Genomic DNA, 115343 nt, shown 5'->3' on the forward strand with positions numbered 1-115343 from the left:
TCGCACACCAGGTGATCGCACACCAGGTGATCGTGGTGACCCACCTCCCTCAGGTCGCGGCGTTCGCCGACAACCACCTGGTCATCGGCAAGAGCAAGAAGGGGGCGCTCGTCACCAGCAGTGTGCGCACGCTCGATCGGAGCGAGCGAGTGGCGGAGTTGGCCCGCATGCTCGCGGGCCTGGGGGAGTCCGACACCGGGCGCGCCCACGCCGAGGAATTGCTGGCCACCGCGGAGGCGGAGCGCGCCGCCGACTGAGCACCGCGGACGGTGAAACACATGGTACGTGTGTGACAAAAGTTGCTGTTGTTACGGCGCGCCTCCCCGGCTGAGGCGTGCCTTCGGCCGATCATGGCCGTCATGAAGATGCCTGCACTGCTCGCGCGTAACACCGAAGAACTGCCTGGCGTGACCGGTATCGCCAGAATCGACAAGAACACGAAACGGCTGCTCAACCGCGTCGGGCCGGGCGACATCGCCATCCTCGACGAGGTCGACCTCGACCGGGTGACCGCCGACGCGCTCGTCGAGGCCAACGTCGTGGCCGTGGTCAACGCCTCGCGGTCGATCACCGGCCGCTACCCCAACCTCGGACCCGAGGTCCTGGTGGCCTCCGGCATCGTGCTGCTCGACGATGTGGGTCCGGAGATCTTCAAGCGGGTCAAGGACGGTGCCAAGGTGCGGGTCCACAACGACCGGCTCTTCGTCGGCGAACGGCGACTCGCCCTCGGTACCGAGCTCGAGGAGCGCGACATCGCCGACATCATGATCGGTGCCAAGGCGGGCCTCGTCGACCATCTCGAGGCGTTCTCGGGCAACACGATCGAGTTCATCCGCAGCGAGTCGCCGCTGCTGATCGACGGGGTCGGTGTGCCGGAGATCGACGTCGACGTCGCAGGCCGTCACGTCGTCATCGTCGGCGAAGGTGCCGACCGTGCCGCCGACCTCCGCTCGCTGAAACCGTTCATCAAGGAGTACCAGCCCGTCATGGTGGGCGTCGGAGCCGGTGCGGACACGCTGATGAAGGCCGGGTACAAGCCGTCGATCATCGTCGGCGATCCCGAGACCATGAAGACTCCGACGCTGAAATCCGGTGCACAGCTGGTGCTTCCGGCCGACACCGACGGACACGCGACCGGGCTCGAACGCATTCAGGACCTCGGCATCGGGGCCACCACGTTCCCGGCCGCCGGGTCGGCCGGCGACCTCGCGTTGCTGCTCACCGACTACCACGGCGCCGACCTGATCGTCACCGTCGGCTACCCGGGATCGCTCGACGACTTCTTCGACCGGTCGCGCCGGGAGAGCAATCCGTCGATGTTCCTGACCCGACTGAAGGTGGGCCAGAAGCTCGTCGACGCGAAGGCGGTCGCCACGCTCTACCGCAGTCGGGTGTCCGGTGCCGCGATCGCGTGTGTCGTGCTCGCGGCACTCGTCGCCGTCATCGCCGCCGTGCTGCTGTCGAACGCGGGCACCGACATCACCGACTGGATCGTCGTGCAGTGGAATGCGCTGCTCGACTGGGCTCGAGAGGTCTGGAACCGGTAGCCGATGATCTCGCTACGACAGCATGCGATCTCGCTGGTCGCGGTCTTCCTCGCGCTCGCCCTGGGACTGTTCCTGGGTTCGGGATTCGTCGGGGACCGCGTCAACTCGATGACCGGCACGAGTCGTGACCGCATCGGCGACCTGGAGAGCGAGCGCGACGATCTCAACGCAAAGCTCAACGCCTCCAACAGCTTCGACCTCGCCATCACACCCCGGCTGATCGCGAACAAGCTCAAGGGGCAGTCCGTGCTGGTGGTCACCGCACCGAACGCGGCGGATGCCGATGTCGATGCGGTCAAAGAATCGATCTCGGGTGCCGGTGCCCGATTCGGCGGACAGATCGGTTTGACCGACGCACTGCTCACCGACGGCAAGTCCGAGGAACTGCGGACGATCGTCGACCAGACCATTCCGCCGGGCACGATGCTGCGCGCGGAACTGACCGATTCCGGGGGCCGGGTCGGGGACCTGCTCGGGGCCCTCGTGCTGTCGAACGAGACAGCGCGACCGGCGTCGTCCGGGGACCGTCGGACCGGGCTGGCGACACTGCGCGACGGTGGGTTCATCGACTACGCCGACAACGCGATCACCCCGACCGATCTGGTGGTGGTGGTGACCGGTGACGAGTTCGGTCCGGACTCCGGTGCGCAGGGCACGCTGGTCGGCCGCCTGGCCGCCACGCTGTCGGCACGCGGGGTCGGCGGGGTACTGGTCGGACGCACCGGCTCCGCGGCGGGCGGGTCGCCGATCGCCATCGTCCGCTCGGATCCGTCGCTGGCCAACGCGGTCTCGACCGTCGACAACATCGACCAGCCGACGGGTCTCATCACGACGATCCTCGCCCTGGCCGCCGAGGCCGACGGGACGACCGGCTCCTACGGCACCGGACCGGGCGCGACCGCGATCACCGTCGGTGCCGACGGACGACCGGCTGCCTGAGATCGAGTCCGCCACCGCACGCGAGTACCGCCACACCCGTCGACGGTGTGGCGGTGCGGCGTCGGGCGTCGGTGGTGTTACCCTGGAGTCCCGTAGGTARTCAGGGCATCGGCCCCGATTCGGCCGACGGGAGACACTTCTTTTGCGACCACTTCGCCATGTACACGACACCAAGCACATCTTTGTGACCGGTGGCGTCGCCTCTTCGCTGGGCAAGGGCCTGACGGCCTCCAGCCTGGGTCAGCTTCTCACCTCGCGGGGCCTCCGGGTCACCATGCAGAAGCTCGATCCGTATCTGAACGTCGATCCGGGCACCATGAATCCGTTCCAGCACGGTGAGGTGTTCGTGACCGAGGACGGCGCCGAGACCGATCTCGACGTCGGACATTACGAGCGTTTCCTCGACCGCAATCTCTCGCAGTCGGCGAATGTGACCACCGGACAGGTGTATTCGTCGGTCATCGCCAAGGAGCGCCGCGGCGAGTACCTCGGTGAAACCGTTCAGGTCATCCCGCACATCACCGACGAGCTCAAGTCGCGCGTGCTGGCCATGGCCGAACCCGACGCCGACGGTGAGGTGCCCGATGTGGTCATCACCGAGATCGGTGGCACGGTCGGCGACATCGAGTCGCTGCCGTTCATCGAGGCCGCGCGACAGGTGCGCCACGACGTCGGCCGCGACAATGTCTTCTTCCTGCACGTCTCGCTCGTGCCCTACCTCGCGCCGTCGGGGGAACTCAAGACCAAGCCGACCCAGCACTCGGTCGCCGCGCTGCGCAACGTCGGCATCCAGCCCGACGCGCTGATCCTGCGCTGCGACCGCGATGTGCCCGAAGGGCTCAAGAAGAAGATCGCGCTCATGTGCGACGTCGAACTCGACGGCGTGATCTCCACCCCCGACGCCCCGTCGATCTACGACATCCCGAAGGTGCTCCACAGCGAGCACCTCGACGCCTACGTGGTCCGCAAGCTCGGTCTGCCGTTCCGCGACGTCGACTGGACGGTGTGGGGCGAGCTCCTCCGCCGTGTGCACGAGCCGCGCGAGACAGTGCGTGTCGCGCTGGTCGGCAAGTACGTCGATCTCCCCGACGCCTACCTGTCGGTGACCGAGGCCATCCGCGCCGGTGGCTTCGCCTGGAAGGCGCGCACCGAGATCAAGTGGGTGCCGTCGGATGAGTGCGCCACCCAAGCCGGCGCGCAGGCCGCCCTCGGCGACGTCGACGCGATCCTGATCCCCGGCGGTTTCGGCATCCGCGGCATCGAGGGCAAGGTCGGTGCCATCTCGTACGCACGGCGGCGCGGGATCCCGCTGTTGGGCTTGTGCCTCGGGCTGCAATGTGTGGTCATCGAGGCGGCCCGTTCGGTCGGCCTCGACGAGGCCAGCTCGACCGAGTTCGACCCGGAGACCCCGCACCCGGTGATCTCGACGATGGCCGATCAGGCCGACGCGGTGGCCGGCGACGCCGACCTGGGCGGCACCATGCGACTCGGTGCCTACGACGCCGTGCTGAAGGCCGGGTCCGTCGTCGCCGAGGCCTACGGGACGCGGGAGGTGTCCGAGCGTCACCGTCATCGCTTCGAGGTCAACAACGCCTACCGCGACAAGATCGCCGACTCCGGGCTCGTGTTCTCGGGTACCTCGCCCGATGGGCACCTCGTCGAATTCGTCGAGTACCCCAAGTCGGTGCACCCGTATCTGGTTGCCACGCAAGCACACCCGGAGCTCAAGAGCCGGCCGACCCGCCCGCATCCGCTGTTCCGGTCGTTCATCGAGGCGGCCCTGAAGTACAAGGCGGCCGAACGTCTTCCGGTCGACCTCGGTGACGACTACGAGTCGAACGACGCTCCCGCGGACGCGGTGGCCGCCGTCAACGCGGTCACGGTGGAACCGGTGGCCGGGCTGGGCGAGGCAGTCCTCGACGACCCTGCCGGCAGGGACTGACCGCGTTGGGCCACGACTTCGAGGTCAAGGAGAGCCGCACCGTCTACGACGGCGCGATCATCACCCTCCGGGTCGACGACGTCGAGATGCCGGGCGGGCGCGTCGCCGAGCGGGAGGTCGTCGAACATTTCGGCGCCGTCGCGATCCTGGCGCGCGACGACGCCGGCCGGGTGGCGATGGTGCGGCAGTACCGTCACCCGATCGGCCGACGTCTGCTCGAGTTGCCCGCCGGGTTGCTCGATCAGGCCGACGAAGAACCCCTGGCCGCCGCCCAGCGCGAGCTGGCCGAGGAGGCCGACCTCGCCGCCGACTCGTGGCACGTCCTGGTCGACCTCGCGTTGTCACCCGGCTTCACCGACGAGGCGCTGCGGTTGTATCTCGCCGAGGGGCTGCACCATCTCGACGCGGCCGAACGCGTCGACGAGGAAGCCGACATGTCGATCGAGTGGGTGCCGCTCGACGACGCCGTCGCGAAGGTGTTGTCGGGGGAGATCGTCAACGCGACGAGCGTGGCCGGCATCCTGGCCGCGGCCGCAGCCGGCGGGTCGACGGCCGGCCTCCGCGGCGTCGACGCCCCGTGGCCGGACGAGCCGACCGCGTTACGGAACCGACGTGCCGACGATGGGGGCCGCCGGTCGTGACCCTGGCCGCCGACATCGCGCGCTACCTCGATCACCTGACGGTGGAGCGGGGTGCGGCGGCCAACACAGTGTCGTCCTACCGGCGCGATCTCGAGAGGTATCGCGGGTATCTCGACCGGCGGGGGATCCCGTCACTCGACGCCGTGACCGAAGAGGACATCCGCGAGTTCCTCGTCGAACTCCGTCGCGGTGACGCCGAGGCGGGGTTCGCCCCGCTGGCGGACAGTTCGATCGCGCGAACCCTGGTCGCCACCAGGCGTTTTCACAAGTTCGCGGTGGACGAGGGGATCGTGCCGACCGACGTCGCGCACGATGTCCGGCCGCCGCGCGCGGCGCGGCGCCTGCCGAAATCCCTGCCGGTCGACGAGGTGCTCGCCATTCTCGATTCGGCCGGCGTCGAGGACCATCCGCGCGGGTTGCGGGACCGCGCGCTGCTGGAATTCCTCTACAGCTGCGGGGCGCGGATCTCCGAGGCCACCTCCCTCGATCTCGACGATCTCGATCTCGACGACATGCGCGCGGTTCGCCTCCGGGGCAAGGGCGGGAAAGAGCGTCTCGTGCCGCTCGGCGGGCCCGCCGTCCAGGCACTCGAGGCGTACCTCGTCCGCGGGCGACCCGCGCTGGTGTCACGGGCGACGCCCGCGGTGTTCCTGAACGCGCGCGGTGGGCGGCTCTCGCGGCAGAGCGCCTGGCAGGTGCTCGTCACCGCGGCCGAACGAGCCGGCCTCGACAAGGCGGTCTCGCCGCACACCCTCCGGCACAGCTTCGCGACCCATCTGCTCGACGGCGGCGCCGACGTCCGCGTCGTGCAGGAACTCCTGGGCCATGCCTCGGTCACCACCACGCAGGTGTACACGCTCGTGACGGTCAACACGATGCGGGAGGTCTATGCCGTCGCCCATCCGAGGGCGCGTTGACCCCGCGGATCCCCCGGGCGCGCCGACGCCGGGATGACCGGGGAGATGTCCTAGGCTGATACGAGGCTCGGCCGTGAACGGACAACTGAACTACCGAGAAGCGGCATCGAACAGCGAAGGGAGCGGCGGACACGTGACCACTCCGAGCGCACCCCTGTCTGGCGCCCGTCCGGGAGGGTCTGGCGCCCGTCCGGGAGATCAGTACAGCATCCAGGTGTCGCCCGGAAACGACACCGACGAGGCCGAGCACGATGCCGACGAGATCGGCCCCACCGGGCGGCCGTATCGCGACGTACCCGAGCCCGCTCCGCTGGACCGTCACGGACCCGCCACGGTGATCGCGGTCTGCAATCAGAAGGGCGGCGTCGGCAAAACGACGTCGACCATCAATCTCGGTGCTGCGCTTGCCGAATACGGTCGTCGGGTCCTGCTCGTCGACCTCGACCCGCAGGGTGCGCTGTCCGCGGGACTCGGTGTGCCGCATCACGAGCTGGAACAGACCGTCTACAACCTCCTCGTACCGCCGCAGGTGGCCACCGACGAGGTCCTGATGCGGACCCGCGTCGACGGTCTCGACCTGCTGCCCAGCAACATCGACCTGTCGGCCGCGGAGATCCAGCTGGTGACCGAGGTGGGTCGCGAGCAGTCGCTCGGCCGGGCACTGCATCCCGTGCTCGACCGCTACGACGTCGTCCTCATCGACTGCCAGCCGTCGCTGGGTCTGCTCACTGTCAACGCGCTGGCCTGCGCCGACACCGTGCTCATCCCGATGGAGTGCGAGTACTTCAGCCTGCGCGGGCTGGCTCTGCTCACCGACACGATCAACAAGGTGCGCGACCGGCTCAACCCGCGCCTGGACCTCGGCGGCATCCTGGTCACCATGTTCGACGCCCGCACACTGCACTCCCGTGAGGTGATGGCCCGCGTCGTCGAGGTGTTCGGCGACGCGGTCTACGACACCGTCATCGCCCGCACCGTCCGGTTCCCGGAGACCAGCGTCGCCGGGGAACCGATCACTTCGTGGGCGCCGCGGTCGGCCGGCGCGAAGGCGTACCGGGCGCTCGCACGCGAGGTGATCGCCCGCAACGTCACGCCCGCATGACGACCGGCACCGACCAGGCAGTCCCCGAACCCGCCGTGTCCGAAACCGCCGTATCCGAACCCGGCGCGTCCGATTCGGTTGTGCCCGAAGATGCTTCGAGCGCGGCGGAAGCGTCGTCCGAGGTCGGTGCCGAGGAGTCCGGTTTCCGGGTCAAGCTGCGCAACTTCGAGGGTCCGTTCGACCTGCTGCTGAACCTGATCTCGCAGCACCGCCTCGATGTGACCGAGGTGGCGCTGCACGAGGTGACCGACGACTTCATCGCCTACACCCGCGCACTCGGCCCGGAGATGGGGCTCGACCAGACGACCGAATTCCTCGTCGTCGCGGCGACGCTGCTGGATCTCAAGGCGGCTCGCCTGCTGCCCTCCGGCGAGGTCGATGATCCGGAGGACCTCGCACTCCTCGAAGCCCGGGACCTGTTGTTCGCGCGGTTGCTGCAGTACCGCGCCTACAAGCAGGTCGCCGCCCTGTTCGGCGAACTCGAGGCCGCCGCCCTGCAGCGCTACCCACGCGCGGTGTCGCTCGAGAAGCGCTTCGAGGATCTGCTGCCGGAGGTCACCCTCGGTGTCGACGCCAACGGCTTCGCGCAGGTCGCCGCGGCGGGGCTGACGCCGCGTCCGGTGCCCACCGTCGGCCTCGACCATCTGCATGACGTCCAGAAGGTGTCGGTTCCGGGCCAGGCACGTCGGATGGCATCTCTCCTCAGTGCGGTACCGGGCACATGGCTGACCTTCGGCGAGCTGACCGCGGACTGCGAGAACGTGCTGGAGATCGTCGGTAGCTTCCTCGGCCTGCTCGAGTTGTTCCGGGAGCAGGCCATCACCTTCGAACAACCCGAGGCACTCGGCGATCTCGCGGTGATGTGGACGGGGGAGCGCGGTGCCGACGACCTGCGCATCGACAAGGCAGAGGACTACGGATGACTGATCACGCTCCTGAGGTCGACCACCACGACCCGACCGGCGTAGCCGAGGGAGAGGACCCGGGACCGGCCGAACCCGAGCAGACCACTCTGCAGGGCGAAGGGGAGTACCTCGACGACGCGCGACTCCGTTCCGCCCTGGAGGCGGTGCTGCTCGTCGTGGACACCCCGGTCACCACCGAAGAACTCGCGAACGCCGTCGACCAGGACCGCACGCGGGTCCGGGAGACACTCAACGCCATGTCGTCGGAGCTCACGGCGTCGGGCAGCGGCATCGATCTGCGCTTCGCCGGCGACGGCTGGCGTTACTACACCCGGGCGGAGTACGCCCCCTACGTGGAGCGGCTGCTGCTCGACGGCGCGCGGTCGAAGCTCACGCGGGCGGCGCTCGAGACGCTGGCGGTCATCGCCTACCGGCAACCGGTCACCCGGGCACGGGTGAGCGCCATCCGCGGCGTCAACGTCGACGGCGTGATCCGCACCCTCGTCGCTCGCGGACTGATCAACGAGGTCGGCAGCGAACCGACCACGAACGCGACGACCTATGCCACCACCGAACTCTTCCTGGAACGGCTCGGGCTGGCGTCACTGTCGGAACTGCCCGATCTGGCGCCCCTGCTGCCGGACGTCGACCTGATCGACGACCTCGACGAGGAGCTGCTCTCGGATCCCCGATTCGCCAAACTGTCCACCCAACCGTCAGACTCGAATGAACTGATCATCGACGGTGGCACCACCACCGACTCACAGGACTGAGAGAACATGGCATCCGCTGGCCGAGATGGCTCACCGGGAAAACGCCGCAAGGGCGCGCCCGCACAACAGCCGCGAACCAAGAAGCCCCACCGCAAGGGGTCGTCGAAGCCGAACGCCGAAGTGGGCCGGATCCGGCTGAACAACGCCCGACCGGCGCGGCACCAGACACCTGAGCACGGCGAGGGTGCCGGCGCCAACTACGTCGAAGACGGCGTCCGCCTGCAGAAGGTGCTCGCCCAGGCGGGGGTGGCCTCGCGCCGCGGCGCCGAGGAACTGATCGCGGCGGGTCGTGTCGAGGTCGACGGGGAGATCGTCACCGAGCAGGGGCTGCGCATCGACCCGGACACCGCGATCATCCGCGTCGACGGTGCCCGCGTGATCATGGACGAGACCCGGCAGTACCTCGCCTTCAACAAACCCAAGGGCTGGCAGTCGACGATGTCCGACGACCAGGGCCGTCCCTGCGTCGGTGATGTGGTCGCCGAGCGGGTCATGGCCGGTCAGCGTCTGTTCCACGTCGGCCGCCTCGACGCCGACACCGAGGGTCTGCTGCTGCTGACCAACGACGGTGAACTCGCGCACCGGTTGATGCACCCGTCCTTCGAGGTGCCCAAGACCTACCTCGCCACGCTCAAGGGCGAGGTGCCCCGCGGGATCGGACGTCGCATGCGCGAGGGCGTCGAACTCGACGACGGCCCGGTGACGGTCGACAAGTTCACCGTGATCGAGGTCCACGAGGGCCAGTCGCTGGTGCGGATCACCCTCCACRAGGGTCGCAACCGCGTGGTGCGGCGCATGATGGACGAGGTCGGCTTCCCGGTCGTCAAACTGGTTCGCACCCATGTCGGTTCGGTCGCGTTGGGTGAGCAGCGCCCGGGCAGCCTGCGCGTCCTCGGCAACGACGAGGTCGGTGGACTGTACAAGGCGGTCGGCCTGTGAGCGACGGAGCTTCGGAGTCCGCCGGCGGGACGACGCATGTCGTGGCCATCGACGGTCCGGCCGGCACGGGCAAGTCCTCGGTGTCCAAACTCCTGGCCGCCGAGGTCGGCGCCAGCTATCTCGACACCGGCGCGATGTATCGCGCGGTGACCCTCGCCGTTCTCGATGCCGGTGTCGCGCTGGATGATCCGGCCGGAATCGCCCGCGTGGTCGCCGACGTCGCCATCGAGTTGGTCCCCGATGGGGACGGCGCCAAGGTCTTCCTCGACGGGCGCGACGTCTCCGGGCCGATCCGCACCGACCACGTCACCAGCGCCGTCTCCGCGGTGTCGGCGGTGCCCGAGGTGCGCACCAAACTGGTTGCGCTGCAACAGCAGAACGCGCAGGGTCGGTTCGTGGTCGTGGAGGGGCGCGACATCGGTACCGTGGTGTTCCCCGACGCCGACGTCAAGATCTTCCTCACCGCGACACCCGAGGCGCGGGCCGAGCGCCGGCACAAGCAGAATCTCGCCGGCGGTCGCGACAGCGATTACGACGCGGTGCTGGCGAGCGTGAACCGCCGCGACCATCTCGACTCGACACGCAAGGTCTCGCCGTTGCGCGCGGCCGACGACGCGACCGTCGTCGACACCAGCGACAAGACCCTCGACGAGGTGCTCGCGGAATTGAGCGACCTCGTCGCGACCCGGATCGGAGCAGTGGAACGGTGAGTGACGACTACTCGAACGACCTCGCGGCGCTACCCGGCGACGGCACCTGGTCGGACGAATCCGACTGGCAACTGACCGATGTCGGGGGAGCCGACGACGCGTCCGGTGTCGAACACATGCCGGTGGTCGCGATCGTCGGGCGGCCGAACGTCGGCAAGTCGACTCTCGTCAACCGCATCCTGGGGCGTCGTGAAGCCGTGGTCGAGGACATCCCCGGCGTCACCCGGGACCGGGTGTCGTACGCGGCGTCGTGGTCGGGCCGGCGGTTCACCGTCGTCGACACCGGTGGCTGGGAACCCGACGCGAAGGGCCTGCAGCAGGCCGTCGCCGCGCAGGCCGAGCTGGCGATGCGCACCGCCGACGCGATCGTCGTCGTGGTCGACGCCACGGTCGGCGCGACCGCGACCGACGAGGCCGTCGCACGGGTCCTGCGACGCTCGAAGACCCCGGTCATCCTGTGTGCCAACAAGGTCGACAGCGAGCGACTCGAGTCCGACACCGCGTCGCTGTGGTCGCTGGGACTCGGTGAGCCGTACCCGGTGTCGGCCGCACACGGCCGCGGCGCCGGTGATCTGCTCGACATCATCCTGGGCAAGCTGCCCGAGACCCCGCGGGAGGCGCCGACTCTCGGTGGCCCGCGTCGCGTCGCCCTGGTGGGCAAGCCGAACGTCGGCAAGAGTTCGCTGCTGAACAAGCTCACCGGCACCGAGCGGTCGGTGGTCGACAATGTCGCCGGGACAACCGTGGATCCGGTCGACGAACTCGTCGAACTGGGCGGCAAGACCTGGAATTTCGTCGACACCGCCGGTCTGCGCCGCAAGGTGCGGACCGCGAGCGGCCACGAGTACTATGCGTCGTTGCGGACGCGGTCGGCGCTCGACGCGGCCGAGGTGGCCATCCTGCTGATCGACGCATCGGAACCGATCACCGAACAGGATCTGCGGGTGCTGTCGCTCATCATCGAGAGCGGCCGCGCCCTCGTGATCGCGTTCAACAAATGGGATCTCGTCGACGAGGACCGCCGGTACCAGCTGGACAAGGAGATCGACCGCGAACTGGCCCGCGTGCCATGGGCGCGTCGGGTGAACATCTCGGCGTCGACCGGCCGGGCCGTCCAGAAGCTGGTGCCCGCACTGGAATCCGCGCTCGACTCGTGGGACAAGCGCATCTCGACCGGCCCGCTGAACAACTGGCTCAAGGACGTCATCGCCGCCAACCCGCCGCCGCTGCGCGGGGGCCGGCAGCCGCGCGTGATGTTCGCGACCCAGGCCTCGGTCCGGCCGCCGACCTTCGTGCTGTTCACCACCGGCTTCCTCGAGGCGGGCTACCGCCGGTTCCTCGAGCGGCGCCTGCGCGAGGAGTTCAACTTCGACGGTTCGCCCGTCCGGATCAACGTCCGAGTCCGAGACAAGCGGGAGCAGCGCCGCAAACGCTGATCTCCGTCCGGCGACTCCACCACCGTTGGGCAGGTCCGCCACCGCGCAGGTGGCGGACCTGCCCATCTCCGGTGGACGTGTCGCGTGCCGGTGGCGCACGACACCTGCTGTGAGATACTGCGTCTCGTGCTCATCCTGGCAATCATCGTTTTCGGCATGGTCATCGGCGCCCTGGCGCAGATCCTCCTCGGCGGCAAGAACCTGCGCACCGTCGACTGGGGTCTCGCCCTGGTGGCCGGCATCGTCGGCTCCTTCGTCGGCGGACTGCTCATCAGCCTGCTCTCGGGCGACGGCCTCGAGCTCCGCCCGAGTGGCATCATCGGTTCCCTCGTGGGTGCCGTTCTGGTGACCGCCGGGTGGATCTTCTTCAAGAAGCGTTCGACGGTCTAGCAGCCGGTGTCAGATGTAGCGCTTCGTGGCGGCAGAAGCAACGACACACTACATCTGGCCACCGGCCTGAAATGAGGCCTGACCAGGCGATTGGTTCGGGACCGTGCTCGTCGGCTAGGCTTTACATCGCTCCGCTTCTCCAGGGAGCAACGGGCTGTGGCGCAGTTTGGTAGCGCACTTGACTGGGGGTCAAGTGGTCGCAGGTTCAAATCCTGTCAGCCCGACAGAAAACACAGCAGTTCAGAGGCGGTTTCGGAGAAATCCGGAGCCGCCTTTCTGCTACCCGCAGGGGGTATGTACAGCAACCGGTACAGCAACGCATCACAAACCCAGCGCCTCGGACAACCCCGCGACCGCCGAGCGTGCAGTGTCATCACTGGTGTGGCCGTACACATCACCAGTGATCGCAATCGAAGAATGACCGAGCAGGTCCGCTACCGCCTTGATGTGCACACCCGACTCAAGCCACGCCACCGCCGCTGAGTGCCGCAGCGTGTGCACCCCGACCTTGTCGACACCCGCCGCAGCCGCGGCCGCCTCGAGAACACGCAGCAAGTTTCGAGGGTCAACAGGTCCACCGAACTCGGTGGTGAACACCAGCCCCGAGTCCTGCCACTGGTTCCCGGCCCGCAACCTCTCTTCGGCCTGTGCGGCCTTGTGTCGTCGCAGCATCGCGACGACGGCGGGGGATAGCGGCACCGTCCGCCTCGATCGCGCTGTCTTCGGCTCCGAGATCACCAGTCGGTTGCCGATGCGCCCGAGAGTCGCCAGAACCGTCAGCGTCCCGGCCTCGAGATCGACCCGTTGCCAGGACAGCCCGAGCGCTTCACCTTTCCGTAGCCCAGTGGCCGCGATGAGGACCAGCGCCGGGTGATAGCGGGACGACGCCGCGGTGGTCAGCACTTGCTGCACAGCGTCAGCCGGTAAGTGCTTAGCCTCTTGGCGCGCAATACCTGGACGCTTCACCTTCACCGCCGGGTTCACCGCGACCAGGCCGTCCCGCACCGCCCCGTCCAGGCCGGCGCGAAGCACCGTGTACACCTGCCGGATCGTCGAGTCCGACAACGCCCGGACAGTCTCCCCGCCTCGCACCTTCGTCTGGGCACGCATCGACAGAATCAGGGCCTCGATGTCGGACGGCTTCAACCGGTCGAGCCTCGTAGTGCCGAACGGTTCGACTTCGAGGTGACGCCGCGACAGATTGCTGTACAGATCTTGTGTCGACTCCTTGCGATCTGACGCCGCCAACGTCGTGGACCGCCACTGCCTCATCCAGTCACCAACCGTCCTGCTCGCGTCGCGGACCGGAGCTCCGGCGTCGAGACGGTCACGCGCCGCCTTCAACTTCTCGCGGACCTCTGCCCGAGTCCGGCCGTACACCGTGTGACGCTTGGACGTCCCGGACTCGTCGAGGTAGGTCAGCGCACCCGCGTAGCCGATCGCCTTCCCGTTGCGGGTGCGCTTGTAGATCGAACCCTCACCGTTCGCGTTCTTACTCACCGAAACCAGCCTCGAAGGCCGCGGCAGCCTGCCGAATTATCGACTCGTGAAGGTTCGACAGAGCCTCCCTGAGAACGGTGTCGTCGACCTTCACGATGGTCCCGTCGTCCAGTTCGACACCAATCATTGGGGATTCGTCTGGGCCACTGGGCGGTCCGGGCCGGTAGTGATGGTTGACGACGTAGTCCCACAGATCGGGGGAGTCGTGGCGCAACTCGAATAGCTGCACGTGAGCCTCGATAGAGTCCTGGACGCCCTTAATCATGTGATCGTCAGCTTCATCGAGCGCTTGAAGTAGCTCTTGGGCCCGGGCCTGGTCGAGCGCTTCAACGGGGGTGAGCAATTCCTCCGTGGTTGTCTCGAAAACCCTTGCCAGGCCGATGAACTCATCGACCGAGATGCTCCTCGGCTTGTCGATGTCGAGGATTTTGTATACGGATGAGACGCCAATCCGGCAACCTGCCACCTCAAGTCGCCTCGACAACTCGGCCGGACTCCATCCTCTGCTGTTCAATTCGCGTCGGATTCGTTCGGCAAGATTGGATTCCCCGCCTATGGCTCTGGCGGGTTTAGGTCTGGGCATCGCGAACCTCTCTGAGCTGTGAGTTTCCTACTGTGGAATGAAGATACTTGCTTTGGGATTTCAGTGCAAGCAGTCTGTGGTCACCGGGGTACGTGCTGAAACACCAGGACGATCACGGGCAGGGCGCGGAAGCGTCACCCCGAGACCACCCGGCAACACGGTTCCTTGACAAGTCCACAGCGTGAAAACGATTGAGCAACAGGGGAAATGCAAGACAACCCGCTCACCCGAAAGGGGGTGACATGAAGCTCGTTCCCATCGTCGAGGCGCAGACAGCCCTCGGCGGGATCTCACGGACGACCATCTATCGGCTGGTCTCCGAAGACAAACTCACCCGCGTCAACATCGGCCGCCGCTCGTTCATAACCGGCGACTCGATCGACAACTACATCCACGCTCTGATGGAGGTCAGATGACCCTTCACGACGAAGGCGGCCCCGCCACTAACGGGACCGCCTCCAGAAGTCACAACCACTCCTACTACGACGATAGCGCAGCCCGCCGACGCAGACGAGACGCCGCGCTCCGACTACCACCGATCCGCTGCTCGGCCTGCGCCGCATGGATTCGAGACCCACTCGAGCATCGGTGCCAACAGACCCGGTGGTGGCAACCTGCACCCGAACCACCCTGCGGCTGCTACCGGCCTGATCGACACGGACACCGCAACGACACCTGCAACCAACTCGGTGAACTAGCACCGCCGCGCATCGGGCCAGGGAGTCGCCGGTGAGCCTGCCATACGGGCAGGAGTACGACGAGGACGGATTCCCAATCGACCCGGGGTGCACCCCACCTATAGGTACGGGTGCACCCCACCGTCCTGACCTGCACGTTCATCGAGACTCACCCGGAGTGCACCCCGACCCGAATCAGTGCGGGTACATCGACGTCGCCACCCTGCTCGACGCCGGAATCCCCGAACCGCCCGCGCCTGACATCTGCCTACGCAAAGACGGTGTCGGCTTGTTCTACAGCGGCCAGTACAACGTCGTGTTTGGCGACCCGGAGTCGGGAAAAACCCTTCTCTGCGACTACGCGACGGTCCAAGTTCTCGCAGCAGGTGGCAGAGTCCTACGGCTCGACCTTGACCACAACGGGCCTCAGTCCACCATCAGCCGCCTCATCGACTTCGGAGCCGATGAGGACACCCTGCGAGATCCTGACCGGTTCCTGTACGTCGAGCCAGGGGACCGCGTCCAGATGGCCGCGATCGTCGAGCATCAGGAGGTTTGGAAACCCGCCCTCGCAGTCGTCGACAGCATCGGTGAACTCATGCCGCTGTACGGCGCTGGCAGCAACTCGGCCGACGAGTTCACGGACGTGCACTCGAGGGTCATCAAACCCCTCACCCGAACCGGCGCTTGCGTCATCGCCATCGACCACCTCAGCAAAGGCGCAGACTCCCGCAAGTTCGGAGCCACCGGCACCGCCGCGAAGAAGAGGGCCATCGGCGGCACCAGCATCCGGGTCAGCGTCGACAGCGCCTTCACCCCGGACAAAGGCGGATCGGCATACCTCGCGATCCACAAAGACCGGCACGGGGGCCTCCGGCGACGTTCACCCGGCGGCGATAAGGAACCACTCGCTGGGAAGTTCACCATCCTCGGCAACGAACAGTTCGTCTCAGAACCGAAGCTCGACGAGCACAACCCCAGCGAACGGGCCGACCCCGAAGACGTCGCCGCGGTCGCTGCCCTCGACCCACCACCGAAGTCGGCCCGAGACACCAAATCTCGACTCAACTGGCGAGACGAACGTGCACGCCTCGCCTTCAAAACATGGAAGGAGACCACCACCCAATGACAAGCGACGATGACCTTCGCGCTGCCTGCGAGTTCTGGGCCAACCAGCCCCAAGACCGCCGCGACCTGCTCAACCGGTCAGCCCAGAACAGCATCCTCCAACTACCGCGCTACCCGTACTGGTCACAGGACCAGTGCGCCGAACTCGTGCACTGGTCACGACTCGAGGGCGAAGTCCTCGCCGCCTACACCAACTGGCTCGAAAGACTCGAGGCCCGAGCACTGCGTCACGGCCGACAGTGGGACCGCACGGAATTCCTACGCCAGTGCCGACTGGCCGAGGCCGGCGACTAATGCCCCGACCACCCCTCGTGACCCTCGCAGTCACGCCACCCCGCGACCACCGCACCGCGGTCACAGTCGCAGGCATCGGACTCACCGAGACCGAAGCCATACAGCTGATCAACACCATCACCGACACCCTCGAAGGGCACCACCATGACCACACCTAGCGAGATGCCAGCCCGCACTCGACCACTCGGCCGCACCGAGGAACGACGCCTCCGCGCCCGCGCCAAGACCAGGCTCTACAAACTCGTCAACCAGCTCCCGGACCGCGACGCCGACCAGCTCCTCGCACTCCACGAGCGCATCGACCAGTTCTACGCAGAACTCAACCACCTGCACGCCGAGCAGGAGGACGACGACTAATGCCCAAGCCGTGCCTCATCTGCGGCGAACCCAGCCCCGAATCCCGCTGCCCCGACCACCAACCCGATGATCATCAGCGCACCCGATACGAGCGCGGCTACGACAACAAGTGGGATCGACTGTCTCGCAAGGCTCGCAAACTCCAGCCATTCTGTTCGGACTGTGGCGCAACCGACGACCTGCAGGCCGACCACTCGCCCGAAGCATGGCGACGCAAGGCCGCAGGTAAGACGATCCGGCTGCGGGATATTGACGTCGTATGCGGCCGCTGCAACCGATCGCGAGGCGCAGCACGATGACCCAGTATCCAAAGACGACCTGCCGGGCCGAAGACTGCACAACTCGTGCGCGTCACAGCTCACACGGTCTGTGTACCTATCACTGGCGCATCACGATCAGTGGGTACAAGAGTCCGATCAATTACAACGGTGCCCACCGGCGGGTGTATCGAGCCAAGGGCACCGCGAGCGGCCATGCCTGCATCTGTTGCGGTCAGCAGGCTCAAAGCTGGGCATACGACCACCTCGACGCCGACGAGCTGACCGGAGAAGACGGCCCCTACAGCACGAACCCTGACCACTATCACCCGCTGTGCTGGCCCTGCCACAACCGGATGGACAAGTCTCTGACCAGGGGGGATGCACCTTCGGATGCACCGCCAAGCCCCGAAGGCAAGGCGCAGAGACCGTTACACACCCCTGGGGGGTATCGGTGAAGGCCGGTCCGAAGGCGAAGGTGGACGATACTCCGCTGCCGTTCCGTCCCAGGTCAACGGGGTCGAAGCGGTTCGCGTCGTTCGCTGAGAAGTTCATCAAGGTACCGAAGGGAACCAACGCGAAGAAGGCGCTCCGGTTGCGGGATTGGCAGCTCGACCTGATCGGTTCGGTGGAGGACGCCGAGGTGATGCCGCGCACGGCGGGGTGGATGCTACCGAGAGGGCAGGGAAAGAGCACCCTGGTCGCCGCGTATGGCCTGTATCGGTTCTTCACCGATGGTGAGGGGTCGGTGGTGGCGGTGGTCGCGGTCGATGAGCGCCAGGCCGGCATCGTGTTCAACATCGCCCGTCGCATGGTCGAGTTGGACGACGAGTTGTCGGCGCGGGTTCAGGTGTTCAAGGATCGGCTCTACTGGCCGACGACCGACTCGTATTTCCATTGCCTGCCGGCGTCTCCGGCGTCGTTGGAGGGTTTGGACTACACGCTGGCGATCCTCGACGAGGCTGGTGTGGCGAACCGGGACGCCTACGAGGTGCTGACGCTGGCGCAGGGAAAGCGTGAGCGCTCGACGCTGGTCTGTATCGGCACGCCCGGCCCGAAGGTCAACGATCAGGTGCTCGCGGATCTGCGCAACCATGCTGCCGAGCATCCCGAGGACAAGAGCCTGGTGTGGCGCGAGTACTCGGCCGCCGGGTTTGAGGATCACCCGGTCGATTGCACCCACTGCTGGGAGTTGGCGAACCCGGCGCTTGATGACTTTCTCCACCGGGATGCTCTGGTGGCCCTGTTGCCACCGAAGACGCGCGAGGCGACGTTCCGGCGCGCCCGGTTGTGTCAGTTCGCTACTGACACCGATGGCGCGTTTCTGCCTGCAGGTGTGTGGGAGTCACTGAGCACAGGCGACCTGGTTCCCGATGGCGCGGATGTGGTGATCGCCCTAGACGGTTCGTTCTCCGATGACACGACGGCACTCTTGGTGGCTACGGTGTCGGCTGAGCCGCATGTCGACAAGCTCAAGGTGTGGCAACGGCCGGCCAACGACGAGAACTACCGCGTCCCGGTCGCCGAGGTCGAGCAGACCATCCGTGATGCCTGCCGACGTTGGCGGGTTGTCGAGATCATCGCCGATCCGTTTCGCTGGACCCGCACCCTGCAGATCCTCGAATCAGAGAACCTGCCGGTCGTCGAGTTCCCGCATAGCCCAGCCCGGTTGACCGCGGCGACAACAGATCTGTTCTCAGCGGCCACCAACGCCCGCCTGACGCACTCCGGCGACCAGACCCTAGCTGAACACGTTGCGGCTGCGGTGATCGTCGAGGACGCCCGCGGTATCCGCCTATCCAAGGCAAGCCGCTCGAAGTCGGCCCGAAAGATCGACCTCGCCGCCTGCCTGGTCATGGCCCACTCTCGCGCCACCTGGCGTGCAACCCACAAAAAACGTTCCAAGACAAGGAGCTTCAAATGAACACTGACCTACTCACCACCCTCTTGCAGAAGATCGACGAACCGGCCGCCCGCTACGCCGAGCTGGACCGCTATTACGCCGGTCTCCAGCCGCTGGCGTTCCTCTCGCCCGAGTCGCGGAAAGCGTTGGGCGACAGGTTCGGTCGTCTCGCCACCAACGTGCCGCGCCTAGCGGTCACCTCCCTGGCCGAAAGGTTGCGGGTTACCGGGTTCACCGGAGCGGACGTGTGGACCGACTGGCTGCGGAACGACCTCGATCAGGAATCCGGGATTGCCCACCGGGAGGCACTGCTGCTAGGTGCCTCGTACGTCATCGTGTGGGCCGACCAGTTCGGCCGGCCGAAGGTCACCATCGAGTCCGCGAAACAGGTTGCGGTCCTCACCGATCCCGGTTCCCGCCGTATCACTGCCGCGGTGAAGCGGTGGGAGACCGCCACGACGACCGAGGCGACAGTGTTTCTGCCGGACCTGATTCTGCGGTTGCGGGCCGAGCAAACCGGCGCGGTCACCGCCGGGTTCCACACGATTGAGGAAATCCCGAATCCGCTTGGTGTCGTCCCGGTCGTGCGCCTGCGCAACGGGGACCGGCTCCTGGACAACGGCGTCTCGGAGATCGAAGACCTCAAGCCGCTAGTGGACGCGCTGAACAAAATCATCGTGGACATGATGACCACCTCGGAATACGTGGGCCGGCCGCGACGCTGGGCCACCGGCATCGAACTCGAAGAGAACCAGGAGGGAGAAGCGGTCAACCCGATCCCCGAGGGCAACCGGGCGATGATCTCGGAGAACGACACCGCGAAGTTCGGCCAGCTCGAGGCCGCACGACTGGACGGCTACCAGTCTGCTGTTGATGTGCTGCTCGGTCAGATCATGGCGGTCAGCGCGCTACCGGCCCACTACATCGGCCAACTGTCGGATACCCCGGCATCGGCGGATGCCCTCAGGGCAGCTGAGGCCAGTCTCACGGCACGCGCCGAAGCACGCCAGGCCGCGTTCGGCCGAGCCTGGGAGGACGTGGCCCGCCTCATCGTTGGGGTCCGTGACGGTGCCGACCCTCAGTTGGTCGATGTCCGGGTGACATGGGCTGACGCCGCTACCCGCTCCATCGCTCAGGAGGCTGATGCGGTGGTCAAGCTGTACCAGGCTGGTCTGCTCCCGGCGTCGTACGCCTTGAAGCGTCTCGGGTACTCCGACTCCGAGGTCGCCGAGATCGGTGCTGCCCGCCGCGGCGACGTGTTGAACACGATGGCCGTCGACCTCGGCAAGTTGGTGTCCTGATGTATCGGGACACCCTTATCGCTCTGTCGGAGAGATCGGAGCGTCAGGTGTTGGCCGCGTACAACGCATTTCTGACGGGCAGCCTGTCGCGGGACGAGTGCATCCAGTGGATTGCCTCAGCGATCACCGTCTCCAACGGTCAGGCGCACGCTCTGGCGAACCTCGCCTACGCCGCCGAGGTCATGGCGCAGTTGGGGACACCGGCAGCGGTCGTGACCACCACTCCGCCTGACGATCTCGACCGGCTGACGAAAGCGGCGTCGACCGTCCTCGAGGTGGCGGCCGGGACAGCGGCATCGGAGGCGGTGGTGGGCCGTCTCGGTCGGGCCGAACCGTTGGAGACCGCCGCCAGGAGCTACAGCGACGCGATGGTCCGCTCAGGTCGCACTCGAGGGTGGGTTCGGCAGAGGTCGGCCGGGTGCTGCCAACTGTGTACGTGGTGGTGGCGCGAAGGCCGTGTCTGGCCCGCCGAGCACCGCTTCCAAACCCACAAGGGATGCACCTGCACCCCGAAACCCGTTATCGCAGAAGGGATCAAAGAGACATGGAAGACAGCACGAGCCAAGGGGATCAGGTGACCGACGACCTTATCGAGGACGTCACGGAGACAGAGGTTCAGCCCGAACCTGACTCCGAGGCGGACCTTTCCGGCGACGGCACCGAAATCGAGGACCCGGACACGTTCCCGCGGTCCTATGTTGAGCAGCTTCGGCAGGAGAATGGGAAGTACAGGCAGCGTGCCCAGCGGGCCGACGAACTCGCCAACCGGCTGCACCGTGCTCTCGTCGAGCAGACCGGCCGGCTCCAGGACCCCAGTGACCTACCTTTCGACGAAACCCACCTCGAAGGCGACAACCTCACCGCCGCGATTGATGAGCTGCTGGCGAAGAAGCCCCACCTCGCGGCACGTCGGGTCGCTGGGGACGTCGGCCAGGGCGCGTCGGTGGGCAAGGGCGATGTGAGCCTGCTCGGTCTGCTCGGTGGCCGATGAGCTAGTCCCGTCCCACATGCTGGGATACGATGGAGGGGCCGCACCTGGTGTGCGGCCCCTTGATTCGTCCTGGTGGCGAAGTTGACCATTCCCTTCAACTCCCCAGGAGACCACCGTGACTGAAACCACCGCCACCAACCCCGAACTGCTCGCCGAGCAGGTGTCCTCGCTGCTGGTGCAGCCCCTCGAAGCCGCCAGCGTCGTCCTGTCCTCGGGTCCGCAGATCTTCGACACCTCCGGCGTCCTCCGCATCCCGCGGCTGGTGTCCGGGTCCACACCGACCTTTGTCGGCGAAGGTGGGCTCATCCCCGACACCGCCGAGGTCGACTTCGACGAGATCCGCCTCATGCCCACCGCCCGCAAGTCCATCAAATTAATTCTGAAGTACACGAATGAGTTGGTGCGGCAGTCGGTTATCGGTATCGACAGCGTGCTCAAGACCCGGCTGACTACCGACGTGTCCAACGCCCTCGACGACGCACTCCTGGCCGGTACCGGCGCATCCGATTCCATTACCGGAATCATCAACCAGACCGGCGTGCAGACCGGCGAACTCGACGTCACCGACCCCGACAGCCTGCTCGACGCCATCGCGCTGTGCCACGCCGAAGAGGTCACCCCCAACCGCTGGTTCCTGTCCTCGGCCGACTTCATCGCGCTCCGCAAGATCAAGGACACCACCGGCAAATACGTTCTCGAAGCCGACCTCACCGCCGACACCACCTACCGGCTGTTCGGCATCCCGGTCACCGTCACCAACAAGCTCCCCGCCGGCAAGGCCATCCTCGTCGACATGAACCAGGTGGCCGTGGCCCGCGACGTCGCCCCATCAATCACCGTCCTCACCGAGCGGTACGCAGAGTTCGATATGGTCGGTCTTCGGATCGTCACCCGCTACGATCTCGGCCTGCTGCACCCCGAGGGTGTGGTTGTCCTGTCGGCGGCATCGGGTAGCTGATGCCTGCCGTGACCGGAGAGACGGTCGCCGCGTTCCTCGGCCAGGGCACCGACACCGCGTTGGTTGCCCTCGCCGAGCAACACGCCGCCATCGTCACCGCAATGGCCCGCTCCTACACCCGCGGTGAAGGTTTCGCCGGCGGCATCCCCACCGACGACATCGCCGCGGTCATCACCACCGCAACCGCACGCCTGGTCGCCAACCCCGAACAGATCAACACCACCACCGGATCGGTGTCTGTACTCGGCGGCTTCACCGGCTGGACCCTCGCAGAGCTGTTCGTCCTCAACCGCTACCGGAAGAGGGCACTGTGATCTTCCACGACAAGGTGACCCTGTCCACGTCGGTGAAGGTCGGGGAGGATGCCCACGGCAACGACGAGTACGAGTGGATCGACCAGACCGTCCCCGCTGATGTGTGGCCCTTGAACACCGACCAGAAGATCGGCGAAGGCAGCCTGACCGTCGTGCAGCGGTACCAGGTCGCCATGTCCAGGCTGGCCGATTTCAACCCCGACGACCCTCAGCTCCGCATCACCTGGCAGGGCCGGCAGTTCGATGTGGAGGGCAGCATCGAGGCGCACATGGTGCGCGGCCGGCTGCACCACTACGAGGCCATCGGGAAGCTGACGGGATAGGCGCGTCCGTCCGCATTCCTCGGCGTGGTTCGGACGCCGCACAAGCTCCAGGCGCAGCCGTGGGCCTGCACTAGCGTTACGCCAGTAGTTGCCGGAGACGGCAAAGTGCGCAACATGTTGCGTGTGTCCGAGCACACGATCGGGGCCAAGATAGCGAGTCTGCTAGTTCGCGTAGTAACTCTGCCCTAGTCATCTGGGTCCCTGACTTCCTCGCTGTACAGCAACCGGTACAGCAACGCGCTCGAATTTCAGTATGTACGTGACTGTCCACCGATGTACCGCCGACGCCTCGACCTGCGGCAAAAGGACATCGGGAAACGTTGACGGACAGTAAAATTGAGCCTGGGGGTCAAGTGGTCGCAGGTTCAAATCCTGTCAGCCCGACAGAAAACCCCGGTGAGCGTCGCTCACCGGGGTTTTGTTCTCGGAACCATCGACCCCTCACACGACCAGCGGCACCGCGACGTCGGCGCCGCCCTCCTCGGTGATCCGGGCACCCATCTGCGTGTACGTGGGCGCGGTGATGAACCCACCGGCGAGGAGTGCCTCACCCTGGCGGAATCCGGGCGACTCCGCCAGGAGGTGTTCGGGTACGAAGCCGAAGGTGTCGGCCAGCTCGGCGAGATCGCGTGGGGCGTTCATCCGCATCAGGCACAGGTTGTCGCACTGGGACAGGACATTGGGGTGGATCTTGGTCGGCCGCTGGGTCGACAACAGCAGCCAGAGACCGAATTTGCGGCCCTCGGCCGCGATCTGCACGACCCGATCGATCAGCGCCTGCTCCACCGCGCTGGTGGCCAGCGGTGGGCAGATGTTGTGGGCCTCGTCGATCACGATGAGTATCGGGCGCCGCTCGTCGCGGTGGGCCCAGAGATGTTCGAGCACACTGAGAGCGGCGACCTTCGGTTCCGCTGGGTGGGCGAACCCACCCAGGTCGAGCACGGTGGCCTGGGGTCGCTCGTCGATGACGTCGGTCGCCGCGAGGTCACCCCGCGCCCAGAGTGCCCAGTCGAGTACCTGCAGATTCTCGATCCGCTTGGCCAACCGCTGATGTCCGGGGTCGGCGGAACTGCGGAGCGCGTCGAGGTAGGTGGTCTGGTCCGATGTCTCGGTGAGTGTGGCGTCGGCGTGCAGCAGGACGTTGTACTCGTCGGCGTCGGCGATCGGATCCAACTGCAGGACCGCGGCCTTCGCGGCCAGGGGCAGGGTCAGGAATCGCGTCCGCAATTGCGGTCCGTCACGTCGCGTCGAATGCAGGACCCGGATGTCGGATGCCGCGATCGCATCCGCGGCGGCGGGGTCCGCGGTACCCCGTGTCTCGGGCAACCGGGTGAAATCCGCGTTCGGATCGAGGATCAGCAACGGGAGTCGGGTTCGGAGCAGCAGCTGTTCGATAACCACTCCGAGCGCGTAGGTCTTCCCGGAGCCGCTCTGGCCGCACCAGAAGGTGTGCCGATTGAACTTCTCCGCGGTGAGGAGGACGTCGGTCGTCGCGTTGTCGCGATGGCTTCCCACTGTCAGCTGAACCACGCCCGTACCTTACTGGCACGGGCGGGATTCCATCGGACTTACGGAGCGGTCAGCTCCTTGCGGAGAACGAACGCCCGGTCGCCGGTCTCGGGGTCGCGCAGCGGGAACCCGTGCCGGGCATAGAAGCGGTGCGCGTCGACGTCGGGTTCGTCGACCTCGATCTCGAATTCCCCGGCGCCCCGTCGCGCCGCCTCGGCAACCGCGGCGGTGAGGACGGCACCACCGAGTCCGCGGCTGCGTTGGGCGGGCGTGGTGTACATCTCGTCGAGCAGGGCGATGCCGCCGTCGACCCAGACGTTGGTCCGGATGGTCACCAGACCCAGCGAGGTGATCGGGTTGCCGGCCACGATCGCGAACGTTGAACTGCGCGTGAGCAACTCGGCTAGCCGACCAGCCAGGACGGCCGGTCCGGGAGACGGTTCGCCGTACTCGCGGTTGAAGGCGTCGAGCAGTTCGGCCATGGTCGCCGCGTCGGCCGGTGTCGCCACTCGCGGGCTGTCGGGCTCGTTCACGGTCACCACCGTAGCCGCCCACCCGACGATCACCGGCGCAGGTCAACCCAGGGCGCCGAACCGGGCGAGTAGCCGGTCGACCGCACTGCAGTCCTGTAGGACTCGACGTCGATCAGGATCCTCGGCGGACTCGCGCAGCATCGTGGCGCCGTCCGGGATCTGTTCGGTGGCGAGGATGGCCGACCACGCGGCGGTGTCGGTCGCCGTGAACGCGTCGACGCCATCGCGCAGCGCATGCGCAAGGATGAGCCGGTCGTCCGGGCCGAGCCGGTCGTGGACCATCGCGATCATCTCGCCGGCGACCGAGCCGTGCGCGCGCTCGTCGCGGCGGTGCAGGGCGACGGTCGCTTGGTGAACCGGTTGGATCGTCCGATCCTCGGCGATCAGCGTGAGGTAGTCCCCGATGGAGGTCTCGGCGACCGTCGCGTATGCCAGGGTCGTGAGCGCCGCCGCTCGTGCCGACTCAGCTTGTGCGAGCGCCGCCCGGTGGCGGCGCACCATCAACGACTCGGGCAATGTGGCGTCCGGAAGCGTCCAGGCACGCCGACGGCGGGTCAGCGCGGATGCGTTCAGATGCATCAGCGTGTGGTACTCCTCGTCGACCATCGACTGGACGACCGCCGCCCTCCCGGCGTCGGAGAACCCGGTGCCGAAGGCGTCCCGGAACAGCAAGCCGAAACCGGGTGTGACCACGTCTTGTTCGATGTCGACGACGTTCTTGTTGTAGGCGATCCACCCCCACGCCCGGACCCGAGACCGGCGGTCCTCGTCGAGCCCGTTCCATCCCGGATGTCCGGCGAACGGGAGCAGCGTATCGGGATAGTCGACGCAATCGTCGTCGTAGAGATCGTCCATGGTCGGCCCGTCGAGTTCGGGCTCGGTGCGGCGCACCGTGGCCCGCCGCGGCCAGCTGCGCACCAGCCCACGGATCACCGCCGTCTCCACCGGGTCGGCGGCGTCGTGGTCGGGCAGCGTGCCGGTCACGACGCGAACCCGGCGAACAGTTGCGCGCACAGCCCGGCATACTCGCTGCCGCGATCGCCCAGCGGCGCTCCGGCCCGGGCGAGCAGCGCTGTGAACTCGTCGGTGTCGCTGTCGCCGTCGCAGGTGGCGGAGACCCGGGACACCGCACGCGCCAACGCATCCCGGGCTGTCGACGCGCACGGGTTCGACGACTGCACGTCGCGGTACACCTCCGGTGTCCCACCGGCGACGCGCGCCAGCATCGCCGACATCGTCATGAACGGTGGGGTGGCCAGGGTCGCCGCCTCGTCGGCCTCGACGCCGAGATCGGCGAGCGCGACCCCGAACGACAGGATGGTCGCATGGGTGAGGGCCTGCACCGCGGCGCACAGGCGGTCGTGCCGATCGGCGGTGGTGACCTGCACGCGGGCGCCCCACCTCGCCAGGTCGTCGATCAGGCGGTTCACGCCGGGTCCGTCGCGATGGACGACCACCGCAATCGCCCGGCCGGGCAGACCGAGGGACGGGGCGAACATCGGGTTCACGCCGACGACCGGACCCGTTGTGGCGCAACGGCTCTCGTCCGGTCCGCCGACGGCCGCCGCGAACCGGGTCTTCACCGACAGCGTCTCCACCAGCATCGCGGTCGGGCGCATCAGTGATCGCACCGTCCCCAGCGAGGCGACGGCGACATTCTCCGGTACCGCGAGGACCACGATGTCCGCCGCGCGCACCCGCGCGGTCGCCTCTGGGCCGGGGGCACGGATGTCGTCGCCGGAGGTGGCGTCCAGGATGTGTACGAGGTCGCCGCCACTGCGCCACCGGTCGGCGAACATGGATCCCACCGCCCCTGCTCCGCCGGCCACGACCACCGACCGCGCACCGGGGGCGGCCGATCCGGTCACGGGCCGCTCTCCTCGGCGACGGACAGGCAGCGTCGCATGGTCAGGGCCTTGACCATCGTCTCCTCGAACTCCTCGTCCGGATCCGACAGCGCGACGATCGCACCGCCGACCCCGAAGGTCACCTCGGACCCGGTCGCCACCATCGTGCGGATCACGATCGACAGGTCAGCGGTTCCGGTGAGCGAGAAGAAGCCGATCGCCCCCGAGTACACGCCCCGCGGACCCGCCTCGAGTTTGTCGATGATCTCCATCGTGCGGATCTTCGGTGCGCCGGTCATCGAACCGCCGGGAAAGGCCGCCCGCACACAGTCGACCGCCGACACCCCGTTCCGCAGCGTCCCCCGCACGGTCGACACCATTTGATGCACGGGCGCGTAGGTCTCGATGTCGAACAGTGACGGCACATGCACCGACCCCGGGACGCAGACACGCGACAGGTCGTTCCGGACGAGGTCCACGATCATCAGGTTCTCCGACCGGTCCTTCTCGCTCGCCCATAACGCGCATCGCAAGTGGTGGTCCTCGGTGGGATCGGCCGACCGCGGACGTGTCCCCTTGATCGGCTTCGACTCGACCGTCCCGTCCGCACCGATCTTCAAGAACCGCTCCGGCGACGCGCTGAGCACCGACATCCCGGCGAACTGCAGCAGGGCGTTGTAGGGCATCGGGCTGATCTCCCGCAGACACGAATACCCGGACACGGGGTCGAGGCTGCGGTGCACGGTCGCCGAGTTCGTCAGACACACCTCGTACGACTCCCCGGACCGGATCTCCGCCAGACAGTCCTCGATGAGCCTCAGGTACGTCTGGCGGTTGTGGCGGAACACGATCGGCACCTCGTGGGGCGCCGGGACCAGCGGGGGAGTCGTCGCCGGAGCGGGTGTGGCGGTTCGCATCTCCCGAATGGTCGACGCCGTCTCGTCCAACCACGTCGCGACATCGGGATCCGGGCTCTCGACTGCTTCCAGTGCGAGCACATACGCACACCCGTGTCCGTGGTCGATCACCACCGCCCGGTCGGCGAACACAAGCGCCGCGTCGGCCTGCTCGGAGGCATGCGCCAGCTGGCCGCCGGTGTCCGCTTTGAGCTCGTAGCCGAGATAGCCGACGTACCCCAGACAGAACGCGAACGGCAGCTCAGGCTGCGCAGCCACCGCACGCGCCCGCAGCTGGGCGTCGAGGTAGTCGAAGAAGGTGCTGCGGACCTCCTCCGCTGTACCGTCCGAATGTTCGACTCGCACAGTCATTTCCGGGACCCGGTAGGTCACATACTCGGCGTGGGGGCCCGAGCAGTCTCCCATGACGGAGTAGCGACCGTCGGTCTCCTCGGCCGCCGACCGGTCGAGCCAATAGCTGTTCGGGCCACCGGCGAACAGTCGTTCATAGACGCTGTTCGGGTCCACCACGTGGTCCACCCGAACCGATCGGACCCGGTAACCCCGGTGCCGATTCCCCGCCGATTCACTCCCCGCCGATTCACTCCCCGCCGATTCACTCCCCGCCGATTCACTCGCCGACGCCTCACTCGCCGGGCGCTCCGTCGTCGCCGACGCCCGACTCGCCCCGGCCGAGACCCCGTGGTGCGCTCGCACCCGTGTGGCCTCCGCGAAGTTGGCCAACAGCTCCCGGCCGTACTCGCTGCAGATCGACTCCGGATGGAACTGCACTCCCCACATCGGCAACACCCGGTGGCGCACCGCCATCAGGACGCCGTCGTCGGACCACGCCTGCTCCTCCAACTCGTCGGGGACATCCACCACCGCCAGCGAGTGATACCTGACCGCCCGGAACGGGGAGGGCAGTCCCGTGAACAAGCCGCGGCCGTCGTGGTGGACGGCGCTGAGTCGTCCGTGCCGCGGTTCGGGGGCCCATACCACCGGGCTGCCGAACACATGGCACAGGCCCTGGTGGCCCAGGCACACCCCGAGCACGGGTAGTCCGCTGTCGGTCAGCGCCCGTGCGCTGATCCCGAAGTCGCGGGGGTAGTCCGGACGGCCCGGGCCGGGGGAGACCACCACGTTGTCGAAAGCTGTCAGGTCCACCGACGTCCAGGGCACATCGTTGGCGACGACGACCGGCTCCCGGCGGTTGACCTGGGTCAACAACGCGTACAGGTTGTACGTGAACGAGTCGTAGTTGTCGATCAGCAGTGTGCGCACCGGGTCCACCTCAGTCCGCGCTCGCGACGGCGGACGGGTGTCGGGCGGGGTCACGATCAGGCCCCGCTCGCTGCGACGTCTCGGTCCCGACGATCAGATCCTCGACCCGACAGGTTTCCGAGATCATGAGGTCGTAGAGGGCATGCAGGAAATCGGTGGACAGATCGTGATCGATGGCGAACCGGTGGGCGTGTTCGTGTACAGCGCCGACCCGGCGCGGCTGCATCACCGGGATGGCGTGCCGTCGTTTGAGTTCCGCGATGCGTGTGCAGACCTCGATCCGGGCCCGCACGTCTTCGAGCAGACGGTCGTCGATCCCGTCCAATTCCGTTCGCAGGGCTTCCAGTTCGCGTGCGGTGGGGTCGTCTCCACCCGGCGCACGGCTGTTGATGTTCGTCGATCGGGTCATGGCGCGACCACCTAGCAGTGTCCGAAAGTGCGGCCCGCCGACTTGACCCGCCCGACATGCGGCGCCTGCCCCCGTGCGGCATTGCGCCCGGCCCGCGTTCGCGAACCGCATCCCCGACTCGGTCCATGGTCGCACCGAGCGTGCATGTCGCGAGGGGCGTTGACGTCACCAGGTGATCACGATTCGCCAACGACCAGTACGTCAGCGCACGAGATCCGTTGCCGGGGCGGCGGTTCGAATGCGGCAAGTCCGACCTTCCGGGCTTCGTTGCCGAGACCCTTTGCGGCGCTCACTTTCCGGCGTGGCGCAGGTGTCCGTAAAGGGCGGCGCGATAACCGCGTGTGTAACTCGGTTCCTCGTCGTCGGGGTCCGGCGGACACGCGAGCGTCGACGACGCCAGTTGTCGCGCCCACGGCGCGGGAAGCGCGCCGAGATCGGCAGCGGCATCGACGAAACCCTGCTGGAACAGGTCCGGATCGAGGTGCTCGTCGAGTTCGGCGTCGAAGATCGGGAACGACGTGGGCAGGCGCGTGACGACGCCGTACTCGGTGACGATGTCGAGTTCGGGGAGGTCGGAGTCGGGATTCTTCAACGGACCGAACGCCTCTCGGCCAGGGTGCGATACAGGGTCGCGCGGCTCACCCCGAGCTCTTGCGCGATCCTGGGTACGGAAACCCCCTGCGCGCGCATCTGTTCGGCGCGCACCACCTGATCGGCGTCGAGCGCCCGCGGCCGGCCGATCGCCGACGTGGACCCACGCAGCGTTCTCGGCGTGGAACGGTCCGACCGTCTCGGCGCGTCGTCGTCGAGTTCGGCCAGCGACGCCAGCACCGCGACGATCATCGCTCCGGCCGGGTCGGCGGTGTCGATTCCCTCGCGGAGCGAGCGCAGTCCGATGCGACGCCCGGCCATCTGGTTCGCGACCTCCATGACCTCGCGAACGTTCCGGCCGAGGCGGTCGATGCCGACGACCACCGTGGTGTCGCCGGCTCGCGCGTAGTCGAGGAGGGCGGCCATCCCGGGCCGCTGACCCGCGGGCGCGGAGCGATCGGTTGCATCGGTGTAGATCCGCGCGGGGTCCACCCCGGCATCGGTGAGCGCGTCGATCTGGGGCGCGAGTGCGTGGGCACCGGGGGAGTCGCGTGCGTAACCGAGGGCCATCCCCGACGACTCTGTTGCGTCTGCTGTCACCGCGACAGCGTATCTCAGAAGTATCGAGACAGACTCAAAAGACGCGCCGATGTTTCGAGACATATGACGCAAAGGGGATACCGGGTCTTGGTAGTCGCAAAAAGTGTCTCGAAATTGGCGGGATGACTCAGGTGCGGCCGCGTTCGGGGTTCACCCGTTCGCACCGTTTCACCGCGTTGTGCCACGCGGGCGCCGCGCCGGCGCTACCGTCGCACCACGATCGTCGGAGGAGGTACATCCATGGGGCTCGCTCACTCGGACAGTCACTCGCCGGAACCGCGCCTCGTCGAGACGCCGACCGGGCCGGTCGAATATGTCGACGTCGGATCCGGGCCACCGCTGGTGTTCGTGCACGGGTCCCCGGGTGGCYGCGACCAGGGGGTCCTGATGACGCGCTTCCTGGCCGGGGCGCATCGCGTCATCGCGGTCTCTCGACCGGGCTACCTGGGTACGCCCCTGGGCGGCAATCGAGATCCGGCCGCGCAGGCGGAACTGGTCAGGGCGGTGCTGGACTCGGTGGGGATCGATCGTTTCGCGCTGATGTGCTGGTCCGGCGGCGGGCCCGTCGCCTACTCGTTGGCGGCTGCGCTGCCCGAGCGGGTGTCCGCGATCGTCGCGGTCGCTGCGGTCAGCACCCGATTCGATCCGCGGAGCAGCCTGCGCGGACGACTCGAACTGTCCGAGGAGAAACTCCTCTTCAGCCGTTTCGGTCAGTGGCTGGCGACCACGGTCGCGTCGAAGGCGCCGTCCACGGCCATCTCGACACTCCTGTCCGGTGAGGGAGACCTGTCGCGTGTACAGATCAGGGCGCTCACCGCGGAGATCATCGCCGATGACGACCAGCGCACGCTGGCAATCGATCTGTTCGACACCGTGTCGGGGTCGCGAAAAGCTGGCTTCGACAATGACTTCGACCAATTTCGCGACCTCGACCTACCGCTCGCGGAGGTGACCGCACCCGTGCTGGCGATACACTCCCGAACCGACGCCGACGTCCCGTTCGATCAGAGTGTCCATGCCGCGCAGACGCTGCCCGATGCTCGCCTCGAAGCCGTCGACGAGGGAACGCACCTGTCGTTGTGGCTCGGCTCGGACGCTCCGAGGCTGCAGTCGCTGGTCGTCGAACATCTATCCGGGGCGTCGCGCACATGACGCTCGACGCTCGAGGATGCCGGATCACGAACTCACGTCGCGTGCGACATCGGTCCGCTGATGCGACTTCGATCGAGGTCGCGTAGACGGATTGATGTCGCATGCGACATCGATCCCAGGGTCGGCGTAGTCGGCTGAGCTCCTGATCAGAACAGTGTCGGCGGGAGTGCGCCCTCGAACTCGAGCAGCCAGCGTTTGGTCGCCAGACCCTGACCGTCCGCGCCGCCCGAGTAACCGCCGAGTCCGTCGCCGGCGACGACGCGATGACACGGGATGATCAACGGCAGGGGATTGATCCCCATGATCGTGCCGACGCCGCGCGCGGAGACCCGCGTGCCGCTCATCGCCGCGAGTTCGCCGTAGGTGACCGTGTCGCCGTGGGCGACCGTCCGGTGCAGCGTCGACAGGACCGCCCGGGCGGCGTCCGACATCCGATCGAGATCGACAGGCAGGTCGAACTCGGTCAGGTCACCTGCGAAATAGGCGCGGATCTGTCGAATCGCCTCTGCGAGAACGGGATCGATGGTCTCGTCATCGGTCGGTACGTCGGTGGTCACTCGCCAGGCCACGCGCACGACGGCCGATCCATTGCTGTCGACGGCCACGGTGCCGACCGGCGTCGGTACGAGAGCACGGCATGGTGGGGTCATCGGTGAGATCTCACGGTCGAGGTCAGGTCCGGCCACACAGTATCGGAGAGTCACGACACAGACGGCGACGCGGGGAATACCCGGCCGGGCTGTGGTGTTCCGCCCACCATGAGTGCTAACGCAGAGTTGAGTCCCGAAGGCTGGGTCCGCGAGCAGACCGAGAAGATCCTGGAGCAGGGCACGACTGACGGTGTGACCGTGATGGACCGTCCGATCGTCCTGTTCACCACGACCGGCGCGAAGTCGGGCAAGAAGCGCTACGTCCCGCTGATGCGCGTGGAGGAGAACGGGCGTTACGCGATGGTGGCATCGAAAGGCGGCACCCCGGAGAACCCGTCCTGGTACTACAACGTGAAGGCCAATCCGCAGGTCACGGTGCAGGACGGCACCGAGGTCAAGGAACTGACCGCACGAGAGATCATCGGCGACGAGCGCGATCACTGGTGGGAGCTGGCCGTCGCCGCGTACCCGCCGTACGCGGAGTACCAGACGAAGACCGATCGGCAGATCCCGGTGTTCGTCCTCGAGTGAGCGTCGCGCTGCATCGATAGAGCCCCCGACCGCGGTCGGGGGCTTTACGCTGTCTGAGGCAACCTGCCGGAGGGAGAGTCATGGGTGACGTGGTCGACTTCAAGCAGGTCTCCACCGCGGGACTCGAGAGTTCACCGGTTGCGGAGGCGCTGGCGGGACTCCGGGCAAACGAGGCCCGGTACTACAAGACGAAGTACGGGCACGACTTCACCGTCGTCCCGGCGTCGGACGCACCCGACATCCTCGACCGGGTGACCGCGATCCTGGCCGACGAGCGCGACATCACCATCGCCTCACCCGCGCTCGAGGTCAGCGACTTCGAGGTGGGCCCGGACGACGGAAGGCTGCACATGTCGTACGTGTTCTTCGAGTCCGGCCTCGCGGTGAACGTCATGTACAGCATCGATCCCGGTGGGAAGCGTGCCGTCGGGTTCAAACTCTCCGACGGCATGGACGTCCCGGCCGAGTTGGAGTCGAAGTTCAAGTTCGCGCGTCAGAAATCGAAACTCGCCGGCGTGATCCGCGGGTCGTACTTCGTCATCAAAGGGGAGTACTGACCCCCGGGGTCACGAGAAGCGGATATTCAGTGTGGCGAGACCGAAGATCTTGCGGCCGCCCGACTTGGCCACCACGATCACAACGCCCGTCCGGGTCGCCGGATCGAGCGACTTGATCCGCCCGCTGTACTCAATCTCGCCGCCCTCGGCGGCGGACACGACAGCGGGCTGGGACAGGCGCACCGCGTAGCGGGTGACGGCACCCGGGTCGCCCGACCACGACGACACGAAAGCGGCCCCGAGCCCCATGGTCAGCATGCCGTGCGCGATGACATCAGGCAGGCCGGCCAGTTTTGCGCTCGTCTCGTCCCAATGGATGGGGTTCGCGTCGCCCGCGACACCGCCGTAGTTGACCAGATCGCCGCGCGACAACCTGATCGTGTGCAGAGGCAGTTCGTCGCCGACGTTCAGCTCGTCGAAGTTCCGTGCGCCCGATGTGCGCCCGCTGTCGTCAGCGGTGCGGACGTCAGCGTCGGGACGGACCGTCCGCACGTATCGTTCCGCTGCCTCGTCGTGGCTGAAGATGTTGACGTCGTGCATCATCACCTTGCGGACCGCACTGCTCAACTCGGGGTCGACCTCGTCGGCGGTGACCCCGACGACCGTCGTGTGCATGGTGTGGACACGCTCGCCTAAGGCATCGGTCATGGTGTTGGTCACGGTGATCAGGTCTTTGCCCGCGATCCGACGGACACTCGTCAGCTCCACGTCCGTCGTCAGTTCGTCGCCGGCGACGATCGGGCGGTGCTGCTCGAAGACCTGCTCGGTCTGGACGTAGGTGTCGTATCCGACGATGACCTTCTCGAACAGCTCCCGGTTCGCCGCCATCGCCGGGATGGAGGTGAAGGTGAGCGGCGCGACGAGACCGGAATAGCCAAGGGCTGCTGCGGCTTCGGGCTCCCAGTGGGAGCCGTGGTAGTCCTGGACCGCGCGTGCGTACTCACGCACCTTCTCGCGGCCGACCTGATACGAGCCGTCGAGCACGTAGTAGTGGCCGACGCGGGATCCGATCCCGGAGGGATCGTCGGTGGTCGTGGCGGTGGTCGTCGGGGTGTGCGTCACCCCGAACACGCTAACGGTGTGCGCATTCGAGTCCAACTCCGGAGTAACTCTCCGACACCGCGGTCAGCGCCGGAGACCTTTCCCGTGGGCGTACTCGGCCGGGCGACCCGAGGTCTGCCAGTCGTGCCAGTTCTCCCGATGGCGGCACATCCACTTCTCGTGAAGTCGACGGAATCGAGGTGAGAGTCGACGGGTGGTTTCGACAACGATCACCACCGGTAGTCGGAGCACGATGACGAGCATCCCCGGAACCGGACTGGGCATCCGGTAGCGCAGCCGCGTCGTGGGCAGCATGTAGATGCTCGAGTACGCCGCGTACATCGCCGCGTTGTATGTGCCGCGCAACCGCTGCAAGCCGGTCGACCCGCTCTTCGCGAACGCGGCCGGGAACGACTCGATGAGCTCGGCGCCGTCGGTCCCGGCGTCGTAGGTGCGGGTGGACGTGACGAAGGCCAGCAATCGCAACGAGTCGGCGATCGTCTCCGGATACCACTGCGTGCGCACCCCGAGTAGGTGGCCGAGGTAGCGCTGGTAGTGCAGCAGGACGCGGATCTCGCGGGGTGTCGTCTGAACTCCGGTCAACCACAGCGCCATCGCGGGCACCACGCTGCCGCCCAGCAGGGTCAGTAGTTGATAGGACTGACTGATCGGCTCGCCCCAGCGTTGGCGATCCCATTCCGGGTGTTCGGCGACGGTGCGCCGGACCCACACGTGCATGATGCGTACCTGCATCGCCGTCGCACGACCCTCCGACCCCGGCGTGAGCAACGCGTCGGGTTGCGAGACGTCGATCCAGAAACGCGAGGTCTCCAGGAACCGGCGCAGAGCGTTGTCGCCCGCATAGCCCCCGGCCAGCGAGAGCGGTTTCGCGACCGCGGCCTCGGTGTACATCTCCAGGGTGATCCCCCCGGCGACGCTGAACAGCCCGGTACCCCACCGGCGCCAGATGGTTTCGCCCTCCGCGATCAGCTCGGGGTCGACCCAGTCGGGCACCATCTCGAATTCCTCGAACAGGTCGACCAGTGCCGGCGGGGGATCGTCGATGCTGTCCAGGCCGTCGGTGAGTGCCTGATCGAGCAGGGCCCGGGCCGCCTCGCCGCCCAGCGTGCCGTAGACCTCGTCGACGAAACGTTCGGCCACGGGATCGGTGCGGAACATGTCCTCGGCGAAGGTGCGGAGGTTCTCCGGCTCCGGGAAAAGGTCTTTGCGGGTGAACTGCCGTACCAGCCCCCGGACGCCTCGCAGACGCCGGTTGGTCATCGCGGACTCGTAGGCGACCGCCGCCGGGAAGGCAGGAGTATCGGGTGACAGCGAGGTGGACACAGGACTCCTGACGTGAGACGGATTCCTAGATGTGTATCACCCGCGGTGCTCCGCTAACCAGTCGGCGACGGAGTCTTGACTTCAAGTCAACTCGAAGTTGCACCGTGGTGGGACATCCAACCAACTCGTGGAGGTATCGATGCGCCGCGTATTCGCCGACCTGTGGGAGACCAGCTCCGACAACCCGTTTCCGGGACTGACCACGCACGCCTACCTGTGGAAATCGACTCGAAACGTCCTCTTCTACTCGGTTGCGTCGGACTCCGAGTTCGATGAGCTCTACCGCCTGGGCGGGATCGACCAGCAATATCTGTCGCATCAGGATGAGGCCGGGCCGCTGCTGGCCGCGATCCACGGACGATTCGGGACGACACTGCACGCTCCTGCCGCCGAAGCGGACCGGATCGGCCGCTACGCGCGGATCGGGGTGGGGCTCGCGGACCGGCACACGGACGGCAACGGGGTCGAGGTGATCCCGACACCCGGCCATTCCCCGGGTAGCACGAGCTACCTGGTGCACGGCGCCGACGGCGACCGCTACCTGTTCACCGGGGACACCCTCTATCGAAGCGAGTCGGGGCGGTGGACCGCCGGGTATCTCCCGGGCATCAGCGATGCGGAGCAACTCGCGACGAGCCTCGAACTGCTGGCGACGCTCGCCCCGGACGTCGTCATATCGAGCGCATATGCGGGGGAGTCAGCCGTTCACCGTGTTGACACGTCCACCTGGACAGCCGGCGTCACCGAAGCGGTTCTCGGCCTGCGGGCGGCCGCCGGTCGGAACGCCTAATCGAACAGCCGCCGGAAGAGATTGGTCTCGGCGAGGTCGACCAATTCGTCGCCACGTCCGGACAGTACGGTGCGGAGCGCGTAGAGCGTGAAGCCCTTGGCCTGGGCGGCGGTGATCGTCGGCGGGATGGACAGCTCTTGGCGAGCGGTGACGACATCGAGTAGCGCCGGACCGTCGTGGGCGAGGAACTCGTCGACCGCACCGGCCAGGTCGTCCGGCCGCTCGACGCGCCGACCGTGGATACCGAGCGACTCCGCCAGCGCGGCGAAGTCCGGGTTCTCCAGATCGGTTCCATAGTTCACGAATCCGGCCGCCTTCATCTCGACCTCGACGAAGTTCAACGACGAGTTGTCGAAGACGACGATCTTCACCGGCAGCTTGTTCTGCGTGATGGTCAGCAACTCGCCGAGCAGCATCGCGAGACCGCCGTCGCCGGCGAGCGCAACGATCTGGCGGTCTGGGAAGGCGGTCTGTGCGCCGATCGCCTGGGACACGGCGTTGGCCATCGAGCCGTGGGTGAACGAGCCGATCAGGCGACGGGCCCCGTTCATCTCGAGGTAGCGCGCCGCCCACACCACCGGTGAGCCGACGTCGGGGATGAACACCGCGTCACGGTCGGCTTTCTCGCTGATCAGGCGAGTCAGGTACTGCGGGTGGATGGGCGCCCGGTTGCGGTCGTTGTCGGCGAGATCGTCGAGGCGGCGGCGTGCCGTGGCGTAGTGGGCCAACGAGGTCGACAGGTGTTCGGAGTCGCGGCCGGTGGAGATCTTCGGCAGGAGCGCGCGGGCGGTGTCGCCGACATCGCCGACGAGTGGCAGGTCGACGGGGCAGCGTCGACCGATCTGCTCGCCACGGATGTCGACCTGGATGATGGTCGCCTTCGACGGATAGAACTGTTCATAGGGGAAGTCGGTGCCCAGCATGAGCAGTGTGTCGCACTTCTCGATCGCCCGGTATCCGGACGAGAAGCCGAGCAGCCCGGTCATTCCCACGTCGTAGGGGTTGTCGTACTCGATGAATTCCTTGCCCCGCAACGCGTGCACGACGGGGGCCTGCAGGGCACGGGCGAGCTCGACGACCTCGTCGTGAAACCCCTGCACCCCCGCCCCGGCGAGAATCGTCACGCGCTCGGAGGCGTTGAGAGTGTCTGCGGCGCGGTCGATCTCGGCATCGGTGGGCCGGGTGACGCGGGGGATACGGCGGATGGGGGCGCCGGCGCGCCGTTTCGGGCACGGCGCCAGGAAGGTCTCACCCGGGATGACGAGGACCGCGACGTCCTGTTTCTCGACCGCGGTGCGCAGGGCGATGTCGAGCAGGCGCGGCATCTGGTCGGGCGTGCCGACCATCTCGCAGAAGGCGCTGCATTCCCGGAACAGCTGCTCGGGGTGGGTCTCCTGGAAGTAGCCGGTGCCGATCTCCGTCGCCGGGATGTGCGCGGCGATCGCGAGGACCGGGACACGACTGCGGTGTGCGTCGAACAGTCCGTTGATCAGGTGCAGGTTGCCGGGCCCGCAACTTCCCACGCACACCGCCAGTTCACCGGTGAGCGCGGCTTCGGCGGACGCGGCGAACGCCGCCGACTCCTCGTGTCGCACATGTCGCCACGAGATGGTGTCGTTTCTCCGCAGGGCATCGGTGAAACCGTTGAGTGAATCACCGGGCAACCCGTGGACGTGCCGGACTCCGGCGCGCTCGAGTTCCTCGACGATCCTCTCCGCGACAGTGGGCGGCATGGCGATCCGTTCGGTCGGCGACGGTGTGCCCCGACTATAGACGCGGCGCGCGCCGGCGTGACCTCCAGAGAATTCGACCCACCCTGATTCGCCGACATGTCTCCGCTGCCAGACGGTGTGAAAATCGATTGCATGCCACGACGCGGTGAACCACTCCGGAAGCTCGGTTTCCTGACGATCGGACGCTTCGACGGTGACGACCCGCGACCCGGCCACCTCGAGACCCTGCGAATGATCGAGTTGGCCGAACATCTCGGCTTCGACAGCGTGTGGGTGCGCAACCGGCACCTGCAGTACGGCATCTCCTCGCCGGTGGCCCTGCTGGCGGCCGCAGCGGTGCGCACCAGCCGGATCGAGCTCGGTACCGCGGTGATCCCGCTCGGTCTGGAGAATCCGCTGCGGCTGGCCGAAGACCTGGCGACGGTCGACATCCTCAGCGGGGGACGGCTCAACCCGGGGGTCTCCGTCGGTGTGCCGATGCGCTACGACGACTTCAAGACCGCGCTGTACCCCGAAACCCATGCGCTCGAGAACTTCTCGAAGGACCGGGTGGTGAGGCTCCTGGACAACCTGCGGGGCGAACCCGTCAGCGACTTCGAGGGGACCGTCGGGATCGAGACGTTCTCCCGACGGGTGCAACCGCATTCGCCAGGTCTCGCCGATCGGGTCTGGTACGGAGGTGGATCGAGCTCGGCGATCTGGGCGGGCCGACAGGGCATCAACTATCTGACCTCCTCGGTGGTCACCACCGAGGGCACGGAGTCGCGCGACTTCGCGACCATCCAGGCCGAACACATCGACGCCTACCGTGCCCATCACGTCGATCCCGACCGTGCGCGCGTGTCCCAAGGGCTCGTGGTGATCCCCACGGATTCCGCGACCGCGGACCAGATCCGCAAGTACCGGGCGTATGCCGACAGTCGGTTCGAGCGCACGCTCACCCCGCAGGGCCCGCGGGGCCTCCTGTTCTCGCCGGATCTCGTCGGACCGTCCGATGAACTCGCCGAGAGACTGTATGAGCACGCGGGATTCCAACGCGCCACCGAGGTGGCCTTCGCATTGCCGTTCTCCTTCGACGAGCCGGACTACCTGCAGATCGTGGGTGATCTCGCCGGGCAGCTCGGACCGGCACTCGGATGGACGCCGGCCACCGAGACTGCGTAATGAGAAACCCTGCGATAAGCCATCTTTCGCTACGGGACGATGGTGGACTCGACCGGTTGACGCAGCAGGGTCCGAAGTTTCTCCGGCGCGACCCGGCGGAAGTCGCTGAAGTAGATCTCATGGTGACGGCCCGACATGCGTAAGCCGTTGTCGGGTATGAACCGATCGTGCATCTCGGCCAGCACCGGCCCCTCGTCGTCGAACGGCCCGTGGTGCAGCGTCTGAACACACGACCCCTCGGCCAACGACTCCGTGCGTAGATCGGCGAGACGCGGCGGCGGCTTCTTCGCGCCGGCCTCGCGAACAGCGGCGTCGAGCAGATCCTCGCCGATCCACTCGGGGACCATCAGCATGAGGGTCCAACTCCAGCGGCCCTTGTCCCGGGCGCCGGTGAAGGTGCTCATGTCGTCGGCCCACCAGAGCCCCTCGAGTGGCGGGACGACGTAGTCACGGCCGAGTTCACGACTGCTTGCGAACTTCAGCTTGTACGCAACCGGATACAGCGTCTCGATCGACGCCGCGAACTGTGGTGTCGAGTTGGGGTCGCCCGATCCGTCGATCATCAGGTAGCGCATGGCCGGAACGTCGAGAATGCGGAACTGGCCGCGCCGCGCCTTGTACGAGTCGAGCGTCTTCTTGAAGTCCACCTTCTCGGGCACGCCCTCGACACTATCCGGGAATGCGTCGCCGCTCATAGGTTCGGAGCGCGAGAAAGTACGCGGCCCCGCCGATGGCGAGACTCCAGGCGAGCGAGGCGACAACACTCGCGGTGGGGACCGGGGCGTCGGTGAGGGTTCCGCGCAGGACCTCGATGACGGGGGTGAAGGGCTGATACTCGGCGAATTGTCTCAGGCCGGCGGGTAGGGATTCGGCCGGTACGAAACCCGTGCTGAGGAACGGCAGGATCGTGAGGAACATCGGTGTGTTGCTGGCGGTCTCGACGCTCTTGGCCGCCAGCCCGAGATAGACCGACAGCCAGATCAGCGCGACGGAGAACACGGAAGTCACGCCGAGCGCGCCCAGCCAGTCGAGCGGACCGGCCGACGGCCGGAATCCGATACCGACCGCGACGGCGAGGACCACGACGATGCTGAACAGCGCCTGCAGGAGGCTGGCGAGTACGTGACCGGTGAGGACAGCGGAGCGAGCGATATCCATGGTGCGGAAGCGGTTGATGATCCCCGAGGTCATGTCCATGGCAACGACGATGGCGGTGCCCTGAACCGCCGACGCGACGGTGACCAGCACGATCCCGGGCACCACATAGTCGAGGTAGGCGGCCCGCCCGCTGTCGCCGGGCTGCGTGGTCATCCCGGCGCCGAGCTGGCCCCCGAACACGAAGACGAACAGCAGCAGGAAGACCACCGGGATGCCGACCAGCATCACGGTGAGCACCGGGAACTTGATGAGCCGCCGAACGTTGCGGCGGACCATGATCCGCGAATCCGACACCGAGTGTGCCAGGGTCGTCATGAGGCGGCTCCGGACGGATCCGGGTCGGTGGCACCGGGTTCGCCGATGTCGGCATCGGCGGCCGCGGAAGCGGGATTGCCGGTGAGCGCGAGGAACACATCGTCGAGGGTCGGGGCATGGACACCGACGTCGGTGACCGTGATGCCGGCGGCCTCCAGCTGGTTCAAGGTGGTCCGGACAGTGGTGACGGTGTCGTCGGTCGCGATGTCGAGGCGTCGTGCTTCGGGAACCGGACGCGCATCCGGCAGAAGCGAGGCCGCCTTGTCGAAGGAGTCGCGGTCGGCGAAGGTCAGGCGCACCTCGGAGTCGTGCACCCGGCTCTTCAATTCGGCGGCGGTGCCCTCGGCCACGATGTGGCCGTGGTCCAGGACGGCGATGCGGTCGGCGAGCTGGTCGGCCTCCTCGAGGTACTGCGTGGTGAGGAAGATCGTGACGCCTTCGGCGGCGAGCCGGGAGATGGTCTCCCACAGCATCCGTCGACTCCTGGGGTCGAGACCCGTGGTCGGTTCGTCGAGGAAGGTCACTCGCGGAATGGACACCAGGGTCATGGCGAGATCGAGGCGCCGACGCATGCCGCCGGAGTAGGTCGACACCGCGCGGTCGGCGGCCGCGACCAGATCGAACTGCTCGATCAACTCCTGGGCGCGGGCCTGTCCGTTGCGTCTGCCCAGCCGTCGTAGGTCGGCCATGAGCACCAGATTGTCCCGCCCGCTGAACAACTCGTCGACCGCGACCGACTGGCCGGTGACACCGATCATCGCGCGCACCGCACGCGTCTGCGCGACCGTGTCGTATCCGCCGATCGTCACCGTCCCCGAGTCGGCGGGGAACAGGGTCGACGCGATGCCGACGGTCGTGGTCTTGCCGGAACCGTTCGGCCCCAGCAGGGCGGTCACGCTGCCGGCGGGTATCTCGAGATCGATGCCGTCGAGAACGCGATGTCCGCCATAGCTTTTCGTCAACCCGCGGATCTCGATGTCGGCGCCGGTGGTCAACCGATCGGGTCCGTCCGGCGGGCCGGTGCGCTCATCGGTCCTGCGCGTCGAGCCGGGCCGCGACCTCGGCGGGGAATCCGCCGGTGGCCACCGGACCCCACCTCGTCGGCGTGATGCGGATCAGCGACTTGCCCTGTGTTCGCATCGCTGCTCGGTACTCGTCCCAATCGGGGTGCTCACCGGAGATGCTGCGGAAGTAGTCGACGAGCGCGTCCTCGGCCTCGGGCATGTCGAGGACCTCGGCATCACCGTCGACCTGGACCCAGGCGCCGTTGAAGTCGTCGGAGAGCACCACGACACTGGCCACCGGCGTGTGCCGGAGGTTCGCCGCCTTCGCCCGGCCGGGATAGGTCGAGATGACGATGCGGCCCTGCTCGTCGACCCCACCGGTGACCGGCGACATCTGCGGGCTGCCGTTGGAACGGACGGTATTGAGGATCATGTGGTGGCGCGGCCGGATGAACTCCAGCAGTTCGGCACGGTCGACACCATCGGCTTTCGCGACTGTTCTGGCCATGCGCCGACCTTACGCCGGGACCGGGGTCTCAGGGCAGCGCGGCGATGAGGCCGGCCTGGACGGCGCTGACGGGGGTCGTCGACTTGCCGTCGACCGTCATCGCGTCGTCGGTGTTGATCACGATGATGATCGTCGTGTCCGAATCGTAGTTGTGGAACAACGAGGTGTTGTAGCCGGGGAAGTCACCGTCGTGACCCCACCATCCGTCGCGGTTGCCGATACCGATGCCGTATCCGGAGGTGGCGGTGTTCGGCGGCGGCGAGGTGAGAATCGAATCCCGGCGCAGTTGCTGGGTCGCCGGATTCAGGACGCCCTGCCCGGTGAACAGGGCCTCACCCCAGGTCTGGAGGTCGTCGACGGTCGAGATGACGGCACCGGCGGTGGACGCGAAGGACGGATTCCAGCGCGTCGAGTCGACCGTCTGCCCGTCGGGCTGACCCTGATCGGTGAGGCCGTCGAGATGTGGATCGGGGATCTCGACCGACCCGCCGGGCCACGAGGACTCGTCCATGCCCAAGGGGGTGAAGATCCGGTCGGCGAACACCTCGCCGATGGGTTTCGCCAGCACCTTCTCGATGACCAGGCCCAGCAGGACGTAATTCGTGTTGGAGTACTCCCAGCCCTGCCCCGGCGGAAAGCTCGGTGGCAGCGCCTTCGCGGTGTCCACCAGTTCGGTGGGCGTCCAGACGGATTCGGGGTCGGCGAAGAACTTCCGGTCGAAGGACTCGGACGCGGTGTACGACGGGATGCCGCTGGTCATGTCGGCGACCTGGCGCAGCGTCGCGCTGCCGTTGGGGGCGTCCGGGACGAACCTGTCGATGCGGTCGTCGAGCGAGACGCGGCCCTCTTGGACAAGCTGCAGCAGCAGGGTGGCGGTCATCGTCTTGGTGAGCGAGCCGATGCGGGTGTGATCGGCCGTCTGGATGGGATCGTCCCCGCCGGCCGCCCGGACCCCGGATGTCCCCGTCCAGGTTCCGGCCGGTGAGATGACCCGGGCGATGACGCCGGGGAGATTCCCGGCGGCCCGGGTGTCGTCGATCGCCTTCTGGAACGCCGCCGCGGTGTCGGCCGGCACCGAGGTCGTCTGACCCGAGCCGGGCGCTGCACTCGACGATCCCGCGCCGGATGCGGTCTCCGAGGGTGAGCATGCGACGAGGCCGAGTACGGCCGCGGCGCCGATCGTCGCCATGCGGAGGAGGGCCGTAGCGCGCACGGGGTTTCGGCTCATGTGGTCACTCTAACGGCAGGTCTGCGCACCGAGGCGAATTGGCGCAAATGGGACAACGTCCGGGGCGGGTGTGTCAGATGCGGTGCGCCAGCGCCGGCGAGACCGGGTAGATGTCGACGGCCGTGGCGAGCTTCGCGGCGACGGCCCGCTCCCGCGCCACCGGGTCGAAACCCCGCCCGTGCGGCCGCTCCGGGACGGACGTACCGGAATCCACCACGGTCCAGTCCGAGCCGGCCTCGACCAGTGATCGATGTTTGGTGGTGTAGTAACCCGGCATCGCCACCACCGCGATCCCGGGGTCGCCGGCGGCCGCGGCCATCAGGTGCGGGTGGAACCGGGTGCTGATCCAGGTGCTGCGGTGTCCGGCGGGCAGCCCGTCGTTCCAGACGTCGCGGAAGGTGAGCACGGTGGCGCCGGCCAGTCGTGTGCCGAGCCGGTAGGGAACCTCGTTGTCGTGCCCCGGGATTCCCTCGACGACGGTAACCGCCGAACCGGGTACGTCCCAGGCGTCGAGCGTCGCCCGCACGAAGTCGGCCAGGGCTTCGACGCCGGTCGCCCGCGGTCCGGTGAACCGCTCGGTGAGATCGGACTGCAAGCACAGGACGACGCCGTTCTCGGCCGGTGCATCCATCTCGCGATACAGCGGAGGTCGCGGTCGGTGCAAGGCCAGCCACGCGTCGTCGCCGGAATGCCGTGCGCCGACGACGCCGTCGAGCACGTCGAACGACGCGGTGTCGCGCACGTCCACGACGTCGAATGCGGCGAACGCCTCGGTCAACGCCGCCGACGCGGGGCCCTGCAGCGCGGGAACGAGTCCCTGACCAGTCGCGGCGAGGCGCGCCCCGGAGCGCCGGGCCACCGCAGCAGCTGCGACGAACAACGAGACATGGTGTGGCCACMCGGTATTGAGGTAGCCGCCGCCCAGGAGGTGGATGGTGGTCGCCGACTCCAGGAGGTCGATCCCGGCGGTCAGTCGCGGCGCCAGACCGGAGTCGAGGGCGGCGGCGGCGACCCACTCCCAGGGCGCCGGTTGTTCGGCCTCCGCGGCGTAAGTGGTCAATTGCCACAGGGTGTCGACGACGAGCATGTTCGGGTGGGCATCGCGCAGCAGCGTCGTGGCCGTGCCCGGGCTGTGGCAGTCCAGCACGATCGTGGCATTCGGACGCACCCGGGTCAGGTGCCGCAACCAGGTTCTCGCGATCAGTTCGTCGCCGTAGTTCGGGTGGCCGGCCGGCGCCACCAGGTAGATCACCTCGCCGGCACCCATCGCGCGGCCGAGGCGCGACTCGGCGGAGCGCTGCCGGACCGAGGTGCCGATGCGGTCGGCGAGCACGCCCGCGGCCCGGAACAGGGGGCGGTTGGGTGCCGGTCTGCTGGTCACGATCCCCAAGGTTACGGCGTGCGCGGCCGGTGGCCCCGGCCGGACAGAGATCGAACGACACGGCCGCGCGCCGGTGCGAGGTGCCGCCGCTACCCGAAGGTGCCCTCGAGATGACGCAGCGCGGCCTTGCCGTCGGTGGTCGGCCCGCGGTACCCGACATACCCGTCGGGCCGGATGACGAACACCGTCGAACCGTCGGGGCGGTAGCCATCGGCGAAGCGGCCGTCGGTGTCCCGGAGCAGCGGTAGTTCGGTGCTGCCGACCTGCGCGGTCGGCGCGGCGATCACATGGATGTCGATGTGGCCGTGCGCTTTCGCCGACATCTCGTCGGCGAGTGATTCGAGTACCGCGACCTCGTCGGCGCCGGCGGTGGGGTCGGCGTACAGGACGAGCGAATGGTCGACGCCGCCGATCACGTCGAACAGTCGCAGCGGGAAATTGACGGAATCGCGGCTGAGGCCGGCGGCATCCGGTGCGCGTTCACCGGCACGCGGCGCGGCCGGAGCCGTGGGTACCGCCGACCCGGCGACGAGCGGACTGTCGGCGTAGGAGATCAGCAATTGGCCCTCGCGCCGCATGATGAAGTCCAAGTCGTTGGAATCGGTGTCGATGCCTTCGCGGGCGTCCCGGACCGTGCGTCCCACGACCTCCTCGCCGACGGGCCGACGTTCGAGGTCGTAGCTGTCGAGCAGCCCGTCGGAGCCGACACCCGCGACGGCGAGGGCGAGCTTCCAGGCGAGGTTGTGTGCATCCTGCACGCCGGTGTTCATCCCCTGCGCACCCGTGGGCGGGTGGATGTGGGCGGCGTCGCCGGCGACGAACACGCGTCCACGACCGTAGGAATCGACGATGCGGTGACTGATCCGGAACACCGAGGACCAGCGCAGGTTCGACACCGTCGCGGGTTCCGGTGCGAGGCGGTCGACCACGGCCTGGATGTGGGACAGTTCCGGCGCCCGGGTTCCCTCGAAACCGTGCGCCACACCGTCTCCGCCGGTGGTCGGTGCGACCGCGAGTTCGTCGGGGACGAGCATCGACATCCGGTAGCGGCCGCGGCCGGGAAGGGGGATGCACACCAGCTGGTCGTCGGTCGTGCCGTCTGAGGTCTGGTGCATCGAGCGGATCGCGTACCCCTGGGGCATCGACCAGTCCGCCACGACGTCGCCGAGCATGTACTGCTCGGTGAAGGCGGCCCCTTCGAAGGACAGTCCGAGTCCCTTGCGCACCACGCTGTGGGCGCCGTCCGCGCCGAGCAGATAGCCCGCACGGACGGTGGTGTCCCCGCGCGGACCCGTCAGGGTCACGGTCACCCCGTCCGCGTCCTGGTCGAACGCGGACACGGCGGTGCCCCGGTCGATCTCGGTACCCAGATCGGTCAGGCGCTCACGGAGGATGCGCTCGGTCGCGTACTGGGGGAGCAGGTGGAATCGGTAGGGCACGTCGGGTGGCGTCGACAGATCGACCCGCGAGACCTGACTTCCGTTGACGTAGACGAGTTGTCCGCGCATCTCGAGCCCGGCGTCGAGCACCTGTCCCACGACGCCCATGCTCTCGAAGACCTCGAGCGTCCGCGGTTGGATTCCGACCGCCTTGGCGTACTGCGGGGGTTCGAGGAGCGGATCGACGATCCGCGCGCGAACTCCGCGCCTGCGCAGCTCGATGGCGGCGGTCAAGCCGATGGGGCCCGCGCCGGCGATCAGGACATCGACTTCGGTCATGGAATCCTCCCGTTGTCGGCAGTCGCCGACGCTCTGAGGATTATCGGGCGGGTGGCATCCCACCGCCACCAGAACGGAAAAATAGGACGTCAAACGGACGGTCGACTCCGGCCCGGTCACCTCGGGATGGCGGCGGGGCCGATCGTCCGGGCGCCCAGTTGCGCGACTCTGGCCCGCAATTCACGGTCGGCGGTGACGACGATGCGCTCGCGACGAGGATCCGAATCCGCGACGACGCCGACGATCGTGTCGTCCCCCGAACCCGGCGCGTCGACGATCCGGACCTGTTCGCTCGCCACGACACCGCGGGCCCGGCCCTCGACGACCAGCACCACCTCGAGTGGCCCCGGCAGTCCTTCGAGTCCGCCGACGGCGACGGAGTCGAGACGCGTCCGCAACCGTTCGGTGGCTCCGCGGCGATCGCGCCACCACCCGTCGGGCACCGAACCCACGACGTTGGCGGCGTCCACGACGAGCAGGGGCCGGTCGTTTGGGGTGCGATCGTGCCGGGGTCCGGACGGTTCAAGCATGCCGACCATCAGTCCACATCCGGCCACCCGGGGCAAGTGCGCTGTCCGATCGGCCGATCACAGGTCGCCGTGACAGAAGCGATTCGCCGGGTCGAGGCCGGCCTTGATCTCGTCGAGCCGGCGACGGTTGTCCGCGCTGAACGCATCCGCGGCCCGGGCGACGCGTTCGGAGCCGGAGGTGAAGTTGAGGTAGGCGGCGCCGGTCACGTAGGGCTCGAGCTGGGCGCGGGTCACCCGCAACGTCGACTCGACGGCCAATGCGACGTGCGGATCGGGCACCGCCGCAACGAGTTCGAGAAGGAACCGGCCCTGTCGCCCCCGATCGTTGGGCGCGTTGTCCGCGCTGCGAGCGATCGCTCCACCGGCGTGGCGGATCTCGCCGCACACGATGAGCGGCGCCGACGCCGGGGCCGGCCGGACCCGCGCGGCGACGATGTCGACGGCCACGTCGGGGAGATCGTCGAACCATTCGGTGGTGACCATCACCGGCATCGGCTCGGTCGGGTCCATGCTGACGGCGTCGATCGCCGCGAACGGCAGCGCACCCCACATGTCGACGACCGGCGTCCGCCACTCGCGCCATTCGTCGACGACCGCGCGACCGGCGTCGAGATCCCCGGACCAGCAGCCGCGCACGACGGCGAAGCTCCGGCCGCGGAGCGGCGCCGGGACGTCGTCCGTGGGCGGGAGGTTGAGAATCGCGACGGCCGACGTCAGTTCCTCGGACTGGGCGGGCGCCCAGTCGCGGAACCGGCGGATGATCTCCTCGGCGTCGGCGGCCGGATAGAAGAGATTGCCGGCGTACACGGTCGACACCTCGACGAGCGCGATCTCCATGGACGTCACGACACCGAGACCGCCGGCGCCGGCGCCGCGCAACGCCCAGAAGAGGTGCGGGAAACTGGTATCGGTGACCCGGATCGGTGTCCCGTCCGGAGTCACCAGGTCGAACGAGAGCACGCGGTCCGACGAGAGGCCGTGGCGTCGACCGAGCCAGCCGAAACCGCCCCCGAGCGTGTAACCGACCGCCCCGACCTCGCCGGCCGAGCCCATCAGTGGCGCGAGACCGTACGGCGCCGCCGCGTCGACGACCGTTCGCCATGGGGCGCCGGCGCCGACCCGGGCGGTCCGGGTGACGGGGTCGACGCTCACCGACGAGAGCCGGGAGGTGTTGATCAGCAGTCCGCCGTCGGCCGGTCTCCCCGTGCCGTGACCGGTCGCCTGGACGGCGACGCGTAGATCTTCCTCGACGGCGAAGCGGACCGCCTCGACCACGTCGAAATGATTGTCGGGCACGGCGATCACGGCCGGGCGGTGCACGTCGAGCCGGTTGAAGCCGGATCGCGCGTCGAGGTAGCCGGCATCGCCGGGGCCGAAGACGTCGCCGGCGATCCGGTCGCGTAGTTGCGCGAGGACCGAGGTACGGGTCCGGACGGTGAGGCGCTCGGTGTGCTCGGGCAGGGAGGAGGCGGGTGTTGCGGGCATCGGCAGGTCCTCGGTCGCGGCCGGAACGATCCGGCGGAATTCGTCGGGCTCCGGACGACGCCGGAGTCCTGACCAGGGTCGCCGACGGCGCTTGAAGGCGACTTGAGGCGGACTTGGCGACTCAGGTCGGGGACGTCAGACCCCAGGTCGTGGCCAGCGAATCGATCCGTCGGATCAACCCGGCCGCCTCCTGCGCGCGGGCGGTGTCGCGCGCGGTCGCCAGCGTGGCGCCGACCACGGACGCCGGACGCCCGTTGGCGTACTCGTAACGTGCGCGGACGAGGAGGCGGTGGGCGTCGGCATAACGTTCACCGGTGCGGTCGGCGAAGTCGTCGGCCCGGTCGAGCAGTGTGGCGGCGTCGGTGAGCTTGCCGGCGACGACGAGGACCTCGGCGTGCAGACCCAGCCAGTAGCCCTCACCTGTCCGCGGGTGATCCTCCATGCCGACCTCGTCGGCACCCAGTCGCTCGATGTGCTCCAGGGCGTCGTCGAGGTCGCCGGTGAGGGCGCGCGCCCACCAGTACATGCGTTCTCCGCCGCGACGGAGGTAGGCGAGGGGCCCGAYGCCGTCGGACGTGATGGCCGGGCCCGCGTCCAGAACCCACCTCGTGTCGCCGAGCATCGACGCCGCGCCGACGGCGAAGATGGCCATGGCGAGCCGGGACCGTGGATCGGGATGGGCATCGGCCATCGCGGCGAAGAGGTCCCGGCCGGCGCCGACACCGCGATGCACGGTCACCGCCCAGGCGCGGAAACCGCGGGCCATCGCGAGCTGATCGTCACGGAGACCGTCGACGACGACGTCGATCGGCGCATAGTCCTCCAAGATGCGATGCGCCGCACCGAAATTGCCGCGCGTGAACTCGTCGATGCCGGCGGCGTGCATGCCCAGATGGGTGACGACCGGGTCGTCGGATCTCTCGGCGCGCCGACGCAGATCCTCCGCGAGACGGTGGCCGGTGTGTGCATCCGCGATCTGGATGTGGGCCGCGCAGCGGGCGTAGTCGAGGGTGGCGAGGAGCCGGGCGTCGCCGAGGGCGGAAGCGAGTATCCGGGCGCGGTCCTGCAGCTCGGGATCGGCGGCGAAGTACCCGTGCGCCGCGACGTCTCCGGCCAGTTGGGTGGTGATCGCGACGAGCTCCGCCTGCTGGTCGCCCGTCGCGCGGGCGAGCGTCGCCGCATCCCCGAGATGCCGGCGCGCCCCGTCGAAATCGTAGGTGCGCAGGGCGATGTTCCCCGCCGCGAGGAGGGCGGTCGTGGTGCGCTCACGGTCGGCCAGCGGCCCGGCGGACCACAGATGCCGCGCGACTCTCGCCACGGCATGCGGCGAGGAGTTGCCGGCGAGGGCGTCGGCGATCGCGAGATGCAGTCGCCGTGCGCGCATGGCGGCGATGCCGTCCGCGATCGCCTCCCGGATGATGTCGTGACTGAAGCCGAATCCGAACGGATCCTCCGGTCCGAGATCGATGACACCCGCCTCGCCCGCGGGTTCGAGGAGGTCGAGCGCCTCGTCCACCGGGCGCTTCGCGGCGGTCGCCAGCAGGACCAGGTCCACGCGGGTCCCGATGAGGGACGCGAGTTCGAGTAGTTCGGTCGTCGCCGCGGACATGCCGACCAGTCGCTGGCGCACCACATCACGGATGCCGGACGGGACGGCGCTGCCCGCGATGGACCCCCGGTCGGCCAGGATGCGGGCGAGTTCGCGCACGAAGAAGGCGTTGCCTCCGGTGCGTCGCTGGATCGACGACACGGTGGCGACCTCCGGCCACTGCCGGGTCTCGCGCCGGATGAGCTCGGAGATGTCGTCGCCGCCGAGCGGGCCGACGTGGAGGCGGCGATGCTCCGGCAACCGGGCCAGCGTCGCCAGGGTGGTGGCGACGACGGGCCGGTTCGACGGCGAACGCAACGAGGCGAAGAACGTGACCCCCGCGGTGCGTCGTGCGGCCATGTGCGCGAACAACTCCAGCGACGCACCGTCGGCCCACTGCAGATCGTCGAGCACGATGATCAGCTTCGACGTCGCGGCCACCCCCTCGAGGAGATCGGCGGCCTGGTCGTAGAACTGGAATCGAGCGGCCGCGTCCGGCATCTGCCGGGGCGGCGGGATCACGTTGACGCCCTCGGTCACCATCCGGCCGAGTGAACTGTCGAGGAGTCGTTCCCGATCGGCGGGATCGAGCCGGGGGAGGACCGCACCGAGGATCTGCACCCACGGCCACATCGAGGGTGCGGCCGGGTCGTCGACGCAGCGCCCCCACAGGACCCGGAGGTCGGCGGCGCCCGCGGCCCGACGGCCGGCTTCGTCGATGAGCGCCGTCTTGCCCGCGCCCGGTTCGCCCTCGACCACGACCACGCCGCCGTGTCCTGTCATCGAGGCGAGCACCGCCCGATGCAATGCGGCGAGTTCGTCGGTCCGGCCGACCACGGACGGGGCGTCGTCGAGGTCGGCGTCGTCGACCGGTTCGTCCGTCATCGACTGCGCCGACGTCCGCGGGCCCGGTGCCGGGACGTCCGGCGCAAGCGTCACCTTGCCCGCGGCGGTGGCGGCCGGGGCGTCGAGATGCGGAGCGTGGTCGAGGATGTCGCGTTCGAGGGTGCGGAGACGGGGTCCCGGGTCGACGCCGATCTCCTCGGCGAGGGTCCGGCGGGCGGTGGCGATCGCCCCGAGTGCGTCGGACYGACGGCCGAGTCGGTAGAGGGCGGTGGCGAACAGCACCCACAAGCCCTCGTCGAGCGGCGCGCGTTCGACCTCGGTCTCCAGTTCGGTGACGAGCAGGCGGTGGTCGCCGTCGGCCATGCGGGCCTCGAAGGACATCTCCCGCGCCGCCTGCAGCATGCGGTCGAGGTGATCGGCGGCCTCGTCCCGGAAGGCGAGGCCCTCGAACTCGGGGAGCAGGGGACGATAGTCGGCGAGCACCTGGTGCAGCAGCGGTGCGGCACCCGCCGCGTCGCCCTGTTGCATCAATGCACGAGCATCGCCGACCCGGGCGGTCAGCCGGCGCACGTCGACGTTGTCGGCGGCCGTCGGGAGGCTGTACCCCGTCCCGTGGGTGAGCAGGACCGTGGAGGGAGTCCGAGGCTTTCGATGCGGCTCGAGGACTTTGCGCAGGCCCGAGATGTAGGACTGGAGCGACACCTCTGCGCGCTCCGGAGGCGAATCGCCCCAGATGCCCTCGATCAGACTGTCGGCGCGCACCGGAACACCCTCGGCAAGGATCAGCTGGGCGAGTGTCGCCCGCTGCTTGCGCGTGCCGAGTTCGACGGGGTCGGAACCGATCTGAGCCCCGAGGCCGCCCAAGACCGTATAGGAGATTTCGAGCATCAGCGTGAGTGTAAGTGGTGATCGGGTCCTTCCGGGCGGCTAGCGGCGAACGTGCCGACGATCTGCCCGCGACCGCCCGGGGATGTCGGTGGCCGGGAGTAGCTTGGCAGGCATGAGTCTCGCACTGGGCATGATCACCGTCGACGCACTCGCGCCCGCGCCCCTGGCGACGTGGTGGGCCGAGCAGCTCGGCGGCCGCATCGTCGAGGACAACGACGGTTACTTCATCGTCGTCGCGGTCGGGGAGGGCGGGCCGCTGTTCGCGTTCCAGCAGGTCGAGGACCCCACGCCCGGCAAGAACCGCGTCCACCTCGACCTGACCACCGAAGATCTCGAGACGGAGGTGGATCGACTCGTGGCGGCGGGCGCGAGCCGGATCGCCGATCGTGAGATGCCCGGCTTCGTGTGGGTGACGCTCGCCGACCCCGACGGCAACCAGTTCTGCGTGTCGGCCCGACACGGTGCGGAGACGGCATCCTGACGCGTTCCCGCATCGCCCGGCCGGATACCCGGTGTGCCTGATGGGATTCACCCGGGCCGACCTGCTCGCCTACCGAGACCGCACCGTCGACGACCTCGTGGGCGAGGGCTGCAAGCTGCTGTTCGTCGGCATCAACCCCGGCCTGTGGACCGCGGCCACCGGTGCGCATTTCGCCCGGCCCGGCAATCGGTTCTACCCGGCGCTCGCCCGGGCCGGCATCGTCGACCACGTGATCGACGCATCGACGGGCATGTCCGACGCCGACCGGACGATGCTGCTCGACCGCGGCGTGGGGATCACCAACGTCGTGCCACGCGCCACCGCGACCGCCGCCGAACTGACCGTCGAGGAGTTCCGCGAGGGGGGACGCCGCCTGCGCGAACGGGTTCGTGAGATCCGCCCACGGGTTGTCGCGGTCGCCGGGATCACCGCGTATCGCAGCGCGTTCGGGCGCCGCGATGCCGTGCCGGGGCGGCAGGACGAGACGTGGGACGGGGCCGAACTCTGGGTGGTCCCCAACCCGAGCGGACTGAACGCGCACGAGACGGTCGAGTCCCTCGCGGCCGCCTACCGCCGGGCCGCGGCTGCCGCCGGGGTCGTCGACGACCTCAGAAGTCCTCCGAGCTGACGACCCGGCGTCGCACCGACAGCAACTCGACTTCGGGATGGGCTGCCGCAGAACGTTCGACGGCGTCGAGCACGTCGACGACATGGCCGCGGTCGGCGGCCACCGCACTGACCCCGATGACGGTTCGCCGATGGACGTCGAGGTGTCCGACCTCGGCAGCCGAGACCGTGTACCGCTTGCGCAGGTCGGCGACGATCGGTCGCACCACGGACCGCTTCTGTTTAAGCGAGTGCACGTCACCGAGCAGATAGTCGAACTCGCAGAACCCGATCCACATCAGTGGTCGGTGCGGATCAGCGTCGCCACGTGGTCGGGTACGTACTTGGACAGCGAGCGCGGCGGGCGGTGATAGTTGCCCGACTCGATCGGATGCTTGGGCAGGGACACGCGGGGGCGGGGGACCTCGGCGTACTCGATGGTCGACAGCAGATGCGAGATCATGTTCAGGCGAGCATGCTTCTTCACGTCGGATTCGACGACGTACCAGGGACTCAGCGCGGTGTCGGTGTGGACCATCATCTCGTCCTTGGCGCGCGAGTAGTCCTCCCACCGGTACACCGACTCGAGATCCATCGGGCTCAGCTTCCATTGCCGCACTGGGTCGTTCATGCGTGACCGGAACCGCTTGAGCTGTTCGTCGTCGGACACCGAGAACCAGTACTTGCGCAGCAGGATGCCGTCGTCGATGAGCATCTGCTCGAAGATCGGGGTCTGCCGCAGGAACCGCGAGTGCTCCTCGGGGGTGCAGAAACCCATGACCTTCTCCACGCCGGCGCGGTTGTACCAGGACCGGTCGAACAAGACGATCTCGCCGGGCGCGGGCAGATGCGCGACGTAACGCTGGTAATACCACTGTCCGCGTTCACGATCCGTCGGCGCCGGGAGCGCGGCGACCCGTGCGATCCGTGGGCTCAGATACTCGGTGATGCGCTTGATCGTTCCGCCCTTGCCGGCAGCGTCACGCCCCTCGAAGATGACCACGACGCGGGTGCCGCTGTCACGGACCCATTCCTGGAGCTTCACGAGTTCGGTCTGCAACCGGAACAACTCCGCCTCGTAGACCTTGTTCCCGATCTTGGCCTTTTTCGCCTTGTCCTTCTTCGACATGAGCAGAAACACTACGGGGTGGACACGGCCTCGCGCTCGGATTGGAGTTCGGCGACCGACGCGTCGATCCGCGCCCGCGAGAACTCGTTGATGTCGAGACCCTCGACGATCTGCCACCGGCCGTCGACCGAGCGCACCGGAAACGAGCACACGAGTCCCTCGGGGACTCCATAGGCTCCCGGGGACGGCAGCGCCACCGACGTCCAGTCGTCGGGCGGTGTCCCGAGCACCCAGTCGTGGACATGGTCGATGGTGGCGTTCGCCGCCGAGGCCGCCGACGACGATCCGCGAGCCTCGATGATCGCGGTGCCACGGCGGGCGACGGTCGGGATGAAGTCGTCGACGAGCCAGTCACGGTCGGCGGCGATGTCCGCGCCGCTTCGGTTGCCGACCCGGGCGTGGAAGATGTCGGGGTACTGCGTGGCGGAGTGGTTGCCCCACACCGTGACCCGGCTGATCTCGGCGACGCTCGCGCCGGTGCGTCGGGCCAACTGGGCGATGGCGCGATTGTGGTCGAGGCGGGTCAGGGCGGTGAACCGGTCGGCCGGGACCTCGGGCGCGTTGGCGGCGGCGACCGCGGCGTTGGTGTTGGCGGGGTTGCCGACGACGATCACCCGGATGTCATCGGCGGCAACGTCGTTGATGACCGAGCCCTGGGCGGCGAAGATGTCGGAGTTGGCGGCCAGCAGGTCGGCGCGCTCCATGCCCTTGGTGCGCGGACGGGCCCCGATGAGCAGACCGAAACTCGCCCCGTCGAACGCCTTGCGCGGATCGTCGAGGACGTCGACGGACTTCAGGAGGGGGAACGCGCCGTCGTCGAGTTCCATCGCGGTGCCGACTGCGCCGGAGATCGCCTGCGGGAGTTCGAGGAGTCGGAGAGCAACCGGTTGGTCGTGACCGAGCATCGCGCCGGCGGCGATGCGGAAGACGCTGGCGTATCCGATGCTGCCGGCGGCACCCGTCACGGTCACCGTCACCGGTATCCGCCGGTTCATGCCGGCTTCTCGGTCAACAGGACCTGCGCCGCGGGGCCGACGAGGACGAGCGCGTGGCCCACCGAATACCAGGTCAGCGGTTCCTTGGTGAACGTGGTCACCCAGGCGTCGGCGCCGGCGTGCGGACCGGGGCAGGCCATCATCGTCGAGGCGAGGGAGCCGAGACGCAACAGTGAGTCGTCGACGCGGAGATCCCCGATGTGCCGGTTGCAACCGGCCGACAGCGCGATCCGATTGGCGGCCGGGAAACTGACCTCCAGCGGTCCACCGCCGGGGATCTGTTCACCGGTCACCGCGGTCGAGGTGTAGGTCTTGCCGACGAAGGCGGGAGCCGGTGGCGCGGCGGCAGCGGACCCGACGCCGACGATCGTCGTGCCGAGCGCCACGATCAGTGCGCTGAGCAGCAGGGTCATGCGTAAGCTGATGCGGTGTTCGCCGGAACTCACGTGCACAACGGTAGCCGACCGGACAGGGGATGGATATGACGAATGTGGGGGATCCATGGTCCCGGTGACGTGTCGGACCGAGTACCTGACCGGTCGTCACCATCGTTCGGCCACCGCCGCCTGGGTCCTCATGGTCGCCGGGATGGTCGCACTCGTCGCGCTCAACATCGCCGGGGTCGACGGTCTCATCACGTCGGCGGTGGTCGGTGGCGCGATCGCGGCGTCGTTGCTCGGGGCGGCCTTCGGCCGGCTCGGTGAACGAGGCGCGGTCCTGCTGACTGTCGACGACGACACGGTCTACTTCGGGAACGAGGACCGCACACTCGTCAGCTACCCGCTCGACTCGCTCGTCACGGTGGCCGTGGGTGGGCCGGCGGACGCGACTTCGGACATGGCCGGCGACCGTGCCCGGCACCTGACGGTGATCGGTCAGAAGTACCTCAAACTCACCTTCGCGACCCGGGACGGAAAACCGGTGCCGGCCGATCGGAGTCCGGGCGAGACCCGAGACGATCCCGATGCCGCGTCGGAGACGGACTTCTGGCGGGTCGCCGTCGTCGAGGGGGATCCGGCGGTCGCGGAGATCCTGGCCCGACTCCGCCGGCACGCGCCCGAACGCATCGCCACGAAGAAGGAGGGCGCCCCGACGCCGGCCGGGTCGCGGGCGGCAGCGGCGAGCGCCCCGCCGGACGAAACGGTCGACCTGACCCGACCCGCATCCGGCGGGCCCCGGATCGCCGACGCGGGTTCTGACGAAGCGGCGCAACGGTTGTGGGAGGAAGCGGCGCGTCGCCACGACGAGGTCCTCGGCGCCTACGGAACCTACGAACTCGATCCCGCCATGCTGCTGAGGTATCCGGCCGTGACCGACGTGACGGTCGAACAGACGCAGACCTTCCATCTCGCGCTCGACGAGGCGATGGCTCTGCGGACCGACGACTACCCGGACAACCGCTCGCGCGCCGACGCCTACCAGCAGTCCGTCGCCAGACTGCGGCGGGCCTGGATCGCCTGCGAGAAGAACGGCCGGCGGGTGGGCGCAAGCTACCTGGAGCAGACCGATCAGGACGACCTCGATCGCGCGCTCAAGCTCTACAACCACGCCGCCGCCAGCAGCACGCCGGCCGAGCAGGCGACGTACTACGGCCGCGTCCGCGACATCGTCACCACGATGACCGATCGCGGGGTGCTGCATCCGCCCGAAGCGGCGGTGGCCGAACTGCAGGCCGTCACGCGGAGGGCGCTGGAAGCGGGGACGCCGAAGGTGTGACCGACTGGGCGCCGCGATCGTCAGGCGCCCAGTCGGATGAAGCGTCCGTCCAGTGTGTACAGACCCTCGGCGTCATCCGTGTGCGCGATGTCCATCCGGATGACGAACTGCCGAGCCTCGTCGATGTAGTTGCGTTCGACTTCGGCGGCCACGGCGTCCCGGTCGTACTCCGGGACAGACGCGCGTTCCATCAGGTCGGTGCGAACCCGATCGAACACCTCGGCGGAGATTCTGTCGAAGCGGAACCCGTCGGATCGATACCGGCCGGACGAGATGCTCGCGAGGGGGAAATGCCCTGGCGCCACGGAGACCTCGCCGCCGCGGTCGCCGATGCGGTATCTGACCAGGACCCCGCCCGAATTCTGGATCTCGCTCGCGCTGATCGGATGAACCCCGTCCGCGATTCCCTGGATGATCACTTCCTCGATGACGGGCGCGTTCAGCGGAACGCGCGCCGCGATCAGCAGGTCGCGCGCCAGTTGAAAGGATTTCTGGAAATCGGCCGGGTCGAAGAACTCGGCGACGGTGCCGTCGGGGCGCGCCTGGACCTCGAAGTCGCGCGTGATGTCGTCGCCGCCATCGATCTTCCCGGTGATCAGCACCGGCTCGCCGGGATCCGGGCGCTCGATCGTCACGGTCTCGACCTCGGCCTCGGGCGCGTACGTCCGCACCGAGGACTCCATCGGCCCGACAATCGAGCCCAGCACCTCCGCGTCGATGGTCGCGGCATCGAATTCGAGGTTGCGCTTGAAATCGGGCACCGTCGACTCGCTCGAATAGTCGTCGCTCACGTTGATGCTCGTGGAACGGCCGGTCGAGGGGTCGACGACGATCGCCTGATCCGAATCGGAGTCCAGGCTGTAGGTGAGACGCAGGATGCTCCGCAAGCCCTGCGCACCCTGGTATTCGACGATCGCGTCCATCATCCGGCGATGTCGGTCGGCGAGAGTCGGACCGTCGTCGTCGCCGTCCGGGCCATCGTCGGAATCAATCGCGGAATCGAACCCGGAGAGCGACGGCCCCTCGACGTGCCACCCGCCGGCGACACCGAACAGCAAGGCGCCGGCCACGAGCAGGGTGACCGCGGGATAGACGAGCGCCCAGCGGCCGGGCTGATCGTCGAATTCGGGGGTCTCCGGCTGGTCGCGGGGCGGGAGAGCATCCGGCGGCAGTGTCGTGAACGGGGTGTCGGTCAGCGACTGGAAATTCCCCTTGGTCATCGAGGTGATCCAGCGCGCCCGGTACGCGGTGTCGTTCGGTGGGTTGATCCTCGCGGTGACCATGGTCGGTTGCGAGTCGTCGGCGGTGAGGCTGCTGCGGGTGAGCGCCTCGACCTCCACCTGCGGGGCGTCCGGCGACGTGGCGCGCCGGAACTCCGGCAGTTCCGACACCCGGGAAGCGCGGGGACTGACCGCGATGCCGGCGAAGACCAGGGGGATCCCGAAGAACAGTGCGACCCACCAGTCGTTGAATGCACCGAGGCCGACCCCGACCGCGATGAGCGACCCGGCGATCGTCGCGCGCAGGAGACGGAGTCGAACCCTGGTCCGGCGAGTCCTGGTCATGGGCCGTCCTTAGTCCTCGAACCGAATCGGGTGGACTGATCATAATGTCGGCGTCCTCGGTCGACCAGCGGCCGCGTRCCGTTGTTGCTGACCTGACCGCCCGGAGGGGGTGGGTCGCGACGGAACCGGGAACGATCAGGAGAAATGTTTCGGTGGGAAAGCTGAGCAACAGCATGTGGCGCCTTCTGGGCGCCCAGTCGACTCGCAACCAGTCGAAGTCGTTGGGTGTGATCAAGGACGCCGAAGCCCACACCGACTGGGCCGCCGAACTCGCCGACGACGCGTTCGGCGCGGAGGCCGAGAAACTCGACATCGCCGAGAAGCCCGCGGACCGCGCGAAGTTCCTCGCCCTGGTCCGGGAAGCCGCCGACCGCACCATCGACCTTCGGCCCTTCGATGTCCAGTTGCAGGGCGCCCTCCGACTCCTGGAGGGCGACATCGTCGAGATGGCCACCGGTGAGGGCAAGACGCTCGCCGGCGCCATCGCCGCGATCGGCCATGTGCTGCAGGGACATCAGGTCCACGTGATCTCGGTCAACGACTATCTGGCGACCCGCGACGCGGAGTGGATGAAGCCGCTGTTCGATGTCTTCGGCATCACCGTCCACGCGGTCTCGGAGAACTCGAGCCGCGAGGAACGGCGACGCGCCTACACCGGGGACGTCACCTACGGGTCGGTCAACGAGATCGGCTTCGACGTCCTCCGTGATCAGCTCGCCCTGTCCGAAGCGGACCTCGTCTCGCCGACACCCGACGTGGCCATCATCGACGAGGCGGATTCGGTGCTCGTCGACGAGGCGCTCGTGCCGCTGGTGCTCGCCGGTTCGACCGAGACCGAGGTACCGGACGCGGCGATCCACGACGTCGTGTCGCGGATGAAGAACAAGCACTACGAGGTCGACGCGGAGGGCCGCAACGTCACCCTGACCGACGAGGGTGCGGTGTTCGTCGAGGAAGAACTCGGCGGCATCGACCTCTACAGCGAGGAACACGTCGGCACGACGCTCGTACACGTCAGCATCGCCATGCACGCCCACTATCTCCTCGAGCGCGACATCCACTACATCGTCCGCGACGGCGGCGTGCACCTCATCAACGCCTCGCGCGGCCGCGTCGCGCAGCTCCAGCGCTGGCCCGACGGGGTCCAGGCCGCGGTCGAGCTCAAGGAAGGGCTGACCCAGACCGATTCGGGAGAGGTCATCGACACCATCACGGTGCAGGCCCTGATCGGCCGCTACCCGAAGGTCTGCGGCATGACCGGCACCGCGCTCGCCGCCGGCGAGCAGTTCCGCCAGTTCTACGAACTGCGCGTCTCGCAGATCCCGCCGAACACCCCCAACGTCCGGACCGACCTGCCCGACCGGGTCTACGACACCAAGGCCAACAAGGTCGAGGCGATCGTCGCCTACGTCAAGGAGATCCACGAGACCGGACAACCCGTCCTCATCGGTACCCACGACGTGGCCGAGTCCGAGGAACTCGCGTACTTCCTCGACAAGGCCGGGGTGTCGTCGGTCGTGCTCAACGCGAAGAACGACGCCGAAGAGGCGAAGATCATCGCCGAGGCCGGCGCCCGGGACGCCGTCACCGTGTCCACCCAGATGGCCGGACGGGGCACCGACATCCGCCTGGGCGGTTCGAAGGACGACGCGGACGCCCACGACGAGGTCATCGAACTCGGCGGGTTGTGCGTCGTCGGCACGGGCCGCCACGACACCGAACGTCTCGACAGTCAGCTGCGCGGACGCGCGGGGCGTCAGGGCGATCCCGGTACGTCGGTGTTCTTCTCCAGCCTCGAGGACCCGGTCGTCACCAAGAACCTCGCGTTCAAACGAGATCCCGTGTCGCCCAACGAAGACGGTTCGATGGGCAGCAAGGGTGTCGACCTCATCGAGCAGGCCCAGCGGATCGCCGAGGGCGTGATGCTCGAACTCCACGCGAACACCTGGCGTTACAACAAGCTGGTCAATCAGCAGCGGGACATCATCGTCGAACGTCGTATGCAGATCCTGACCACCGACGCCGCGCTCGAAGAGCTGGCGGATCTGGAACCGGACCGCTACGCGCAGTTGACCGGGAGCACGACGACGGTGGAGACCACCACCGATGAGGCCGACGCCGAGACGGCCGACGCCGAGAAGGCCGACACCGAGAATGCCGCGACCGATCACGAGGCCGCCCCCGCCGTCACGCCGGTGCCACGCGAAGTGCTGACACAGGCCGCGCGCGAGATCGTGCTCTACCACCTCGACCGCGCCTGGGCCGACCATCTCGCGTTCGTCTCCGACGTCCGCGCCAGCATCCACCTCCGGTCACTGGGCAAGGAGAGCCCGCTGGACGAGTTCCACCGGCTGATCCTCGCCGAGTTCGCCGATCTGCCCGGTACGGCCCTCGCGAAGGCGCGTGAGACGTTCCGGGAGGCCGACATCACCCCCGACGGCGTCGACCTCGGGTCGGCGGATCTGCACCGGTCGACGACCACCTGGACCTACATGGTCCACGACAACCTGTTCTCCTCGGGCGGAGCGAAAACCTTGCAGGGCATCATCGGGATCTTCCGGTGACCGAGCCGGAGGCGGCGACCACGCCGGCTCCGGACCGGATCGTCACGGTCCCGAACGCGTTGAGCGTGCTTCGGCTCGCACTCATCCCGGTGTTCGTGTGGCTGCTCCTCGTCGAGGAGGCGGACGGCTGGGCCTTCGCCGTCCTCATGTTCTCGGGCTTCTCCGATTGGGCCGACGGCAAGATCGCGCGGCTCCTCGACCAGTCGTCGAAGATCGGCGCGCTGCTCGACCCGGCCGCCGACCGGCTCTACATCGTGATCATCCCGATCGCGTTCGGTATCCGGGAGTTCCTGCCGTGGTGGCTGATCGGTGTGATCATCGCGCGCGACGTCCTGCTGTTCGCGTCCGCGCCGCTATTGCGTTCGCGGGGCGTGCTGGCGCTCCCGGTGCTCTACATCGGCAAGGCGGGGACCTTCGCGCTCATGAGCGCATTCCCGTGGCTTCTTGCCGGACAGCTCGATTCGATCGTGGGGACCATCGCGTACCCGATCGGCTGGGCTTTCATGATCTGGGGCGTCGGACTGTATCTGTGGTCCTTCGTCCTGTACTGGTATCAGACGATCCTGGTGATGCGGCTCATGCCGCCGCGTCACCCGGCAGGCGACTCGGCAGACAGTAGAGTCTGACGAGGACGAAAGGGGTTCGCGTGACCGACAGCAAAGTGCCAGAGACCTTGCGCTACACCGCGGAGCACGAGTGGATCGAGCGACTCGGGCCGACGACGGTGCGCGTCGGGATCACCGACTACGCCCAGGACGCCCTCGGCGACGTGGTGTTCGTCCAGCTACCCGAGAGCGGTGCGGAGGTGACCGTCGGCGAGTCGTTCGCCGAGGTCGAGTCGACGAAGAGTGTCTCGGACATCTTCGGGCCGCTCGCAGGCACGGTGTCGGCGGTGAACGACGCCCTCGACGCCTCGCCGGAACTGGTCAATTCGGACCCGTACGGCGAGGGGTGGCTGGTCGAGATCGAGGCGGCAGACGAGGCGACCCTCGACGAACACCTGGGTGAGGTACTCGACGCCGCGGGGTACCGCGCCGTCATCGAGGGGTGAGTTCTCCCGGCCGTGAACGGCCGGTGCCCCGATCGACCCGGCTGATCGCCTCCGGAACGATATGATCGTCGATGCCGGAGTCGACTCGCGCGCCGGTGGGATCGGCAGGACCGGTACGGTTACGGCAGTGGGAACGAGGCGCGACGTGACACCGATGCTCACGATCTCGCGCCGAGAACTACCCGGCCGCACAAGTCATGTAGATTCGACCGGCCATTGTGGCGAGAGCCGACGGGCACCGTCCCAGGCGATGCCGGCGGTTCCGAGAACGAGGTTGGCGACTGTGCGGTCGGCACTGACGACGACGAAGGAGAAGTGGTGAGCGAAAACGACAGGGACTTCGAGGCGCCGGTGGAGACCACATCGGTGTTCCGGGAGGAGTTCATCAATGAACTCGATGCCGGGACCAGCACCTCGAGTGAGCCGGCCGACACGGGGGTCGAACGACTCGCTCCCGGGACCGCGCTGCTTGTCGTGAAGCGAGGACCCAATGCGGGGTCGCGGTTCCTCCTCGATCAGCCGACGACCTCGGCCGGCCGGCACCCCGACAGCGACATCTTCCTCGACGACGTGACCGTCAGCCGTCGTCACGCCGAGTTCCGTCTCGGCGACAACGACTTTCAGGTCGTCGACGTGGGCAGCCTCAACGGTACGTACGTCAACCGCGAGCCGGTCGACACCGCGTCGCTGAGCAATGGCGACGAGGTTCAGATCGGCAAGTTCCGTCTGGTGTTCCTCAGCGGTCCCCGCGACGAAGCAGACGCCTGACACCCGTGACGGCGTCCACGGCCCCCCGCGGCGAAGGATCGATGTCGATCGGCACGGTCCTCGCCCAATTGCGTGATGACTTCCCGGACATCACGATCTCGAAGATCCGATTCTTGGAGTCGGAGGGTCTGGTGACCCCGGAGCGGGCTCCGTCGGGGTATCGGCGGTTCAGTCAGGCCGACTGCGAACGGCTGCGGTTCGTGCTGACCGCGCAGCGGGACCGGTATCTCCCGCTGAAGGTGATCAAGGAACAGCTCGACGCGATCGACAACGGCAACGGCGGCTTCGGTCCCGGCGGGACGCGCGTGCTGTCCGCGGCCCGCGGGACCGTGGCGCCGGCCACCGACTTCGGTGCGCGCGCCGGACGCGTCTCCCGGGAGTCGCTGATCGAACGCACCGGGGTGGATTCGGCGTTCGTCACCGAACTCCAGCGCAACGGCCTGTTGACCGCCGGGCCCGCCGGGTTCTTCGACGAGGACGCCGTACGGCTCGTCGAGGCGGCCGCGGCCCTGGCCAGTTACGGCCTGGAGACCCGTCATCTCCGGGCATTCAAGGTGTCCGCGGATCGCGAGGCGGGCCTCGTCGCCCAGATCGCCAACCCGATCGCCAAGGGCAAGGGCACCGGTGCGCGCGACCGTGCCGAGGAACTCGTGCGCGAGATCGCGGCCTTGTCGGTGACGCTGCACACGCAGTTGGTCAAGGCGGCCGTCAAGGGTGCGCTGGACTGAGATCGCGGTGCGCGCGTGCGGCCGCCGCACCGGACTGAACAGCGACGATCCGCCGAGGGCGCCCGCTGGGGGGATCCGCTGGGGTGCCGCGAGTCGGCCGCCGCTGTCCGCTCAGTCGGTGTAGCGTCGAGGTCACTGAATCGAGCGCCGTACAAGGCGTCTGGGAGGTGCGAGATGAGCGAGATGCGTGTGGTGGGCATCAGGGTCGAACCCCCGCAGAGTCAGCCGGTGTTGTTGCTGCGCGAGGTCGAGGGCGAACGCTACCTGCCGATCTGGATCGGGCAGAGTGAAGCTGCGTCGATTGCGCTGCGGCAGAAGGGGATCGAGCCTCCTCGTCCGCTGACCCACGATTTGATCGTGAACCTCATCAAGGAGTTCGGGCAGACCCTCGTCGAGGTCCGGATCGTCGACATGCAGGAGGGCACCTTCTACGCCGAGATGATCTTCACCGGCGATCTGCGGGTGTCGGCGCGGCCGTCGGATTCGATCGCGGTCGCGATGCGTGCCGAGGTGCCGATCATCGCCGACGAAGAGGTTCTCGCCGAGGCGGGGTTGCTGATCCCGGACGAGGATTCCGACGAGTCCGCCGAGGTGCAGCCCGAAGAGGTCAAAGAGGACGAGGTCGAGAAGTTCAAGGAGTTCCTCGACAACGTGTCCCCGGACGACTTCAAGGCAAGCGGCGCCTGACCGGTTCGTGGAATCCGTCGAGGAACGTGTTCGCCGACCGGAACCGAAACTCAGATCACGGAATCGACACCGCCCGATCACCATTTGTCTTGATCTCAAGTTGAGGTTGAGTGTCGTGGCGAGTCGCGTTGATCCACCGTCCTCCGCCGCATAGCGTCATCAGCGACATCGAGCACCGGACACGGGCCGATGAAGATGATCGGCCGACCGGAAACAGCCTGGACCGCGTACTGTGGACGTGGACGTCAGGCACCGTGGTGCGGCGTCCGATCCGAGCTTTGCGAGGGAGTCAGAAGTGGGCGATCGTCCGGTCGACAGCGAAACGACGTCGAGCGACCAGTCACCCGATCGTCCGGTGGGCGAGCGTCCCGACGCCGTCCCGACCCAGGGCAGTCTCGGCGACATCGCCCCGGGCCTCTTCCCGGACGACACGGTGCCCGACGAGCTCGTCGGCTACCGGGTGCCGAGCGCCTGCCAGATCGCCGGGATCACCTACCGCCAGCTCGACTACTGGGCCCGCACCTCGCTGGTCGTCCCGTCGATCCGTGGAGCGGCGGGTTCCGGAAGCCAGCGCCTGTACTCATTCAAGGACATCCTCGTCCTCAAGATCGTCAAGCGTCTGCTCGACACCGGGATCTCCCTGCAGAACATCCGCGTCGCCGTCGATCACCTCCGTCAGCGCGGGGTCGAGGACCTCGCGAAGATCACCCTGTTCTCGGACGGTACGACCGTGTACGAGTGCACCTCGGCCGAAGAGGTCGTCGACCTCCTGCAAGGTGGGCAGGGCGTGTTCGGCATCGCCGTCAGCGGCGCGATGCGCGAACTCACCGGCACCATCGCCGACTTCCCCGGCGAGCGGGCCGACGGCGGTGTCAGTGAGACCGCACCCGAGGACGAACTGGCCGCGCGGCGCAAGAACCGCGCCCGTCGCACCGGATAGTCGAGACTCCGCGTAGACTGGCCCCGCGTCGCTACGCTGCGGGAGAGCGCCGTCGGATGCTCATCGCCGGCGGCCGCCGAAGGAGCAACACCTCTCCGTCAAACTCTCAGGCACCCAGGACCGCGGTGGTGACGACGTCTCTGGAAAGTGACGATCCGTCGTCCGCCCACGGTGAAAGGCGATCGCGCAGAGTTGCGCGGCGCCGAATCTCTCAGGCGTCACATCGGCTGTGGCCGAAGACATGACAGAGGGGGAGGGTCAGCAGCCGGTCCGTGTACCGGCGCCTGCGAGAGGTTGCCCGCCACCGTGTCCACCACTGAAGCGACCCCGTCCGACGCCCCAAAAGGATCCAGCCCAGAAGGATCCGGCCCAGAAGGTTCCAGCCCGGATCCCACACCGGCCGCTCCCCAGCTGTCGGCCGCCTTCGTCGACCGTCATGTCGGTCCGGACGCCGACGAGACCCGCCGGATGCTCGAGGCGATCGGCGCGGCTTCCCTCGATGATCTGGCGCACCGTGTCATACCCGCCGTCATCGCCGACGAACTCGATTCCGACGTCCTGGGGGCGCTGCCCGCACCGCTGAGCGAGAGTGCGGTCCTCGCACAACTCGGTGACCTCGCAGCCCGTAACACCGTGGCCCGGTCGATGATCGGGCTCGGCTACTACGGAACCCACACGCCCGGCGTCATCCTACGCAACGTGCTGGAGAACCCCGCCTGGTACACCGCGTACACGCCGTATCAGCCGGAGATCAGCCAGGGACGTCTCGAGGCGCTGCTGAACTTCCAGACCATGGTCGCCGACCTCACCGGCATGGAGGTGGCCAATGCCTCCATGCTCGACGAGGCCACCGCGGCCGCCGAGGCGATGACGTTGATGCGTCGCGCGGGCAAGTCGAAGTCGAACCGCGTGATCGTCGACGCGGACCTGTTCCCGCAGACGCGTGCCGTCCTCGACACGCGCGCCGAGCCCCTGGGCATCGAGGTCGTCGAGGCGTCGTTGCACCCCGACCTTCCAGCATGCGGACTGCCGGACGGCGACTTCTTCGGTGTGATCCTCCAGGTGCCCGGCGCATCGGGTCGCATCGTCGACGCCACCGCGATCGTCGACGCCGCGCACGAGCGCGGCGCTCTTGTCGCGGCCGGTGCCGATCTCCTGGCGATGACACTGGTCACGCCGCCCGGCGAGCAAGGGGCCGACGTCTGCTTCGGCACGACGCAACGCTTCGGTGTGCCGATGGGCTTCGGCGGACCGCACGCGGGTTATCTCGCCGTCGGGTCGAAGCACGCCCGACAGCTTCCCGGGCGGCTCGTCGGCATCTCCAAGGATGCCGACGGCAACCTGGCCTACCGGCTCGCGCTGCAGACCCGCGAGCAGCACATCCGCCGGGAGAAGGCCACGAGCAACATCTGTACTGCACAGGTGCTGCTGGCGGTGATGGCCGCCATGTACGCCTCGTACCACGGGGCGGACGGCCTGCGTGCCATCGCACGACGCACCCACGACGCAGCGGCCCGGATCGCCGACTCGATCGCCGCGGGCGGGTTCTCGGTGGCACACGCGAACTTCTTCGACACCATCGAGGTGCACGCACCCGGTCAGGCCGACACGATCCTCGCCCGCGCCCGCCACGACGGGATCAACCTGCGACGCGTCGACGCCGACACCATCGGCATCGCCTGTGACGAGACGACGACCGACGCCGACATCGATGCCGTCCTGCGGGCCTTCGACGTCGCCGGCGTCACCCCGCGGGCACTCGCGCAGCCGATCGAGAATCGCACCAGCGAGTACCTGACCCACCCGGCGTTCAACCGGTATCGCACCGAGACCGCGATGCTGCGTTACCTGCGGGCCCTGTCGGACAAGGACATCGCGCTCGACCGCAGCATGATCCCGCTCGGGTCGTGCACGATGAAACTCAACGCCACCACCGAGATGGAACCCATCACGTGGCCCGGCTTCGCCCAGCTGCACCCCTTCGCCCCGGTCGACGACACCGCGGGCATCCGCGAGCTGATCACCACGCTCGAGGGCTGGCTCGTGGCGGTCACCGGTTACGACCGCGTCAGCCTCCAGCCCAACGCGGGTTCACAGGGGGAGTTCGCGGGACTGCTCGCGATCCGCGGATACCACCTCAGCCGCGGCGACGTCGACCGGGATGTCTGCCTCATCCCGTCGAGCGCCCACGGCACGAATGCCGCGTCGGCGGTGATGGCCGGGATGCGCGTCGTGGTGGTCGGGTGCCGCGAGAACGGCGACGTCGACCTCGACGATCTGCGCGCCAAGATCGCGGCGAACGAAGGCCGGGTCGCGGCGATCATGATCACGTACCCGTCGACGCACGGCGTCTTCGAGCACGACGTCCGCGACGTCTGCGGCGCCGTGCACGACGCCGGCGGGCAGGTCTACGTGGACGGCGCCAACCTCAACGCGCTCGTCGGCGTCGCACGGCCGGGTCATTTCGGCGGTGACGTCAGCCATCTCAACCTGCACAAGACGTTCTGCATCCCGCACGGCGGCGGCGGGCCCGGCGTCGGACCCGTCGCGGTCCGGGAGCATCTGGCCCCGTTCCTGCCCGGACACCCGCTCGCCGACGAGTTGCCCGGGTCGGCCACGATCGCCGCGGCCCCGTACGGCTCGGCGGCGATCCTGCCGATCACCTATGCCTACATCGCGATGATGGGCGCAGACGGTCTCCGGCGGGCGACGCTCACGGCGATCACCGCCGCCAACTATGTCGCCAAGCGGCTCGGTGAGCACTATCCGGTGCTCTACACCGGCGAGGACGGCTTCGTCGCCCACGAGTGCATCCTCGACCTCCGGGCCATCACCAAGGCCACCGGCGTCACCGTCGACGACGTGGCGAAACGACTCGCCGACTACGGTTTTCACGCACCGACCATGAGTTTCCCGGTGGCCGGCACGCTGATGGTCGAGCCCACCGAGAGCGAGAACCTCGACGAGATCGACGCGTTCTGCGATGCGATGATCGCCATCCGCGGCGAGATCGAACTCGTCGGACGAGGGGAGTGGCCCGCCGAGGACAATCCGCTCCGCGGCGCCCCGCACACGGCCGAGTCGCTCGTCGGCGAGTGGGACCACCCGTACTCGCGGGAAGTCGCCGTCTACCCGCAGGGACTGCCGTCCGCCGGCGGCCGGGCGAAGGTGTGGCCGGCCGTCCGGCGGATCGACGGGGTGTACGGCGACCGCAACCTGGTGTGCAGCTGCCCGCCGATCGAGGCCTACAGCAGCTGACTTCTTCATCGTCTTAAGCTCCTCACCTGTTCGTTGAGCAGGTGAGGAGCGCAGCGACGAACCTCTCTACCGCTCGTTGAGCAGGTGAGGAGCGTAGCGACGAGCCGTGTCGAAGCGACCCGTCCTCGCGAGCTCTAACCCCCCGCGCTTCCCGACGGCACCGAGGGCGGCGTGGAGCTCGCCGGAACGCTGGCCGGCCCGTAGACGAGCCGATTGATGGCGACGATCGCGCCGTTCTCGGGCGTCGGCATCGGATTCGGCGTGCGCGGGAACGTCACGGTCGGGGTCGGGGAGGGCATCGGGGCGTCGCCGCGGAAACCGAGCTCGGTGAGCAACTGCAACTGCTCGGGCTCCGAGGCGAACTGGATGAACTCGGCGACGGCATCGGCTGCCGATTCGGTGACCTCGGGACCCGACATCCGGATGACGGGGTAGTCGGCGATCGGCGTCGGACCCGACGGGATCAGCTCGGCCAGGCGTGCGCGGTCGTCGTCGCGGGTCATCTGGAACAGGCGTTGTTCGGTGATGGGCACGACGTGGATCTCCGCTCGGGCCGCGTCCGGTGCGTCGGCGATGGCTGTTGCCGCGCCCTGGGGTGTCCCGTCCGGGGAAAGCGGCGCGCCCTCCAGCATGGCGCGGACACTGGAACTGACCCGCGGCGACTCGGCGTCGGCGGTGGCCAGCGGTCCGGTGGTCCGGGTGACGCGCGTCGCGACCGCCTGGGCGGCCAGCGCGCTGGCGTCGGACTGTGCGCCGATCGGCATCGCCATGCGCAACGATCCCCAACCTTCGAGTCCGAAGTCGGCGAGGGAGTTGTCGCGGCGTTGCAGGGTGGGGATCTGGGACCAGTCGAGACGGCCGGCCAGGGAGCTGTTGAGCTCGGGGGACACCGCCAGCACGACCGGCGTCGAGACCAGTGATCGGGTGTTGCCCTCGATCGCATCGGGTTTCGCCGCCGCCAGATCTGCCGACCACACCGACGACTGCGGCACCCAGGCGGCCGGGTACGCGCCCATGGACTCGGTGTCCCACGACCCCGACAGACCGTCGAGGGTGATCTTCGCGTCGCCCGGCCGAACGTCGACGGTGACGCACTTGTCGCGTACGACGGGGTTCGTCTCGCCGAAGTTGCGGGCGACGGCGGCCAGCCCCGGCGCGATGTCGGGATCGGCGACGATCGGCACCGACTCACGACCCTCGACGCACTGCGCGGCTGCCTCCTCGGCCTGGCGATCGATCTGATCGCCGAGGTCCTGCCAGGTGACGACGACGGCCGCGACGAGCAGGATTGACAAGAGTGCGGCGACGACACCTCGGCTCACGCCGCGGCTTCGGATGCTCTCCCCGCCGCTACTCCGGTGATGTGCCAACGCCGATGCCCTCCCTGCTCAGTGCGTCCCTCGCCCGGTCGGCCGTGGCGAGCCGGTGCGCAGTGCAGGGTACGACGATACGCCGTGCCGATCCTCGGCGGTTCGGCACGGTCGTATCGCCTACGTGGAACCCGGTGCTCAGCCGGCCGGGTTGGCTGCCTTGTACTCGCGGCGGCGGCGGTGCAGGATCGGCTCGGTGTAGCCGCTCGGCTGCGTCGTGCCCTCGAGGATCAACTCCTTGGCCGCCTGGAAGGCGATGTTGGAGTCGAAGTCCGGCGCCAGCGGGCGGTAGGTCGGGTCACCGGCGTTCTGCCGGTCGACGACCGGGGCCATCCGCTCGAGCGAGGCCACCACGTCGGGCTCGCCGACGATGCCGTGGCGCAGCCAGTTCGCCAGCAGCTGGCTCGAGATCCGAAGCGTCGCACGGTCTTCCATGAGAGCGACGTCGTGGATGTCGGGGACCTTGGAGCAGCCGACACCCTGGTCGATCCATCGCACCACGTAGCCCAGGATGGACTGGCAGTTGTTGTCGAGCTCCTGCTGCTTCTCCTCGTCGGACCAGTCCGTCTTCGGCGCGAGCGGGATGGTGAGGACGTCCTCGACCCGGGCGGGATCACGCTTGGCGATCTCGTCCTGGCGCTCGAACACGTCGACGAGGTGGTAGTGCAGCGCGTGCAATGTCGCTGCCGTCGGCGAGGGGACCCACGCGGTCGTGGCGCCGGCCTTCGGATGTCCGATCTTCTGCTCGAGCATGTCGGCCATCAGGTCGGGCATGGCCCACATGCCCTTTCCGATCTGCGCCTTGTGCTGCAGGCCCGCGTGCAGACCGGTGTCGACGTTGAAGTTCTCGTACGCGCCGATCCAGGTCTGCTGCTTCATCTCGGCCTTGCGGACCATCGGCCCGGCCTCCATGGACGTGTGGATCTCGTCGCCGGTGCGGTCGAGGAAGCCAGTGTTGATGAAGACGACGCGTTCCTGTGCCGCCTTGATGCAGGCCTTCAGGTTCACCGTCGTGCGGCGCTCCTCGTCCATGATCCCGACCTTGAGCGTGTTCTCGGGCAGGCCGAGGACCTTCTCCACGCGGCCGAACAGTTCGACGGTGAAGGCGACCTCGTCGGGGCCGTGCATCTTGGGCTTCACGATGTAGACCGAACCGCTCCGCGAGTTCTGCAGGCCCTCAGTGCTGAGTCCGTGGATGCCGATCAGCGAGGTGATGAGCCCGTCGAGGATGCCCTCGGGGACCTCGTTGCCGTCGGCGTCGAGAATCGCGTCGTTGGTCATCAGGTGGCCCACGTTGCGGACGAACAGCAGCGAACGCCCGTGCAGGTCGAAGGTGGTGCCGTCCGGCGCGGTGTACTCGCGGTTGCCGTTGAGCACGCGCGTGAAGGTCTTGCCGCCCTTGGTGACCTCTTCGGACAGGTCGCCCTTGTTGAGGCCCAGCCAGTTCCGGTACCCGACGACCTTGTCCTCGGCGTCGACCGCGGCGACCGAGTCCTCGAAGTCCATGATCGTGGTGATCGCGGATTCGACGACGACGTCCTTGATGCCGGCCGGGTCGGTGGAACCGATGGGCGAGGACGGATCGATCTCGATGTCGAGGTGAAGGCCATTGTTGCGCAGCAGGATCGAGGTCGGCGAAGCCGCGTCGCCGCGGTAGCCGACGAACGCGGTCGGGTCGGCCAGGGTGGAGGTCTTGTCGCCGTCGAGCGTCACCTGCAGCGAGCCGTCGGTGACGGCGAACGCCCGCACATCGGTGTAGCTGCACTGTTCGAGCGGCACGGCCTGGTCGAGGAAGTCCTTGGCGTAGGCGATGACCTTGTCACCGCGCACCTTGTTGTACGACGAACCCTTCTCCGCGCCGTCGGCCTCGGAGATCGCGTCGGTGCCGTAGAGCGCGTCGTACAGCGAACCCCAGCGGGCGTTCGAGGCATTCAGCGCGAACCGCGCGTTGAGGATCGGGACCACGAGCTGCGGGCCCGCGGTGTCGGCGATCTCGCGGTCGACGTTCGACGTGGTGATCTGGAACTCGGCGGGGACCTCAGCGAGGTAGCCGATCTCGGTCAGGAACGACTTGTAGGAGTCGAAGTCGGCGCTGCCGGGGGTGAGGTCGGCGTCCTTGTGATCGCGGTGCCAGGCGTCGAGCTTGGTCTGCAGGTCGTCGCGGACGGCGAGCAGTTCACGGTTGCGCGGGGCGAGATCGGCGATGACCGACGCCGCACCGGCCCAGAAGGCGTCCGCATCTACACCGGTACCGGGCAACGCCTCGTTGTTGATGAAGTCGTGCAGGACGGTAGCGACCTGCAACCCGTTGACGGTGATCCGGTCAGACATGGCAGCCTTTCTCGAGCGAATGACGACGCATACATGCTACTCGTCGGTAACGGCGGACGGCAGGCGCCTCCCGCCGGGCACGGTCGCGAGGTCCGCGAGCTCCGTACAGATGGTGAGCAACCGCGTCCGCAGGGTCATTCCCCGTTCGGCGATCGCCGACTGCTCGCGCACGTAGTCGGCCCTGCCGGCGGCTGTCTCGATGCGGACCGGCTCGTAACCGAGGTCGCTGAGATCGTAGGGACTGGCGCGCATGTCGAGGTCGCGGGCTCGGAGTGCCAGCGCGAAGCAGTCGAGCGTCAGGTCCGACGGCACGAGTGGCGCGAGGGTGAAGCAGTACCGGTAGAGGTCCATCGTCGCGTGCAGGCAACCCGGTTGTTCGTGCGCGATCTGCGACACACGGCTCAGCGTGGTGTCGTTGCGCGAACGCGCCGGGTCGGTGAAGAACCGGAAGGCGTCGAAGTGGGTGCACCGCAGCGGCATGGACTCGACGACCGCGTCGGTGCCCGCGGACCCCAATCGCAGCGGCAGGTCGTGCCGGGTGTCGTCGGTGCGGTAGACCATCGCCCACTCGTGCAGGCCGAAACAGCCGAGCCGAGCGGGTCGTCGGGCGGTGGCGCCGAGCATGTCCACGGCGGCGGCGAGCGCTTCGCCACGGTGCCGGAGATAGGCGTCGCTGACGCTCACACCGGCGGCGGTCTGCTCGTAGCCACGCAGGCCGAGGAACTCGTCGCCGTCCTCGATCGTCACACCGAACCCGGGATGCCAGCGCAGCACGTGCGCCGGACGTGACGAGTAGTAGGTGAACAAGAAGTCGATCACCGGGTGACGGGCGCCGCGACGCCGGGCGTCGAGGTAGGGGCCGATCAGCTCCTCCACCGCCTGCCGATGGGCGTCGCGGCGTGCTCGCCACTCGTCGGCGTCCAGGACCTGCGCCGCCAGGCCGTGATCCGGATGTTCCAGCTGCGCGGTCATCGTGGTCACACCCGGTGTGTCTCGTCGCGGACGTTGCCGACGAACTCCTCCACCAGATCGGCGAGCGGGACGATGCCGATGGTGCGGCCGCTGTCGTCGACCACCGCGCCGAGATGCGAACTGGTCCGCCGCAGCACTCCGGTGGCCTCGTCGAGGGGCGTCGTCGAATCGATGACCGGCAGCGGCCGGATCTTGTCGACGCCGATGATGGTGTCCGATCCGACGTGCTCGTCGAGGATCTCGTCGAGCACGTCCTTGAGGTGCAGATAGCCGGTGAAGGTGCCGTCGGGTCCGCGGACGGGGAACCGGGAGAACCCCGTCTCGCCGACCGCTTTTTCCACGGCACCCAGCGTCGGTCCGATACCGCCGGAACCGGACACCTGCACACCGACACTGCGCATCTGGTCCAGCGGGATCATCACCTCCGACACCGTGCGGCCGATGGACTGCAGGGCGCGGGTCAGTCGTTCGTGCTCCTCGGCGTCGATGAGGCCTTCCTGCTTGGACTCGCCGACCATCTCGGCCAGCTCGCCCAGCGACACCGTGGACTCGAGTTCGTCCTTCGGTTCCACCCGGAGGAGCCGCAGCGAGATGTTCGCCAGCCAGTTGTAGAACGCGATCAACGGCCGGACCAGTCGGATGAACATCAGATGTGCCGGCACGAGGAGCATCGCGGACGACTCCGGGCCGGCCAGCGCGATGTTCTTCGGCACCATCTCACCCAGCAGGATGTGCAGCACCACGACCAGCGACAGCGCGATGGCGAACGAGATCGGGTGGAGAAGGGCATCGGGAACGTGCGCCAGGTGCAGCGGCGCCTCGATGAGATGCGCGACCGCGGGCTCGCCGACCCGGCCGAGCAGGATCGAACAGATCGTGATGCCGAGTTGCGCACCGGCCAGCATCAGCGACAGCCGTTCGCCGGCGTAGATGACGGTTCGCGCACGGCTCTTGCCGCTCTCGGCGAGGGCTTCGAGGCGGTCGCGTCGAGCCGAGATCAGGGAGAACTCGGCACCCACGAAGAACGCGTTGCCGGCCAGGAGGACGACGGTCAGCCCGACCGCCCACAGATCACCGCCCATGCGGGTCCTCCTGGATGTTCGACGGTTCGCCGTTTCGTTCGGCAGCGATGGAGAGGTCTCGATCCGCGTGAGCCGGCCGGACCTGATCCGCGGGAGCCGGCCGAATCGCGACCACGTCGACCCGGCGTCCGTCCATCTGGGTGACGGTCGCACGCCAGGTGACGTCGGGGCCGCGGTCGGGCGACTGGGCGGTGTCGTCGTCGGTCTCGCCGACGGCCGAGCGTCGTGGGAGGTCCACCTCGTCGTCGACGGTGGGAATGCGTCCCAGGCAGTACATGACGAGTCCACCCAGCGTGTCGTAGGGCCCTTCGGGGGCGTGGTAGCCGACGGCGTCGTACAGCTCGTCGATGCGCAGCAGTCCGGCACAGAGGTAACCGTTGCCGTCGACCGCGACGTCGGCGCGTTCGTCGTCGTGTTCGTCGGTGACGTCGCCGAGGATCTCCTCGATGAGGTCTTCGGTGGTGACGATGCCGGCGGTCCCGCCGTATTCGTCGATCACGACGCACAGCTCCATCCCGTCGGCGCGGATGCGTTCCATCAGCGCGTCACCGTCGAGGCTGGCCGGCACACGTGGCACCGGCCGGGCGATCGAGGTGACCGAGGTGGTGGCCTGTCGCTCGGGCGGAACGGTGAAGGCCTGTTTGATGTGCACGACCCCGACGAGGTCGTCGAGGTCGCCGTCGATGACGACCGGGAAACGGGAATGCCCGGTGCGCGACGACGCCATGACGAGATCGCGGACGGAGTCGGCGCGGTCGAGACAATCGATGGTCACGCGAGGGGTCATCAGGTCCTCGGCGGTCAGTTCGCCGAAGCGCAGCGAGCGGTCGACGAGGGTCGCCGTCTGCTGGTCGAGGGCACCGCGACGTGCCGAGTTACGGACGAGCGAGACGAGTTCCTGGGGCGACCGCGCGGAGGCCAGCTCATCGGTCGGTTCGATGCCGAGTCGGCGGACGATCCAGTTCGCCGTGCCGTTCAATCCGTTGATCGCCCAGCGGAAGACCGCGGAGAACACGGTCATCGGGCCGGCGGTGGCCCGCGCCACCGCGAGCGGCTTGGCGATCGCGAGGTTCTTCGGGATGAGCTCGCCGAGCACCATCGACAGGGAGGTCGCGATCACCAGTGCGAGGATGAGCGAGGTCGCCGAGGCCACCGACTCGCCGACGCCGAGTGCGGTCAGCGGCGGCCGGAGGATCCGGGCGAGGACCGGTTCGGCGATGTAGCCGGTGATGAGGGTCGTGATCGTGATGCCCAGCTGCGCGCCCGACAGCTGGAACGACAGGGTGGAGTGCGCGCGTTGGACCATCCGAGAACGACGGTCCGCGCGATCGGCCACGTCGGCGGTGATCGTCGACCGCTCCAACGCGGTGAGGGAGAACTCGGCCGCCACGAACAGCGCCGTCCCGAGCGTCAGCGCGATGAATCCGACGAGACTCGCGACCAGGAGCAGGATCTCCACGTCACCACCCGCCCGGCAGGGGCCGTCCTTCGGCGAAGCCGGCGGGCGACTGGATGCCCAACACCACCTTGTCGTGGAGTTCGCGCAGGTTGCGGGCGCCGGTGTACGTGGCCGTGCTGCGGACGCCCGCACAGATGTGGTCGATGACGTCCTCGACGCCGGGCCGCTCCGGGTCCAGGCGGATCCGTGAACTCGAGATGCCTTCTTCGAACAAGCTCTTGCGTGCTCGGTCGTAGGTGCTGTCGCCGCTCGACCGGGCCGCGACCGCCCGCTTCGAGGCCATGCCGAAACTCACCTTGTACGGACCCCGCTCGTCCACGAGCAGGTCGCCCGGTGACTCGTGGGTCCCGGCGAACCACGAGCCGACCATCACGTTCGACGCCCCGGCGGCCAGTGCGAGCGCGACATCGCGCGGGTGTCGGACACCGCCGTCGGCCCAGACCGCTGCACCGTGTCCCGAGGCGACCGCGGCGCATTCGGCGACCGCCGAGAACTGGGGACGCCCGACGCCGGTCATCATGCGGGTGGTGCACATCGCGCCCGGCCCGACACCGACCTTGATGATCGACGCGCCGGCGTCGATGAGGTCGAGCGTGCCCTCGGCCGACACGACATTGCCGGCCGCGATCGGGACGCCGAAGTCGGCGTCGGCGACCGCGGACAGCGCGGTGAGCATCTTCTCCTGATGGCCGTGCGCGGTGTCGATCACCAGTAGATCCGCTCCCGCGGCGACCAACGCGCGAGCCTTGCCCACGACGTCGCCGTTGATGCCGACGGCCGCCGCGATCCGCAGGGCGCCGGCGGAGTCGAGGTTCGGCGTGTAGATCGCATGCCGCAGGGCACCGACGCGGTTGAGCACCCCGGCGAGCCGGCCGTCGGGTTCGACGAGCACGGCCAGGCCCAGGTGCAGGTCACCCAGCGCGTCGAAGACCTCGCGGGGCGGGGTGTCGACGGGCAGCGTCACGATGTCGGGGTCGGCGATCTCGCGGACCCGGGCGAACCGGTCGACGTCGCGGCACCGTCTCTCGGTCACGACACCCACCGGCCGGCCGTCTTCGACCACGACGGCCGCGCCGTGGGAACGCTTCGGGATCAACGCGACCGCATCGGTGACCGACGCGTCCGGGTCGAGGGTGACGGGTGTGTCGGCCACCAGGTGCCGTGACTTCACGAAGGCGATGGACGCGGCGGCCGCCTCGATGGGCAGGTCCTGGGGGAGGACCACGAGCCCACCGCGGCGGGCCACCGTCTCGGCCATGCGCTTGCCCGCCACCGCCGTCATGTTCGCCACGACCAGCGGGATCGTGGTACCGCTGCCGTCCGACGTCGACAGGTCGACGTCGAAGCGCGAGCTGACGTCCGATCTGCCCGGGACGATGAACAGATCGTCGTACGTCAGATCGTGTGTCGGCCGGTGGCCTTCGATGAATCGCACTGGAGTTCGCAGGCTCCTATTCGGTCACTTCCGAGCGGTCACCGCTCCACAGGGTGTGGAACGTGCCCTCCTTGTCGATGCGCTGGTAGGTGTGCGCGCCGAAGTAGTCGCGCAGGCCCTGGGTGAGCGCGGCCGGCAGGCGTTCGGCTCGCAGACCGTCGTAGTACGACAGCGACGACGCGAACGCCGGCACGGGGATACCGAGGAGCGTCGCGGTCGAAACCACCCGGCGCCAACTGTCGATGCCGACCTCGACGGCTTCGCGGAAGTACGGCGCGAGAAGCAGGCTCGGGAGGGCGGGATCGTCGTGGTAGGCCTCACGGATGCGGTTGAGGAACTGTGCCCGGATGATGCAGCCGCCGCGCCAGATGGTGGCCAGCGCTCCGCGGTCGACATCCCAGCCGTACTCTGCGCTGCCGGCGGCGATCTGATCGAAGCCCTGGGCGTAGGCGACGACCTTGGAGGCGTACAGGGCGGTCTTGATGTCGTTGACGAAGGTCTCGCGGTCGGCGGGGGCCGAGCCGAGGTTGCCCGAGGACAGGCCGCGCGCGGCGACGCGCTGATCGGTGGCGCTCGACAGGGCGCGGGCGAACACGGCCTCGGCGATCCCGGTCGTCGGGATGCCCAGGTCGAGTGCGGACTTCACGGTCCAGCGGCCGGTGCCTTTCTGACCCGCGGCGTCGACGATGACGTCGACAAGCGGCTTGCCGGTCTCGTCGTCGACCTGGCTGAGGACCTCCGCGGTGATCTCGATCAGGTAGCTCTCGAGTTCGGTGGTGTTCCAGTCACGGAAGACGTCGGCGATCTCCGAGACCGGCATGTCCAGGGCCTTGCGCATGAGGTCGTAGGCCTCGCCGATGAGCTGCATGTCGGCGTACTCGATGCCGTTGTGCACCATCTTGACGAAGTGGCCGCTGCCGTCGGGCCCGATGTGGGTGCAGCACGGCTCGCCGTCGACCTGGGCGGCGATCGACTCGAGGAGGGGCCCGAGCGACTCGTAGGACTCGGCGGGTCCGCCCGGCATGATCGACGGGCCGTTGAGCGCGCCCTCTTCGCCGCCGGAGATGCCCGCGCCGACGAAGTTGAGTCCGCGGGCCGACATCGCGGCCTCGCGCCGGATGGTGTCGGTGTAGAGGGCGTTGCCGCCGTCGATGATGATGTCGCCCGGCTCCATCGCGTCGGCGAGTTCCTCGATGACCGCGTCGGTCGCGTCGCCCGCCTTCACCATGATGAGGACCCGGCGCGGACGCTCGAGTGCGGCCACGAACTCGGCCACCGTCTCGGTGCGGATGAAGTTGCCGTCGCCGCCGTGGTTTTCGAGCAGCGCGTCGGTCTTGGCGATGCTGCGGTTGTGCAGCGCGACCGTGTACCCGTGACGGGCGAAGTTGCGTGCGATGTTCGAACCCATGACGGCCAGGCCGGTGACACCGATCTGGGCCTTCGCGGAGGAGGACGATGCGTCGACATTGTTCATGCGGACAGCCTATTGCCTCTGTGTCCGAAGCGGCGATCTACCTCCACGTGTGACGGCGGTCCGATACCGCCGGGGGACAGGAGTCGTCAGAACGCCGACATGAGTCGGTTGAGCTCGGTCAGCCACGGGATCGCGACCGCGAGGGTCGGCAGGACCAGGATCGCGGCGGCGGCGATGTAGGCGCCGGCCGCGAGAACGCGTGCGGGACGGTCGTCGCGGAGGCGGTGGACGCGCGTTAGGGTCGTCGGCCCGCCGACCGCCATCGCCCCGCGGGGAGCCACCGCGTCGGCGCAGGCGACCAGTGCGCGACCCAGTGTCGTCGGGGCGGTCGCGCGGACGGCCTGGTCGTCGGCCAGTGCCTCGACGAGGAGTTCGGCCGCGCCGAGCGCGGAACTGCTGCGCACGAACCGGGGGAACGCCTCGTGCAGTGCGATGAAGGCCTCGAGCACGAGGTCGTGCCGGGCACGTAGGTGGGCGCGCTCGTGCGCGATGACGGCGACCAGTTCGTCACGGGTGAGCCGATGCACCACGCCTTCGCTGACCACGACGCGCTGACGCAGCCCGGGCAGGCAGTAGGCGAGGGGTTGTTCGACGTCGATCATCCGGACGTCGCGGGCGTAGAGCGGATCGTCGGCGTCGTCGGTCCGGTCGCAACGGTCGAGGATGTCGATGAGCTGACGGTGCGCCTTGCGCCGGGCGCGGGTGCGCAGGCCGACGCGGATCACGGTGTAGAACAGCCGCGCGCCGACGAGCAGGGTGAGCACGAAGACCCCGACGCAGAGGAGCCACAGCGGCCAGCCGAGGCGTTCGATCTCACGGACCGGGTGGGTCGTCGGGGTGCCGTCGGGACCGATCACGAGGATGTTCGCCGCGATCGCCAGGCCACAGCTGAACGCCGACAGCACGGCGGCCAGGGCAATGGCCTGCCACAGCGTCATCGCCGCGCGTGGTGCTCGGATCGGCCAGCGGGCCCGGGACAGTGCCTCGGGTACGGGTCCGGCGAGCACCAGGCTGACGATGCCGAAGAGCAAGGCGGTCATCTGGTGGTTCCTCAGGGTGGGCTGCGAGTGGTGGTGCCGCGAATCTAGCCGGTGTCGCTCGTTCCGCGGGCGGCTTCGAGTTCATCGAGTGCGGAACGGAGGGCGGCCGCCTCGTCGGCGCCCACGCGACCGACGAAGGACACCAGGGCCGCATGTCGGGAGCCGGGAGCGGCGGCCTCGCTGAGCGCGTCGACCATGAGGCTGGCGACCAGGTCCTCGCGGGGATGGGTGGGGACGTACTTGTGGGCGCGGTCGTCGCGGATCTGCGTCACCAGGTTCTTCTTCGCCAATCGCTGCAGGACCGTCATGACGGTCGTGTACGCAAGGGAGCGGTCCCGGGACAGTGCGGCGTGTACCTGCCGCACGGTCTGCGGGGTCGGACTCTCCCACAACGTGTCCATCACAGCGCGTTCGAGGTCGCCCAGGCCATTCATCTTTCGCATTTTACTGCTGTGCCTCCGTTTGTGGGTCCGGTGGATACCCAGTTGTTGTGTGTCGGTGTGCCGAGCGACGCCGATGTCGGTCACCACGCTCCTGACGTGGCCTTTTCCCGAACGCTTGACAGGTTGGTAAGGCTAGCCTACATTAAGTGTCACGTCGGACCGCGCGAGAGTCCTGAGGGCTGCAGAGACCCCCGGTCCACGGCACGGAAGGCCCCGCATCTCCCAGAGATGCGGGGCCTTCTGGGATCCTCGGGGGGCAACGATCGGCGGTCGAGCCCGGTTCCCCGCCGAGTCCCGGACTGCTGTCGCCACGATCCGACCGACATGCGACTGTTGACGTCATGACTGCTGACAGTGCGGACGATGTTCTCCGGGATTCATTCGGCAAAGGACTCGACGGCGTCCTGGGACTCGAGGTCGTCGAGGCCGGGCCGGACCGGATCGTGGCCACGATGGAGATCACCGAGCGTCATCATCAGCCGTTCGGCATCGTGCACGGCGGTGTCTATTGCGCGGTCGGTGAGAGTGTCGCCAGCATGAGCGGTTTCCTCTGGCTGCAGGACTCCGGGATCGGCGGCACCGCCGTCGGGGTGAACAACAACACCGACTTCCTCCGGTCCGTCCGCGCCGGCACGGTCACCGCGACGTCGACCCCGATCCACCGGGGCCGTCGCCAGCAGCTGTGGGCTGTCGACATGGTCGACCAGGACGGAAAGATGCTGGCCAAGTCGCAGGTGCGGCTGCAGAACATCGAGGTCACATAGGCCGTTGAGGCCCGCGTCACCCCATCGCCACTCGGCGCGCCGACCCCGTGTCGGCATGGCAGGATGACTCCTACTGCCCGGCCGGACCCACCGAACAGACCGTCCGGCCGAACACTCTCGAGGAGCGCTCCCGGTGCGACTGTCGCCGCATGAACAAGAACGGCTGTTGATCTCCTACGCGGCCGAGCTGGCCCGGCGGCGGCAGGGGCGCGGCCTGAAGCTCAACCACCCGGAGTCGGTCGCGCTGATCACCGATCACGTCCTGGAGGGCGCCCGCGACGGCCGGTCGGTGGCCGAGCTGATGACATCCGGCCGCGAGGTGCTCCGGCGCGACGACGTCATGGACGGGGTGCCGGAGATGCTGCACGACGTCCAGGTGGAGGCGACGTTCCCCGACGGCACCAAGCTGGTGACCGTGCACGACCCCATCGCCTGACGCCCCGCGATCGGGGCACCGTCCGAGGTGGATCGTGGCGCCCCGCGCCCGTCCATCGAACAGCAGCAGTCCAGAGGAGACCGAAATGTCGGGTACGCATCCCGGCCCGCGATCGACACTCGTGCCGGGTGAGGTCATCGCCGCTGACGGGACCATCGAGCTCAACGCGGGTGCCGACGCCGTCGAACTCCGGGTCGTCAACTCCGGCGATCGTCCGGTGCAGGTCGGCAGTCACGTCCACTTCCCGCAGTCGAACGCCGCACTCGTCTTCGACCGCGCTCGCGCACACGGCCGCCGCCTCGATATCCCGGCCGGGACCGCGGTGCGTTTCGAGCCCGGCATCGAGATGACCGTCGGTCTGGTCCCGCTCGGCGGAACCCGCGAGGTGTACGGGATCTCCTTGGAGCCCCCCGGTGCCTGCGGACCGGTCGACGCCGTCCGTACCGACGAGAGTGAGTGACGCATGGCCATCCTGGGACGTGACCGGTACGCACAGCTGTTCGGCCCGACCACGGGCGATCTGATCCGCCTCGCCGACACCGATCTGCTCATCGAGGTCACCGAGGACCTGTCGGGCGGACCGGGTCGCGCCGGAGACGAGGCCGTCTTCGGCGGTGGCAAGGTAATCCGCGAGTCGATGGGACAGAGTCGGGCGACCCGCGCCGACGGCGCCCCCGACACCGTCATCACCGGTGTCGTGGTCCTCGATCACTGGGGAATCATCAAGGCCGACCTGGGAATTCGGGACGGTCGCATCGTCGCGATGGGCAAGGCGGGTAATCCCGACACCATGGACGGGGTGCATCCGGACCTGGTCATCGGGCCGTCGACCGAGATCATCGCCGGCAACGGCAAGATCGTCACCGCCGGCGCGATCGACTGCCATGTGCACTTCATCTGTCCGCAGATCATGGACGAGGCGTTGGGCAACGGGATCACCACCGTGATCGGCGGCGGTACGGGTCCGGCCGAGGGCAGCAAGGCCACCACCGTGACACCCGGCGCGTGGCATCTGGCCTCGATCCTCGCCGCAACCGATCACTGGCCGATGAACATCGCGCTCCTCGGCAAGGGCAACACCGTCAGCGCCGAGTCGATGCACGAGCAGATCCGCGCGGGCGCTTCGGGTTTCAAGCTGCACGAGGACTGGGGCAGTACGCCCGCGGCCATCGACGCCTGCCTGCGGGTGGCCGATGAGACCGGCGTGCAGGTCGCCCTGCACTCCGACACCCTGAACGAGGCCGGGTTCGTGGAGACGACCCTCGGCGCGATCGCCGGCCGCGGCATCCACGCCTACCACACCGAGGGCGCGGGCGGTGGTCACGCGCCGGACATCATCACGGTCGCGGCCTACCCGAATGTGCTTCCGTCGTCGACGAATCCGACGCGCCCGCACACGGTCAACACACTCGACGAGCATCTCGACATGTTGATGGTCTGCCACCATCTCAACCCCACCGTGCCGGAGGACCTCGCCTTCGCCGAGAGCCGGATCCGGCCGTCCACGATCGCGGCCGAAGACCTCCTGCACGACCTGGGCGCCATCTCGATGATCGGCTCGGACTCGCAGGCGATGGGCCGGATCGGCGAAGTCGTGCTCCGGACGTGGCAGACGGCGCACGTGATGAAGCGCAAACGCGGTTCGCTCCCCGGCGACGGTCGGGCGGACAACAATCGCGCACGTCGCTACATCGCGAAGTACACGATCTGTCCGGCGCGTGCGCATGGCTTCGACGACGAGATCGGATCCGTCGAGGTCGGTAAGCTCGCCGACCTCGTGCTGTGGGACCCGGCGTTCTTCGGGATCCGCCCCGATCTGGTCATCAAGGGCGGCGCCATCGCGTGGGCGGCGATGGGCGACGCCAACGCCTCGATCCCCACGCCGCAACCGGTCTTCCCGCGCCCGATGTTCGGTGCCGCACCGAAACTCGCGGCCGCGACGTCGGTCAGCTTCGTCGCCCCGGGTGCCGACGCCGATCTCGCCGGGCGCATCGGGGTCGACCGCAGGTTCGTCCCGGTCAAGAACACCCGCGGCGTCGGGAAGGCCGACATGGTCAACAACGACGCCTGCCCGACGATCGAGGTCGACCCCGACACGTTCACGGTGCGGGTCGACGGTGAGGTGTGGGAGTCCGAGCCCGTCGCCGAACTCCCGATGGCGCAACGGTATTTCCTGTTCTGATGCGACCCGACGACACGAACCCGGGCGCCTCCGCGCCGCTGGCGATGACGCTGGCCCTGGCGGATTCGCGTCTACCGGTGGGCGGGCACGTCCACTCCGGTGGCGTCGAGCAGGCGATCACCGACGGATTCATTCGCACCGCAGGCGATCTCGCTTCCTTCCTGTACCGCCGGGTGACCACGAGCGGTCTCGTCGCGGCATCGGTGGCGGCGGCCGTGGCCGACGGCGCACTCGACGTGCCCCGCGCGCAACGCGAAACGGATGCGCGCACGCCGTCGGCGGCCGCACGGAAGGCATCGCTGGCGCAGGGCCGCGGGATGGTGCGGCTGGCGCGGCGGATGTGGCCGGACGTCGATTGGTCGGCCCACCGGCCGTCGACTCACCTCCCGGTCATCAGCGGGTCGATCGGCGCGGTGTCCTCGCTGTCGGGTTTTCACACGGCCCTGATCCTCGTGTACACCACGATGAGCGGGTCGGCGACCGCCGGCCAGCGCCTGCTCGCACTCGACCCGGCCGACGTGTCGATCATGATCGCCGAACTCGGTCCCGAGTGCGAACGCGTCGCCGCCGAGGCCGCGGTCGGCCTGGCGGACCTGTCCGATCCGGTGCTCGACATCTTCGCCGAACGCCACGAGCGGCAACCGATGCCGCTGTTCATGTCCTGACCACCGCCCCACCCATCCCGTGACCCGGCGAAGTCGCCGTCGCGAACCGAGAGGAGTTCCCATGCCCCCGCATCTCATCGACGGGCAGCCGCACACCCACGACCACAACCGGCCGCGCCGCAAGCGCGAGCCCGGCGAGGCGCTGCGCATCGGTGTCGGTGGCCCGGTCGGATCGGGCAAGACCGCGCTGGTGGCCGCACTGTGCCGACAGCTCCGGGACGAGTTGTCGGTCGCCGTGTTGACCAACGACATCTACACGACCGAGGACGCCGACTTCCTGCGCCGCAACGCTGTTCTGCCCGACGAACGGATCACCGCCGTCCAGACCGGCGGATGTCCGCACACCGCCATCCGGGACGACATCACCGCCAATCTCGACGCCATCGATGATCTCGTCGAGGCGAACCCGCCGCTGGATCTGATCCTCGTGGAATCGGGCGGCGACAATCTCACCGCGACGTTCTCGACAGGTCTGATCGACGTGCAGATCTTCGTCATCGACGTCGCGGGCGGGGACAAGGTGCCCCGCAAGGGCGGACCCGGCGTCACGTTCTCGGACCTGTTGGTGATCAACAAGATCGATCTGGCCGAACGCGTCAACGCCGACCTCGACGTCATGCGGCGCGACGCGGCGAAGGTCCGCGAGGGCCGGCAGACCGCCATGATCTCGCTGACTCAGGACCCGGCCGCGACGGATGTGCTGGCCTGGGTCCGGGCCCAACTGGCGGCCCCGGTCGCCGCCGGGTGACGATGCGCACCGAGGTCGACATCGTCGCCACCGTCGAGCGTGGCGTGCGTCATCGGGCGGTCGGGGGACTGGGCGTGCGGGTGACCGCGCCGGGCCACGTTCAGCTGATCGGCACCGCCGCCACGCCGCTCGGTGGTGACGAGATCGTGGTGCGCATCGAGGTCGAACCGGGTGCGCAGTTGCGAGTCGGCAGCGTCGCGGCGACGATCGCGCTGCCGGCCCGCGACCGTCCGGACTCGTCGGCTCGGTGGGAGATCGCCGTCGGCGACGGTGGTCGCCTGCGCATCGACCCGCAACCGACGGTCGTCGCCGGTGGCGCGGTCCACCGCTCGGACATCACGGCACGACTCGCCGCCGGCGCCACCCTCGATCTACACGAGCACGTCCAGATCGGCCGGGCGGCGAGCATGACGGACGCCACCCTGGTCGACCGCGACCGGATGGGTGCCTGGACCGGGGGTCTGCGCGTCGAGGTCGACGATCAAGTGGTGCTGGTCCATCGGCTCTCGCTCGGTCAGGGCACACCCGCGGGGGCCGCGGGCCACCGGGCGGCGAGCAGCGTATTCCGGTACCCCGACAACCGGCCCGGCGACGTGCACGGGACCGAGTTCGCCGCGCGTCTCCAGTTGGCCGGCGGCGCCAGTCTGACCACCGCGCTCGGGACCTCGGTCAGCACCGCGCGGCGGCTGGCCGACGGCCTGGAGATCGACTCACTGGCCGTCGTGCCGTAGACGACCGCCGGCGGGCCGGCCGCCGTCCGCGGATCAGCTGGCCTCGGCCTCGGATTCCTTGCCGTCCGCGTCCTTGCCCTCGGTGGGGACCGAGCCCGTCGCCCCGGGAGCGGTCGACGCGGTGTCCACCGTCCCGGCATCGGTCTTCGCCGGTTCCGCATCGGAGGTCTCGCCGGCCTTCTCGAGCGCCGACAACTGGCCGATCGCGGTGCGCGCGTAGACCTGCTGCTCGGTCACCGCGAGCTGCGAACGGCCGCGCGTGGTGAACGCGAAGAACCAGTTGATCAGGGTGTTCAGGCGGTTGCGGAACCCGACCAGATACACGAGGTGCAGCGCCAGCCAGCCGAGCCAGGCGAAGTAGCCCTCGGTCTCGAAGGTCTTCTTGATGCCGGGGATCGGGACCTGCATCACCGCGGAGTACCGCGAGATGGTCGCCATCGAGCCCTTGTCGTAGTAGCTGAACGGCTTGCGCTGGTCGGGGGTCTGCCCCTTCAGCTCGGCCTTGATGGCGTCCGCGGCATAGCGGCCGCCCTGGATCGCGCCCTGCGCGACGCCCGGCACCCCGTCGACGGCCATCATGTCGCCGACGACGAACACCTCGGGATGGCCGGGGATGGTCAGATCGGGAAGCACCTTCACCCGGCCGGCGCGGTCGAGTTCGACGCCCGACTGCTCGGCGAGCTGCTGGCCGAGCGGACTGGCCTGCACACCGGCCGACCACACCTTGCACTGCGACTCGATGCGGCGGGTGGTCCCGTCCTTCTCTTTGACGACCAGGCCGTCGTAGTCGACGTCGACGACCATCGCGTTCAGCTGGATCTCGACGCCCATGCGCTCGAGGCGGGCCGCGGCCTTGCCACCGAGCTTCGGGCCGAACGGTGGCAGGACAGCCGGCGCGGCATCGAGCAGGATCACCCGGGCCTCGGTCGGGTCGATGTTGCGGAACGCGCCCTTGAGGGTCTTGTCGCTCATCTCGGCGATCTGGCCGGCCAACTCGACACCGGTGGGGCCCGCGCCGACGACCACGAAGGTCAGCAGCTTGGCGCGCTCGGCGGGGTCGTGGGACAGCTCGGCCTGCTCGAAGGCTCCCAGGATCCGACCGCGCAGTTCGAGTGCGTGGTCGATGGTCTTCATGCCGGGCGCGTACTCGGCGAAGTGATCGTTGCCGAAGTACGACTGATCGGCGCCGGCGGCGACGATGAGGTCGTCGTACGGGGTGACCGTGATGCGCTCGAGCAGGCGGGAGGTGACGGTCTTGGCCTCGAGGTCGATGTCGTACACGTCACCCATGAGGACGGCGGTGTTCTTCTGCTTGCGCAGGACCACGCGGGTCGCCGGTGCGATCTCGCCCTCGGCGACGATGCCGGTCGCCACCTGGTAGAGCATCGGCTGGAACAAGTGGTGAGTGGTCTTGGCGATCAGCGTGACATCGACATCGGCCTTGGCCAGTCGCTGGGCGGCGAACAATCCGCCGAAGCCCGAACCGATGATGACCACTTTCCGACGGGTCGTGGCTGCTCCAGCGGGGGCCTGGACGGCGGGGCTGCTCATCTCCAGACATCTCCTTCCAGGTCGTTGGGCGACGGTCGTGCGGACTTCGGCGGACCGAATGGGGTGCTACCCGAGGGGGCCGTGTAGCGCCGGGGCCGGAGTACGACCGTGCATGTTCTCAACGGTAGTCAATGATGATCCGATGGGCGCGGCCAGAGGGGTGTTGCGCTCACGCGGTGAGACCCCCGGCCGACGACCATCGTTGCGATCGCTGCTGCCAGTCGGCCCGTAGGAGCTCGTATTCGACCTCGGACCGGTCGCGGTCCGGGTGGATGGTCAGCAGCTCGGCCGAGTCCGCGGCGTCGTCGCAGAGGTGGATGGCGCAGAGCGTCATCCCGAGCTTCTCCATCACGCGGCGCGACGACGCGTTGCGGGCGACCGTGCTCGCGAACACCCGCTCGGTGCCGAGGTGGTCGAACGCGAACGCGACGAGGGCGAACGCCGCCTCGGTCGCGAGGCCGCGGCCCCACACCGTGCGCCGGAGGCGATAGCTCAGTTCGAGCTCGGCTCGGTTGCTGTGCCGTGGTGTGCGCAGCGAGATCCAGCCGAGGAAGGCGGCGGTGGCGGGGTCGCACAGGATCCAGGTGCCGGTGCCGTGTCTGCGGTGTTCGGTCTCGGCGCGGGGGACCACCCAGTCCTCGATCACGGCGCGCGGTGTCGCGGCACCGCCGCTCACGTACCGCATGACCTCGGGATCGCTGTCGAGGTGGACGAGCTCGTCGACATCGACGGCGGACACCGGGCGCAGCCGAGCCCGTGCCGTGTCGATGTTCACCCGAGCCCCTCACCGCGCGCGGGGGTGCGCGCACCGCTTCGCCTGACGTCCTGCCCCGGCGAGTGAGTCTACGGTCTGGTCGGCTGTGACTCCTGCAGTTCGTCCTACGCGTGTCCCGCACTAAGATCGCGCCGTGGCCCCCCACCGAGATGCCCCCGACCCAGATGCCCTCGATCCCGAGGCAACCGCAGCCGGTTCCGCCGGACCGGACTACGTCCTCGACATCCCGGTCGCGCTGCGCTGGGGCGACATGGACATCAACAACCACATCAACAACGTGCAGATCTCCCGGATCTTCGAGGAGAGCCGGGTGCGTTCGTTCTATGAATGGATGCCCGACCGGCCGCGGAAGTTCTCGTTCCTCGTCGCGCGTCAGGACATCGAGTTCTCCGCTCCCGTGCACTACTCGCTCGACCCGGTGCACGTGCGCACCTGCATCGGACGCGTGGGCCGGTCGTCGTTCGTCATGGCGCTGCGCCTGTTCGACCAGTCCGGGACGCTGTGCGCCACGGCCGAGACCACGATGGTCGTCGTCGACCCGGACACCGGCCGGCCCACCCCGATCCCCGACGACGCCCGGCCGCTGCTGACCGCGCGCCTCGGCGAGCCGGTGCGTTTCCACACGCCCCGGTCGAACGCCGCGGGCTGACCGGGCCGGGCCCCGGAGTCACAGTCGTCCGATGCTCATCCTGCACCGCGCCGAACGCACCGACACGCTGGCCGATGCGCTGGCCGAGGTCCTCGCGCACCCGCTGGGCGACCCGATGCGCCCGGAGATCGTGTCGGTTCCCGCCGCGGGAGTCGAGCGGTGGCTCGCCCAGCATCTGGCCCGACGCCTGGGGGCAGGGGCCGGCGACGACGGGATCGCGGCCAACATCGATTTCACCGGACCGCCCCGCCTGGCTGACGCCATCGTCGCGGCGGTGCTCGGTGATACGCGTCTGAACACCTCGGGCTCGCTGACGGCGCCGGACGATCCGTGGCGCGCGTCCGAACTGACGTGGCCGGTGCTGCGTGTCCTGGACGACCGCGTCGACGACCCCGCGCTCGACGTGATCGCGCGGCACATCGGCGCGGGCGACACCTCCTCGCCCCGGATCGGGCGCCGCTACGCCACCGCACGCCATCTGGCCGAGTTGTTCGACCGGTACGGGCGGTCGCGCCCGTCGCTGATCGCCGACTGGGCCGCCGGCCACGATCTCGACGGTGCCGGCCGCCTCCTGCGGGACGACCTGGCGTGGCAGCCCGGGTTCTGGCGCGCGGTCCGCGCCGAGATCGGCCGGCCACATCCCGCGGAGGATCTCGCCGCGGTCTGCGATCGGCTGCGCACCGACCCCGCGGCGGGGGGATTGCCGGAACGACTGTCGGTCTTCGGGCCGACGCGGATCACCGAGTCGTTCCGTCAGATCGCCGCGGCCGCGGCCGTCCACCACGATGTCCACCTGTTCGTGCCCCACCCGAGTCCGCGGCTGTGGGCGGAACTCGGTGCCCTGGTCAACCTCGACTCCGGCAACGGGGTCCCACCGCGACGCGGGGAGTGCGAGCTCCCCGAACTGCGAAACCCCCTGCTCGCCGGTCTCTCCCGTGATCTGCAGGAGCTCCAGTCGCGGCTCGCTCCGATCGTCGATCGGGACCTCCACCATGTGCCGCGAGAGTCGGTGCTCGGCGATACCGCGCTGCACGTCGTCCAGTCGGGGATCCGCGACGACCTCGCGCCCGCGCCCGGCCTCGCCGACACGTCGGACCCGACCGTCTCCGCGGACCCGTCCGTCGAGGTTCACGCGTGTCACGGGCCCGAGCGGCAGATCGAGGTCCTGCGGGATCGGTTGCTGCATCTGTTCGCCGCCGATCCCGAGCTGCAGCCGCGCGATGTCCTCATCATGTGCCCGGACGTCGAGACCTTCGCACCCCTGATCCGTGGCGCATTCGGACAAGCGGGGCTGCCGCATCCGGCGTTCGACCTCCGAGTGCGGCTCGCCGACCGTGGCATCCGCCACGTGAACCCGATCCTCGACGTGATCGTCGGAGTCGTGGAGCTGGCCGCGGGCCGGGTGACCGCAGGCGACGTCGTCGACCTCCTCGGCGCCCCGCCGGTAAGAACCCGGTTCGCGATGACCGACGACGACCTGGATCTGATCCGGGAATGGCTGGCGCACAGCAACGTCCGGTGGGGGATAGGCGTCGCCGAACGCGCCCGCTACGGTCTCGAACGGTTCCGCCAGGGCACCTTCGACGCCGGCCTGGACCGCATCGCCCTCGGCGTCGTCGCCGAGGAGGCCGACGACGAATGGCTCGGTACCGCACTGCCGCTCGCCGGAGTGGAGAGTACCGGCATCGATCTCGTCGGCAGGTTCGACGAGTTCCTCGACCGACTCGGTCGGGTGCTGGCCGAACTGCGGGAAGCCGCTCCCGCGCACCGATGGGCGGAGACGCTCATCGACGCCGTCTCGTCGCTGACGGCGACCGAGCCCGCCGAGGATTGGCAACGGGCACAGGCCATCCGAATGCTCAGCGAGGCCTTCGGGGACACCCGACCGGTCGAGCCGGAGGAGGTGCTGCGTCTGGCGGACGTGCGGGACCTCCTGTCGGCGCTGGTCGCCGGCCGGCCGACGCGCTCGAACTTCCGCACCGGAGAGCTGACGGTGTGCACGATGGTGCCGATGCGCTCGGTGCCGCACCGGGTGATCGTGCTGCTCGGGATCGACGCCGAGGTGTTCCCGCGTGTCCAGCGTATCGACGGGGATGACGTACTCGGCGTCGATCCGCTGGTGGGCGAACGCAATCCGCGGGACGAGGACCGGCAGTGTTTCCTCGACGCGATCTGCGCCGCGCAAGATGCCCTCCTCGTCTTCTACAGTGGCGCCGACCCCGTCTCCGGCCGGCGGATCCCGCCCGCTGTGGTCGTGAGCGAACTGGTCGACACGCTCACCGGTCTGACCGGCGTGAGTCCCGTTCGCCGGCATTCGCTGCACGGGTTCGACGCGCGGAACTTCACCCCCGGTGGCGTGCCGGGAATCGCGGGGCCGTTCAGCCACGACGCGTCGATACTTCGCGGAGCCGAGGCCTTACGCGAGCCGACGCGGCGCGTGGTGGTCGCCGCTGCCGAGGTGCTGCCCGCGCCGGAACGGACCCCCGACACCGAAGACATCGACCTCGCGACCCTCATCGACTTCCACGTGGACCCGATCGTGGCGTTCGTCCGCCAGCGCCTCGGTGCCCGCATCCCCGACGACGACCGGCCACACGACGACCAGCTCGACGTCGAACTGGAACCACTGGACAAGTGGGGGATCGGCGACCGATTCCTCTCCCGGATGCTGACCGGGGTGTCCATCGGGGAGTGCGAGGCGGCCGAGCTCCGGCGCGGCACGCTGCCGCCATTCGCCTTCGGCACCCGTGAGCTCCGCGCGATCTCGCGGACGGTCACGCGGCTGTACGGCGTCGTCGAGCCGTTGCGCACAGGGACTCCCACGACCCTCGACGTCCTGGTCCGACTACCCGACGGCCGCCGGGTGCACGGAACGGTCGGTGACGCGTTCGGCGACACCGGGCCGGCCGCGTTGGTGCGGCCGACGTACTCCAAGCTCAAGGCCAAACAGCAACTCAGCGGCTGGATCACGCTTCTCGCGGTGGCCGCCGCCGCGACCCAGGGCAATGCCGCGGCGCGGTCGGTGGACTCGGCGGTCCTGATCGGGCGGGCCCCGCGAGGCGGCGGGACCAGCACCATCAGACTCCGGCGCCCCGAGGACCCGGTGCCGTTGCTCCACGACCTCGTCCGGCTTCGCGACGAGGGTCTGCGTCGTCCGCTGCCGCTGCCGCTGGAACCCGCGTACACGTTCGTCGAGAACGACGGGCCCGGCCGGCGCAGCACGTTCTCGCTCGCCAACGCCCGCCGGAACTTCGACGACAGATTCGGTGCCGCGCACGACCCGCATGTGAAGCTCGCATTCGGCGGGGACGTGCTGGCCGAGGTCGATTTCGACGACCTCCTCGACAGCGCGACGCCCGACCATCGCACCGTCGGCGGTGTCGAACTGCCCATGGCCGACGACGAACCGTTGTTCGCCGGGCTGGCGCGAACCGTGTGGGTGCCACTCGATGAGCACCGGGAGGGCACGTGAGACGGCCGGCCACCTTCGACGTCACCGCCGACCTGCCGGATCACACCACGGTCCTGGAGGCGAGCGCCGGAACCGGGAAGACCTACGCCATCGTCGGACTTGCCGCCCGGCACATCGCCGAGGGAGTCCCGATCTCGGAGATGCTGCTGGTGACCTTCAGCCGGGCCGCGACCGCCGAGCTGCGTGAACGCATGCGAGACCGCGTGCGCGAGTTGCTGGACGGACTCGACCGTCCCGGTGCCGCCCCCGGCCACGACGCGCTGCTGCAGATGCTGGCGCAGGGATCACCGGACGAGGTCGCCACCCGTCGTCGCAATCTCGCCCGCGCTCTGAGCGACTTCGACGCGTCGACGATCGCGACCACCCACACGTTCTGCAACCGCATGCTGGAGGCGCTGGGCTTCCTGGGTGAGCGTGAACTGGTCTACTCGATCGTCGAAGAGGTCGACGAACTCACCGAAGAGGTGGCGCTGGACCTCTACCTGCGCGGTTTCTGGGCAAGCGACACACCGGAATTCGACTTCACCGAGGCGCAGTCGATCGCCCGCGACGCGGTACGCCAGGCGTCGGTCGCACTGGCGCCGGACACCTCCGAGTCGATCGACGGGCCGGGTGCCGATGCGGTGGCCGCCCGCCGGGTGAGTTTCGCGTCCGCGGTCCGCCGCATCGTCGAGGCGCGCAAACGTGATGCGCGCGTACGGACCTACGACGACCTGCAGGCCATCCTGCAACGCATCGTGACCGACCCGGTGGTCGGCGAACGCGCGTGCGAACGTATCCGCAACACCTTCACCGTGGTCCTGGTCGACGAGTTTCAGGACACCGACCCGTTGCAGTGGGACATTTTGCGCCGGTGCTTCCACGGCCATCGCCGACTCATCCTCGTCGGCGACCCCAAGCAGTCGATCTACGGATTCCGCGGTGCCGAGGTCCTGAGCTACCTCGCCGCGGTGTCCTCGGCCGACACCTTGCAGGCGCTCGACGTGAACCGGCGATCCGACGGCGCGCTCGTCGACGCCCTCGGACATCTGTACGGCGAAGCGGCGCTGGGACATCCGGGCATCGTGGTGCATCCGGTCTCGGCGGCACACCCGGGCAGCCGGCTCGACGGTCGTCCGCCGCTACGCATCCGCGCGTTCCTGCGCACCGACTTCACGTCCCGTAACGCCTACAACCTGCCCGCGGTGAAGGACGTCCGCGACCGGATCGCGGTCGATGTCGCCGACGACATCGCGCAGACCCTCGCCCAGGGCGCTCGGCTCGAGGTCGACGGAGCCTCCCGCCCGGTGGATCCCGGCGACATCGCGATCCTGGTGCGGCTCAACAGCACCATCGAACCGCTCCAGCGGGAGCTCGCCGAGCGCGGCATCAACTCGGTGATCGGGTCGGGGGTCAACGTGTTCTCCACGACCGCGGCCCAGCACTGGCTGTGGGTGATGCGTGCCGTCGAACAACCCTCCCGCGCGGACCGCGTGCGGTTGGCGGCGCTCACGACCCTGCTCGGCTGGTCGATCGAGAAGGTGGCCACCGCAGGCGAACCCGAGGTCGCCGAGCTCGGGGCCGAATTGGCATCGCTGGGACGGGTGTTCGTGCAGGGCGGGTTCGCCGCGATGGCGCAGCGCCTGCTCGACTCGCACGGTGTCGCCGCGCGCGTCCTGGCCACCGAGAACGGTGAACGCATCCTCACCGATCTTCTGCAGGTGTCCGCGCTCTGCAACAAGCACGTGGTCGAGACCTCGGCGGGAGTCAGTGGCCTCGTCGAGTGGCTGGCCGAGCGGATCGCCGACACGTCCGCGCGCCAGCGATACGAGGACCAGAGTCGGCGCCTCGACCGCGACACGCAGGCCGTCCAGATCATGACCGTGCATGCCAGCAAGGGCCTGCAGTTCCCGATCGTCTACGTGCCCTACGGCTGGGACGGGACGTGGATCGGCGACCGCGGCAACATCACCTACCACGACGAGTCGGGTACCCGGCGTCTCGATGTCGGTGGCGCGCAGGCGCCCGGCCGCGCGGCGCGGCGCAGGCGGTACGCCGAGGAGACGGCCGGCGAAGACCTCCGGCTGCTCTACGTCGCGCTGACGCGGGCGCAATCGCAGGTCGTGGCGTGGTGGGCGCCGTCGATGAACACAACGAGCGGGCCGCTGCACCGGCTGATCTTCGGGCGCGATACCGCAACCCGAATCCCTTCCGAGACCGGCGAATCGGTGTGGTCGGTCGCCTCCGACGTCCCCATCCCCGACGACGACGCCACGTGTGTCGGCGTCCTACGTACCCTGACCGGGCGCGATGCCGCGATCTCGGTCGAGCCCGCCGGCCGGATCGAGGCCGGTGCGGTGGCGGCCCCGCCGCACGCCGATGTCGAGCCGGCGACCCTCGGGGTCGCGCGGTTCCGGCGCGCCATCGATCAGGAATGGCGTCGCACGTCGTACTCGGCCATCGTCGCCGATGTCGCGCACGGCGCACCCGGGGCACCCGCCGGTTCCGTCGTCACCACCGGTAGCGAACCGGCCGACGACATCCTCGGTGACGAGCCGGCCGGCCCGGTCGAGCTCGACGAGCCGCCCGCCGAGGGTCACCGAGCGGGAACGCCGTCGCTGATGAACGGCCTGCCCTACGGGGCGACGTTCGGCACCCTGGTGCACGAGGTCCTCGAATACGTCGACACCTCGGCGCCCGACATCGAGACCCATGTGCGCGAATTGTGTTCGCGCGCACTCGGGGTCCTGCCGGCCGACATCGACGCCGACGTACTGGTCGCCGCGCTCGTCGGCGTCCTCACCACGCCACTCGGTTTCGGCGATCTCTGGGGCGTCGAGCCGGGAGATCGCCTCGCCGAGCTCGACTTCGAGCTCCCGCTGGGGCCGCCGGATCGCGCCCCCGGCGCCCGTGGGGCGACGCCGGGGGTGTTCGCCGAACTGCTGGACCGGTATCTGCCCGACGACGATCCGTTGCGTGACTACGTCGATCACCTCCGCGAGCTCCCCGATCGTGAACTGCGCGGCTTCCTGACGGGCAGCATCGACTCGGTGCTGCGCACCCCGGACGACCGCTACGTGGTCGTCGACTACAAGACCAACCGCATCCGGGCGGGGGACCTGGTCGTCGAGGACTTCGACACCGCGGCCATGGCAGGCGAGATGATCGCCGCCCACTATCCGCTGCAGGCGATGCTGTATTCGGTTGCGCTGCACAGGTATCTGCGCTGGCGCGTCGTCGGCTACGATCCGGTCCGGCATCTCGGCCCGGTGCAGTACCACTTCGTGCGCGGCATGGCCGGGCCGGGCACGCCGCCCGGTTGCGGCGTGTTCGAGTGGGATCTGCCCGCAGACCTGATCCTCGCATTGTCCGATGCACTGGCGGGAGCGTCCCGATGACCGTGTCCGACGTCCAGGTGGTGGAGTGGGCCACCGGTGTGCTCGCCGAGTGGAACGAGGCCGGAGTCCTAGCCGCCGCGGACGTGCACATCACCGACCGTCTCGTGACGATGTGCGCCGAGCCGGTGTCCGAGACCGCGCGTCTCGGCGCCGCGCTGGCGGTCCGTGCGGTGCGGCTCGGTTCGACGTGCCTCGCGCTGGACCGTTTGGGCGAGCTGGCCGGCGACGACACCGCCGACCTCACCATCCCGTCGTCCGATGCGGTGCTCGACGCACTGCTCGAGAGCCCGCTCGTCGCGGGCAGCGAGGCGGGTCCGTTGCGTCCGTTGGTGGTGCGACGGTCCATCGATGGGCCGCTGGTGTACCTCCAGAAGTACTTTCGGCAGGAACAGACGATCCGCGAGACGCTGGCCCGCCGCGCACAGACGACACCCGTGGTCGAAGCCGATGCGCTGCGCGCTGCGATAGCCGCCGTCTACACCTCGCCCGAGGACGGGCACCTGCAGAAGCTGGCGGCAGCGGTCGCCGCGACCCGCTGGACCACCGTCCTGGCGGGCGGTCCCGGCACCGGCAAGACCTACACGGTCGCACGCATTCTCGCGGTACTGGACGCCCTGCAGGGACCCGGCCTCCGTATCGGACTGTGCGCGCCGACGGGCCGGGCGGCGGCTCAGCTGCAGGCCTCGGTGGAAGCGGAGTCGACGGTTCCCGTCACGGCGCACGCGGTCACGCTCCACTCGTTGCTCGGCTGGCGCCCGGGTGCCAACCCGAGGTACGGCCGCGGGCGGACACTGCCGCACGACGTCATCGTCGTCGACGAGACCTCGATGCTGTCGATGACCGCGATGAGCCGTCTGCTCGACGCAGTCCGTCCGGATGCACGGGTGATCTTCGTCGGTGACCCGCATCAGCTCGCGTCGGTCGAGGCCGGAGCGGTGCTCGCGGATCTCGTCGAACGGGCGGATGTCGCTGGAGTGCAAGGAGATTCGGGAACCGTGACGGCGGTATCACAGGCCGCGCTCGAGGCGGTGGGCCTGGATGCTGATCATGAACTGGAACCCGAGGACACCGATCATCTCGCCGGTGGCGTGATCACCCTGCGGCGCCAATTCCGTTTCGGCGGCGGCATCTCGCGGGTCGCGGCGGCCGTGAACGCCGGTGACGCAGACGAAGTCCTGAGACTGGTCGCCGCGGACGACGTCCCGAACGTCGAACTCGTGGCGCCCGACGACCTCGATGCCGTCCGTGCCGATCTCGTCGAATGGGGCCGGGCGCTGCGGGCAGCGGCCCGTCGTGCCGATGCCGACGGGGCGCTCGACGCGCTCGACGCCCACCGGGTGCTGTGCGCGCACCGGGAGGGGTCATGGGGTGTCCGTGGCTGGTCGGCCAGGATCACCGAGTGGCTGGGCACCGCCGGCGCCGAGCTGGCCGGATGGTATGCTGGACAGCCCATCCTGGTCACCGCCAACGACCGCCAGACGGCGACGTTCAACGGCGACACGGGCGTGGTGATCGCCGATCCCGAGGGCCGGACGCAGGGGGCCGACGGCGTCCGGGTCGCCTTCCGTCGCGGCGGATCGGTGCGACTCCTGCACCCGACGCAGCTCGCCGACGTCGTGTCGGTTCACGCGATGACCATCCACCGCAGCCAGGGCAGCCAGTTCCGACAGGTCACGGTGATCCTCCCGCCCACGGGCTCAGAACTGCTCACCCGGGAGTTGCTGTACACCGCCATCACCCGCGCCCGCGACCACGTGCGGATCGTCGGGACACCCGAGGTGCTGGCCGCGGCGGTCGACCGCCGCGTGCAGCGGGCCAGCGGTCTGCGATCGGCGGTGACGCCGTTCGACGACCGGGATGATCGAGCGACGCCGCCTCCCGGCACACCCACCCCGTTTCCGTGAACCCACCCGGTCCGAGCGCGGTGGGAATCCGGAAAAGGGGTGGGTGTGCGGGCCGCGGCACCTCCCGGTCGACCCGACACCGCCTAGATCAGGTCGCAACCACCGGGGACGAGGTCGCGGCGCTGATAACACTCGACGCCGAGCAGCTTCTCCTGGATGTCGTCGGGCAGCGACATGAAGCCGGAGATGGCCCGGCTGCGATCGATCTCCGAACGGTGGGCGGTGACGGCTGCCCTCTTGCGGGCCGCGAGATCCGACACGTCGACCACCACGTCGATCTCCGACTCCGGAGTGCCGGGTAGCTGCTCCCGGGGGATGTCCGCGAACAGACTCTCCGCGAGGATGTCCATCATCCACTTCGGGATGGTGGCGAAGTACAGCGAACGCACGCGCCAGGCCGGCCCGGCGCGGTGATAGAGCTTCGTCGACGCCGCCGCGTCGGCCGCCGCGCACGCGAGCCGGTGCGCGTGGACGTGGTCGGGGTGACCGTAGATACCCAGCGGGTCGTAGGTGATCACGATGTCGGGTTGCACTGCCCGGATGTGGTGGGTGAGCGCACGGACCTGTTCGTCGAACGACGCCTCGCACAGCCGCTGCGCATCGGGTGCGGATTCTGGTCGCCGGTCGTCGGCATAGCCGAGCATGATCGGCGGGCGCGGCATGCCGAGGATGTCGACCGCGTCGGCGAGTTCGCGGTGCCGGACGGTGCCGTCGGTCCAGGTGCACATCACGAGGTCGACCTCGCCGCCGGCGTCGGTGTGACGCGCGATCAGGCCACCGGTCCACAGTGATTCGTCGTCGGGGTGCGCGTGCACCAACAGCAGTCGGGGTGTGCCCATCCACCTGGCTTCCTGATCGTTCCCGCACGGCACGGATGTCGCGGGGGGTAGTCGGTCCCCGACCCAGGGTAGCCACACCACCGCTCGGTAAAGTCGGTGTCCGTCACACGTGTCGCACCGGCGCGGAGATTTTCATCCGTCCGGTGCACGAGAACAGAACATGGAGGTCTGCGATGAGCGCTCAGCCCGAAGTCCACGAGTTCCAGGCCGAGACCCGGCAGCTGCTGGATCTCATGGTCCACTCGATCTACTCCAACAAGGACAGCTTCCTGCGCGAGCTGATCTCCAACGCGTCCGACGCACTGGACAAGCTGCGGCTGGAGTCCCTGCTCGACAAAGACCTCGACGTCGACACCTCCGACCTCCACATCACGCTCGACCCCGATGCCGAGGCCCGGACCCTCGTCGTGGCCGACAACGGCATCGGCATGACCCGCGACGAGGTCGTCGGCCTGATCGGCACGCTGGCCCGTTCGGGCACGGCCGAGTTGCGCCGGTCGCTCGCGGAGGCTCGCGCGAACGGGGTGTCCGACGCGGCGGCCGAGGAACTGATCGGTCAGTTCGGCATCGGCTTCTACTCGACGTTCATGGTCGCCGACAAGGTCACGCTGGTGACCCGTAAGGCGGGGGAGAGCACCGGCACCCGCTGGGAGTCGACCGGCGACGGAACCTACACGATCGACGACGTCCCCGACGCCCCGCAGGGCACCTCGGTCACGTTGGCGCTCAAGCCCGTCGACACCGAGGATCACCTCTACGACTATTCGGATCCGACCAAGCTCCGCCAGCTCGTGAAGCGGTACTCGGACTTCATCGCGTGGCCGATCCGGATGGACGTCGAGAAGACCGTTCCGGTGGAGACCCCCGACACCGAGGCCTCCGACGCCGACGACGCGGACGAGAAGAAAGCGCCGGAGACGAAGACGGTCGTCGAGGCCGAGACGATCAACTCGATGAAGGCGCTCTGGGCCAAGTCGCGCTCGGAGGTGACCGACGAGGAGTACCAGGAGTTCTACCGGCACGTCTCCCACGCCTGGGATGCGCCGCTGGAGACCATCACGCTGCAGGCCGAGGGCACCTTCGAGTACCAGGCGCTGCTGTTCATCCCGACGCAGCCACCGTTCGACCTGTTCATGCGCGACAGCAAGGTCGGCATCCACCTCTACGTCAAGCGCGTCTTCATCATGGACGACTGCGCCGAACTGATGCCGGAGTACCTGCGCTTCGTCAAGGGTGTCGTCGACGCGGCCGACCTGTCGCTGAACGTGTCCCGCGAGATCCTGCAACAGGACCGCCAGATCCGCGCGATCCGTCGCCGGCTCACCAAGAAGGTGATCTCGACGGTCACCGAGATGCGCGCCGGCCGGCCCGACGACTACCGCACGTTCTGGGATGCCTTCGGCCGGGTGTTCAAGGAAGGTCTGGTCAACGATCCGGACAACCGCGAGGCGCTCCTCAAGGCCTCGTCGTTCGCGACCACCCACTCCGAGGACGAACTGACCACACTCGCCGACTACATCGGCCGGATGAAGAGCGGTCAGGACACGATCTACTACATGACCGGCGAATCGCGTCAGCAGATCGTGAACTCGCCGCACATGGAAGCGTTCCGCGCCAAGGGAATCGAGGTTCTCGTCCTGTCCGATCCCGTCGACGAGATGTGGGTCTCGGCGGGTGCGGAGTTCGACGGCAAGTCGTTCCAGTCGATCGCCAAGGGCGCCGTCGACCTCGACGGTGACGACGAGGACGCCGACGATTCCGCCAAGGAGGAGCAGAACAAGACCTACGCCGACCTGCTGGGGTGGCTCACGAGCACCCTCTCCGACGACGTGAGTGAGACGCGACTCTCGTCGCGCCTCACCGAGTCGCCGGCGTGCCTGGTCGGTGACACGTTCTCGATGTCTCCGCAGCTGGAGAAGCTCTACCGGGCGTCCGGTCAGGAATTCCCCAAGTCCAAGCGGGCACTGGAGCTCAACCCTGATCACCCGCTCGTCGCCGCGCTGAACAAGGCCTACGGAGCCGGGGATCACGAACAACTGGTGCCGACGGCGAAGCTGCTGTACGGCATGGCCGTGATCGCCGAGGGCGGTGAGCTCGACGACCCGGCCGAGTTCGCGAAGCTGTTGGCCGGTCGGCTGACCGAATCGTTCGCGGCGAGCGGACCGTCGGCCGGTTCGGAGTCCTGATCGGTCTGTCCAGACCACGGGTACGCCGCACGTGAGCCGCCGAAGACGGATCGTCGTCTTCGGCGGCGTGGCGGTTGTCCTGGCGGTGGTGCTGGTCGCCGCGCTCGTCGTCGGGCTGGCCCGCGAGGACGAGCGGGCGGCCACCCCGTCCGAGGCGGTGCAGACCTATCTCGACGCGCTCGCCGATGCCGACGCCGACGCGGCTCTGGGTGTCATCGATCCGCGCCCCGACACCCGGTTTCTGTCCGACAACGTCCTGCGGGCTCAACACTCCGCGGCGCCGCTGGGCGACATCGAGGTCCGGTCTGCTGCCGACGGTGCGCCGGAGGAGAACGTCCGGGCAAGATACCGGATGGGTGCCCGGGTCATCGACACCGAGATCCGGACCGTACGGGTCGCCGACGGCTGGGCCGTCGTCGACGGCGCGATCGCGGTCCGGATCGAGTCGCTACGGGTTGTGCAACCGACGTTCTTCGGCGGCGAGGTCGAGGAAGGGGACACGGTGCACGTGTTCCCCGGACCGCAGCGCTGGGGCTCCCGCGACACCGACTTCGTCGCGCGCGTCGCAGACGACGATCCTCCGACCACGCCGAGAGGACCCATGTCCGTCCGCGTCGTCGGCGAACTGAGCGCCACCGGCGCCGGAGCCGTCAGCGATTCGGTGTCGGCGCACCTGACCGCGTGTGCGGCGTCGACCCAGGCCGATGCGGGGCGGCAGGTCGCGGGCTGTACCCAACGGTTGTACCGCTCCGCGGTGGACGGCAGTGTGCGGTGGACGGCTCCGAAAGACCTGTCCGGGCTGCGTTATCTGCTCCGTGTTCCGGTTTCGGATGCGAGTGGGGACAGCAGCCGGGACGGGTCGGGTCTGGGTGTCGTCGACGTCGTCGGCCCGGTGCGCTGGCGGGTGTCCTACACCCCCGAGTACGACGCGGACGGCCCCCGGGTGGAGACCGTCGACGAGCAGTACCTCGTGGGCCATGTCGACCTCACCGAGAGCAGTCCCGAGTTCGTCACCGACGGCTGACCCACCGAGTTCCGACCAGGTCGGGTCAGCGCGGTCGCAGCCGGAACACCGGGATGCGGCGGTCGGTGCGCTTCTCGTACAGATCGAAGTTCGGCCACACCGCCCGCAGCGTCTGCCAGGCCGCGTCCCGCTCGGCGTCGACCAGTTCGGTGGGCACCGCCTCCGACACCTCACCGTGGACGATGATCTCGATCTCGTCGGCAGCGCGGAGGTTGAAGACCCACGCCGGCATCTTGGGACCGCCGAAGTAGGAGCCTGCGATCAACCAGTCCGACCCGTCCGGGACGGCCAGGAGTTGCGTCGTCCGGATCGCACCACTCTTGCGGCCCGGGACCCGGATCGTGATGTTCGGCAGATCACCGATGTCGAGCAGGCTCAGCCGCTGTCCCGACACAGATTGAAGAACGCTGTCGCACCTGACGATCTGCGGGAGGAAGCGAGGCATCCAGGAGATCGACCCGATCTTCACCGCGAGTCCGCGCCGCACCGTCATGCGCCCAGTGTGTCACGGGGATTCGGCGAATCGACGTCGACTCCCCGGACCCGTGYCGAGTCTCCGCCGACGCCGTGACGGTTCGATGCCCTCCGGGCGGATGGGCACCGAGGTAGCGTTGCGGTCCGTGACGACCGGTGACAGCGTGACGCACATCTTGATCGACGGCGGCCAGACCGGCACCCGCGTGCGGATCGAGACGCCCGACGGTGGTTCCGACCACGACGCGCCCCCGATCCGTACCGACCGACCGGTCGTGGAGCAGATCGCCGCAACCGTGCGGGACATCCTTCGAACGGCGATGGTGAGGTCGGGTCCCGACGGGTCGCCCGGCCCGTCGGTGGTCGCGGCCGGCGTGTCCGGACTGACCCCCGGCGCCTCCCGCCCCATCGATCTCCTCGCCGCGCTCGCCGACGCAGGCGTCGACTCCGTTGCCCTCGCCCATGATTCGGTGACCGCGTATCTGGCCGCGAATCGTCACGAGTTCGGCGCGGTCACCGCGGTCGGGACGGGCGTGGTCACCCTCGGGGTCGGCCGGGGCGGTGTCCGCCGGGTCGACGGCTGGGGATACCTCTTCGGCGACGCCGGTAGTGCCTACTGGATCGGGCGGTCGGGCATCACCGCGGCACTGCGCGCCTTCGACGGCCGGGGGCCCGAGACGGCACTCCGCGTGGCCACCGAGGAGGAATTCGGTCCGCTGGCCGAGTTGTACATGTCGGTGCAGGCCGACCCCGACCGCGTCGCACGCATCGCCGCGTTCGCCCGGGCGGTCGACGCCGCATCGGAGGCCGGGGATGCGGCGGCCCAACAGGTCATCGACGACGCCGCCGACGAACTGGCGACGTCGGCGATGACCGCGCTCGACCGCAGCGGCCGCGGGCCCGGCGAGCCAGCACGCGTGAGCTGGGTCGGCGGTGTGATGTCGGCCAGTGATCGACTCCGAAACCGGTTCGTCGACACCATCTCTCGCCGAGCCCCGGAGGTGTCCGTGGAACCGCCGCACGGCCCGCCCTTCGACGGCGTCCGACTCCTCACCGATCTCGACGCCGCACACCCGCTGGCCGAGCACGTCTACCGTGGGACCTCTGCTCCCTGAGCCGAAAGAAGCGGCCCCCATTGCTCCCTAATCCAAAGGAACGACATGACCATTGCTCCCTGAGGTGCGAGGAGCGCCAGCGACGAGCCACGAAGGGCCTGGTGAGGCAGGTTGCGGAGCCCTTCGTGGCTCGCTTCGCTCGCACCTCAGGGAGCAGAGATGTGGAAGCCCACGCGTGTTCTTTCGTAGTCCACGACGGCCGCCAGGCCGCAGGTACTGAGGTGCGAGGAGCGCAAGCCGCCGGGCGGAGCAAGCGACCACGGAGCGCGTTGAGGTCGACGAGCCTCGAAGCTCAGGGCGACTCAGCGGCCCTTGAACTCGGGTTTGCGCTTCTCGAAGACGGCGGTGATGGCCTCGGTGAGGTCCTCGCTGGGCAGGAACGCGGAGTTCCACGCGGCGACGTAGCGGAGGCTGTCGTGGACGGCGGCGCTGCGCGAATGGTCGAGAACGGACTTGATGCCGTGGACCACGAGCGGCGGGTTGTCGGCGATCTCGCGGGCGGTCGAGCGGGCGAGCTCGAGCACGGCGGTCTGATCGTCGGCGACGTCGTTGACCAGACCGATCTTCTCGGCGCGGGCGGCGTCGATGTCCTTGCCGGTCAGCGCCAGCTCCCGCATGTGACCGTCGCCGATGATGAACGGCAGGCGCGCGAGTGTGCCCACGTCGGCGACCATCCCGACCTTCACCTCACGCACGCTGAACTTGGCGTCGGCGCTGGCGTAGCGCACATCGGCCGCGCAGATCAGGTCCACGCCGCCACCGATGCACCAGCCGGACACGGCCGCGACGACCGGCTTGCGACAGTCGGCGACCGCGGTGATGCCGGCCTGGAGTGTGCGCAGCGAGTCGAGGAATTCGGTGCGCGGCGCGGCTTTGGCGTCCCCGGCGAGGACGGCCGACAGCGTCCCGCCCATCGCGACGAGGTCGAGGCCGTAGGAGAAGTTCTTGCCCGACCCCGTCAGCACCACCGCGCGCACTTCCGGATCGGTGTCGAGGTGCCCGAACAGCTCTGGGAGTTCCTGCCAGAAGTCCGGTCCCATGGCATTGCCCTTGCCCGGGCCGATGAGGGTGACCTCGGCGATGTGGTCGGAGACGGTGATGTCGAACGCGGTCCAGGCGCGGTCGTTCCAGGCGTGGTCTGTCATGCGAGGGAGCCTACTCGGCGGTCAGAACCGGCGGTGTCCGGATCCGCCGACGGCGACCGGTCGGGCCGAGAGCGGTGCGTCGACCCTGTTAGATGGGTACATGAGCGGATACATCCAGGAGGACATCGACCCGGAGGAACTCGCGCACCGGACCGAACTCGCGTCCGCGATCGCGGGCAGCGTCCGGGACTTGATCGATGCGACGGTGCGCACCGAGGTCGGTGAGACAGACATCGCGGAGGCGAGGCGGCTCATCGCCGCCGCCACCGAGATCCTCCGGAAGGACCAGCTGCCGGGCCCGTTCGGCATCCGATTCAACTCCGACGGCACCAAACGGTCCTGGGGCAATGCCGTTCTGGGGCGGCGGAACCCGATCGCACCGCCGGTCGAGCTCCATCACGAATCCGAGTACAGCTGGCTCGAGGTCGCACTCGGTCCCCAGTACGAGGGTCCGGCCGGACTCGTCCACGGCGGCGTGCTCGCGCTCGTCTTCGACCAGCTGCTGGGTTCGACCGCGGAGTTCCAGGGTGTGCCCGGGATGACCGGCACCCTCACCGTCCGGTATCGGCGCGGTACGCCGCTCGGGGTGATCCGCGGCGAGGCGCGCGTCGATCGGGTCGAGGGTGTGAAGACGTTCGTCACAGGGACGATCTCGGTCGACGGCCAGCTCACGGCCGAGTCCGAGGGCATCTTCATCCTGCCGCGGTGGGCTCGCGGTGAGGTGCCCGACGCCATGCGGAACTCGGTCGGCGAGGGCTGAACGCCGCGGGCCGGCCCGTCGCCCGACGACCGGTCAGACCTCCGCGGGAGTCGATCGCGGCCCTACGGGTGAGTAGCGCGCACACAGGAACGCGCCGTTGCGTGCGAAGTCCTGCAACTCGAAGTCGTAGGCGCGCGGGAAGAGTGGTCGGCCCGACCCCAAGGTGACGGGCGCGATCGACACGATGACGTCGTCGAGCATTCCGGCTTCGGCGAACTGCGCGGCGAGGTCGCCGCCGCCCACGACCCAGACGTGGCGGTCGCCCGCTGCGTCGACCAGACGGTCACGGAGGTCTGCGGGGCTCCCGGCGACCACCGAGATGGTGTCCGACACCGGCGTCAGTGACTGATGGGTGAAGACGAACGTCGGTATGTCGTATGGCCACGGCTTCCCGTCGGAGACCTCGTGGTCGAGGATCCACCGGTAGGTCGTCGCGCCCATCACGGCGACACCGACCTGCCGGAAGAAGTCGTCGTAGTTCATCGGCCCGCCCTCCTCGAGCGGCTGGCTGAGCAGCCAGTCGAGGTTGTCCCGGTCGTCGGCGAGGAAGCCGTCGAGGGTCGTTGCCGTGTAGTAGCGGAATGCCATCAGAATCCTCCGGAGTGTTTGCGGTGCCACATGATCGGGTCGGGATCGAGAGTCGGGGCGGTGACGTCGACGCCGGAGTCCCGCAGCATCCAGCGGGCGACGAGCCGACGATGTGCGGAGAACGTCAACACGTGCGCGACGATCTGGGAGAGCAGGAACGATTCGGGTGGGTCGCACAAGGCGTCGATCACGCGGTCCTGCCACGCGCCGCGTCGGTCGATGTCACGGATCAGGGCGAGCCAGCGCGGTGCGATGTCGCGATGCAACTCGATGAGGTCGGTCAGTTGGGTCAGTGCGGCCGGCGGCAGGTCGGCTCCCTCGATCGTCGACAACCAGGGGAGTTTGTCGCCGACGAGATGGGAAATGACCTCTGCGAGAGACTCTTCCGGTCCACTCCAGGACAGCAGCTGGTTACCCGCGAAACGCGGCGCGGTCCACGACGCGGCGTCGAGCCCCTTCGCGGCGTCGAGGAGCGCCTCGATGTCGTCGAGGTCGTGGCGAATCATGAGCATCACCACGTTGCCCGCATCCTCGGTCGTGGGTGAGCCGCTGTCGACGTACAGCGCAGTGGGCGAGTGGAAGTGGATGCCGTTCGGCGCCGGCAGCCAGTGGCTGTGCTCTCCCACCGCACCCATGCGGCCGGGACTGTGTCCGAAGGCGCGGCTGAAGGCACGCGAGAAGCCGTCGACGGACGAGTACCCGGACTCGAAGGCCACGTCGGTCACCGACTGTCCCCGCTGGAGGAGCCACGCGGCACGTTCGAGGAGGACGCGGCGCCGCAGGGCCACCGGTGCCTCGCCGGCACCGCGCCGGACCTGCCGGGTGAAGTGGAACGGCGACGCGTAGGCGCCCGAGGCCATGTCGTCGAGCGAGGTGTTGTCCTCGGACAGCACCGCGTCGAGAAGCTGCCGGAGACGGTCACGGTCGGTAGAGGTCACCCTCTGAGTATGGAACCGCGAAAGCCGTTCCCGCCCGACCGAAATTGCTCCACCGGGCGGCGGTGCCGATCAGTCCCTCGTCAGCAGGGGGATCAAACGTTCGGTCTTGGCCTCGGTCCAGCCCGGCGGCTGCAGGATCTTGGCCCAGGCTGCCGGGATCGCGGACATGTAGTTGTGTCCGTGGCCGTCGGGGACTCCGACCGACACCGCCATGTCGGCGCTGACCTGCAAGAAGGTCACGAACGGGATCCACCGCATCGCCGACAGCACGTCGCGTCCGGGTTCCTCCTCGAGCCAGTCYGGCTCGCGGAGGATCAGTCGCGGGTTCCACCACGAGATCGGATCGGAGGCGTGCTGCAGATACACCGCGCGACCCGACGGCGACGTCCACTCGGTGGTCGGCTTGTCGAGGTCCGGTGCGTCGGCGATGAACCGGACCTGTCGACCGTCGTCGTAAGTGGGCAACACTTCCGGGGTCCCGTCGTCGCGTGACCCGGTCGTGTCCACCCACAATTTGTTGTTGAAGGTCGGTCCGCTGAACAGGGCACCGTCAGTGCGCGCGCTCAGCGCCGGGATGGTCCCGAACGCCGACTCGGCCGCGAAGGAGCCGAGGCTCTCGCCGAAGACGACGAGCTTGGGGCGTTGGGCCTCAGGTACCTCGCGCACCCGTTCCGAGACCGCCTCGAAGAGCGCCTGCCCGGCCTGCCGCGCGCGTTCCTTGTCGACGAGGAACGACAACCAGCTCGGCAGGTACGAGTACTGCATGCTCACCGTCGCCGTGTCGCCGTTGTACATGTACTCGAGCGAGTCCACCGTCGCCTGGTTGATCCATCCGGTGCCGGTGGTGGAGGCGACCGCGATGAGTTTGCGCTGCAACCCGCCGGCGCGCACGAGTTCCTCTGCGGCGAGTTCGGCATTGGCACGCAGATCTGTACCCGAGCCGAGCCCGACGTAGGCGCGGATCGGTTCCATGGCGGGGGACCCGTTGAACGCGCTCAGCTCTTCCACGGTGGGCGACACCGAGATGAAGATCCGGCCTTGACGCCCGAGCGAATCCCAGGTCACCAGCGAACCCGGACCGCCCGAACGCTGCGGGGTGGTCGGCGGACTGGAGTCCGCCGTCGTTTCGTCGTTGACCGCCGCGAACGACGAGTTCAGCGCCTGCATACCGTAGTTGGCGACGACGCCGTTGAGGACCAGCACCGTGATGATGATCGCGATGGTCGCCGCGGCGAAGGCCGAGATACGCGGCGGCGCCACGCGATTGAGTTTCCGGACGAGCCACTTCACCCCGTCGCCCCACGCCTGCCCGATGGTCATCAGCAGGGCGAAGACCACCACGGCGATGAGCAGGATCTGCGGGTAGGCCGTCCAGGACAGGAGGTCGACCCCCATCATCGTCCGGACCTGGTCCTGCCACCGCTGGAACGCGACCAGCATGACGACGGTGCCCGCGATCGCGGCCAGGCCCAGCGCCGCCCAGAGCCGGCGCATCGGCGCGGGCCAGGGTTCCTCCCGGGAGATCATGTAACGGATCAGCCAGGACACCAGCACACCGAGGCCGTACCCGACCGCGGCCGAGGCCCCGCTCACGATGCCTTGGAACAGCGGCCCGCGCGGCAGGAGCGACGGCGTCACCGACAGCCACAGAAAGACGAGCGCGACCGTCAACCCGACGCAGGAATACCGGTGGAGCCGCCGCCGCCACCACGACGGCGTCTTCTCTTCTGCCGGGCCGGTGGCGCCGGACTGCTCCGGAACCGGTGCGTCGTCCGGTTCCGGAGCGGCAGGTGGTTGCGAGGTGGGCGTGGTCGACGACACGTGGGTTCCTCTTTTCTCGAGAACCCGAAAACCGTAACACCGATCGCGGTGTGGCAGCGGCGCTTACGGCGACCGTGACCGTCGTGCCATCCAGCGGCGTCCGTTACTTGACCTCGGACCGCAGAATACGTAGCACCCCGAACGCCAGGGGCAGTCCGATCCAGATCACTGCCGAGACGAGCATCCTCGCCCATTCGCCCCCGGTCGCCCAGTCGCCCTCTTGAAAGGGCACATTCGTCAGGCCGGTGTCCACCCACTGTCCGAGGTTGTCCTTGAACCACGGGACCAGCTGGCTGACCACGGTCAGAGCGGTGGGCAGCGCGAAGTAGGCGACGATCGCGCCCGGGGTGTTCAGGATCAGGGCGGCGAAGCCGAAACCGAGCAGCAAGCCGAAGGTCTGCGAGACAAACGAATTCACGAACCCGGCGAGCGTGAGGTCCCAGGAGCCGGCGGGATCGGGGAACGCCAGACCGGCGATCCCGTTGCCGATGACGCCGAGGATGAGCGCGACCGCGACCGCCGCGACGGCGGTGAGGAGCGCCGCCACCAGCTTCGCTCCGACGACGCGCTGCCGTCGGGGTTCGAGGGTGAATGTCGTCAGCGCGGTGCGTTGGCTCCACTCCCCGGTCACGAGCAGGATCGCGAGGATGGGCAGGATGATGGCGGTCGGGATGTTCATCATCCCGAAGAACTGTCCGAGGTTGAGGTTCTCGGGGCTGTTGCGGTTCGCGATGAGCATCGCGATCACGACGATCGCCGCGATGACTCCGATCGAGGCGGTCAGCCAGAAACCCGCACGCGTGTCGACGAGCTTGCGCAGTTCGACGCGGACGAGTCGGGAGAACGGGATTCCGGGGCGCTCGACGTCGATCACGTCGGTGTGCGGCACGGGGGTGCCGAAGTCGGCGAGGGTCATCGGGCTGCTCCTTCGAGTGTGGTGTGTTCACGCTGGGTGTCCGCGGTCAGCTGCAGGAACATCGCCTCGAGCTAGGCGCCGTCCGCGGGCCGCAGCTCGGTGAGGACGACGCCGACGGCGGCCGCGGCGCGGCCCACGTCGACGGGGTCGGCCTCGACATCGAGTCCGCCGGAGGCGTTGCGCTGCACGGTGATCCCGGCTGCGTTCAGCGCCTCGCCGAGGGTCGCGTCGTCGAGTGATCGGACGCGTGTCCCGGCGCCGGCGAGCAGTTCGTCTTTGGTGCCCTGGGCCACGATCCGGCCGTTGCCGATCACGACGATGTCGTCGGCGACGATCTCGATCTCGTGCAACAGGTGCGACGACAGCAGCACCGTGCCGCCGCGATCGGCGTACCCGCGCAGCAGGGTTCGCATCCAGTGGATGCCCGCCGGGTCCAGTCCGTTGGCCGGTTCGTCGAGGATCAGGATCTTCGGGTCCCCGAGCAGGGCTGCGGCGATACCGAGACGCTGGCGCATGCCGAGGGAGTAGTTGCGCACTCGTCGCCCGGCCTCCTCCGGGGTGAGGCTGACCAGCTCGAGCATCTCGTCGACGCGGTCGTGGCCGATGCCCATGGTCATCGCCGACAGTCGCAGGACCTCCGCGCCCGTCCGGCCGGCGTGCTGAGCCGAGGCGTCCAGGAGGATGCCGACCTGCGTGCCGGGATTCGGGATGGACCGGTAGTCGACGCCGTAGAGTTGCGCCACCCCCGACGTCGGCGGCGTCAGCCCGGCGATGATCCGCATCGTCGTCGACTTCCCGGCGCCGTTGGGGCCCAGGAATCCGGTCACCTGCCCGGGGCGGCAGGTGAAGGACACGTCGTCGACTGCGACGTAGTCGCCGTAGCGCTTCGTCAGATTCTTCACTGTGATCATGTCGTCCATCGTGTCGTTCCCGGATGGCGCGCACATCGGACCTCCGGACAGCGTCGTATCGACCGAAAGTCGTAGGGGTCGACACCCATCGGGAGGGCGCGGGCACCACCGGCGCCCGACTACGGTGACGGTTGTGCGTCCTGAGCAGTACCAACCACCGATGACGTGGGCCGGCCGATTGTGGCGGCTCGCGGTGATGCTCTGCGTCTCGGCCGGCACCTTCGCCACCCGTGCGTCGTACCTGTGGGACGAGGCCCGGTGGTGGTTCGTCGCCGACCTCGCACTCGGGGTGCTCTCCTACATCGTCATCTGGTGGCGCCGAAGCCATCCCGTACCGGTCACGACGTTCACGAACATCGTGACCATCGTGTCGTCGTCGTCTCTCGGACCGGGCATTCTCGCCATGGTGTCCCTGTCGACCCGGCGTCGGTGGCGCGAGATCATCCCGCAGGCGGTGTTGTCCGTTGTCGCGGGGATCATCGCCCTCGCCTTCTTCGCCACTCCGACCGAGGCGAACGATCCCGTCATCGTCAGTTACTCGGTCACGGTGGTCGCGACGGCGGCGATGGTCGCGTGGGGTCTCTACATCGGTTCGCGGCGTGAGCTTCTCGCCAGCTGGCAGGCGCGCGCGCTGGCCTCCGAGGCCGAACAGCAGGCGAAGGTGATGCAGGCGCGTTCGCTCGAACGGGCGCGGATCGCACGCGAGATGCACGACATCCTCGCGCATCGGATCTCGGCGATGAGCATGTACGCGGGCGCATTGGCCTACCGTTCGGACCTGTCCGGAGAGCAGATCCGCGAGACGGCGCAGACCATCCAGGAGACCTCGCACCTGGCGTTGACCGAGCTGCGGGAGGTGCTCGGGGTTCTGCGGGAGGGGCCCGGCGACGCCGCGCCCGAGGAACCGCAAGGGGTTCCGGACCTGGCCGCGCTGATCGAGGAGGCGCGCCGGCTGGGGATGCGTGTGGACAGCCGATGCGACATCGATGTGAATTCGCTGGGCCCGGCGATCTCACGCACGCTGTATCGGTGTGTGCAGGAAGCCTTGACCAATGCGCGGCGTCATGCGCCGAGCGCGCCGGTGACCATGCACATCCGGGGCGGACCCGAGCACGGTGTGGATCTGCTCGTCGAGAATCCGCTACCGCTGACGGCGGGTTCAGGTGTTCCCACACCAGGATTCGGCCTCGTCGGCCTGGCCGAGCGGGTCGGGTTGCACGGCGGCAGGCAGTCGGTGACCGTGAGCGACGACAAACGGTTCCTGTTGCACGTCTGGTTACCGTGGCAGTCATGACCGCCCGCATCATGATCGTCGATGACGACCCCCTCGTCCGTTCCGGACTCCGGCTCCTCCTCGGCGGTGATGCCGGCCTCGACATCGTCGCGGAGGCGGGCAACGGGCAGGAGGCCCTCGACACCCATGCCACGGCGCCCGTGGATCTCGTCCTCATGGATCTGCGGATGCCGGTGCTCGACGGGATCGCGGCCACCGGCCGCTTCAAGGCACTGGCCTCGCCACCCGCGATCATCGTGCTCACGACCTTCGACGCCGACGACTACGTGGTCCGCGCACTCGCGATGGGTGCCGACGGATTCCTGCTCAAGGACACGCCACCCGACGAGATCGTCGCGGCCATCCACCAGGTGCTCGACGGTCGACCGGCCCTGAGTCCCTCGGTGACCGCCGCGTTGATCAAACAGGTCGTCACCAGCGGCGGTCACCGGACCTCGTCCGCCGTCGAACGAGTCGACCTACTCACCGCACGCGAGCGTGATGTGGCCGTCGAACTCGCCCGAGGGGCGTCGAACGCCGAGATCGCCGAACGGCTCTACATGAGTCTTGCGACGGTCAAGGCGCACATCTCGCACATCTTCACCAAACTCGACGCGGGCAACCGGGTCCAGGTCGCGATCCTCATGCACGACGCCGGGATGGTGTGAAGTCGACACACCCACCCCTTTTCCGTGAACCCACCCGGTCCGAGCGTGGTGCGTTTACGGAAAAGGGGTGGGTTTGCGAATTCCGTGGGCGCGGAGCCCCCTACCTGCCGGTTGAGCCTGCCGGAACCCCCGGGCCCGTCACCAGCGGAAGGTCCAGTGTGGTGCGAAGTCCCGCGGGCCCATCGACCACCGCGGGAATGGCGTTCACGATCCGGCCGGCCGCGGCGACGATGGCGGCGTGGTTGTGGTCACCCTTGCGGCTCGTCGGCATGATGTCGACGGTGTACGACGGTTCGCCGGTGATCTCGACGCGGTAGCACCCGCCGGGCTGAGCCGGTTGCGCCCAGTCCGACCGCAGGTCACCTCGAAGCCGCGTCACGTGCTCGATGACGATCACGGGTTCGCCGGCCACCTTGCCGATGATCTCGAAACGCACGGCCGCGCGGGTACCCGCAGCGATGTGACCGGCCGCGATGTCGAAATCCTCCGGCGCAGGCTCGCTTTCGGAGATCTCCTCGATGTCGTCGACGGTGACGCCGAGACCGGCGGCGAGTTGCCGGATAGTCGTGCCCCATGCCAACCCCAGTACCCCCGGCAGGAACAGCATGGGTGTCTCGTCGAGCGGTTTGCCGAAGCCCATGACGTCGAACATGACGGTCGCCCCGTCGTAGGTCGCGTAGTCGGCGATCTCCATGCAGCGCACCTGCTCGATGTGCTGGCAGGTGCCCGCGAAGACGAACGGGATGAGGTCGTTGGCGAACCCGGGATCGACGCCGGTCACGAACAGGCTGGCACCGCTGCCCGCGGTGGTCTCGTCGATCTTGGCGATTGCCCTCGCGGGCATCACATCCCAGGGGTATTGGAGCGTGTTGGGGGAGGATCCGACGACGTCGATCCCGGCGGCGAGGATGCGCACCACATCGTCGAATGCCTCGACCGGACGCGTGTCACCCATGGCGCAGTACACGACACAATCCGGCTTCGTCGCGATCACCTCGTCGAGGTCGCCCACCGCCAGGACTCCGGTGGGTGTCTCCAGCCCGGCGAGCGTCGCGGCGTCGACACCGACTTTTTCAGGAGTGGACACGCAGACGGCCACGAGTTCGAACCGCGGGTCCTCGATCAGCTGGGTGAGGCACAACCGGCCGACGTTGCCGGTTCCGACAAGAGCTACCCGGAAGGACATGGCGTGGAACTCCTTGTGTTCGATCGGCGCCGGTGGGGTGTGGTGTACACCTGTCCGGACGTTTGTCTGTTCAGTAGACCATTTTCCGGTGGAACCTGTTCTATTTTCGCGCTCGTCGCGGTAGCGTTGCCGCTCATGGGACGCGTAGACGACAAGGTTGCAGTGATCACCGGTGGTTCGCGGGGCATGGGCGCCGAGCACGCCCGGGCCCTCGTGGCCGAGGGGGCCAAGGTGGTGATCGGCGACATCCTCGACGACGAGGGCAAGGCGCTGGCCGCCGAACTGGGGGACGCCGCACGCTACGTCCACCTCGATGTCACCTCGCCCGAGGACTGGCAGACGACGGTGTCCACCGCGGTAAACGAGTTCGGCAAGGTCAACGTCCTGGTGAACAATGCCGGCATCGTGAACGGTTCGACGATCCAGAAGTTCCGGCTGGACAAGTGGAAGCAGATCCTGGACGTGAACCTGACGGGCACCTTCCTCGGAATCCAGGCGGTCGCGGACCTCATGATCGACGCCGGCGGTGGCTCGATCATCAACGTCTCGTCGGTGGAGGGCCTGCGCGGAAGTCCCTGGGCGCACGGCTATGTCGCGAGCAAGTGGGGCGTGCGTGGTCTGGCGAAATCGGTTGCGCTCGAACTGGCTCCGCACAACGTGCGGGTGAACTCCATCCACCCGGGTCTCATCCGGACGCCGATGACCGAGGGGATCCCCGACGACATGGTGACCGTGCCGATGGGCCGGGCCGCGGAGTCACGCGAGGTGTCGACCTTCGTGGTGTTCCTGGCCAGCGACGAGTCCTCGTACGCGACCGGTGCCGAGTTCGTGATGGACGGCGGCCTCAGCGCCGACGTGCCACACAAGTGAACGCCCACACCAGGACGACCATCCCGATCAGTTCGACGAGTGTCTGCGTGATCACCGTCGCCGCAGCCAGTTCCGCCCCGACCGGCAGCGCCAGCGCGAGTGGCAGGACGACGAGCGAGTTGCGGGTGGCTCCGGAGAAGACGACCGCCGTCGACGGCTCCGGGGCCAGGCGGAACATGTGTGCCACCGCGACACCGGCCGCCACCATGATCGCGAGGAACGCGGCGTAGACCGGGATCACCCCGGCGATGTCGGCAAAACGCGAACCGACGAGAGGTACCTGGGAACTCACGGCGACGAAGAGTACGGCCACCATGAGCGGGACCATCGTCATCGTGGCGCCGGCCGAGGTTCGACGACCCGCCTCGGACCGGTCCGCCCAAGCCTGCGTCAGCCACGCGAGTGCCAGCGGGCAGAGGATGAGGACCGCGAACGCCCAGAGGAACGGCTCCGGCTCGATCACCGACCGTCCGTCACCGAGCAGCAGCATCAAGTACAGCGGTGTCAGCAGCATCTGGGCGAGGAGCAGCAGCGGCGTCGCGGCAAGGAGTCGTCGGGCGTCCCCGCCACCGAGTCCGGCGAAGACGACGACGTAGTCGACGCACGGACACAACAGCACCAGTAGCGCGCCGAGACGGATCGCGTCGTCGGCGGGCAGCGCTGAGGACAACACGGCCACCAGAAGAGGCGCCACGACGAAATTCAGGAACAGCACTGCGACCAGGAACCGCCGGTCACGCAGCGATTCCAGGAGATCGGACCGGCGGATCTGCAGAAAGGTGACATAGAGCAGTGCGGCGAGCAGCGGCGTGATCGCAGACTCGAGGCCCTCGGCGGGACCGGGTGCGGCCAGTCCCGCACACAGTCCGGCGAGGATCGCGCCGAGATAGAGGGCGACCTGGTGACGTTCGAGGCGGTCGACGACGGTCGCGGGTCTTGGCACCGAATCATTCTGCGACACCGCGGCCGCGTTCACCGACACCGCCATGGCGCGGTACGGCAGACTCGACCGGGTAATCACCCCGTCCCGTCGCACCGACGTCGCGCTACTGGTCGTGGTGATCGTGTTCCTCGTCGCGGTGAACATCGGTGCGCATCTCGCGGACGGCCCGCTGTCGGTGGCGATCGTCCCGGTTGCCGCCGTCGTGGCCGTGGGCATCGCCCGCCTCGCCGG

General features: G+C 68.3%; 107 protein-coding genes, 1 tRNA gene, 2 pseudogenes and 1 riboswitch (1 of these 111 running past the window's edge). Of the genes and pseudogenes, 60 read left to right on the top strand and 50 right to left on the bottom strand.

Going from position 1 to position 115343, the window contains the following annotated elements; all coding sequences use genetic code 11:
• From A9310_RS05915 to A9310_RS05980, 14 genes and pseudogenes are all read left to right on the top strand, one after another.
• Positions 1 to 257 (top strand): annotated as a pseudogene (locus tag A9310_RS05915) (DNA repair protein RecN); the annotation flags it as partial.
• Between the two features lie 102 nt (positions 258 to 359).
• A complete protein-coding gene (gene steA, locus A9310_RS05920) occupies positions 360 to 1547 on the top strand; it encodes a putative cytokinetic ring protein SteA (RefSeq protein WP_065629870.1) in 1188 nt (395 codons plus the stop codon).
• Between the two features lie 3 nt (positions 1548 to 1550).
• Positions 1551 to 2486 carry a copper transporter gene (locus A9310_RS05925; RefSeq protein ID WP_065629797.1) on the top strand — a complete coding sequence of 312 codons (936 nt, stop codon included), beginning with the start codon at positions 1551 to 1553 and terminating at the stop codon, positions 2484 to 2486.
• Between the two features lie 142 nt (positions 2487 to 2628).
• Positions 2629 to 4428: a CTP synthase gene (locus tag A9310_RS05930; RefSeq protein WP_083207270.1), complete on the top strand. Its 1800-nt coding sequence runs from the start codon at positions 2629 to 2631 to the stop codon at positions 4426 to 4428.
• A 5-nt stretch (positions 4429 to 4433) separates the two neighbouring features.
• The gene (locus A9310_RS05935; protein ID WP_065629798.1) at positions 4434 to 5069 is read left to right on the top strand and encodes an NUDIX hydrolase; all 636 of its coding nucleotides are present in this window, start codon (positions 4434 to 4436) and stop codon (positions 5067 to 5069) included.
• The gene (gene xerD / locus A9310_RS05940; protein WP_065629799.1) at positions 5066 to 5986 is read left to right on the top strand and encodes a site-specific tyrosine recombinase XerD; all 921 of its coding nucleotides are present in this window, start codon (positions 5066 to 5068) and stop codon (positions 5984 to 5986) included. Before A9310_RS05935 ends, xerD begins: the two co-directional genes overlap by 4 nt.
• A 154-nt stretch (positions 5987 to 6140) precedes the next feature.
• Positions 6141 to 7088: a ParA family protein gene (locus A9310_RS05945; RefSeq protein WP_065629872.1), complete on the top strand. Its 948-nt coding sequence runs from the start codon at positions 6141 to 6143 to the stop codon at positions 7086 to 7088.
• Positions 7085 to 8011: a ScpA family protein gene (locus A9310_RS05950; protein ID WP_083207271.1), complete on the top strand. Its 927-nt coding sequence runs from the start codon at positions 7085 to 7087 to the stop codon at positions 8009 to 8011. The genes A9310_RS05945 and A9310_RS05950 overlap by 4 nt, the downstream gene beginning before the upstream one ends.
• Positions 8008 to 8766 (top strand): SMC-Scp complex subunit ScpB, encoded by a 759-nt coding sequence (scpB, locus tag A9310_RS05955; protein ID WP_065629800.1) that lies wholly within the window; start codon positions 8008 to 8010, stop codon positions 8764 to 8766. The genes A9310_RS05950 and scpB overlap by 4 nt, the downstream gene beginning before the upstream one ends.
• Before the next feature lie 6 nt (positions 8767 to 8772).
• Positions 8773 to 9705 (top strand): pseudouridine synthase, encoded by a 933-nt coding sequence (locus A9310_RS05960; protein ID WP_065629801.1) that lies wholly within the window; start codon positions 8773 to 8775, stop codon positions 9703 to 9705.
• The gene (gene cmk / locus A9310_RS05965) at positions 9702 to 10415 is read left to right on the top strand and encodes a (d)CMP kinase (protein WP_065629802.1); all 714 of its coding nucleotides are present in this window, start codon (positions 9702 to 9704) and stop codon (positions 10413 to 10415) included. Before A9310_RS05960 ends, cmk begins: the two co-directional genes overlap by 4 nt.
• Complete coding sequence (gene der / locus A9310_RS05970; RefSeq protein ID WP_065629803.1) at positions 10412 to 11851, top strand: ribosome biogenesis GTPase Der; 1440 nt, start codon at positions 10412 to 10414, stop codon at positions 11849 to 11851. Before cmk ends, der begins: the two co-directional genes overlap by 4 nt.
• 126 nt (positions 11852 to 11977) lie before the next feature.
• Positions 11978 to 12241: a GlsB/YeaQ/YmgE family stress response membrane protein gene (locus A9310_RS05975; protein WP_065629874.1), complete on the top strand. Its 264-nt coding sequence runs from the start codon at positions 11978 to 11980 to the stop codon at positions 12239 to 12241.
• A 150-nt stretch (positions 12242 to 12391) separates the two neighbouring features.
• Positions 12392 to 12465 (top strand) — tRNA-Pro (locus A9310_RS05980).
• A 97-nt stretch (positions 12466 to 12562) separates the two neighbouring features.
• Here A9310_RS05980 and A9310_RS05985 read toward each other — a convergent pair.
• Together A9310_RS05985 and A9310_RS05990 are read right to left on the bottom strand one after the other, a co-directional pair.
• Positions 12563 to 13741: a site-specific integrase gene (locus A9310_RS05985; RefSeq protein ID WP_065629804.1), complete on the bottom strand. Its 1179-nt coding sequence runs from the start codon at positions 13739 to 13741 to the stop codon at positions 12563 to 12565.
• Entirely contained in the window at positions 13734 to 14324 is a 591-nt protein-coding gene (locus tag A9310_RS05990) for a helix-turn-helix transcriptional regulator (protein ID WP_139104546.1), read from the bottom strand. The genes A9310_RS05985 and A9310_RS05990 overlap by 8 nt, the downstream gene beginning before the upstream one ends.
• A gap of 242 nt (positions 14325 to 14566) precedes the next feature.
• Between A9310_RS05990 and A9310_RS25010 the strand changes: the two genes are divergently transcribed.
• The 11 genes from A9310_RS25010 (at position 14567) to A9310_RS06040 (ending at position 22827) form a co-directional block, all read left to right on the top strand.
• Entirely contained in the window at positions 14567 to 14740 is a 174-nt protein-coding gene (locus A9310_RS25010; RefSeq protein ID WP_083207272.1) for a helix-turn-helix domain-containing protein, read from the top strand.
• Between the two features lie 439 nt (positions 14741 to 15179).
• A complete protein-coding gene (locus A9310_RS05995; protein ID WP_254661185.1) occupies positions 15180 to 16130 on the top strand; it encodes a recombinase RecA in 951 nt (316 codons plus the stop codon).
• The gene (locus tag A9310_RS06000; protein ID WP_065629806.1) at positions 16127 to 16423 is read left to right on the top strand and encodes a hypothetical protein; all 297 of its coding nucleotides are present in this window, start codon (positions 16127 to 16129) and stop codon (positions 16421 to 16423) included. Before A9310_RS05995 ends, A9310_RS06000 begins: the two co-directional genes overlap by 4 nt.
• A gap of 17 nt (positions 16424 to 16440) precedes the next feature.
• Positions 16441 to 16581: a hypothetical protein gene (locus A9310_RS26120; protein ID WP_217492960.1), complete on the top strand. Its 141-nt coding sequence runs from the start codon at positions 16441 to 16443 to the stop codon at positions 16579 to 16581.
• A complete protein-coding gene (locus tag A9310_RS06005; protein ID WP_139104548.1) occupies positions 16568 to 16780 on the top strand; it encodes a hypothetical protein in 213 nt (70 codons plus the stop codon). The genes A9310_RS26120 and A9310_RS06005 overlap by 14 nt, the downstream gene beginning before the upstream one ends.
• A gap of 711 nt (positions 16781 to 17491) precedes the next feature.
• The gene (locus tag A9310_RS06010) at positions 17492 to 18961 is read left to right on the top strand and encodes a terminase large subunit (protein ID WP_065629808.1); all 1470 of its coding nucleotides are present in this window, start codon (positions 17492 to 17494) and stop codon (positions 18959 to 18961) included.
• Positions 18958 to 20241 carry a phage portal protein gene (locus tag A9310_RS06015; RefSeq protein ID WP_065629809.1) on the top strand — a complete coding sequence of 428 codons (1284 nt, stop codon included), beginning with the start codon at positions 18958 to 18960 and terminating at the stop codon, positions 20239 to 20241. The genes A9310_RS06010 and A9310_RS06015 overlap by 4 nt, the downstream gene beginning before the upstream one ends.
• A gap of 544 nt (positions 20242 to 20785) precedes the next feature.
• Positions 20786 to 21232 (top strand): hypothetical protein, encoded by a 447-nt coding sequence (locus A9310_RS06025; protein ID WP_065629811.1) that lies wholly within the window; start codon positions 20786 to 20788, stop codon positions 21230 to 21232.
• Between the two features lie 115 nt (positions 21233 to 21347).
• On the top strand, positions 21348 to 22190 hold the full coding sequence (locus A9310_RS06030; protein WP_065629812.1) for a phage major capsid protein: 843 nt from the start codon (positions 21348 to 21350) through the stop codon (positions 22188 to 22190).
• Positions 22190 to 22504 carry a hypothetical protein gene (locus A9310_RS06035; RefSeq protein WP_065629813.1) on the top strand — a complete coding sequence of 105 codons (315 nt, stop codon included), beginning with the start codon at positions 22190 to 22192 and terminating at the stop codon, positions 22502 to 22504. Before A9310_RS06030 ends, A9310_RS06035 begins: the two co-directional genes overlap by 1 nt.
• Positions 22501 to 22827, top strand: coding sequence for a head-tail adaptor protein (locus A9310_RS06040; RefSeq protein ID WP_065629814.1), 327 nt, complete (start codon positions 22501 to 22503; stop codon positions 22825 to 22827). Before A9310_RS06035 ends, A9310_RS06040 begins: the two co-directional genes overlap by 4 nt.
• A 441-nt stretch (positions 22828 to 23268) precedes the next feature.
• Here A9310_RS06040 and A9310_RS06045 read toward each other — a convergent pair whose 3' ends face one another.
• The 8 genes from A9310_RS06045 to A9310_RS06080 all read right to left on the bottom strand — a co-directional run bounded on the left by A9310_RS06045 (position 23269) and on the right by A9310_RS06080 (position 30466).
• Entirely contained in the window at positions 23269 to 24357 is a 1089-nt protein-coding gene (locus tag A9310_RS06045; RefSeq protein ID WP_065629815.1) for an ATP-binding protein, read from the bottom strand.
• A gap of 38 nt (positions 24358 to 24395) precedes the next feature.
• A complete protein-coding gene (locus A9310_RS06050) occupies positions 24396 to 24869 on the bottom strand; it encodes a GNAT family N-acetyltransferase (RefSeq protein WP_083207276.1) in 474 nt (157 codons plus the stop codon).
• A 42-nt stretch (positions 24870 to 24911) separates the two neighbouring features.
• The gene (locus tag A9310_RS06055; protein ID WP_065629817.1) at positions 24912 to 25853 is read right to left on the bottom strand and encodes a diiron oxygenase; all 942 of its coding nucleotides are present in this window, start codon (positions 25851 to 25853) and stop codon (positions 24912 to 24914) included.
• The gene (locus A9310_RS06060) at positions 25850 to 26737 is read right to left on the bottom strand and encodes a prephenate dehydrogenase dimerization domain-containing protein (protein WP_065629818.1); all 888 of its coding nucleotides are present in this window, start codon (positions 26735 to 26737) and stop codon (positions 25850 to 25852) included. The genes A9310_RS06055 and A9310_RS06060 overlap by 4 nt, the downstream gene beginning before the upstream one ends.
• The gene (pabB, locus tag A9310_RS06065) at positions 26734 to 28905 is read right to left on the bottom strand and encodes an aminodeoxychorismate synthase component I (RefSeq protein ID WP_139104549.1); all 2172 of its coding nucleotides are present in this window, start codon (positions 28903 to 28905) and stop codon (positions 26734 to 26736) included. Before pabB ends, A9310_RS06060 begins: the two co-directional genes overlap by 4 nt.
• Position 28906: 1 nt before the next feature.
• A complete protein-coding gene (locus A9310_RS06070) occupies positions 28907 to 29305 on the bottom strand; it encodes a chorismate mutase family protein (protein WP_065629819.1) in 399 nt (132 codons plus the stop codon).
• Positions 29306 to 29594: 289 nt separating this feature from the next.
• The gene (locus A9310_RS06075) at positions 29595 to 29897 is read right to left on the bottom strand and encodes a hypothetical protein (RefSeq protein ID WP_065629820.1); all 303 of its coding nucleotides are present in this window, start codon (positions 29895 to 29897) and stop codon (positions 29595 to 29597) included.
• On the bottom strand, positions 29894 to 30466 hold the full coding sequence (locus A9310_RS06080) for a recombinase family protein (protein ID WP_065629821.1): 573 nt from the start codon (positions 30464 to 30466) through the stop codon (positions 29894 to 29896). Before A9310_RS06080 ends, A9310_RS06075 begins: the two co-directional genes overlap by 4 nt.
• Before the next feature lie 270 nt (positions 30467 to 30736).
• Between A9310_RS06080 and A9310_RS06085 the strand changes: the two genes are divergently transcribed.
• Positions 30737 to 31648 (top strand): alpha/beta fold hydrolase, encoded by a 912-nt coding sequence (locus A9310_RS06085; protein WP_065629822.1) that lies wholly within the window; start codon positions 30737 to 30739, stop codon positions 31646 to 31648.
• 146 nt (positions 31649 to 31794) lie between these two features.
• Here the strand turns inward: A9310_RS06085 and A9310_RS06090 are convergent, their stop codons facing one another.
• Positions 31795 to 32298, bottom strand: a complete 504-nt coding sequence (locus A9310_RS06090) for a methylated-DNA--[protein]-cysteine S-methyltransferase (RefSeq protein ID WP_065629877.1) — start codon at positions 32296 to 32298, stop codon at positions 31795 to 31797.
• Positions 32299 to 32406: 108 nt separating this feature from the next.
• Here A9310_RS06090 and A9310_RS06095 point away from each other — a divergent pair, with 108 nt between their 5' ends.
• Together A9310_RS06095 and A9310_RS06100 are read left to right on the top strand one after the other, a co-directional pair.
• The gene (locus A9310_RS06095) at positions 32407 to 32829 is read left to right on the top strand and encodes a nitroreductase family deazaflavin-dependent oxidoreductase (RefSeq protein WP_065629823.1); all 423 of its coding nucleotides are present in this window, start codon (positions 32407 to 32409) and stop codon (positions 32827 to 32829) included.
• A gap of 80 nt (positions 32830 to 32909) precedes the next feature.
• A complete protein-coding gene (locus A9310_RS06100; protein WP_065629824.1) occupies positions 32910 to 33386 on the top strand; it encodes a phage tail protein in 477 nt (158 codons plus the stop codon).
• A gap of 9 nt (positions 33387 to 33395) precedes the next feature.
• On the opposite strand, the gene A9310_RS06105 is transcribed toward A9310_RS06100, so the two are convergent.
• Together A9310_RS06105 and A9310_RS06110 are read right to left on the bottom strand one after the other, a co-directional pair.
• Positions 33396 to 34448: a fused (3R)-hydroxyacyl-ACP dehydratase subunits HadA/HadB gene (locus tag A9310_RS06105; RefSeq protein ID WP_065629878.1), complete on the bottom strand. Its 1053-nt coding sequence runs from the start codon at positions 34446 to 34448 to the stop codon at positions 33396 to 33398.
• Between the two features lie 63 nt (positions 34449 to 34511).
• Positions 34512 to 35771, bottom strand: coding sequence for an oxygenase MpaB family protein (locus A9310_RS06110; protein WP_065629825.1), 1260 nt, complete (start codon positions 35769 to 35771; stop codon positions 34512 to 34514).
• 139 nt (positions 35772 to 35910) lie between these two features.
• Between A9310_RS06110 and A9310_RS06115 the strand changes: the two genes are divergently transcribed.
• Complete coding sequence (locus A9310_RS06115) at positions 35911 to 36561, top strand: MBL fold metallo-hydrolase (RefSeq protein WP_065629879.1); 651 nt, start codon at positions 35911 to 35913, stop codon at positions 36559 to 36561.
• Here the strand turns inward: A9310_RS06115 and poxB are convergent.
• The gene (poxB, locus tag A9310_RS06120; protein ID WP_065629826.1) at positions 36558 to 38294 is read right to left on the bottom strand and encodes a ubiquinone-dependent pyruvate dehydrogenase; all 1737 of its coding nucleotides are present in this window, start codon (positions 38292 to 38294) and stop codon (positions 36558 to 36560) included. The two genes, A9310_RS06115 and poxB, sit on opposite strands and share 4 nt — an antisense overlap.
• A gap of 132 nt (positions 38295 to 38426) precedes the next feature.
• Here poxB and A9310_RS06125 point away from each other — a divergent pair, with 132 nt between their 5' ends.
• The gene (locus A9310_RS06125) at positions 38427 to 39458 is read left to right on the top strand and encodes an LLM class flavin-dependent oxidoreductase (RefSeq protein ID WP_065629827.1); all 1032 of its coding nucleotides are present in this window, start codon (positions 38427 to 38429) and stop codon (positions 39456 to 39458) included.
• Between the two features lie 29 nt (positions 39459 to 39487).
• Here the strand turns inward: A9310_RS06125 and A9310_RS06130 are convergent, their stop codons facing one another.
• The 10 genes from A9310_RS06130 to A9310_RS06175 all read right to left on the bottom strand — a co-directional run bounded on the left by A9310_RS06130 (position 39488) and on the right by A9310_RS06175 (position 52107).
• Entirely contained in the window at positions 39488 to 40117 is a 630-nt protein-coding gene (locus A9310_RS06130) for a GyrI-like domain-containing protein (RefSeq protein WP_065629880.1), read from the bottom strand.
• Positions 40118 to 40127: 10 nt separating this feature from the next.
• Complete coding sequence (locus A9310_RS06135) at positions 40128 to 40931, bottom strand: ABC transporter permease (RefSeq protein ID WP_065629828.1); 804 nt, start codon at positions 40929 to 40931, stop codon at positions 40128 to 40130.
• Complete coding sequence (locus A9310_RS06140) at positions 40928 to 41926, bottom strand: daunorubicin/doxorubicin resistance ABC transporter ATP-binding protein DrrA (protein ID WP_065629829.1); 999 nt, start codon at positions 41924 to 41926, stop codon at positions 40928 to 40930. The genes A9310_RS06135 and A9310_RS06140 overlap by 4 nt, the downstream gene beginning before the upstream one ends.
• Before the next feature lie 31 nt (positions 41927 to 41957).
• A complete protein-coding gene (locus tag A9310_RS06145; RefSeq protein ID WP_065629830.1) occupies positions 41958 to 42443 on the bottom strand; it encodes a PPOX class F420-dependent oxidoreductase in 486 nt (161 codons plus the stop codon).
• 28 nt (positions 42444 to 42471) lie between these two features.
• Positions 42472 to 43671 (bottom strand): serine hydrolase, encoded by a 1200-nt coding sequence (locus A9310_RS06150; RefSeq protein ID WP_065629831.1) that lies wholly within the window; start codon positions 43669 to 43671, stop codon positions 42472 to 42474.
• Positions 43672 to 43744: 73 nt separating this feature from the next.
• Positions 43745 to 45052, bottom strand: a complete 1308-nt coding sequence (locus A9310_RS06155) for a polysaccharide pyruvyl transferase family protein (protein WP_083207274.1) — start codon at positions 45050 to 45052, stop codon at positions 43745 to 43747.
• A gap of 89 nt (positions 45053 to 45141) precedes the next feature.
• Entirely contained in the window at positions 45142 to 46770 is a 1629-nt protein-coding gene (locus A9310_RS06160; RefSeq protein WP_065629832.1) for an FAD-dependent monooxygenase, read from the bottom strand.
• Between the two features lie 116 nt (positions 46771 to 46886).
• A complete protein-coding gene (locus A9310_RS06165; protein WP_065629882.1) occupies positions 46887 to 47300 on the bottom strand; it encodes a hypothetical protein in 414 nt (137 codons plus the stop codon).
• Between the two features lie 57 nt (positions 47301 to 47357).
• A complete protein-coding gene (locus tag A9310_RS06170) occupies positions 47358 to 48785 on the bottom strand; it encodes an FAD-binding oxidoreductase (RefSeq protein WP_065629833.1) in 1428 nt (475 codons plus the stop codon).
• Between the two features lie 121 nt (positions 48786 to 48906).
• Positions 48907 to 52107, bottom strand: coding sequence for an AAA family ATPase (locus A9310_RS06175; RefSeq protein ID WP_065629834.1), 3201 nt, complete (start codon positions 52105 to 52107; stop codon positions 48907 to 48909).
• A gap of 112 nt (positions 52108 to 52219) precedes the next feature.
• Between A9310_RS06175 and A9310_RS06180 the strand changes: the two genes are divergently transcribed.
• Positions 52220 to 52588, top strand: coding sequence for a VOC family protein (locus A9310_RS06180; protein ID WP_065629835.1), 369 nt, complete (start codon positions 52220 to 52222; stop codon positions 52586 to 52588).
• A 40-nt stretch (positions 52589 to 52628) separates the two neighbouring features.
• Positions 52629 to 53216, top strand: a complete 588-nt coding sequence (locus A9310_RS06185; RefSeq protein WP_058253179.1) for a mismatch-specific DNA-glycosylase — start codon at positions 52629 to 52631, stop codon at positions 53214 to 53216.
• Here the strand turns inward: A9310_RS06185 and A9310_RS06190 are convergent.
• From A9310_RS06190 to A9310_RS06205, 4 genes are read right to left on the bottom strand one after another with little or no spacing between them, the layout of a single operon-like run.
• The gene (locus A9310_RS06190; RefSeq protein ID WP_058253180.1) at positions 53197 to 53493 is read right to left on the bottom strand and encodes a DUF503 domain-containing protein; all 297 of its coding nucleotides are present in this window, start codon (positions 53491 to 53493) and stop codon (positions 53197 to 53199) included. The genes A9310_RS06185 and A9310_RS06190 overlap by 20 nt on opposite strands.
• Positions 53493 to 54323: a polyphosphate kinase 2 gene (gene ppk2, locus A9310_RS06195; RefSeq protein ID WP_058253227.1), complete on the bottom strand. Its 831-nt coding sequence runs from the start codon at positions 54321 to 54323 to the stop codon at positions 53493 to 53495. Before ppk2 ends, A9310_RS06190 begins: the two co-directional genes overlap by 1 nt.
• Before the next feature lie 11 nt (positions 54324 to 54334).
• Entirely contained in the window at positions 54335 to 55318 is a 984-nt protein-coding gene (locus A9310_RS06200) for a malate dehydrogenase (RefSeq protein ID WP_065629836.1), read from the bottom strand.
• Positions 55315 to 55731, bottom strand: a complete 417-nt coding sequence (locus tag A9310_RS06205; protein WP_065629883.1) for an META domain-containing protein — start codon at positions 55729 to 55731, stop codon at positions 55315 to 55317. The genes A9310_RS06200 and A9310_RS06205 overlap by 4 nt, the downstream gene beginning before the upstream one ends.
• A gap of 88 nt (positions 55732 to 55819) precedes the next feature.
• Here A9310_RS06205 and A9310_RS06210 point away from each other — a divergent pair, with 88 nt between their 5' ends.
• Complete coding sequence (locus tag A9310_RS06210) at positions 55820 to 57034, top strand: hypothetical protein (RefSeq protein ID WP_065629837.1); 1215 nt, start codon at positions 55820 to 55822, stop codon at positions 57032 to 57034.
• A 20-nt stretch (positions 57035 to 57054) separates the two neighbouring features.
• Here A9310_RS06210 and A9310_RS06215 read toward each other — a convergent pair whose 3' ends face one another.
• Entirely contained in the window at positions 57055 to 58599 is a 1545-nt protein-coding gene (locus tag A9310_RS06215) for a hypothetical protein (protein ID WP_065629838.1), read from the bottom strand.
• Between the two features lie 152 nt (positions 58600 to 58751).
• Here A9310_RS06215 and secA2 point away from each other — a divergent pair, with 152 nt between their 5' ends.
• The 8 genes from secA2 (at position 58752) to gcvP (ending at position 68595) form a co-directional block, all read left to right on the top strand.
• Positions 58752 to 61163 (top strand): accessory Sec system translocase SecA2, encoded by a 2412-nt coding sequence (gene secA2, locus A9310_RS06220; protein WP_065629839.1) that lies wholly within the window; start codon positions 58752 to 58754, stop codon positions 61161 to 61163.
• Positions 61160 to 61789: a CDP-alcohol phosphatidyltransferase family protein gene (locus tag A9310_RS06225; protein ID WP_065629840.1), complete on the top strand. Its 630-nt coding sequence runs from the start codon at positions 61160 to 61162 to the stop codon at positions 61787 to 61789. The genes secA2 and A9310_RS06225 overlap by 4 nt, the downstream gene beginning before the upstream one ends.
• Positions 61790 to 61809: 20 nt before the next feature.
• Entirely contained in the window at positions 61810 to 62214 is a 405-nt protein-coding gene (gene gcvH / locus A9310_RS06230) for a glycine cleavage system protein GcvH (RefSeq protein WP_055475392.1), read from the top strand.
• Between the two features lie 315 nt (positions 62215 to 62529).
• Positions 62530 to 62982: a glycogen accumulation regulator GarA gene (garA, locus tag A9310_RS06235; protein ID WP_055475393.1), complete on the top strand. Its 453-nt coding sequence runs from the start codon at positions 62530 to 62532 to the stop codon at positions 62980 to 62982.
• Positions 62983 to 63023: 41 nt separating this feature from the next.
• Positions 63024 to 63710, top strand: a complete 687-nt coding sequence (locus tag A9310_RS06240; RefSeq protein WP_055475436.1) for a MerR family transcriptional regulator — start codon at positions 63024 to 63026, stop codon at positions 63708 to 63710.
• Between the two features lie 174 nt (positions 63711 to 63884).
• Positions 63885 to 64397 carry a bifunctional nuclease family protein gene (locus tag A9310_RS06245; RefSeq protein ID WP_055475394.1) on the top strand — a complete coding sequence of 171 codons (513 nt, stop codon included), beginning with the start codon at positions 63885 to 63887 and terminating at the stop codon, positions 64395 to 64397.
• A gap of 295 nt (positions 64398 to 64692) precedes the next feature.
• A complete protein-coding gene (locus A9310_RS06250) occupies positions 64693 to 65337 on the top strand; it encodes a MerR family transcriptional regulator (RefSeq protein WP_065629841.1) in 645 nt (214 codons plus the stop codon).
• Between the two features lie 29 nt (positions 65338 to 65366).
• Positions 65367 to 65470, top strand: a riboswitch (glycine riboswitch).
• Between the two features lie 278 nt (positions 65471 to 65748).
• Entirely contained in the window at positions 65749 to 68595 is a 2847-nt protein-coding gene (gcvP, locus tag A9310_RS06255; protein ID WP_065629884.1) for an aminomethyl-transferring glycine dehydrogenase, read from the top strand.
• A gap of 134 nt (positions 68596 to 68729) precedes the next feature.
• On the opposite strand, the gene A9310_RS06260 is transcribed toward gcvP, so the two are convergent.
• From A9310_RS06260 to A9310_RS06300, 9 genes are all read right to left on the bottom strand, one after another.
• Positions 68730 to 69965, bottom strand: coding sequence for a substrate-binding domain-containing protein (locus tag A9310_RS06260; RefSeq protein WP_065629842.1), 1236 nt, complete (start codon positions 69963 to 69965; stop codon positions 68730 to 68732).
• Positions 69966 to 70103: 138 nt separating this feature from the next.
• Positions 70104 to 72296 carry a malate synthase G gene (locus tag A9310_RS06265; RefSeq protein ID WP_065629843.1) on the bottom strand — a complete coding sequence of 731 codons (2193 nt, stop codon included), beginning with the start codon at positions 72294 to 72296 and terminating at the stop codon, positions 70104 to 70106.
• A 36-nt stretch (positions 72297 to 72332) separates the two neighbouring features.
• The gene (locus A9310_RS06270) at positions 72333 to 73268 is read right to left on the bottom strand and encodes a 3-methyladenine DNA glycosylase (protein ID WP_065629885.1); all 936 of its coding nucleotides are present in this window, start codon (positions 73266 to 73268) and stop codon (positions 72333 to 72335) included.
• 5 nt (positions 73269 to 73273) lie between these two features.
• Positions 73274 to 74350 (bottom strand): hemolysin family protein, encoded by a 1077-nt coding sequence (locus A9310_RS06275; RefSeq protein ID WP_065629844.1) that lies wholly within the window; start codon positions 74348 to 74350, stop codon positions 73274 to 73276.
• A complete protein-coding gene (locus A9310_RS06280; protein WP_065629845.1) occupies positions 74340 to 75809 on the bottom strand; it encodes a hemolysin family protein in 1470 nt (489 codons plus the stop codon). The genes A9310_RS06275 and A9310_RS06280 overlap by 11 nt, the downstream gene beginning before the upstream one ends.
• A gap of 1 nt (position 75810) precedes the next feature.
• On the bottom strand, positions 75811 to 77244 hold the full coding sequence (locus tag A9310_RS06285) for a GuaB1 family IMP dehydrogenase-related protein (RefSeq protein WP_065629846.1): 1434 nt from the start codon (positions 77242 to 77244) through the stop codon (positions 75811 to 75813).
• Between the two features lie 16 nt (positions 77245 to 77260).
• On the bottom strand, positions 77261 to 78718 hold the full coding sequence (gene gndA, locus A9310_RS06290) for an NADP-dependent phosphogluconate dehydrogenase (protein WP_065629847.1): 1458 nt from the start codon (positions 78716 to 78718) through the stop codon (positions 77261 to 77263).
• A gap of 86 nt (positions 78719 to 78804) precedes the next feature.
• Positions 78805 to 79758 (bottom strand): M56 family metallopeptidase, encoded by a 954-nt coding sequence (locus A9310_RS06295; protein ID WP_065629848.1) that lies wholly within the window; start codon positions 79756 to 79758, stop codon positions 78805 to 78807.
• Between the two features lie 44 nt (positions 79759 to 79802).
• Positions 79803 to 80201 carry a BlaI/MecI/CopY family transcriptional regulator gene (locus A9310_RS06300; protein WP_065629849.1) on the bottom strand — a complete coding sequence of 133 codons (399 nt, stop codon included), beginning with the start codon at positions 80199 to 80201 and terminating at the stop codon, positions 79803 to 79805.
• Positions 80202 to 80542: 341 nt separating this feature from the next.
• Between A9310_RS06300 and A9310_RS06305 the strand changes: the two genes are divergently transcribed.
• The 7 genes from A9310_RS06305 to A9310_RS06335 all read left to right on the top strand — a co-directional run bounded on the left by A9310_RS06305 (position 80543) and on the right by A9310_RS06335 (position 85727).
• Positions 80543 to 80965 carry a PaaI family thioesterase gene (locus A9310_RS06305; protein WP_058253196.1) on the top strand — a complete coding sequence of 141 codons (423 nt, stop codon included), beginning with the start codon at positions 80543 to 80545 and terminating at the stop codon, positions 80963 to 80965.
• A 133-nt stretch (positions 80966 to 81098) separates the two neighbouring features.
• The gene (locus A9310_RS06310) at positions 81099 to 81401 is read left to right on the top strand and encodes an urease subunit gamma (RefSeq protein ID WP_058253197.1); all 303 of its coding nucleotides are present in this window, start codon (positions 81099 to 81101) and stop codon (positions 81399 to 81401) included.
• Between the two features lie 85 nt (positions 81402 to 81486).
• Positions 81487 to 81861 (top strand): urease subunit beta, encoded by a 375-nt coding sequence (locus A9310_RS06315; protein WP_058253198.1) that lies wholly within the window; start codon positions 81487 to 81489, stop codon positions 81859 to 81861.
• Positions 81862 to 81864: 3 nt separating this feature from the next.
• Positions 81865 to 83583, top strand: coding sequence for an urease subunit alpha (locus A9310_RS06320; RefSeq protein ID WP_065629850.1), 1719 nt, complete (start codon positions 81865 to 81867; stop codon positions 83581 to 83583).
• The gene (locus tag A9310_RS06325) at positions 83583 to 84248 is read left to right on the top strand and encodes an urease accessory protein UreF (protein WP_065629851.1); all 666 of its coding nucleotides are present in this window, start codon (positions 83583 to 83585) and stop codon (positions 84246 to 84248) included. The genes A9310_RS06320 and A9310_RS06325 overlap by 1 nt, the downstream gene beginning before the upstream one ends.
• 61 nt (positions 84249 to 84309) lie before the next feature.
• Complete coding sequence (gene ureG / locus A9310_RS06330) at positions 84310 to 84996, top strand: urease accessory protein UreG (protein WP_065629852.1); 687 nt, start codon at positions 84310 to 84312, stop codon at positions 84994 to 84996.
• A gap of 2 nt (positions 84997 to 84998) precedes the next feature.
• Entirely contained in the window at positions 84999 to 85727 is a 729-nt protein-coding gene (locus tag A9310_RS06335) for an urease accessory protein UreD (RefSeq protein WP_065629853.1), read from the top strand.
• A 33-nt stretch (positions 85728 to 85760) separates the two neighbouring features.
• Here the strand turns inward: A9310_RS06335 and A9310_RS06340 are convergent, their stop codons facing one another.
• The gene (locus A9310_RS06340; protein ID WP_058253203.1) at positions 85761 to 87278 is read right to left on the bottom strand and encodes an NAD(P)/FAD-dependent oxidoreductase; all 1518 of its coding nucleotides are present in this window, start codon (positions 87276 to 87278) and stop codon (positions 85761 to 85763) included.
• 169 nt (positions 87279 to 87447) lie between these two features.
• The gene (locus A9310_RS06345; RefSeq protein ID WP_065629854.1) at positions 87448 to 88053 is read right to left on the bottom strand and encodes a GNAT family N-acetyltransferase; all 606 of its coding nucleotides are present in this window, start codon (positions 88051 to 88053) and stop codon (positions 87448 to 87450) included.
• A gap of 133 nt (positions 88054 to 88186) precedes the next feature.
• Here A9310_RS06345 and A9310_RS06350 point away from each other — a divergent pair, with 133 nt between their 5' ends.
• The 4 genes from A9310_RS06350 to recD are packed head-to-tail and all read left to right on the top strand — an operon-like array spanning position 88187 to position 97455.
• Entirely contained in the window at positions 88187 to 88702 is a 516-nt protein-coding gene (locus tag A9310_RS06350) for a thioesterase family protein (protein ID WP_065629855.1), read from the top strand.
• Positions 88703 to 88733: 31 nt separating this feature from the next.
• Positions 88734 to 92174 (top strand): exodeoxyribonuclease V subunit gamma, encoded by a 3441-nt coding sequence (recC, locus tag A9310_RS06355; protein ID WP_065629856.1) that lies wholly within the window; start codon positions 88734 to 88736, stop codon positions 92172 to 92174.
• Positions 92171 to 95551 (top strand): UvrD-helicase domain-containing protein, encoded by a 3381-nt coding sequence (locus tag A9310_RS06360; RefSeq protein WP_065629857.1) that lies wholly within the window; start codon positions 92171 to 92173, stop codon positions 95549 to 95551. Before recC ends, A9310_RS06360 begins: the two co-directional genes overlap by 4 nt.
• A complete protein-coding gene (gene recD, locus A9310_RS06365) occupies positions 95548 to 97455 on the top strand; it encodes an exodeoxyribonuclease V subunit alpha (protein WP_065629858.1) in 1908 nt (635 codons plus the stop codon). The genes A9310_RS06360 and recD overlap by 4 nt, the downstream gene beginning before the upstream one ends.
• Positions 97456 to 97538: 83 nt before the next feature.
• Here recD and A9310_RS06370 read toward each other — a convergent pair whose 3' ends face one another.
• Positions 97539 to 98294 carry a PIG-L family deacetylase gene (locus tag A9310_RS06370; protein ID WP_065629859.1) on the bottom strand — a complete coding sequence of 252 codons (756 nt, stop codon included), beginning with the start codon at positions 98292 to 98294 and terminating at the stop codon, positions 97539 to 97541.
• Between the two features lie 173 nt (positions 98295 to 98467).
• On the opposite strand from A9310_RS06370, the gene htpG reads away from it, so the two are divergent.
• Together htpG and A9310_RS06380 are read left to right on the top strand one after the other, a co-directional pair.
• The gene (gene htpG, locus A9310_RS06375) at positions 98468 to 100480 is read left to right on the top strand and encodes a molecular chaperone HtpG (protein ID WP_065629860.1); all 2013 of its coding nucleotides are present in this window, start codon (positions 98468 to 98470) and stop codon (positions 100478 to 100480) included.
• A gap of 31 nt (positions 100481 to 100511) precedes the next feature.
• Positions 100512 to 101504: a hypothetical protein gene (locus tag A9310_RS06380; protein WP_065629861.1), complete on the top strand. Its 993-nt coding sequence runs from the start codon at positions 100512 to 100514 to the stop codon at positions 101502 to 101504.
• Positions 101505 to 101529: 25 nt separating this feature from the next.
• Here the strand turns inward: A9310_RS06380 and A9310_RS06385 are convergent, their stop codons facing one another.
• Complete coding sequence (locus tag A9310_RS06385) at positions 101530 to 101997, bottom strand: nitroreductase family deazaflavin-dependent oxidoreductase (protein ID WP_065629862.1); 468 nt, start codon at positions 101995 to 101997, stop codon at positions 101530 to 101532.
• A 100-nt stretch (positions 101998 to 102097) separates the two neighbouring features.
• Between A9310_RS06385 and A9310_RS06390 the strand changes: the two genes are divergently transcribed.
• Positions 102098 to 103093: an N-acetylglucosamine kinase gene (locus A9310_RS06390; protein ID WP_065629863.1), complete on the top strand. Its 996-nt coding sequence runs from the start codon at positions 102098 to 102100 to the stop codon at positions 103091 to 103093.
• Between the two features lie 302 nt (positions 103094 to 103395).
• Here A9310_RS06390 and A9310_RS06395 read toward each other — a convergent pair whose 3' ends face one another.
• A complete protein-coding gene (locus tag A9310_RS06395) occupies positions 103396 to 104238 on the bottom strand; it encodes a crotonase/enoyl-CoA hydratase family protein (RefSeq protein WP_065629864.1) in 843 nt (280 codons plus the stop codon).
• Positions 104239 to 104338: 100 nt separating this feature from the next.
• Here A9310_RS06395 and A9310_RS06400 point away from each other — a divergent pair, with 100 nt between their 5' ends.
• Positions 104339 to 104998, top strand: a complete 660-nt coding sequence (locus A9310_RS06400; RefSeq protein ID WP_055475413.1) for a PaaI family thioesterase — start codon at positions 104339 to 104341, stop codon at positions 104996 to 104998.
• A gap of 33 nt (positions 104999 to 105031) precedes the next feature.
• Here A9310_RS06400 and A9310_RS06405 read toward each other — a convergent pair whose 3' ends face one another.
• The 5 genes and pseudogenes from A9310_RS06405 to A9310_RS06425 form a co-directional block, all read right to left on the bottom strand.
• The gene (locus A9310_RS06405; RefSeq protein ID WP_055475414.1) at positions 105032 to 105586 is read right to left on the bottom strand and encodes a dihydrofolate reductase family protein; all 555 of its coding nucleotides are present in this window, start codon (positions 105584 to 105586) and stop codon (positions 105032 to 105034) included.
• Positions 105586 to 106524, bottom strand: coding sequence for an AraC family transcriptional regulator (locus A9310_RS06410; protein WP_055475415.1), 939 nt, complete (start codon positions 106522 to 106524; stop codon positions 105586 to 105588). Before A9310_RS06410 ends, A9310_RS06405 begins: the two co-directional genes overlap by 1 nt.
• Before the next feature lie 69 nt (positions 106525 to 106593).
• On the bottom strand, positions 106594 to 108345 hold the full coding sequence (locus tag A9310_RS06415; protein ID WP_055475416.1) for an alpha/beta-hydrolase family protein: 1752 nt from the start codon (positions 108343 to 108345) through the stop codon (positions 106594 to 106596).
• Positions 108346 to 108448: 103 nt separating this feature from the next.
• The gene (locus A9310_RS06420) at positions 108449 to 109261 is read right to left on the bottom strand and encodes an ABC transporter permease (protein WP_055475417.1); all 813 of its coding nucleotides are present in this window, start codon (positions 109259 to 109261) and stop codon (positions 108449 to 108451) included.
• A pseudogene (locus A9310_RS06425) lies at positions 109258 to 110172 on the bottom strand (ABC transporter ATP-binding protein). The gene A9310_RS06420 and the pseudogene A9310_RS06425 overlap by 4 nt, the downstream one beginning before the upstream one ends.
• 160 nt (positions 110173 to 110332) lie before the next feature.
• Here A9310_RS06425 and A9310_RS06430 point away from each other — a divergent pair.
• Positions 110333 to 111466: a sensor histidine kinase gene (locus tag A9310_RS06430; protein WP_254661186.1), complete on the top strand. Its 1134-nt coding sequence runs from the start codon at positions 110333 to 110335 to the stop codon at positions 111464 to 111466.
• The gene (locus tag A9310_RS06435; RefSeq protein ID WP_065629866.1) at positions 111463 to 112113 is read left to right on the top strand and encodes a response regulator transcription factor; all 651 of its coding nucleotides are present in this window, start codon (positions 111463 to 111465) and stop codon (positions 112111 to 112113) included. The genes A9310_RS06430 and A9310_RS06435 overlap by 4 nt, the downstream gene beginning before the upstream one ends.
• Before the next feature lie 100 nt (positions 112114 to 112213).
• On the opposite strand, the gene A9310_RS06440 is transcribed toward A9310_RS06435, so the two are convergent.
• On the bottom strand, positions 112214 to 113299 hold the full coding sequence (locus tag A9310_RS06440) for a diacylglycerol kinase (RefSeq protein WP_065629867.1): 1086 nt from the start codon (positions 113297 to 113299) through the stop codon (positions 112214 to 112216).
• Between the two features lie 135 nt (positions 113300 to 113434).
• Between A9310_RS06440 and A9310_RS06445 the strand changes: the two genes are divergently transcribed.
• Positions 113435 to 114169: a glucose 1-dehydrogenase gene (locus tag A9310_RS06445; protein WP_065629868.1), complete on the top strand. Its 735-nt coding sequence runs from the start codon at positions 113435 to 113437 to the stop codon at positions 114167 to 114169.
• Here A9310_RS06445 and A9310_RS06450 read toward each other — a convergent pair.
• On the bottom strand, positions 114144 to 115130 hold the full coding sequence (locus tag A9310_RS06450; RefSeq protein ID WP_065629886.1) for an arsenic resistance protein: 987 nt from the start codon (positions 115128 to 115130) through the stop codon (positions 114144 to 114146). The two genes, A9310_RS06445 and A9310_RS06450, sit on opposite strands and share 26 nt — an antisense overlap.
• 25 nt (positions 115131 to 115155) lie before the next feature.
• On the opposite strand from A9310_RS06450, the gene A9310_RS06455 reads away from it, so the two are divergent.
• Positions 115156 to 115343, top strand: partial view of a CPBP family intramembrane glutamic endopeptidase gene (locus tag A9310_RS06455; protein ID WP_065629869.1) — the start only. Its footprint extends 550 nt past the window's final position; 188 of the gene's 738 nt are visible here — the first part of the coding sequence; the start codon lies at positions 115156 to 115158; its stop codon lies off the right edge, out of view.

The sequence above is a fragment of the Gordonia sp. UCD-TK1 genome, assembly GCF_001691435.1.
In the GTDB taxonomy this organism is placed as follows: Bacteria; Actinomycetota; Actinomycetes; order Mycobacteriales; family Mycobacteriaceae; genus Gordonia; species Gordonia hongkongensis.

Excerpts from the sequence above, each read along its gene's own strand:
- steA (WP_065629870.1), top strand. The coding sequence starts at position 360 with ATGAAGATGCCTGCACTGCTCGCGCGTAACACCGAAGAACTGCCTGGC.
- A9310_RS05925 (WP_065629797.1), top strand. The coding sequence starts at position 1,551 with ATGATCTCGCTACGACAGCATGCGATCTCGCTGGTCGCGGTCTTCCTC.
- A9310_RS05950 (WP_083207271.1), top strand. The coding sequence starts at position 7,085 with ATGACGACCGGCACCGACCAGGCAGTCCCCGAACCCGCCGTGTCCGAA.
- scpB (WP_065629800.1), top strand. The coding sequence starts at position 8,008 with ATGACTGATCACGCTCCTGAGGTCGACCACCACGACCCGACCGGCGTA.
- A9310_RS05990 (WP_139104546.1), bottom strand. The coding sequence starts at position 14,324 with ATGCCCAGACCTAAACCCGCCAGAGCCATAGGCGGGGAATCCAATCTT.
- A9310_RS25010 (WP_083207272.1), top strand. The coding sequence starts at position 14,567 with ATGAAGCTCGTTCCCATCGTCGAGGCGCAGACAGCCCTCGGCGGGATC.
- A9310_RS06000 (WP_065629806.1), top strand. The coding sequence starts at position 16,127 with ATGACAAGCGACGATGACCTTCGCGCTGCCTGCGAGTTCTGGGCCAAC.
- A9310_RS06005 (WP_139104548.1), top strand. The coding sequence starts at position 16,568 with ATGACCACACCTAGCGAGATGCCAGCCCGCACTCGACCACTCGGCCGC.
- A9310_RS06015 (WP_065629809.1), top strand. The coding sequence starts at position 18,958 with ATGAACACTGACCTACTCACCACCCTCTTGCAGAAGATCGACGAACCG.
- A9310_RS06025 (WP_065629811.1), top strand. The coding sequence starts at position 20,786 with ATGGAAGACAGCACGAGCCAAGGGGATCAGGTGACCGACGACCTTATC.
- A9310_RS06035 (WP_065629813.1), top strand. The coding sequence starts at position 22,190 with ATGCCTGCCGTGACCGGAGAGACGGTCGCCGCGTTCCTCGGCCAGGGC.
- A9310_RS06070 (WP_065629819.1), bottom strand. The coding sequence starts at position 29,305 with ATGACCCGATCGACGAACATCAACAGCCGTGCGCCGGGTGGAGACGAC.
- A9310_RS06080 (WP_065629821.1), bottom strand. The coding sequence starts at position 30,466 with ATGGCCCTCGGTTACGCACGCGACTCCCCCGGTGCCCACGCACTCGCG.
- A9310_RS06090 (WP_065629877.1), bottom strand. The coding sequence starts at position 32,298 with ATGACCCCACCATGCCGTGCTCTCGTACCGACGCCGGTCGGCACCGTG.
- A9310_RS06095 (WP_065629823.1), top strand. The coding sequence starts at position 32,407 with ATGAGTGCTAACGCAGAGTTGAGTCCCGAAGGCTGGGTCCGCGAGCAG.
- A9310_RS06100 (WP_065629824.1), top strand. The coding sequence starts at position 32,910 with ATGGGTGACGTGGTCGACTTCAAGCAGGTCTCCACCGCGGGACTCGAG.
- A9310_RS06115 (WP_065629879.1), top strand. The coding sequence starts at position 35,911 with ATGCGCCGCGTATTCGCCGACCTGTGGGAGACCAGCTCCGACAACCCG.
- poxB (WP_065629826.1), bottom strand. The coding sequence starts at position 38,294 with ATGCCGCCCACTGTCGCGGAGAGGATCGTCGAGGAACTCGAGCGCGCC.
- A9310_RS06125 (WP_065629827.1), top strand. The coding sequence starts at position 38,427 with ATGCCACGACGCGGTGAACCACTCCGGAAGCTCGGTTTCCTGACGATC.
- A9310_RS06135 (WP_065629828.1), bottom strand. The coding sequence starts at position 40,931 with ATGACGACCCTGGCACACTCGGTGTCGGATTCGCGGATCATGGTCCGC.
- A9310_RS06145 (WP_065629830.1), bottom strand. The coding sequence starts at position 42,443 with ATGGCCAGAACAGTCGCGAAAGCCGATGGTGTCGACCGTGCCGAACTG.
- A9310_RS06150 (WP_065629831.1), bottom strand. The coding sequence starts at position 43,671 with ATGAGCCGAAACCCCGTGCGCGCTACGGCCCTCCTCCGCATGGCGACG.
- A9310_RS06160 (WP_065629832.1), bottom strand. The coding sequence starts at position 46,770 with ATGACCGAAGTCGATGTCCTGATCGCCGGCGCGGGCCCCATCGGCTTG.
- A9310_RS06165 (WP_065629882.1), bottom strand. The coding sequence starts at position 47,300 with ATGCTTGAACCGTCCGGACCCCGGCACGATCGCACCCCAAACGACCGG.
- A9310_RS06170 (WP_065629833.1), bottom strand. The coding sequence starts at position 48,785 with ATGCCCGCAACACCCGCCTCCTCCCTGCCCGAGCACACCGAGCGCCTC.
- A9310_RS06180 (WP_065629835.1), top strand. The coding sequence starts at position 52,220 with ATGAGTCTCGCACTGGGCATGATCACCGTCGACGCACTCGCGCCCGCG.
- A9310_RS06185 (WP_058253179.1), top strand. The coding sequence starts at position 52,629 with ATGGGATTCACCCGGGCCGACCTGCTCGCCTACCGAGACCGCACCGTC.
- A9310_RS06190 (WP_058253180.1), bottom strand. The coding sequence starts at position 53,493 with ATGTGGATCGGGTTCTGCGAGTTCGACTATCTGCTCGGTGACGTGCAC.
- ppk2 (WP_058253227.1), bottom strand. The coding sequence starts at position 54,323 with ATGTCGAAGAAGGACAAGGCGAAAAAGGCCAAGATCGGGAACAAGGTC.
- A9310_RS06200 (WP_065629836.1), bottom strand. The coding sequence starts at position 55,318 with ATGAACCGGCGGATACCGGTGACGGTGACCGTGACGGGTGCCGCCGGC.
- A9310_RS06205 (WP_065629883.1), bottom strand. The coding sequence starts at position 55,731 with ATGACCCTGCTGCTCAGCGCACTGATCGTGGCGCTCGGCACGACGATC.
- A9310_RS06210 (WP_065629837.1), top strand. The coding sequence starts at position 55,820 with ATGGTCCCGGTGACGTGTCGGACCGAGTACCTGACCGGTCGTCACCAT.
- A9310_RS06215 (WP_065629838.1), bottom strand. The coding sequence starts at position 58,599 with ATGACCAGGACTCGCCGGACCAGGGTTCGACTCCGTCTCCTGCGCGCG.
- A9310_RS06240 (WP_055475436.1), top strand. The coding sequence starts at position 63,024 with ATGTCGATCGGCACGGTCCTCGCCCAATTGCGTGATGACTTCCCGGAC.
- A9310_RS06245 (WP_055475394.1), top strand. The coding sequence starts at position 63,885 with ATGAGCGAGATGCGTGTGGTGGGCATCAGGGTCGAACCCCCGCAGAGT.
- A9310_RS06265 (WP_065629843.1), bottom strand. The coding sequence starts at position 72,296 with ATGTCTGACCGGATCACCGTCAACGGGTTGCAGGTCGCTACCGTCCTG.
- A9310_RS06270 (WP_065629885.1), bottom strand. The coding sequence starts at position 73,268 with ATGACCGCGCAGCTGGAACATCCGGATCACGGCCTGGCGGCGCAGGTC.
- A9310_RS06275 (WP_065629844.1), bottom strand. The coding sequence starts at position 74,350 with ATGGGCGGTGATCTGTGGGCGGTCGGGCTGACCGTCGTCCTCCTGGCC.
- gndA (WP_065629847.1), bottom strand. The coding sequence starts at position 78,718 with ATGAACAATGTCGACGCATCGTCCTCCTCCGCGAAGGCCCAGATCGGT.
- A9310_RS06295 (WP_065629848.1), bottom strand. The coding sequence starts at position 79,758 with ATGACCGCCTTGCTCTTCGGCATCGTCAGCCTGGTGCTCGCCGGACCC.
- A9310_RS06300 (WP_065629849.1), bottom strand. The coding sequence starts at position 80,201 with ATGCGAAAGATGAATGGCCTGGGCGACCTCGAACGCGCTGTGATGGAC.
- A9310_RS06305 (WP_058253196.1), top strand. The coding sequence starts at position 80,543 with ATGACTGCTGACAGTGCGGACGATGTTCTCCGGGATTCATTCGGCAAA.
- A9310_RS06315 (WP_058253198.1), top strand. The coding sequence starts at position 81,487 with ATGTCGGGTACGCATCCCGGCCCGCGATCGACACTCGTGCCGGGTGAG.
- A9310_RS06320 (WP_065629850.1), top strand. The coding sequence starts at position 81,865 with ATGGCCATCCTGGGACGTGACCGGTACGCACAGCTGTTCGGCCCGACC.
- A9310_RS06325 (WP_065629851.1), top strand. The coding sequence starts at position 83,583 with ATGCGACCCGACGACACGAACCCGGGCGCCTCCGCGCCGCTGGCGATG.
- ureG (WP_065629852.1), top strand. The coding sequence starts at position 84,310 with ATGCCCCCGCATCTCATCGACGGGCAGCCGCACACCCACGACCACAAC.
- A9310_RS06335 (WP_065629853.1), top strand. The coding sequence starts at position 84,999 with ATGCGCACCGAGGTCGACATCGTCGCCACCGTCGAGCGTGGCGTGCGT.
- A9310_RS06340 (WP_058253203.1), bottom strand. The coding sequence starts at position 87,278 with ATGAGCAGCCCCGCCGTCCAGGCCCCCGCTGGAGCAGCCACGACCCGT.
- recC (WP_065629856.1), top strand. The coding sequence starts at position 88,734 with ATGCTCATCCTGCACCGCGCCGAACGCACCGACACGCTGGCCGATGCG.
- recD (WP_065629858.1), top strand. The coding sequence starts at position 95,548 with ATGACCGTGTCCGACGTCCAGGTGGTGGAGTGGGCCACCGGTGTGCTC.
- A9310_RS06370 (WP_065629859.1), bottom strand. The coding sequence starts at position 98,294 with ATGGGCACACCCCGACTGCTGTTGGTGCACGCGCACCCCGACGACGAA.
- htpG (WP_065629860.1), top strand. The coding sequence starts at position 98,468 with ATGAGCGCTCAGCCCGAAGTCCACGAGTTCCAGGCCGAGACCCGGCAG.
- A9310_RS06385 (WP_065629862.1), bottom strand. The coding sequence starts at position 101,997 with ATGACGGTGCGGCGCGGACTCGCGGTGAAGATCGGGTCGATCTCCTGG.
- A9310_RS06390 (WP_065629863.1), top strand. The coding sequence starts at position 102,098 with ATGGGCACCGAGGTAGCGTTGCGGTCCGTGACGACCGGTGACAGCGTG.
- A9310_RS06395 (WP_065629864.1), bottom strand. The coding sequence starts at position 104,238 with ATGACAGACCACGCCTGGAACGACCGCGCCTGGACCGCGTTCGACATC.
- A9310_RS06400 (WP_055475413.1), top strand. The coding sequence starts at position 104,339 with ATGAGCGGATACATCCAGGAGGACATCGACCCGGAGGAACTCGCGCAC.
- A9310_RS06405 (WP_055475414.1), bottom strand. The coding sequence starts at position 105,586 with ATGGCATTCCGCTACTACACGGCAACGACCCTCGACGGCTTCCTCGCC.
- A9310_RS06420 (WP_055475417.1), bottom strand. The coding sequence starts at position 109,261 with ATGACCCTCGCCGACTTCGGCACCCCCGTGCCGCACACCGACGTGATC.
- A9310_RS06430 (WP_254661186.1), top strand. The coding sequence starts at position 110,333 with ATGACGTGGGCCGGCCGATTGTGGCGGCTCGCGGTGATGCTCTGCGTC.
- A9310_RS06435 (WP_065629866.1), top strand. The coding sequence starts at position 111,463 with ATGACCGCCCGCATCATGATCGTCGATGACGACCCCCTCGTCCGTTCC.
- A9310_RS06440 (WP_065629867.1), bottom strand. The coding sequence starts at position 113,299 with ATGTCCTTCCGGGTAGCTCTTGTCGGAACCGGCAACGTCGGCCGGTTG.
- A9310_RS06445 (WP_065629868.1), top strand. The coding sequence starts at position 113,435 with ATGGGACGCGTAGACGACAAGGTTGCAGTGATCACCGGTGGTTCGCGG.